At 65.5% G+C, this 112,425-nt stretch carries 107 protein-coding genes and 1 tRNA gene (2 of these 108 cut by a window edge); 62 read left to right on the top strand and 46 right to left on the bottom strand.

Going from position 1 to position 112,425, the window contains the following annotated elements:
• Both FIV09_RS15795 and FIV09_RS15790 read right to left on the bottom strand, forming a co-directional pair.
• A protein-coding gene (locus tag FIV09_RS15795) for an ammonium transporter (RefSeq protein ID WP_152451398.1) crosses the window boundary here: on the bottom strand, positions 1-980 show its 5' portion. The gene continues 331 nt to the left of window position 1, outside the view; only the first 980 of its 1,311 coding nucleotides appear in the window; the start codon lies at positions 978-980; its stop codon lies off the left edge, out of view.
• Between the two features lie 45 nt (positions 981-1,025).
• Positions 1,026-1,364 (bottom strand): P-II family nitrogen regulator, encoded by a 339-nt coding sequence (locus FIV09_RS15790; RefSeq protein WP_152451396.1) that lies wholly within the window; start codon positions 1,362-1,364, stop codon positions 1,026-1,028.
• 255 nt (positions 1,365-1,619) lie between these two features.
• On the opposite strand from FIV09_RS15790, the gene FIV09_RS15785 reads away from it, so the two are divergent.
• The 7 genes from FIV09_RS15785 (at position 1,620) to FIV09_RS15755 (ending at position 9,813) form a co-directional block, all read left to right on the top strand.
• Positions 1,620-3,800: a transglycosylase domain-containing protein gene (locus tag FIV09_RS15785; RefSeq protein WP_152451394.1), complete on the top strand. Its 2,181-nt coding sequence runs from the start codon at positions 1,620-1,622 to the stop codon at positions 3,798-3,800.
• Positions 3,801-3,921: 121 nt separating this feature from the next.
• Positions 3,922-5,661 carry a type I secretion system permease/ATPase gene (locus tag FIV09_RS15780; RefSeq protein ID WP_152451392.1) on the top strand — a complete coding sequence of 580 codons (1,740 nt, stop codon included), beginning with the start codon at positions 3,922-3,924 and terminating at the stop codon, positions 5,659-5,661.
• Positions 5,658-6,950 (top strand): HlyD family type I secretion periplasmic adaptor subunit, encoded by a 1,293-nt coding sequence (locus FIV09_RS15775; RefSeq protein ID WP_152451390.1) that lies wholly within the window; start codon positions 5,658-5,660, stop codon positions 6,948-6,950. The genes FIV09_RS15780 and FIV09_RS15775 overlap by 4 nt, the downstream gene beginning before the upstream one ends.
• 102 nt (positions 6,951-7,052) lie before the next feature.
• Positions 7,053-7,517, top strand: a complete 465-nt coding sequence (locus FIV09_RS15770; protein ID WP_152451388.1) for a RidA family protein — start codon at positions 7,053-7,055, stop codon at positions 7,515-7,517.
• A 3-nt stretch (positions 7,518-7,520) separates the two neighbouring features.
• Positions 7,521-8,279: a glycerophosphodiester phosphodiesterase family protein gene (locus tag FIV09_RS15765; protein ID WP_152451386.1), complete on the top strand. Its 759-nt coding sequence runs from the start codon at positions 7,521-7,523 to the stop codon at positions 8,277-8,279.
• Positions 8,280-8,365: 86 nt separating this feature from the next.
• Positions 8,366-9,526, top strand: coding sequence for a GNAT family N-acetyltransferase (locus FIV09_RS15760; protein WP_371417779.1), 1,161 nt, complete (start codon positions 8,366-8,368; stop codon positions 9,524-9,526).
• Positions 9,523-9,813 (top strand): 4a-hydroxytetrahydrobiopterin dehydratase, encoded by a 291-nt coding sequence (locus FIV09_RS15755; RefSeq protein ID WP_152451382.1) that lies wholly within the window; start codon positions 9,523-9,525, stop codon positions 9,811-9,813. The genes FIV09_RS15760 and FIV09_RS15755 overlap by 4 nt, the downstream gene beginning before the upstream one ends.
• A 44-nt stretch (positions 9,814-9,857) precedes the next feature.
• On the opposite strand, the gene FIV09_RS15750 is transcribed toward FIV09_RS15755, so the two are convergent.
• Entirely contained in the window at positions 9,858-10,346 is a 489-nt protein-coding gene (locus FIV09_RS15750; protein ID WP_152451380.1) for a peroxiredoxin, read from the bottom strand.
• Positions 10,347-10,431: 85 nt separating this feature from the next.
• Here FIV09_RS15750 and FIV09_RS15745 point away from each other — a divergent pair, with 85 nt between their 5' ends.
• The 3 genes from FIV09_RS15745 (at position 10,432) to FIV09_RS15735 (ending at position 13,237) form a co-directional block, all read left to right on the top strand.
• Positions 10,432-11,643, top strand: coding sequence for an NAD(P)/FAD-dependent oxidoreductase (locus tag FIV09_RS15745; RefSeq protein ID WP_152451378.1), 1,212 nt, complete (start codon positions 10,432-10,434; stop codon positions 11,641-11,643).
• Entirely contained in the window at positions 11,640-12,197 is a 558-nt protein-coding gene (gene rsmD / locus FIV09_RS15740; RefSeq protein ID WP_152451376.1) for a 16S rRNA (guanine(966)-N(2))-methyltransferase RsmD, read from the top strand. Before FIV09_RS15745 ends, rsmD begins: the two co-directional genes overlap by 4 nt.
• Positions 12,198-12,268: 71 nt before the next feature.
• The gene (locus FIV09_RS15735) at positions 12,269-13,237 is read left to right on the top strand and encodes an MBL fold metallo-hydrolase (RefSeq protein ID WP_152451374.1); all 969 of its coding nucleotides are present in this window, start codon (positions 12,269-12,271) and stop codon (positions 13,235-13,237) included.
• A gap of 33 nt (positions 13,238-13,270) precedes the next feature.
• Here the strand turns inward: FIV09_RS15735 and FIV09_RS15730 are convergent, their stop codons facing one another.
• The 3 genes from FIV09_RS15730 to sfsA all read right to left on the bottom strand — a co-directional run bounded on the left by FIV09_RS15730 (position 13,271) and on the right by sfsA (position 16,043).
• Positions 13,271-14,440, bottom strand: coding sequence for an MFS transporter (locus FIV09_RS15730; protein ID WP_152451372.1), 1,170 nt, complete (start codon positions 14,438-14,440; stop codon positions 13,271-13,273).
• Entirely contained in the window at positions 14,433-15,245 is an 813-nt protein-coding gene (gene map / locus FIV09_RS15725; protein ID WP_254702247.1) for a type I methionyl aminopeptidase, read from the bottom strand. The genes FIV09_RS15730 and map overlap by 8 nt, the downstream gene beginning before the upstream one ends.
• 90 nt (positions 15,246-15,335) lie before the next feature.
• Positions 15,336-16,043 (bottom strand): DNA/RNA nuclease SfsA, encoded by a 708-nt coding sequence (sfsA, locus tag FIV09_RS15720; protein WP_152451368.1) that lies wholly within the window; start codon positions 16,041-16,043, stop codon positions 15,336-15,338.
• 48 nt (positions 16,044-16,091) lie between these two features.
• Between sfsA and FIV09_RS15715 the strand changes: the two genes are divergently transcribed.
• The 5 genes from FIV09_RS15715 (at position 16,092) to ispH (ending at position 20,070) form a co-directional block, all read left to right on the top strand.
• Positions 16,092-16,814, top strand: coding sequence for a molybdopterin-binding protein (locus FIV09_RS15715; RefSeq protein ID WP_152451366.1), 723 nt, complete (start codon positions 16,092-16,094; stop codon positions 16,812-16,814).
• Complete coding sequence (locus FIV09_RS15710) at positions 16,811-17,530, top strand: GNAT family N-acetyltransferase (RefSeq protein ID WP_152451364.1); 720 nt, start codon at positions 16,811-16,813, stop codon at positions 17,528-17,530. Before FIV09_RS15715 ends, FIV09_RS15710 begins: the two co-directional genes overlap by 4 nt.
• Positions 17,524-18,099 (top strand): peroxidase-related enzyme, encoded by a 576-nt coding sequence (locus FIV09_RS15705; RefSeq protein ID WP_152451362.1) that lies wholly within the window; start codon positions 17,524-17,526, stop codon positions 18,097-18,099. Before FIV09_RS15710 ends, FIV09_RS15705 begins: the two co-directional genes overlap by 7 nt.
• On the top strand, positions 18,071-19,042 hold the full coding sequence (locus FIV09_RS15700) for an OmpA family protein (protein ID WP_152451360.1): 972 nt from the start codon (positions 18,071-18,073) through the stop codon (positions 19,040-19,042). The genes FIV09_RS15705 and FIV09_RS15700 overlap by 29 nt, the downstream gene beginning before the upstream one ends.
• Positions 19,043-19,110: 68 nt before the next feature.
• Positions 19,111-20,070, top strand: a complete 960-nt coding sequence (ispH, locus tag FIV09_RS15695) for a 4-hydroxy-3-methylbut-2-enyl diphosphate reductase (RefSeq protein WP_152451358.1) — start codon at positions 19,111-19,113, stop codon at positions 20,068-20,070.
• A gap of 45 nt (positions 20,071-20,115) precedes the next feature.
• Here ispH and FIV09_RS15690 read toward each other — a convergent pair whose 3' ends face one another.
• Both FIV09_RS15690 and FIV09_RS15685 read right to left on the bottom strand, forming a co-directional pair.
• A complete protein-coding gene (locus FIV09_RS15690) occupies positions 20,116-21,393 on the bottom strand; it encodes an acetylornithine deacetylase/succinyl-diaminopimelate desuccinylase family protein (protein ID WP_152451356.1) in 1,278 nt (425 codons plus the stop codon).
• A 39-nt stretch (positions 21,394-21,432) separates the two neighbouring features.
• The gene (locus FIV09_RS15685; RefSeq protein ID WP_152451354.1) at positions 21,433-22,365 is read right to left on the bottom strand and encodes a DUF2125 domain-containing protein; all 933 of its coding nucleotides are present in this window, start codon (positions 22,363-22,365) and stop codon (positions 21,433-21,435) included.
• Between the two features lie 65 nt (positions 22,366-22,430).
• Between FIV09_RS15685 and FIV09_RS15680 the strand changes: the two genes are divergently transcribed.
• From FIV09_RS15680 to FIV09_RS15670, 3 genes are all read left to right on the top strand, one after another.
• Positions 22,431-22,958 carry a gamma-glutamylcyclotransferase gene (locus tag FIV09_RS15680; RefSeq protein WP_152451352.1) on the top strand — a complete coding sequence of 176 codons (528 nt, stop codon included), beginning with the start codon at positions 22,431-22,433 and terminating at the stop codon, positions 22,956-22,958.
• 70 nt (positions 22,959-23,028) lie between these two features.
• A complete protein-coding gene (locus FIV09_RS15675; protein WP_254702246.1) occupies positions 23,029-24,255 on the top strand; it encodes a biopolymer transporter ExbB in 1,227 nt (408 codons plus the stop codon).
• A 3-nt stretch (positions 24,256-24,258) separates the two neighbouring features.
• Complete coding sequence (locus tag FIV09_RS15670; RefSeq protein WP_152451350.1) at positions 24,259-26,070, top strand: peptidoglycan -binding protein; 1,812 nt, start codon at positions 24,259-24,261, stop codon at positions 26,068-26,070.
• Positions 26,071-26,090: 20 nt separating this feature from the next.
• Here the strand turns inward: FIV09_RS15670 and FIV09_RS15665 are convergent, their stop codons facing one another.
• From FIV09_RS15665 to gloB, 3 genes are all read right to left on the bottom strand, one after another.
• Complete coding sequence (locus tag FIV09_RS15665; protein ID WP_152451348.1) at positions 26,091-27,062, bottom strand: M23 family metallopeptidase; 972 nt, start codon at positions 27,060-27,062, stop codon at positions 26,091-26,093.
• On the bottom strand, positions 27,062-29,389 hold the full coding sequence (gene clpA, locus FIV09_RS15660) for an ATP-dependent Clp protease ATP-binding subunit ClpA (protein ID WP_152451346.1): 2,328 nt from the start codon (positions 29,387-29,389) through the stop codon (positions 27,062-27,064). Before clpA ends, FIV09_RS15665 begins: the two co-directional genes overlap by 1 nt.
• 156 nt (positions 29,390-29,545) lie before the next feature.
• The gene (gloB, locus tag FIV09_RS15655) at positions 29,546-30,313 is read right to left on the bottom strand and encodes a hydroxyacylglutathione hydrolase (protein ID WP_152451344.1); all 768 of its coding nucleotides are present in this window, start codon (positions 30,311-30,313) and stop codon (positions 29,546-29,548) included.
• 63 nt (positions 30,314-30,376) lie between these two features.
• Between gloB and FIV09_RS15650 the strand changes: the two genes are divergently transcribed.
• The 8 genes from FIV09_RS15650 (at position 30,377) to FIV09_RS15615 (ending at position 37,924) form a co-directional block, all read left to right on the top strand.
• Positions 30,377-31,114, top strand: coding sequence for a methyltransferase domain-containing protein (locus tag FIV09_RS15650; protein WP_152451342.1), 738 nt, complete (start codon positions 30,377-30,379; stop codon positions 31,112-31,114).
• Between the two features lie 303 nt (positions 31,115-31,417).
• A complete protein-coding gene (locus FIV09_RS15645; protein WP_152451340.1) occupies positions 31,418-31,984 on the top strand; it encodes a F0F1 ATP synthase subunit delta in 567 nt (188 codons plus the stop codon).
• Positions 31,985-33,523: a F0F1 ATP synthase subunit alpha gene (gene atpA, locus FIV09_RS15640; protein WP_152451338.1), complete on the top strand. Its 1,539-nt coding sequence runs from the start codon at positions 31,985-31,987 to the stop codon at positions 33,521-33,523.
• Positions 33,524-33,535: 12 nt separating this feature from the next.
• The gene (locus tag FIV09_RS15635) at positions 33,536-34,420 is read left to right on the top strand and encodes a F0F1 ATP synthase subunit gamma (RefSeq protein ID WP_152451336.1); all 885 of its coding nucleotides are present in this window, start codon (positions 33,536-33,538) and stop codon (positions 34,418-34,420) included.
• 16 nt (positions 34,421-34,436) lie between these two features.
• Positions 34,437-35,861, top strand: coding sequence for a F0F1 ATP synthase subunit beta (atpD, locus tag FIV09_RS15630; protein ID WP_152451334.1), 1,425 nt, complete (start codon positions 34,437-34,439; stop codon positions 35,859-35,861).
• A gap of 95 nt (positions 35,862-35,956) precedes the next feature.
• On the top strand, positions 35,957-36,391 hold the full coding sequence (locus tag FIV09_RS15625; RefSeq protein ID WP_152451332.1) for a F0F1 ATP synthase subunit epsilon: 435 nt from the start codon (positions 35,957-35,959) through the stop codon (positions 36,389-36,391).
• Between the two features lie 64 nt (positions 36,392-36,455).
• Positions 36,456-37,493 (top strand): glycosyltransferase, encoded by a 1,038-nt coding sequence (locus FIV09_RS15620; protein WP_152451330.1) that lies wholly within the window; start codon positions 36,456-36,458, stop codon positions 37,491-37,493.
• An 80-nt stretch (positions 37,494-37,573) separates the two neighbouring features.
• Positions 37,574-37,924 carry an H-type lectin domain-containing protein gene (locus FIV09_RS15615; RefSeq protein WP_152451328.1) on the top strand — a complete coding sequence of 117 codons (351 nt, stop codon included), beginning with the start codon at positions 37,574-37,576 and terminating at the stop codon, positions 37,922-37,924.
• Positions 37,925-38,024: 100 nt separating this feature from the next.
• Here FIV09_RS15615 and FIV09_RS15610 read toward each other — a convergent pair whose 3' ends face one another.
• The gene (locus tag FIV09_RS15610) at positions 38,025-39,035 is read right to left on the bottom strand and encodes a ribose-phosphate pyrophosphokinase (protein WP_152451326.1); all 1,011 of its coding nucleotides are present in this window, start codon (positions 39,033-39,035) and stop codon (positions 38,025-38,027) included.
• Positions 39,036-39,133: 98 nt separating this feature from the next.
• Here FIV09_RS15610 and FIV09_RS15605 point away from each other — a divergent pair, with 98 nt between their 5' ends.
• Together FIV09_RS15605 and FIV09_RS15600 are read left to right on the top strand one after the other, a co-directional pair.
• Positions 39,134-39,733, top strand: a complete 600-nt coding sequence (locus FIV09_RS15605; RefSeq protein WP_152451324.1) for a 2-hydroxychromene-2-carboxylate isomerase — start codon at positions 39,134-39,136, stop codon at positions 39,731-39,733.
• Positions 39,733-40,542 (top strand): alpha/beta fold hydrolase, encoded by an 810-nt coding sequence (locus tag FIV09_RS15600; RefSeq protein ID WP_152451322.1) that lies wholly within the window; start codon positions 39,733-39,735, stop codon positions 40,540-40,542. Before FIV09_RS15605 ends, FIV09_RS15600 begins: the two co-directional genes overlap by 1 nt.
• Before the next feature lie 12 nt (positions 40,543-40,554).
• Here the strand turns inward: FIV09_RS15600 and plsY are convergent, their stop codons facing one another.
• From plsY to FIV09_RS15580, 4 genes are all read right to left on the bottom strand, one after another.
• Positions 40,555-41,163 carry a glycerol-3-phosphate 1-O-acyltransferase PlsY gene (plsY, locus tag FIV09_RS15595; RefSeq protein WP_152451320.1) on the bottom strand — a complete coding sequence of 203 codons (609 nt, stop codon included), beginning with the start codon at positions 41,161-41,163 and terminating at the stop codon, positions 40,555-40,557.
• A gap of 208 nt (positions 41,164-41,371) precedes the next feature.
• A complete protein-coding gene (pyrC, locus tag FIV09_RS15590; RefSeq protein ID WP_152451318.1) occupies positions 41,372-42,673 on the bottom strand; it encodes a dihydroorotase in 1,302 nt (433 codons plus the stop codon).
• A 4-nt stretch (positions 42,674-42,677) separates the two neighbouring features.
• Positions 42,678-43,229 carry an aspartate carbamoyltransferase catalytic subunit gene (locus FIV09_RS15585; protein ID WP_254702245.1) on the bottom strand — a complete coding sequence of 184 codons (552 nt, stop codon included), beginning with the start codon at positions 43,227-43,229 and terminating at the stop codon, positions 42,678-42,680.
• Positions 43,226-44,176 carry an aspartate carbamoyltransferase catalytic subunit gene (locus FIV09_RS15580; protein WP_152451316.1) on the bottom strand — a complete coding sequence of 317 codons (951 nt, stop codon included), beginning with the start codon at positions 44,174-44,176 and terminating at the stop codon, positions 43,226-43,228. The genes FIV09_RS15585 and FIV09_RS15580 overlap by 4 nt, the downstream gene beginning before the upstream one ends.
• A 187-nt stretch (positions 44,177-44,363) precedes the next feature.
• Between FIV09_RS15580 and FIV09_RS15575 the strand changes: the two genes are divergently transcribed.
• The 4 genes from FIV09_RS15575 to FIV09_RS15560 all read left to right on the top strand — a co-directional run bounded on the left by FIV09_RS15575 (position 44,364) and on the right by FIV09_RS15560 (position 50,732).
• Positions 44,364-45,167 (top strand): uracil-DNA glycosylase family protein, encoded by an 804-nt coding sequence (locus FIV09_RS15575; RefSeq protein ID WP_152451314.1) that lies wholly within the window; start codon positions 44,364-44,366, stop codon positions 45,165-45,167.
• A complete protein-coding gene (moaB, locus tag FIV09_RS15570; protein ID WP_152451311.1) occupies positions 45,164-45,706 on the top strand; it encodes a molybdenum cofactor biosynthesis protein B in 543 nt (180 codons plus the stop codon). Before FIV09_RS15575 ends, moaB begins: the two co-directional genes overlap by 4 nt.
• Positions 45,707-45,865: 159 nt before the next feature.
• A complete protein-coding gene (locus tag FIV09_RS15565) occupies positions 45,866-47,335 on the top strand; it encodes an efflux RND transporter periplasmic adaptor subunit (protein WP_152451309.1) in 1,470 nt (489 codons plus the stop codon).
• Between the two features lie 4 nt (positions 47,336-47,339).
• Positions 47,340-50,732: an efflux RND transporter permease subunit gene (locus tag FIV09_RS15560; protein ID WP_152451307.1), complete on the top strand. Its 3,393-nt coding sequence runs from the start codon at positions 47,340-47,342 to the stop codon at positions 50,730-50,732.
• A gap of 70 nt (positions 50,733-50,802) precedes the next feature.
• On the opposite strand, the gene FIV09_RS15555 is transcribed toward FIV09_RS15560, so the two are convergent.
• On the bottom strand, positions 50,803-51,615 hold the full coding sequence (locus FIV09_RS15555) for a protein-disulfide reductase DsbD domain-containing protein (protein WP_152451305.1): 813 nt from the start codon (positions 51,613-51,615) through the stop codon (positions 50,803-50,805).
• Between the two features lie 124 nt (positions 51,616-51,739).
• Here FIV09_RS15555 and FIV09_RS15550 point away from each other — a divergent pair, with 124 nt between their 5' ends.
• Positions 51,740-52,315 carry a YqgE/AlgH family protein gene (locus tag FIV09_RS15550; protein WP_152451303.1) on the top strand — a complete coding sequence of 192 codons (576 nt, stop codon included), beginning with the start codon at positions 51,740-51,742 and terminating at the stop codon, positions 52,313-52,315.
• A 12-nt stretch (positions 52,316-52,327) separates the two neighbouring features.
• Here FIV09_RS15550 and FIV09_RS15545 read toward each other — a convergent pair whose 3' ends face one another.
• On the bottom strand, positions 52,328-53,263 hold the full coding sequence (locus FIV09_RS15545; protein WP_152451301.1) for an L-threonylcarbamoyladenylate synthase: 936 nt from the start codon (positions 53,261-53,263) through the stop codon (positions 52,328-52,330).
• Positions 53,264-53,416: 153 nt separating this feature from the next.
• Between FIV09_RS15545 and FIV09_RS15540 the strand changes: the two genes are divergently transcribed.
• The 4 genes from FIV09_RS15540 (at position 53,417) to FIV09_RS15525 (ending at position 57,059) form a co-directional block, all read left to right on the top strand.
• A complete protein-coding gene (locus FIV09_RS15540) occupies positions 53,417-55,132 on the top strand; it encodes an acyl-CoA dehydrogenase (protein ID WP_152451299.1) in 1,716 nt (571 codons plus the stop codon).
• Entirely contained in the window at positions 55,129-56,172 is a 1,044-nt protein-coding gene (locus tag FIV09_RS15535) for an MBL fold metallo-hydrolase (RefSeq protein ID WP_152451297.1), read from the top strand. Before FIV09_RS15540 ends, FIV09_RS15535 begins: the two co-directional genes overlap by 4 nt.
• 94 nt (positions 56,173-56,266) lie before the next feature.
• Complete coding sequence (locus FIV09_RS15530) at positions 56,267-56,401, top strand: aa3-type cytochrome c oxidase subunit IV (RefSeq protein ID WP_152451295.1); 135 nt, start codon at positions 56,267-56,269, stop codon at positions 56,399-56,401.
• A complete protein-coding gene (locus tag FIV09_RS15525; protein WP_254702244.1) occupies positions 56,382-57,059 on the top strand; it encodes a hypothetical protein in 678 nt (225 codons plus the stop codon). Before FIV09_RS15530 ends, FIV09_RS15525 begins: the two co-directional genes overlap by 20 nt.
• A 36-nt stretch (positions 57,060-57,095) precedes the next feature.
• On the opposite strand, the gene FIV09_RS15520 is transcribed toward FIV09_RS15525, so the two are convergent.
• Positions 57,096-57,422, bottom strand: a complete 327-nt coding sequence (locus FIV09_RS15520; RefSeq protein ID WP_152451293.1) for an AzlD domain-containing protein — start codon at positions 57,420-57,422, stop codon at positions 57,096-57,098.
• Positions 57,419-58,132 (bottom strand): AzlC family ABC transporter permease, encoded by a 714-nt coding sequence (locus tag FIV09_RS15515; RefSeq protein ID WP_152451291.1) that lies wholly within the window; start codon positions 58,130-58,132, stop codon positions 57,419-57,421. Before FIV09_RS15515 ends, FIV09_RS15520 begins: the two co-directional genes overlap by 4 nt.
• Before the next feature lie 55 nt (positions 58,133-58,187).
• Between FIV09_RS15515 and FIV09_RS15510 the strand changes: the two genes are divergently transcribed.
• From FIV09_RS15510 to FIV09_RS15485, 6 genes are all read left to right on the top strand, one after another.
• On the top strand, positions 58,188-59,078 hold the full coding sequence (locus tag FIV09_RS15510) for a formate dehydrogenase accessory sulfurtransferase FdhD (RefSeq protein WP_152451289.1): 891 nt from the start codon (positions 58,188-58,190) through the stop codon (positions 59,076-59,078).
• 61 nt (positions 59,079-59,139) lie between these two features.
• On the top strand, positions 59,140-59,772 hold the full coding sequence (mobA, locus tag FIV09_RS15505) for a molybdenum cofactor guanylyltransferase MobA (RefSeq protein ID WP_152451287.1): 633 nt from the start codon (positions 59,140-59,142) through the stop codon (positions 59,770-59,772).
• A complete protein-coding gene (gene mobB / locus FIV09_RS15500) occupies positions 59,769-60,272 on the top strand; it encodes a molybdopterin-guanine dinucleotide biosynthesis protein B (protein ID WP_152451285.1) in 504 nt (167 codons plus the stop codon). Before mobA ends, mobB begins: the two co-directional genes overlap by 4 nt.
• Positions 60,269-62,377 carry a gephyrin-like molybdotransferase Glp gene (gene glp, locus FIV09_RS15495; protein ID WP_152451283.1) on the top strand — a complete coding sequence of 703 codons (2,109 nt, stop codon included), beginning with the start codon at positions 60,269-60,271 and terminating at the stop codon, positions 62,375-62,377. The genes mobB and glp overlap by 4 nt, the downstream gene beginning before the upstream one ends.
• Positions 62,378-62,499: 122 nt before the next feature.
• Positions 62,500-62,988, top strand: a complete 489-nt coding sequence (locus FIV09_RS15490) for a twin-arginine translocation pathway signal (protein WP_152451281.1) — start codon at positions 62,500-62,502, stop codon at positions 62,986-62,988.
• Between the two features lie 6 nt (positions 62,989-62,994).
• Positions 62,995-63,603: a ferric reductase-like transmembrane domain-containing protein gene (locus FIV09_RS15485; RefSeq protein WP_152451279.1), complete on the top strand. Its 609-nt coding sequence runs from the start codon at positions 62,995-62,997 to the stop codon at positions 63,601-63,603.
• Between the two features lie 22 nt (positions 63,604-63,625).
• On the opposite strand, the gene FIV09_RS15480 is transcribed toward FIV09_RS15485, so the two are convergent.
• Entirely contained in the window at positions 63,626-64,633 is a 1,008-nt protein-coding gene (locus FIV09_RS15480) for a hypothetical protein (protein ID WP_152451277.1), read from the bottom strand.
• A gap of 19 nt (positions 64,634-64,652) precedes the next feature.
• On the bottom strand, positions 64,653-65,123 hold the full coding sequence (greA, locus tag FIV09_RS15475) for a transcription elongation factor GreA (RefSeq protein WP_152451275.1): 471 nt from the start codon (positions 65,121-65,123) through the stop codon (positions 64,653-64,655).
• Positions 65,124-65,528: 405 nt separating this feature from the next.
• Here greA and FIV09_RS15470 point away from each other — a divergent pair, with 405 nt between their 5' ends.
• The 3 genes from FIV09_RS15470 (at position 65,529) to FIV09_RS15460 (ending at position 69,858) form a co-directional block, all read left to right on the top strand.
• Positions 65,529-67,181, top strand: coding sequence for an electron transfer flavoprotein-ubiquinone oxidoreductase (locus FIV09_RS15470; protein ID WP_152451273.1), 1,653 nt, complete (start codon positions 65,529-65,531; stop codon positions 67,179-67,181).
• A 132-nt stretch (positions 67,182-67,313) separates the two neighbouring features.
• Positions 67,314-69,038, top strand: a complete 1,725-nt coding sequence (locus FIV09_RS15465; protein WP_152451271.1) for a tetratricopeptide repeat protein — start codon at positions 67,314-67,316, stop codon at positions 69,036-69,038.
• Positions 69,031-69,858 (top strand): 4-(cytidine 5'-diphospho)-2-C-methyl-D-erythritol kinase, encoded by an 828-nt coding sequence (locus FIV09_RS15460; protein ID WP_172975783.1) that lies wholly within the window; start codon positions 69,031-69,033, stop codon positions 69,856-69,858. Before FIV09_RS15465 ends, FIV09_RS15460 begins: the two co-directional genes overlap by 8 nt.
• 233 nt (positions 69,859-70,091) lie before the next feature.
• Here FIV09_RS15460 and FIV09_RS15455 read toward each other — a convergent pair whose 3' ends face one another.
• Positions 70,092-71,093, bottom strand: coding sequence for a polyprenyl synthetase family protein (locus FIV09_RS15455; protein ID WP_152451268.1), 1,002 nt, complete (start codon positions 71,091-71,093; stop codon positions 70,092-70,094).
• A 55-nt stretch (positions 71,094-71,148) separates the two neighbouring features.
• Between FIV09_RS15455 and FIV09_RS15450 the strand changes: the two genes are divergently transcribed.
• From FIV09_RS15450 to FIV09_RS15440, 3 genes are all read left to right on the top strand, one after another.
• Entirely contained in the window at positions 71,149-71,364 is a 216-nt protein-coding gene (locus FIV09_RS15450; RefSeq protein WP_152451266.1) for a DUF2007 domain-containing protein, read from the top strand.
• Positions 71,354-72,139 (top strand): tRNA1(Val) (adenine(37)-N6)-methyltransferase, encoded by a 786-nt coding sequence (locus FIV09_RS15445; protein WP_152451265.1) that lies wholly within the window; start codon positions 71,354-71,356, stop codon positions 72,137-72,139. The genes FIV09_RS15450 and FIV09_RS15445 overlap by 11 nt, the downstream gene beginning before the upstream one ends.
• 107 nt (positions 72,140-72,246) lie before the next feature.
• Complete coding sequence (locus tag FIV09_RS15440) at positions 72,247-72,423, top strand: YdcH family protein (RefSeq protein ID WP_152451263.1); 177 nt, start codon at positions 72,247-72,249, stop codon at positions 72,421-72,423.
• 248 nt (positions 72,424-72,671) lie between these two features.
• Here FIV09_RS15440 and FIV09_RS15435 read toward each other — a convergent pair whose 3' ends face one another.
• The 6 genes from FIV09_RS15435 to FIV09_RS15410 all read right to left on the bottom strand — a co-directional run bounded on the left by FIV09_RS15435 (position 72,672) and on the right by FIV09_RS15410 (position 78,237).
• Positions 72,672-73,283 carry an alpha/beta hydrolase gene (locus FIV09_RS15435; protein WP_152451261.1) on the bottom strand — a complete coding sequence of 204 codons (612 nt, stop codon included), beginning with the start codon at positions 73,281-73,283 and terminating at the stop codon, positions 72,672-72,674.
• Positions 73,276-74,208 carry a VOC family protein gene (locus FIV09_RS15430; RefSeq protein WP_152451259.1) on the bottom strand — a complete coding sequence of 311 codons (933 nt, stop codon included), beginning with the start codon at positions 74,206-74,208 and terminating at the stop codon, positions 73,276-73,278. The genes FIV09_RS15435 and FIV09_RS15430 overlap by 8 nt, the downstream gene beginning before the upstream one ends.
• Before the next feature lie 157 nt (positions 74,209-74,365).
• Positions 74,366-75,088, bottom strand: coding sequence for an acetoacetyl-CoA reductase (gene phbB / locus FIV09_RS15425; RefSeq protein WP_152451258.1), 723 nt, complete (start codon positions 75,086-75,088; stop codon positions 74,366-74,368).
• 75 nt (positions 75,089-75,163) lie between these two features.
• On the bottom strand, positions 75,164-76,012 hold the full coding sequence (locus FIV09_RS15420) for a patatin-like phospholipase family protein (protein WP_152451256.1): 849 nt from the start codon (positions 76,010-76,012) through the stop codon (positions 75,164-75,166).
• A gap of 45 nt (positions 76,013-76,057) precedes the next feature.
• On the bottom strand, positions 76,058-77,233 hold the full coding sequence (locus FIV09_RS15415; RefSeq protein ID WP_152451254.1) for an acetyl-CoA C-acetyltransferase: 1,176 nt from the start codon (positions 77,231-77,233) through the stop codon (positions 76,058-76,060).
• Between the two features lie 185 nt (positions 77,234-77,418).
• Positions 77,419-78,237 (bottom strand): EAL domain-containing protein, encoded by an 819-nt coding sequence (locus FIV09_RS15410; protein WP_152451252.1) that lies wholly within the window; start codon positions 78,235-78,237, stop codon positions 77,419-77,421.
• Positions 78,238-78,534: 297 nt separating this feature from the next.
• Here FIV09_RS15410 and rpsD point away from each other — a divergent pair, with 297 nt between their 5' ends.
• On the top strand, positions 78,535-79,155 hold the full coding sequence (rpsD, locus tag FIV09_RS15405; RefSeq protein WP_152451250.1) for a 30S ribosomal protein S4: 621 nt from the start codon (positions 78,535-78,537) through the stop codon (positions 79,153-79,155).
• 209 nt (positions 79,156-79,364) lie between these two features.
• Here the strand turns inward: rpsD and FIV09_RS15400 are convergent, their stop codons facing one another.
• Both FIV09_RS15400 and FIV09_RS15395 read right to left on the bottom strand, forming a co-directional pair.
• On the bottom strand, positions 79,365-79,586 hold the full coding sequence (locus FIV09_RS15400) for a DUF1127 domain-containing protein (RefSeq protein WP_152451248.1): 222 nt from the start codon (positions 79,584-79,586) through the stop codon (positions 79,365-79,367).
• Between the two features lie 358 nt (positions 79,587-79,944).
• Positions 79,945-80,970: a LacI family DNA-binding transcriptional regulator gene (locus tag FIV09_RS15395; protein WP_152451246.1), complete on the bottom strand. Its 1,026-nt coding sequence runs from the start codon at positions 80,968-80,970 to the stop codon at positions 79,945-79,947.
• A gap of 141 nt (positions 80,971-81,111) precedes the next feature.
• Between FIV09_RS15395 and FIV09_RS15390 the strand changes: the two genes are divergently transcribed.
• Positions 81,112-81,188 (top strand) — tRNA-Arg (locus FIV09_RS15390).
• 25 nt (positions 81,189-81,213) lie between these two features.
• Here the strand turns inward: FIV09_RS15390 and FIV09_RS15385 are convergent.
• A complete protein-coding gene (locus FIV09_RS15385; RefSeq protein WP_152451244.1) occupies positions 81,214-81,918 on the bottom strand; it encodes a hypothetical protein in 705 nt (234 codons plus the stop codon).
• Entirely contained in the window at positions 81,890-82,174 is a 285-nt protein-coding gene (locus FIV09_RS15380) for a hypothetical protein (RefSeq protein WP_152451242.1), read from the bottom strand. Before FIV09_RS15380 ends, FIV09_RS15385 begins: the two co-directional genes overlap by 29 nt.
• Positions 82,175-82,358: 184 nt before the next feature.
• On the opposite strand from FIV09_RS15380, the gene FIV09_RS15375 reads away from it, so the two are divergent.
• The 4 genes from FIV09_RS15375 (at position 82,359) to FIV09_RS15360 (ending at position 86,012) form a co-directional block, all read left to right on the top strand.
• Complete coding sequence (locus FIV09_RS15375; RefSeq protein ID WP_152451240.1) at positions 82,359-82,898, top strand: hypothetical protein; 540 nt, start codon at positions 82,359-82,361, stop codon at positions 82,896-82,898.
• A 147-nt stretch (positions 82,899-83,045) separates the two neighbouring features.
• A complete protein-coding gene (locus FIV09_RS15370; protein WP_152451238.1) occupies positions 83,046-83,678 on the top strand; it encodes a ribonuclease HII in 633 nt (210 codons plus the stop codon).
• Between the two features lie 94 nt (positions 83,679-83,772).
• Complete coding sequence (locus tag FIV09_RS15365) at positions 83,773-84,882, top strand: site-specific DNA-methyltransferase (protein ID WP_305793793.1); 1,110 nt, start codon at positions 83,773-83,775, stop codon at positions 84,880-84,882.
• Between the two features lie 254 nt (positions 84,883-85,136).
• Complete coding sequence (locus FIV09_RS15360) at positions 85,137-86,012, top strand: DMT family transporter (RefSeq protein ID WP_152451234.1); 876 nt, start codon at positions 85,137-85,139, stop codon at positions 86,010-86,012.
• Between the two features lie 5 nt (positions 86,013-86,017).
• Here the strand turns inward: FIV09_RS15360 and FIV09_RS15355 are convergent, their stop codons facing one another.
• The 7 genes from FIV09_RS15355 to ectA all read right to left on the bottom strand — a co-directional run bounded on the left by FIV09_RS15355 (position 86,018) and on the right by ectA (position 92,858).
• Positions 86,018-86,758 (bottom strand): aspartate/glutamate racemase family protein, encoded by a 741-nt coding sequence (locus FIV09_RS15355; protein ID WP_152451232.1) that lies wholly within the window; start codon positions 86,756-86,758, stop codon positions 86,018-86,020.
• Entirely contained in the window at positions 86,755-87,909 is a 1,155-nt protein-coding gene (locus FIV09_RS15350) for a M24 family metallopeptidase (RefSeq protein ID WP_152451230.1), read from the bottom strand. The genes FIV09_RS15355 and FIV09_RS15350 overlap by 4 nt, the downstream gene beginning before the upstream one ends.
• Positions 87,906-88,985, bottom strand: a complete 1,080-nt coding sequence (locus tag FIV09_RS15345) for a pyridoxal-phosphate dependent enzyme (RefSeq protein WP_152451228.1) — start codon at positions 88,983-88,985, stop codon at positions 87,906-87,908. Before FIV09_RS15345 ends, FIV09_RS15350 begins: the two co-directional genes overlap by 4 nt.
• A gap of 132 nt (positions 88,986-89,117) precedes the next feature.
• Positions 89,118-90,548 carry an aspartate kinase gene (locus tag FIV09_RS15340; RefSeq protein WP_152451226.1) on the bottom strand — a complete coding sequence of 477 codons (1,431 nt, stop codon included), beginning with the start codon at positions 90,546-90,548 and terminating at the stop codon, positions 89,118-89,120.
• A gap of 20 nt (positions 90,549-90,568) precedes the next feature.
• A complete protein-coding gene (locus FIV09_RS15335) occupies positions 90,569-90,961 on the bottom strand; it encodes an ectoine synthase (RefSeq protein WP_152451224.1) in 393 nt (130 codons plus the stop codon).
• 5 nt (positions 90,962-90,966) lie between these two features.
• Complete coding sequence (gene ectB / locus FIV09_RS15330) at positions 90,967-92,262, bottom strand: diaminobutyrate--2-oxoglutarate transaminase (protein WP_152451222.1); 1,296 nt, start codon at positions 92,260-92,262, stop codon at positions 90,967-90,969.
• Positions 92,263-92,324: 62 nt separating this feature from the next.
• Positions 92,325-92,858, bottom strand: a complete 534-nt coding sequence (gene ectA / locus FIV09_RS15325) for a diaminobutyrate acetyltransferase (protein ID WP_172975751.1) — start codon at positions 92,856-92,858, stop codon at positions 92,325-92,327.
• A gap of 269 nt (positions 92,859-93,127) precedes the next feature.
• On the opposite strand from ectA, the gene FIV09_RS15320 reads away from it, so the two are divergent.
• Complete coding sequence (locus tag FIV09_RS15320; RefSeq protein WP_371417718.1) at positions 93,128-93,718, top strand: MarR family winged helix-turn-helix transcriptional regulator; 591 nt, start codon at positions 93,128-93,130, stop codon at positions 93,716-93,718.
• A 35-nt stretch (positions 93,719-93,753) separates the two neighbouring features.
• On the opposite strand, the gene FIV09_RS15315 is transcribed toward FIV09_RS15320, so the two are convergent.
• Together FIV09_RS15315 and FIV09_RS15310 are read right to left on the bottom strand one after the other, a co-directional pair.
• Positions 93,754-98,037 carry a translocation/assembly module TamB domain-containing protein gene (locus FIV09_RS15315; RefSeq protein ID WP_152451220.1) on the bottom strand — a complete coding sequence of 1,428 codons (4,284 nt, stop codon included), beginning with the start codon at positions 98,035-98,037 and terminating at the stop codon, positions 93,754-93,756.
• Positions 98,034-99,848, bottom strand: a complete 1,815-nt coding sequence (locus FIV09_RS15310) for an autotransporter assembly complex family protein (RefSeq protein ID WP_254702243.1) — start codon at positions 99,846-99,848, stop codon at positions 98,034-98,036. The genes FIV09_RS15315 and FIV09_RS15310 overlap by 4 nt, the downstream gene beginning before the upstream one ends.
• Positions 99,849-100,178: 330 nt before the next feature.
• Between FIV09_RS15310 and FIV09_RS15305 the strand changes: the two genes are divergently transcribed.
• On the top strand, positions 100,179-100,637 hold the full coding sequence (locus tag FIV09_RS15305) for a (2Fe-2S)-binding protein (protein ID WP_152451218.1): 459 nt from the start codon (positions 100,179-100,181) through the stop codon (positions 100,635-100,637).
• Positions 100,638-100,640: 3 nt separating this feature from the next.
• Positions 100,641-102,797 (top strand): xanthine dehydrogenase family protein molybdopterin-binding subunit, encoded by a 2,157-nt coding sequence (locus FIV09_RS15300; RefSeq protein ID WP_152451216.1) that lies wholly within the window; start codon positions 100,641-100,643, stop codon positions 102,795-102,797.
• A gap of 74 nt (positions 102,798-102,871) precedes the next feature.
• On the opposite strand, the gene xylB is transcribed toward FIV09_RS15300, so the two are convergent.
• Positions 102,872-104,335, bottom strand: coding sequence for a xylulokinase (gene xylB / locus FIV09_RS15295; protein ID WP_152451214.1), 1,464 nt, complete (start codon positions 104,333-104,335; stop codon positions 102,872-102,874).
• 111 nt (positions 104,336-104,446) lie between these two features.
• Positions 104,447-106,135 (bottom strand): acyl-CoA dehydrogenase family protein, encoded by a 1,689-nt coding sequence (locus FIV09_RS15290; protein WP_152451212.1) that lies wholly within the window; start codon positions 106,133-106,135, stop codon positions 104,447-104,449.
• Between the two features lie 146 nt (positions 106,136-106,281).
• Here FIV09_RS15290 and FIV09_RS15285 point away from each other — a divergent pair, with 146 nt between their 5' ends.
• Positions 106,282-107,052, top strand: coding sequence for a sulfite exporter TauE/SafE family protein (locus tag FIV09_RS15285; protein WP_152451210.1), 771 nt, complete (start codon positions 106,282-106,284; stop codon positions 107,050-107,052).
• Positions 107,053-107,055: 3 nt separating this feature from the next.
• Here the strand turns inward: FIV09_RS15285 and FIV09_RS15280 are convergent, their stop codons facing one another.
• Together FIV09_RS15280 and FIV09_RS15275 are read right to left on the bottom strand one after the other, a co-directional pair.
• The gene (locus FIV09_RS15280) at positions 107,056-107,580 is read right to left on the bottom strand and encodes a DUF3859 domain-containing protein (protein ID WP_152451208.1); all 525 of its coding nucleotides are present in this window, start codon (positions 107,578-107,580) and stop codon (positions 107,056-107,058) included.
• A gap of 196 nt (positions 107,581-107,776) precedes the next feature.
• The gene (locus tag FIV09_RS15275; protein WP_152451206.1) at positions 107,777-109,375 is read right to left on the bottom strand and encodes a phosphoenolpyruvate carboxykinase; all 1,599 of its coding nucleotides are present in this window, start codon (positions 109,373-109,375) and stop codon (positions 107,777-107,779) included.
• 358 nt (positions 109,376-109,733) lie between these two features.
• Between FIV09_RS15275 and FIV09_RS15270 the strand changes: the two genes are divergently transcribed.
• The 3 genes from FIV09_RS15270 to FIV09_RS15260 all read left to right on the top strand — a co-directional run.
• A complete protein-coding gene (locus tag FIV09_RS15270) occupies positions 109,734-110,435 on the top strand; it encodes a response regulator transcription factor (protein WP_152451204.1) in 702 nt (233 codons plus the stop codon).
• Between the two features lie 7 nt (positions 110,436-110,442).
• Positions 110,443-112,176, top strand: a complete 1,734-nt coding sequence (locus FIV09_RS15265) for a sensor histidine kinase (protein ID WP_152451202.1) — start codon at positions 110,443-110,445, stop codon at positions 112,174-112,176.
• 100 nt (positions 112,177-112,276) lie between these two features.
• Positions 112,277-112,425 carry the 5' end (the start) of an HPr kinase/phosphorylase gene (locus tag FIV09_RS15260; protein WP_152451200.1) on the top strand. The gene runs 295 nt beyond the window's last position, so only the first 149 of its 444 coding nucleotides appear in the window; its start codon is at positions 112,277-112,279; its stop codon lies beyond the right edge, outside the window.

The following is a 112,425-nucleotide window of genomic DNA, read 5'->3' as shown; positions in this document are numbered from 1 at the left end:
GAGCCGAAGAGCGACGGTGCGAGCGGCTCGGCGGTGATCGAGACGAGACCGGCCAGTGCGCCGTTCAGGGTCATCGTCAGGTCGGGCTTCTTGTACATCACCTGGCTCAGGATCAGGGCTGCAACAGCACCGGCCGCGGCGGCCATGTTGGTGTTGGCGAAGATGCGCGATACGTCGGTGACGTCACCCACGGTGCCCATGGCCAGCTGCGAGCCGCCGTTGAAGCCGAACCAGCCGAGCCACAGGATGAACGTGCCCAGCGTGGCGAGCGCGAGGTTGGAGCCCGGCATCGGAACCGTGCGGCCATCCTTGAACTTGCCGATACGGGGGCCGAGGATCAGCGCGCCTGCAAGGGCTGCCCAGCCACCGGCTGCGTGCACCAGCGTCGAGCCTGCGAAGTCGGAGAAGCCCGCTTCCGAGAGCCAGCCGCCGCCCCACTGCCAGGACGCTTCGATCGGGTAGATGACGCCGGTCAGGATCGCGACGAAGATCAGGAATGGCCAGAGCTTGATGCGCTCGGCGAGCGTGCCGGAGACGATCGACGCGGTGGTCGCGCAGAACATCAGCTGGAAGAAGAAGTCCGAACCGACCGATGCGTAATCGAGCGATGCATCCGCCGCGGCAAGGCCCACGGGCTCAAGCGACGTGATCGAGAAGAACGGGCCGACATAGCCTTCGATCATCCACTCGCCGGGATACATCAGGTTGAAGCCGATCAGCCAGTACATGATCGCGGCAATGCCAAACAGACCGATGTTCTTGGTCAGCTGCATGGTCACGTTCTTGGAGCGCACGAGGCCCGCCTCGAGCATCGCGAAGCCCGCGGCCATCCAGAAGACGAGGAAGCCGCCGATAAGGAAGAGCAGCGTGGTAAAGATATACGGGTTGACGTCAGGGGCCGCCTCGGCGTCCTGCGCAAGACCCAGGCTCGGAAGCGCGATAAGCGCAACGGCCGGGGCGAGAGTCTTGAGAAGTTTCATGGTTTTCCGTTTCCCTTGATAGTCTTGTCGCAATGCGGCTCGCCGTCAGAGCGCGTCCGCATCCGTCTCGCCGGTCCGCACGCGGATCGCCTGGCCCACATCGAGGACAAACACCTTGCCGTCGCCGATTTTCCCGGTCTTTGCGGTGCTGGTGATGGTCTCGACCACCTGGTCGGCCATGGATGCCGCCACGACGATCTCGAGCTTGATCTTCGGCACGAAGTTCACGGCATATTCTGCGCCACGGTAGATTTCGGTGTGTCCGGACTGGGAGCCGAAGCCCTTGATCTCGGTCACCATCATGCCGCGCACGCCGATGGAGGTCAGAGCTTCGCGCACCTCCTCGAGCTTGAACGGCTTGATCGTCGCAATGATGAGTTTCACCTTTGTCCCTTTCGGTTTGGCAGGGCTCTCCTGCAATTCGTACCGAGAGGTAAGAGGCCGCATGGCTGCCGAAGGAAGGTTTTCGTCGAGATTCCCGTGCGTTTTTCGCAGGCGAAAGCACAATTAATGGGCAGTTATGGAAAAATGCACAAAAAGCGGGCGAAAAAATGATGGTGAAATCGGGTCGCACTCGGTCCACAAGCCACCGCGCAACCGTTATCTTACCCACAAACAACAGGTGGCCGGGCAGGGCATATGAGTGATTCAGGCAAGGACAAGCGGCGGCTGGTGGCCGATCGGCGGTATGCGTCCAAGGCGAAGGCGCCCGCGCGGAAACCCGCGCCCAAGAAGGCGGCAAAATCGCGCCGGGCCAAGCCTGCGCGGCGTCACAGCAACCCCATCGTGGCCTTCGTCAGCGCGATCCTGCGCGGGATCGGCCGCCTGATCTGGCTCGTCGTCTCGCGCGTCACGCTCGTGGTCGTGCTGCTGATCGCCGCCTGGACCGGCTACACCTATACGCAGCTTCCCCCGGCCTCAGAGATGCTGGACGGTCGCGCCAAGGGCTCCGTCACGCTTTACGATCGCAACGACGAGGTCTTCGCCTGGCGGGGCGATCAGTTCGGCGGCGTGGTGACCGCCGACACCGTGTCGCGGCATCTCAAACATGCGGTGATCGCGACCGAGGACCGGCGCTTCTACTGGCACATGGGCATCTCGCCGCGCGGCGTGGCCTCCGCGATCCGCATCAACCTGCGGGAAGGGCGCGGCCCGCTGCAGGGGCATGGCGGCTCCACCATCACGCAGCAGACGGCGAAGCTTCTGTGCCTGGGCGTGACGTTCGACCAGGAGATCTGGGAGTCCGAGGCGGCCTATGTCGCGGATTGCCGGAAGACCTCGCTCGCGCGGAAGGCCCGCGAGGCGATCTATTCGCTCGCGATGGAGGCCAAGTACACCAAGGACGAGATCCTCTCGATCTACCTCAACCGGGCCTATATGGGCGCAGGTGCCTACGGTGCCGAGGCCGCGTCGCAGCGCTATTTCTCGAAGCCTGCCGCCCTGCTGGAACCCGCAGAGGGGGCGATGCTGGCCGGTCTGCTGACCGCGCCCTCGACGCTTGCGCCGACGAACGACCTCGAACGCAGTCAGAACCGCGCCAACGTGGTGATCGGTCTGATGGAGGATCAGGGCTACCTGACCGCCGCCGAAGCGCAGGAGGCGCGGGCCAACCCCGCCACCCTGTCCGAGGCTGCAGAACGGCGCACGGGCGGCTATTTCGCCGACTGGGTCATGGATACGCTGCCGCCCTTTGCCGACGTCTCCTCCCGCGAGGACGTGGAGATCACCACGACGCTAGATCCCCGTCTGCAGGACGCGGCCGAAGCGGCGATGACCAACATCTTCGAAAGCAAGGTGCGCGAAGGATCGAAAGCGCAGGCCGCGATCGTCATCATGTCCGCCGATGGCGCCGTGCGCGCCATGGTGGGCGGGCGCAAGCTGGGCGTGTCGGGCGTGTTCAACCGCGCGACACAGGCCAAGAGGCAGACCGGGTCGGCCTTCAAACCCTTCGTCTACGCCACAGCACTCGAGCTTGGCTATTCGCCCTACGACACCGTGGTCGATGAGCCGTTCTGCATGAACATTCCGGGCTCCGGCCAATGGTGTCCGGAGAATTACACCCGCAATTACGCGGGCCGGGTGACCATGACCGAGGCGCTGAAGCGGTCGCTCAACATCCCCGCCGTGAAGATTTCCGAAAGCGTGGGCCGTGATCTCGTGGCTCGGGTGGCCACGGATTTCGGCATCGACAGCCGCGTCGTGGACACGCCCTCGGTGGCGCTCGGTGTCTCGGAGGCTTCGCTTCTGGAGATGACGGGCGCTTTCGCGGGCATTCTCAACGGCGGCTCTTCCGTGGCGCCATACGGCATCACGCGGATGCGCTACCAGGGCGACAACGATCCCTTGCTCGATGCCAGTGGCGGTATCGGCGAGCGGGTCATTCAGGAAGAGGCCGCGCGCCAGTTGGTCTTCATGATGGAGAAGGTCGTCGCCGAGGGGACCGGAACGCGGGCGCAGCTTGATGGACGGCCCGCGGCGGGCAAGACCGGGACGTCGAACGAGCAGCGGGATGCGTGGTTCGTGGGCTTCACCGCGGATTACGTGGCCGGTGTCTGGATGGGGTATGACGACAACACGCCGCTGACCGGCGTGACCGGCGGCGGGCTGCCGGCGGAGATCTGGCGCGAGGCGATGATGCGGGTTCATGACGGGTTGCCCGTGCGCGACCTGCCCATGACCGTGCCGGAGCGGCCCCAGCCCCAGGTGCAACAACAGCCGCAACGCCAGCAGCCGCAGCCGCAGCCCCAACGGCGCCAACGCCAGAACGATCCGGTGGGCGATATCCTCAACCAGGTCTTGAGGGATCTTTTCGGCAACTGAGCGGTGAAATACCTGCGCGAAACGCGCCCGCGTAAATAGACAGCTAACGCTTGCCGCCGTAACGTGTCGCCCGGGACGGCCCGTGCGCGGGCCATCAGGCAGATGACGGACGGCAAGCGGCATGAGCGGAACTGATGTGTCGGCAAAGGCGGAGCTGGGACGCGCGCGCGCGCAGGTGCGGCGCGGCCTGATCGCGGTCGCCCTCTTCAGTGCCGTGGTCAACATCCTGATGTTCACCGGGCCGCTCTACATGTTGCAGGTTTATGATCGCGTGCTCGGCTCCGGCTCGGTGGAGACGCTGGTCGCGCTGTCGGGGCTCGCGATCTTTCTCTATGCCGCGATGGGTCTGCTCGACGCTCTGCGGGCGCGGGCGCTGGGCCGGATCGCAGGGGCGTTTCAGGCGCGGCTCGATCCCGTGGCCTTCGAGGTCGCACTCGATCCCGAGGGCGCGACGAGCAAGGGCGACGGCCCGGCTCCCGGCCCCGACGCGCTGTCGGCCATGACGCGGGGCCTCTCGTCCTCCGCGGCGTCATCCGTCTTCGATATCCCTTGGACGCCGCTTTTCCTGTTGGTGATCACGCTCTTTCATCCGTGGCTTGGTATTCTGGCGGCCTGCGGCGGTGCCGTGCTGATCCTCGTGGCGCTGACCCAACGCTGGACCACCACCGCGCGCGAGGCGGCGTTCACCCAGAACGTGCGGCGCGGTCAGAGGCTCGAGCAACTGGCCAAGGCCGAGCGGGAGACCGTCCATGCGCTGGGCATGGGCCGCGCACTGGTCGGCCGCTGGCAGGCCATCCGGCGCGAGGGGCTGGGCGACCACCTCGTGCTGTCCGACCGGATCGGCGGCTTCACTGCCACCGCCCGCGCGATCCGGCTGCTGCTGCAATCGGCGATGCTGGGTCTGGGCGCTTACCTCGCCATCATGGGTTCGCTCAGCCCCGGTGCGATGATCGCGGCCTCGATTTTGCTGGGGAGGGCGCTCGCACCGATCGAGACGGTGATCGGACAATGGCGGCTTCTCTCCTCGGCGCTGGCCGCCTCGAAGGCGATGTCGCGGGCGGTCAGCGCACGCCCCGCCCCGCCCGAACGGCTGGCGCTGCCGCGTCCCGAGGCGCGCATCGAGGTGCAGGGTGTGACCGTGCTGCCCCCGGGCCAGCCCGAGCCCACGCTGCGCGGTGTGTCCTTCACGCTGGAGCCGGGTCAGGCGCTTGGCGTGATCGGTCCCTCGGGGGCCGGGAAGACCACGCTGGCCCGCGCGCTTGTCGGGCTATGGCCCGCGCGAATCGGCGATATCCGTCTGGGCGGCGCGCGGCTCGACCGCTACGAGGAAGAGCGGCTGGGCCGGCTGGTCGGCTACCTGCCGCAGCATATCGCCCTTTTCGACGGCACCGTGGCCGAGAATATCGCGCGGATGGATCCCGATCCCGACGCGGATGCGGTTCTGAAAGCCGCCAAGGCAGCGGGCGTGCATGACATGATCCTGCAATTGCCGCAGGGCTACGAGACGCAGATCACCGCGCCGGGCGCGCCTCTGTCGGGCGGGCAGGTGCAGCGCGTGGGGCTGGCGCGCGCGCTTTACGGTGACCCGGTGCTGCTGGTCCTCGATGAGCCCGATGCCCATCTCGACCATCCGGGCGGGGAGGCGCTGAATGCCGCGATCCGGCACATGAAGGCCGAAGGCGGCGCCGCGATCATCATGGCCCATCGGCCCGCGGCGATCGCGGAATGCGACATGCTGCTGATGCTGGAGAACGGGCAGCGCACGTCCTTCGGCCCGCGCAAGGAGGTGATGCGCGCGCGCGTCTCCAACCATGCCAAGATCGCCACGGCCCGGAAGACCGGAACGGGAGGGAGCGCATGACCGACCTGACCTTTTCGCTCCGTTCAACCCTTTTCGCGGGTCTCGGCGCCATAGCGCTGCTGGGCGCGGGCCTTGGCGGATGGGCGGCCCTGACCGAAATCGAAGGCGCGGTCGTTGCCTCCGCCGTGGTCGAAGTGGCCGCGGAGGAAAGCGTCGTGCAGCATCCCGAAGGCGGCGTGGTGTCCGACGTCATGGTCCGCGAGGGCGAAAGCGTGGCCGCGGGTGCCACCCTTCTGCGCTTCGATCCGACCCGTATCGATGCGGAGATTGCCGAGGCCGACAGCCAGTATTTCGAGTTTCTCGCCCGTCGCGCCCGGCTGGAGGCGGAGCGGGACGGGCGCGCGGTGCCGGTCTTTCCGCCCGAGCTTGAGGCGCGCGCGGCAGAGGATCCCGACGTGGCCGAATTGATGGAGGGGCAGGTGCGCTTCCTCGATGCACGCGCCGATGCGCTGGCCCGTGCGGAGGATGAGCGCCGCCTGATCCGCGCGCGGCTGGCCGATGATTTGCGCGCCCTCGAGACGGAGCGGCGCGGTATTCTCATCGAGACGGAGATCGTGGCCGAAGAACTCGCCGATCAGCAAAGCCTGCTCGATCAGGGGCTCGTGCAGATGAGCCGCGTGCGCAACCTGCGCCGCACCGAGGCGCAGCTCGCCACCCAACTCGAGACGCTGGAGGCGCGCACCAGCGCCACGCGCATCCGCATAGAGGAGATCGCCGCCGAAGCCGCCCGGATGGCGCAGGAACGCCGGGCCGATGTCATCGGAGAGCTGCGCGAGGTGCGCGCCCGCACTCGTCTTCTGGCAGCGGAGCGCGCGGCCCTGGCCGAGGACCGCCGCCGCCTGGAGATCGTCGCCCCCGTCGCGGGCGTCATCCACGATCTGCGCGTGACCGCCGCGCGCGCGGTGATCGCCCCGCGCGATCCGATCATGACGCTCGTGCCGCAGGATGAGACCTTCCGCGTGATGGCCCGGATCGCGCCCGCCGATATCGACCGGGTCTGGCGCGGCCAGCCGGTCACGCTGCAGCTCACGGCGCTCGATCAGCGCCGCACGCCCCGCGTCGACGGCGAGGTGCGCTGGGTCTCGGCGGATGCGCTCGTCGATCCACAGCAGGGCACGGCCTATTACCGCGCCGAGATCGCCTTCGCGGCGGAGCAATTGCCTGAAGGCGCCAGCCTCGTGCCCGGAATGCCGGTGGAGGCGTTTCTGCGCACCGGCGCCCGCACGCCCATGTCCTACCTGCTCAAACCGCTGACCGATTACATGACGCGGGCCTTCCGGGAAGCCTGATTGCTGCGCATCGCCGCAGCACTTCGCGCCACGTGAATTGCGGGTTTTCTCCGGTTTCGGGGCGGACTAGCTTGGCACCAACGAAATCCATGCGAGGCGCTCATGAGCAATCCGATCGAAACCCGGCTATCCGACCTTGGCCTGAGCCTGCCCGACGCGCCGGCACCTGCGGCGAATTACGTGCCCTTCGTTCAAAGCGGCAACATGCTCTATGTCTCGGGGCAGATCAGCCAGACCGCGGGTGGCCTGGCCCTTGGCAAGCTTGGCGCGGACATGGATGTCGCGGCAGGCGCGGAGGCGGCGAAATCCTGCGCCCTCAGCCTCATCGCGCAAGCGCGCGCTGCGTGTGACGGCGATCTGACGCGGATCGCGCGGGTCGTGAAACTGACAGGTTTCGTCAATTCGACCGCCGATTTCACCGATCAGCCGAAGGTCATCAACGGGGCTTCGGATCTCATGGTCGCGGTCTTCGGAGATGCCGGGCGGCATGCCCGCTCTGCCGTGTCGGCGGCGTCGCTGCCCTTGGGCGTTGCGGTCGAGATCGAAGCCATCTTCGAGCTGGTCTGACGCATGGGGCCCGCGCTGCCGCCGGACTTTCTGACCCGTCCCATCGCACATCGTGGTCTGCACGATGCCGATGCGGGCCGCCCGGAAAACTCGATTGCCGCCTGCGAGGCCGCGATCGAGAAGGGCTACGGGATCGAGATCGATCTGCAATTGTCCGGCGACGGGCAGCCGATGGTCTTTCATGATTACGATCTGGGACGCATGACCGGGATCGCGGGCGCTGTCCGCACCAAGAGCGCGCAGGCGCTGATGGATCTGCGGCTTGCCGGCACGGAGGAAAAGATCCCGACCCTCACCGACCTGCTGAAAGTGGTGGCTGGACGCGTGCCGCTCCTGATCGAACTCAAGGACCAGGATGGCGCGATGGGGCCCGATATCGGGGCACTTGAGGCGGCGACGGCAGGCATTCTGGCCAATTATCGGGGCGCCGTTGCCGTGATGTCCTTCAACCCCCATTCGGTGACGCGGCTGGCGGAGCTGATGCCGAAGGTGCCGCGCGGGCTGATTACCTCGGCCTTCGAGGCCGAGGATTGGCCGCATCTGTCGGAAGGCACGCGGCTGCGCTTGGCGGGCATGCCTGACCTTGAGACATCGGGGGCGAACTTCATCAGCCACGATCGGCGCGCGCTCGACATGCCGCGCGTGGCCGAGGTCGCGGCGGCGGGTCTTCCGGTGCTGTGCTGGACCGTCAAGAGCGCCGAGCAGGAGGCGGACGCACGGCAGATTGCCCACAACATCACGTTCGAGGGTTACGACGCTTGAACCCCGGCCGCGCGGGGCCAGATTAAGCCCCGACAAGGCAGGGACCCATGGACGACACAGCCTCCGAGCGCACCATTTCCATCTCGATGCATCGTAGTCTCGCAGCCATTGCGCCCGAGGTCTGGGATGCCTGTGCCTGCCCCGAAGCCGCAGATGGCGGCCCCCCCGACGATCCCTTCACGACGCACCGGTTCCTCTATGCGCTGGAGCGGTCCGGCTCCGTCGGGACCGGATCGGGCTGGGACCCGCGTTACCTGACCGCAGAGATCGGCGATGAGGTGATCGGCGTCGCGCCGCTTTACGTCAAATCCCACAGCCAGGGCGAATACATCTTCGATCACAACTGGGCCCATGCCTTCGAGCGCGCGGGCGGGCGGTATTACCCCAAGCTGCAGATCGCGGTGCCCTTCACGCCCGCCACCGGCAAGCGGCTTCTGGCCCGGCCCGGCTTCGAGATGGAGGCGGAGGCCGCGCTTTTGCAGGGCGCTGTGCAATTGGGCGCGGAGAACGGGCTGTCCTCGCTGCATATCACCTTCTGCACCGAAGAAGAGGCCATCCGTGGGGCCGAGCGTGGGCTTCTGCACCGGGTCACGCAGCAATTTCACTGGCTGAATGACGGCTATGGCAGCTTCGATGATTTTCTGGCCTCGCTGTCGTCGCGCAAGCGCAAGAACATCCGCAAGGAACGCGCGCAGGCCCAGGGGTTTGGCGGCACGATCCACCGGCTGTCGGGTGACGATCTGAAACCCGAGCACTGGGACGCGTTCTGGACCTTCTACCAGGACACCGGTGCGCGGAAATGGGGCACGCCCTATCTGACGCGCGCCTTTTTCGACGAGGCGCAGGAGACGCTGCGCGATGACATGGTGCTGGTGCTGGCCGAACGCGACGGCCGCTATGTGGCGGGTGCGCTGAACTTCGCCGGGCGCGATGTGCTTTACGGGCGGTATTGGGGCTGCACCGAACACCATCCCTGCCTGCATTTCGAGCTGTGCTATTACCAGGCCATCGACATCGCGATCGAGCGGGGCCTGTCGCGGGTCGAGGCGGGCGCGCAGGGCGAGCACAAGCTTGCGCGCGGCTATCTGCCCTCCGAGACGCATTCGCTGCACTGGATCGCAGATAGCGGTTTTTCGGACGCGGTTGAGAACTACCTGCAGGCGGAGAGACGGGCCATTGCCGAGGATATCGAAGTGCTGACCGCCTATGGCCCCTTCCGCAAAGCAAATCCGGAGGAACAGGAATGACCGAGAAGCTGACCGACCCCGCACAGAATGCCGACCTCGCCCCGCTGCTGAAAAACGGCTGGGAGCTGAGCGACGGGCAGGATGCCATCACCAAGAGCTTCAAGTTCGATGACTTCGTCGGCGCGTTCGGCTGGATGGCAAAGGCCGCGATCCATGCCGAGAAGATGGATCATCACCCGGAATGGTCGAATGTCTACAACACGGTCACGGTCACGCTGACCACCCATGACGTGGACGGGCTTTCGCCGCTCGATGTTCAACTCGCAGGCAAGATGGACGCGCTCTGACGCGGCCATGGCAGGGCAGGGGCATTCCCCCGCCCGTGCCGGTATCAGATCGCGGCGAGCAGCGCCTCGCCGCCGGTCGCCTCGCAGACGCCCCGGCTTTCTTCCTCGTGGAAGACCTGCACGACACCATCCTCGGCCACCAGCGCATAGCGGATGGAGCGGTCGATGAAGCCCACGGGCGGGGCGGAGAAATTCATGCCCACAGCCTTGGTGAAGGCGCTTTCGGCATCGGCCAGCATGGTGATCCCGGCCTCTTCGGCGCCCGTGGCCTTGGCCCAGGTCCCCAGCACGAAAGGATCGTTGACCGCGATGCAGATGATCTCGTCGATGCCCTTTTCGGCAAAGCCGTCCTTGGTGCGGATGAAGCTCGGCACATGCGCGGAATGGCAGGTCGGCGTGAAGGCGCCCGGCACGGCGAAGATCACCACGCGACGGCCTTTCAGCTTCTCGCCAAGATCGACAGTCTCCGGCCCGTCGGGGCCCATGCGGGTCAGTGTCGCTCCCGGCAGCGTATCACCCACGGATATCGGCATTGCACGTCCTTTCGCATTTGCGTCCTCTCAGGGCGGGATATAGGCGGTATCGGGAAAAGGAAATGGTGTGTGCGGAGGACCTGACATGAGCCATGTCGTGGTGATCGGAGCGGGACAGGCGGGCGCATCCTGCGTCGCGCGGCTGCGCCAGCAGGGCTTCGAAGGCCGGGTCACGCTGGTGGGCGATGAGCCGGTTCTGCCCTATCAGCGCCCGCCCTTGTCGAAGGCCTATCTTCTGGGCGACATGCCATTGGAGCGGCTCTATCTGCGGCCCGAGCGCTTCTACGAGGAAAACGCCATCGACCTGCGGCTGGGGTCTCCGGTCGACCGGATCGATCCGGCCGCGCGGCAGATCGTGCTGGGGGACGAGGCGTTGCCCTATGACGAACTCGTTCTCACGACGGGATCGGTGCCACGGCGCCTGCCTGCCGCGATGGGCGGCGATCTGGACGGGATCTTCACGGTGCGCACACTGGCCGATGTGGACGCGATGGCCCCGCAGGTCACCGAAGGCGGGCGCGTCCTGATTGTGGGCGGCGGCTATATCGGGCTCGAAGCCGCAGCCGTTGCCGCCAAACGCGGGCTCAAGGTCACGCTCGTGGAGATGGCCGACCGCATCCTCGCGCGGGTCGCGGCCTCCGAGACGGCGGATTATTTCCGGGCGCTGCACAGCGCGCATGGGGTCGATATCCGCGAAGGCACGGGGCTCAAGCGGCTTATTGGCGAGGAGGGCCGCGTCGTCGCGGCGGAGCTGTCGGATGGCACGCGGATCGACGTGGATTTCGTCATCGCGGGCGTCGGCATCCTGCCCGATACCCGTCTGGCCGAGGCGGCGGGTCTCGTGATCGAGAACGGCATCCGCACCGATGCGCAGGGACGCAGCTCGGACCCGCATATCTGGGCGGCGGGCGATTGCGCCTCCTTCCCGCATGAGGGCGCGCAGATGCGGCTGGAAAGCGTGGGCAATGCCATCGACCAGGCGGAATGCGTGGCCGACAACATTGCGGGGCAGCCGCGGGACTACACGGCCAAGCCCTGGTTCTGGTCGGATCAATACGACGTCAAATTGCAGATCGCGGGCCTGTCCACCGGGCATGACCAGGTCGTGACCCGCAAGGGCGAGGGGGGCGCGCAATCGGTCTGGTATTTCGCGCAAGGGCGACTCATTGCGGTGGATGCGATGAACGACCCGCGCGCCTACATGGTCGGCAAGCGCCTGATCGAGGCGGGCAAATCGCCCGATCCCGCCGCGCTGGGCGATCCGGCCACGGACCTCAAGGCGCTTTTGCGCGCGTGAGGATCATCGCGGGCACATATCGCGGCCGCGCGCTGACGCCTGTGGGCAAGGGGGATCCTGCGGCGCATCTGCGGCCCACCACGGACCGCGTGCGCGAGAGCCTCTTCAACATGCTGGGCGGCGGACGGTTCGAAGATCCCTTCACCGGCGCGCGCGTGCTCGATCTTTTCGCGGGCACCGGGGCGCTGGGGCTCGAGGCGCTGTCGCGCGGGGCGGCGCATGTGACCTTCGTCGAGGACGGGCGCCGCGCGCAGGCGATCCTGCGCAAGAACATCGCGCTTCTGGAATGTGCGGCTGAGACGCGGCTGGTCGCTCGCGACGCAACGCGCCTGCCTGAGACGGAGGCGCCCGCGCAACTGGTCTTTCTCGATCCGCCCTATGGCAAGGGGCTGGGCGCACGCGCCCTGACCGCGGCACGGACCGGCGGCTGGATCGCGCCGGGTGCGCTGATCGTCTGGGAAGAGGCCAGCGCGCAGACCGCGCCCGAGGGTTTCGCACCGCTTGAGACGCGCCGCTACGGTGATACCCATGTGACGCTGCTCAGGGCCGTGTAAAAACCGCTGGCCAAGTCCGGGTCGCTTCCGTACCGTTCCATTCAAATATATGAATATAGGGAGAAGAGACCATGACCTTTAGCCCCAGCCGTCGTGCACTTCTGAAGATCGCCGCTGCGATGCCCGCGCTCACGCTGACCGCGACGGCATCCCGCGCGGCCATCACGGCCCCCGGCGCACCCAATCCGGGCTTCATGCGGTTCACCTTCGGCGAGGCGGCGGTCACCGTGGTCTCGGACGGGCATCTCGAAATCCCCGCCGACGGGCTTGGCGTCAATGCCGATCCCGAAGAGGTGCGCGCCTTCCTGACACGGCATTTCCTGTCGCCCGAGACGAATTACTCCCACACCAATCACGTCGTGATCGAGACCGGCGAGGCGGTTGTGCTGGTCGATATCGGGTCGGGCAACCGCTTCCTGCCTACGGCGGGGCGGCTTCTGGACAATCTCTCGGCAGCGGGGATCGATGCGGAGGCGATCACGCATCTCGTCATCACCCATGCGCATCCCGATCACATCTGGGGCATCCGCGACGATTTCGACGAGGCATTGCTGCCGCAGGCGCAGAAATTTCTGGGCCAAGTCGAACGCGATTTCTGGATGGATGAGGGGCTGGTGAACCAGGTGCCCGCCGAGATGCAGCAATTCGTTGTGGGCGCGCAGAACTCCATCGCGGCGGAAGGCGCGGAATGGACCCTCGTCGGCGACGAGACGGAGATCGTGCCGGGATTGCGCGTGATCGACACGCCCGGACATACGCCCGGCCATCAGAGCCTGATCCTCGAATCGGGTGGCGCGCAGATGCTGATCACCGGTGATGCGATGAACCACGCCTATCTGAACTTCGCGCATCCCGGCTGGGTCAACAATTTCGACATGGACGGCGACCAGACCTCGGCGACCCGGATGCGCCTTCTGGACATGGCCACTGCGGACGGGATGGCCGTGCTGGGCTACCACTTCCCCTATCCCGGCGTCGGTCACGTGATGCGCGAGGGCGACGCCTACCGCTTCGTCCCCGCTCTGTGGCGCTGGGAATGACGGCGTTCTAAGGCCGGGAGGGGCGGGCGGGCTTTACTCCCGGCCCGCCCGCACCGCGAAATGGCGGGACGCCAGCAAGTGCGTCATCGCGAAGATCGCGCCGATCGCGCCCGTCAGGCCAAGCGCCATCAGCCCCAAAGTCTCAAGGATGCTGGCGCCGATGGCGCTGCCCACGGCACTGCCCACATAGATCGCAGCTGCGTTGAGGGCGAGCACGACGCTCGCCTCCTCGGGGGCCAGGCGCAGGATCCGGATTTGCTGCGCGGCCATGAAGGACCAGCCCATCAGCGACCAGAAGAAAAGGAGCGGGATCAGCGCCCAGATCGGGTAGGGCAGGAAGGAGAAGAGCGGCATCGTGACCGCGACGCTGCCCAGGATCAGGAGGAGCGTCGGCATGTAGCCGATCCGGTCGGCCATCCATCCCCCCAGAAGGTTGCCCAGGACGGCACCCACCCCGAGGATCAGCAGAACAAGCGTCAGCCCATCGCGCGCAAAGCCCATCGTCTCGGTCAGGAGCGGCGCGAGATAGGTGTAGAGGATGAAGATCGCCCCAAGCATCGACGCGGTAAAGAGCACGGCGCCCATGGCGATCCCGTCGCGCATGACATGGCCCAGATCCCGCAGCGTCACGGGGGCGAAGCGCAGGCCCTTCGGCACCCGCACCCAGACGAGCGCCACCGCGAGCACCGCCAGCGCGGCGACCATCCAGAAGGCCATCCGCCAGCCGAACGTGAAGGCGATCCAGCTGCCCGCAGGTACGCCCGCCACTTGAGCCAGCGACAGTCCGAAGATCACGGCGGCCAGCACCTTGCCCCGGTTCTGATCGGAGGCGAGGCCCGCCGCAACCGCGGCCGAGACCGGCGTGAACATGCCAGCCCCTGCCGCGGCTGCCGCGCGCGCGGCCAGCAGCATCGGAAAGGAGGTCGCTGTCGCACAACCCAGCATGCCAAGTCCGAACAGCGTCATGCCGAAGGCCAGCACGCGCCTGCGCCCGATATTGCCGGTCACGGAGACGAGGATGGGGGACAGGGCCGCGTAGGACAGTGCGTAGATGGTCATCAGCCAGCCTGCCGCGCCGCGCGACACCGACAGGCCCTCGGCAATCGGATCGATCAACCCGATGACGATGAAGGCGCCCATGCCGATGACGAAGTTGGAAGCCGACAGCGTGGCGATGACGCTGCGGCCTGCGGCGTCACCCATAGGTCGGGTGGAAGCGTCCCGCGGGCGAGTTGGTGAAGATGTCGACCCCGTCCGAGGTCACGCCGACCGAATGTTCGAACTGCGCCGACAGAGACTTGTCGCGCGTCACCGCCGTCCAGTCATCGGCCAGAACCTTGGTCTCGTGGCGACCGAGATTCACCATGGGCTCGATGGTGAAGAACATGCCTTCCTCAAGGACCGGCCCGGTGCCCGCGCGGCCGTAATGCAGCACATTGGGCGGTGCGTGGAAGACGCGGCCCAGCCCGTGGCCGCAGAAGTCGCGCACGACGGACATGCGCTGTCCTTCCACGTAGGATTGGATGGCATGGCCAATATCGCCGAAGGTGTTGCCGGGCTTCACCGCGTCAATGCCCATCATCAGCGCATCATAGGTCACCTGGATGAGCCGCTCGGATTTGCGAGGCAGCTTGCCTGCGACATACATCCGGCTCGTATCGCCGAACCAGCCATCGACGATCACCGTGACGTCGATGTTCAGGATGTCGCCGTCCTTCAGCTTCTTCTCGCCGGGAATGCCGTGGCAGACCACGTGATTGACGCTGATGCAGGTCGCGTGCTGGTAGCCCTTGTAGCCGATCGTGGCGGAGGTAGCGCCCTCCTCCTCGATGCGGGTGCGGATGAAATCGTCGATCGCACCGGTGGTCTGGCCGACGAAGACATGCTCCGCCACCTCGTCGAGCAGCTGGGCTGCAAGACGGCCTGCCTTGTGCATCCCGTCGAAATCGGCGGGGTCGTAGATGCGGATACCGTCGCGGGTCAGACGGCCTCGGGGCACTTCGTTCACACCGGGTCTCCAATTTTTCCTTGACGTGCAATGTAGTGCGTTTGGAGGCATTTTGCCAACCGAATGCTGCAACGCAGCTATACAAGGGGTTCAAACGTCTTTCAGGGGGATCATGCCGTCGGGAATGATTCGCTCTGGCGTGATCCGGGTGCCGAGGGCCAGCATCTCCACGCCACGGGCGGCGGCGTCCGCGAAGGCGCTCGCATAGGCGGGGTCGATATCGGCGGCAATGCTCAAACTTTCCGCATCATCGCGGGCCAGCAGAAAGAGCATCACCGCGCGATGTCCCGCCTCGGCCATCTGCGCGAGTTCGTGCAAATGCTTGGTGCCGCGTGCGGTGACACTGTCGGGAAACTCGGCCCGGCCCGGGCTGCGCGACAGGGTCGCGGATTTGACCTCGACATAGGCATCGGCACGGCCCTCCGCCTGCAGCAGAAAATCGACGCGGCTGCCGTCCCCGTATTTCTGCTCAGGCCGGATCTGGTCGTAGCCTTCGAGCCCCGGAACGGCGCCCGCCTCCAGCGCTTCGCGCACCACCCGATTGGCCATGCCGGTATCGACGCAGACGCGCCCGCCGCCCGGCACCTCGACGATCTTCCAGCTCCATTTGAGCTTTTTCTTAGGGTCGTCATTGGGCTCCACCCAGATGCGCGATCCGGGCTCGGCGAGGCCCATCATCGAGCCGGGATTGGCGCAATGCGCGGTCACCTCGCGCCCATCCTCGAGCGTGATATCGGCGAGGAAGCGTTTGTAACGGCGGATCAGCCGCGCGGGGACGAGAGGGGTTTGAAAGCGCATGTTGCGGGCCTATAGCTAGTCGGCAGACCAAGGCCAAGGAGACAGATCATGCCGAACCCCCGTGCCGCGATGCTGGTGATCGGTGATGAAATCCTCTCCGGCCGGACGCGGGATGCCAACATGCATTTTCTCGCGGGCGAGTTCACCAAGCGCGGCGTGGATCTGGCCGAGGTGCGCATCGTCTCGGACGATCGCGCGGCCATCGTGAACGCGCTGACAGCCCTGCGCGACAGCTTCGATGTGGTCGTGACCTCGGGCGGGATCGGACCCACCCATGACGACATCACCGCAGATTGCGTGGCTGAAGCCTTCGACGTCCATATTGACGTACGCGACGATGCCCGCGCGATCCTGGCCGAACATTACGACCGCAGCGGCAAGGAGCTGAACGAGGCGCGTCTGCGCATGGCGCGTATCCCCGACGGCGCCACGCTGATCGAGAACCCGGTCTCGGCCGCGCCGGGCTTCACCATCGGCAATGTGCATGTGATGGCGGGCGTGCCTTCGGTCTTTCAGGCCATGGTCGCGAGCGTCCTGCCGACGATCACCGGCGGCGCGCCGATGCTGAGCCAGTCGCTCCGCGTCGAGCGCGGCGAGGGCGATATCGCCGGGCCGCTGCGCATTCTGGCCGAGGAATTCACCGACCTCTCCTTCGGCTCATATCCGTTCTACGACGAAGGGGTGCACGGCGCCAATATTATGGTGCGCGGCACGGATCCGGGCCGGGTCGACGCGGCGATGACGCGGCTTTCGGACCTCTTTGCCGCATGATCGACCTGACCGCCGCCCTCGCTGCCACCTGGCCCGCGCTGCGGCAGATCGACGTTCCGGGTTTCACATTGCGGGAGGGCGCGGGGGGCGGCAGCCGGGTCTCCGCCGCAACGGCGCTTGAGGGCTGGCGCGCAGAGGATATCGCGGGCGCCGAGGCGGGCATGCGGGATTTGGGGCAGCGGCCGCTTTTCATGGTGCGGGAGGGCGAGGCGGCGCTCGATGCGCAGCTCGAGGCGCGGGGCTATGTCATCGCCGATCCGACCGTCTTGCGCGCCGCCTCCATCGATGTGCTGGATGACCGCGAGATCCCGCGCGTGACCGTCTTCACCATCTGGGAGCCGCTGGCGATCATGACCGAGATCTGGTCGGCAGGTGGCATCGGGCCTGCACGTCTTGCGGTGATGGCGCGGGCCCAGGACCCCAAGACCGCGATCTTCGGGCGCATCAAGGACCAGCCCGCGGGCACCGCCTTCGCCGCCGTCCATGACGGCACCGTCTTCGTGCATGCCGTCGAGGTGCTGCCGCGCCTGCGCCGCAATGGCCTTGCGGCCTGGATGATGCGGCAGGCCGCGCGTTGGGGCCGGGGCCATGGCGCAAGCCAGGTGGCGATCCTTGTCACGCGCGCCAATGAGGGGGCCAATGCGCTCTATGCTTCCCTTGGGATGGCGGAGGTGGGAGGATACCATTACCGCAAGCATCCAGAGGAGCCATCGTGAGCGACACCTCCGCCCCCACCGCGCTCGACCTGCCGCCGGTCGATCCGTTGCCGCCCGAGACGCAGAAATACTTCGATATCTGTCAGGACAAGCTTGGCATGGTGCCGAATGTGCTGCGCGCCCATGCTTTTGACATCGACAAGCTCAACGCCTTCACGGCGCTCTACAATGACCTGATGCTTGCAGAAAGCGGGCTCAGCAAGCTCGAACGCGAGATGATCGCGGTCTGCGTCTCCGCGATCAATCGCTGTTTCTACTGCCTCACGGCGCATGGCGCGGCCGTCCGCGCGCTCTCGGGGGATCCGAAGCTCGGCGAGATGCTGGTGATGAATTGGCGGGTTGCGGACCTGTCCGAGCGGCACCGCGCGATGCTGCTCTTCACGGAGAAGGTCACCAAGGCCTCCGCCGAGATCGAGGAGACCGACCGCGCGGCCTTGCGCGCAGCGGGCTTCTCGGATCGCGATATCTGGGACATCGCCAACGTGGCGGGCTTTTTCAACATGACGAATCGCGTCGCGAGCGCGACCGACATGCGGCCGAATGACGACTATCATTCCCAGGCGCGCTGACGGCGCGCTCCGGCTGTGGCTATGGCTGTGGCTCTGCGTCTGGGCGGGCCCCCTTGTGGCGCTGGATCTTCCCTTGCCCGAAGGGGCCGCCGAGACGGTGTCGCGGACAGATGACGGCGGGCGGCTTGCACTGCCCACCGGACCCTGGCGCGCCGAGGGCGGCATCCCGACAGAGGTGATCGAGGGCCGCGTCACCCGGCAGGCCTGGCAGATACCGCAATCGCAACGCACGCCGACGCAGCTTCTGAGCCCGATCCGCGATGCTCTGGGTGAGGCGGGGTTCGAGACGCGGCTCGATTGCGCGGATCGGCGCTGTGGCGGCTTCGACTTCCGCTTCGCCATCGATGTGCTGCCCGCGCCCGGCATGTATATCGATCTGTCGAATTACCGCTTTCTGTCCGCGGTCGGGCCAGACGGCGCGGGCGTGACCGTCCTGACCAGCCGGACGCAGGCGGCGGGCTTTGTCCAGATCCTGCATGTCACGCCGGGCGTGACGGGCAGCGAGGATAACGACGGGCCGACAGCCGATGCGACCGGCAATGGCCCGGTCGTGCGGAACAGTGTCGGCCAGGGCGATATCGCGACGCTGGAGGCGCGAGGGGCGATCGTCCTCTCGGGTGTGGATTTCGGCAGCGGTGCGGCCAGTCTCGGTGAGGGGCCCTTCCCGATGCTCGACGCGCTGGTGGCGTATCTGGCCGCGAACCCGGACCGGCAGATCCTTCTGGTCGGGCATACCGATGCGGTGGGCTCGCTGGCGGGCAACCGGGCCCTGTCGCAGCGCCGGGCGGCTGCCGTCGCCGAGTACCTGCGCGGGGCGGGGGCGGATGCGGCGCAGATCGCCTCCGAAGGGGCGGGGTATCTCGCGCCCATCGCCTCCAACCTCACCGAGGCGGGGCGTCGTGCCAACCGCCGCGTCGAGGCGGTGCTTTTGCCGCGCGAGTGAGTGCACCTCCGGGGGTGGATTCGCGCCGGTCCTTCGCTTACCTGTGACGGGACGACAGGAGAGCCTTCATGGATACGCCCGCCCTTCCGCCCCTCACGCTGTATCTGGCCGCGCCGCGCGGCTTCTGCGCCGGTGTCGACCGCGCGATCAAGATCGTCGAAATGGCGCTGCAGAAATGGGGCGCGCCGGTCTATGTGCGCCACGAGATCGTGCACAACAAATACGTCGTCGACGGGCTGCGCGAGAAGGGCGCGGTCTTTGTCGAGGAGCTGGAAGACTGCCCCGAGGATCGTCCGGTGATCTTCTCGGCCCATGGTGTGCCGAAGGCCGTGCCCGCCGAGGCGAGAGCGCGCGAGATGGTCTATGTGGACGCGACCTGTCCGCTCGTCTCCAAGGTGCATATCGAAGCCGCGCGCCATCACGAGAACGGCCTGCAGATGGTCATGATCGGCCATGCGGGCCATCCCGAGACGGTGGGCACGATGGGTCAGCTGCCCGAGGGCGAAGTGCTGTTGGTCGAGGAGCCCGCCGACGTGGCCCTGCTCGAGGTGCGCGATCCCGAGCGGCTGGCCTACGTGACGCAGACCACGCTCTCGATTGACGACACGGCCGATGTGGTGGCCGCCCTTCGCGCGCGGTTCCCGGCCATCGTCGGCCCGCACAAGGAAGATATCTGCTACGCGACCACCAATCGGCAGGAAGCAGTGAAGGCGATGGCGCCCGATTGCGACGCGCTGCTGGTCGTGGGCGCGCCCAATTCGTCGAACTCGAAGCGGCTCGTCGAGGTCGGGGCGAAGGCGGGCTGCAAATATGCGCAGCTCGTGCAGCGGGCGACCGATATCGATTGGCGCGCGCTCGAAGGCATCCGAACGATCGGCCTGACCGCGGGGGCGTCCGCGCCCGACGTGCTGATCGAGGAGGTGATCGAGGCCTTCCGCGCACGCTACGACCTCAACGTCGAGACCGTGACCACCGCCGAGGAGAACGTCGAGTTCAAGGTGCCGCGCGTCCTACGCGAGCCGGCCTGAGGCGTCGCGACGACGCCCGCCCGGGCGGAGAAGCTGCGGCGCCAGTCATTTGGGCAGCAGCAGCCGCTCCAGCGCGCGGCCCATCACCCGCGCCGAATCCAGCATATCCGTCACCCCGATCCATTCATCGGGCTTATGCGCCAGCTCCAGCACCCCCGGCCCATAGGCGATGCAGTTCTTCAGGGTGCCGATCCGGTCGATATGCTTCTGATCGTAACTTCCGGGCGAGGCCACGAAGGCGGCGTCTGATCCAAGCGCATCGGCGATAGCGCTGCGGATCGTGGTGACGACGGGGGCATCCTCATCGGTCATCGAGGGCAGGACGCGGTTGATCTCGCGCAGCGAATAGTCGAAGTTCTCGCGCGTCTCCTTCAGCCCGTCGAGAAGCCCGCGCATCTCCGCCTCCACCGCCTCGATGCCTTCCTCGATCAGGAAGCGGCGGTCCACGGTGATGCGGCAGCTGTCGGGCACGCAATGGGCGGGCAGGGCGGTGCTGCCTTCCTCTTCCTCGGGTTGTCCGCCATGGATCGCGTTGATGTTCATCGTCGATTGCCGCGCCCCATCGGGAATGACCGGCATCTCCGTGTGCCGGGCGGCCATGGCCGGAAAGAGATCGCGCTCGAAGGCATCGAGCACCGCACCCATATGCCGGATCGCGCAATCGCCCAGGAACGGCATCGACCCATGGGCGATCTCGCCATGGGTCTCGATCTCGGCCCACCAGCCGCCTCTGTGGCCCAGACAGATCCGGTCCTTGCCCAGGGGTTCGGGAATGATGACATGCTGCACGCGGGCCGGGTCGAAATATCCCTGTTGGGCCAGGTAGGCGACGCCGCCATAGCCGCCCGATTCCTCGTCCGCCGTGGCCGAGATTTCAATGGCGCCCGCGTAATCGGGATTTTCCTCCAGGAACGCCTCGGCCGCGATGATCGACGCGGCGAGCCCCCCCTTCATGTCGCAGGCCCCCCGGCCATAGATCCGGTCGTCTTCGAGCGCGCCGCCGAACGGGTCGCGCGTCCAGCCCTGGCCGACCTCCACCACGTCGATATGGCTGTTGAAATGCACGCACTCGCCCGCGCGCGGCCCTTCGCGGCGGGCCACCAGGTTCCAGCGCGGAAACCGCTCCGTATCGCCCGGCGCGCCTTCCGCGCGGATCAGCTTCGTCTCGAAGCCGCGCGGGCGCAGGCGCTCGGCCACCAGATCGCAGCATTCGCGGTAGAACTGGCCCGGCGGGTTGAGGCTGGGGATACGGATAAGGGCCTGGGTCAGCGCGACGATATCGTCACGCTTGGCCTCGATGCGGTGAAACAGGGGATCGGACATGGCGGCGATGTTGGCCTCGCCGCGCGCCCTCCGCAAGGCTCATCGCAGGCGCGGCAGCTTGCCCACGCGCATCGGGCCCAAAAAGACCGCACCTTCATCGAGCCTGAGGCTCAGATCGAGATCGTCGCCCGATCCGCTGAGACCCGCGATCACCCCGAACACGTTTTCGAGAAGGCTGACCGCTTCGCGCGGAAGACGGTCCTCCTCGCCCGCGCGGTCCAGCAATGCGCGCCACTCTTCGGCCTCGAGCGCCAGTGGGCCGGAGATGCGCCCGCCTTTGTCGATCTCGAAATCCCCCGACAGGGTCAGCCGCGCGGATCCGGTGGAATAATCGAGCCCGGCCAGCGCCACCCCAGTGAGTTGCGGCCTCTCCTCAAGCGGCGCGTCGAGCGTGATCTGCGCGTTCAGATTGACCCGTTCGTCGCCCGCTGCCTCGGCCTCGGGACCGACCGGTGCCGCGGCGAGCGACAAGCGCCACTCCCGATCGCCACCCGGAACCCGCGTGAGCCCGCCGCCCAGATCGCGCAGGAAGATATCGCTGGCCGCATCGCGCACGAGATCGAGCCTGCGGGCCTCGATGGCCAGACGGTCGAGTTCGCCCCCTTCGGTCACGGCCGAGGCGCGCAAACCCTCGCCATCGATGGCGATCTCACCTGAGCCCGTGACCAGGCGCTGCCCGCCGGAAGCCGCGACGATCAAGTGATCGGGATCGTAGACAAGCTGCATGACCTGCAGTTCCGGCACCTCCCAGCGCGGCCCGTCGGGCGGGGCCAGAACAAGGCCCGCGAAGCGCGCATCGAGCCGGTTCGGAAAACCGCGCACGGAGATATCCCCGGCCTCCGCCGTCCAGCCTGCCGCGCGTTTCTCGGCGAACCAGGCGTCGATTTCGGCCCTGAGCGACCGGGCCTGCCAGAACCAGAGCCCCGACCAGATCAGCGCGCCCGCCAGCGCAGCCGCTATCAGCTTCTTCATGTGGCGCCCTTTTCGTTCCGTGCCGTTTGGTGTTTAGAACGCAAGTCAGGAAAGGACCAGAAACCATGACGCTTTGGGTCTTCGGCTACGGATCACTTCTTTGGAATCCGGGCTTCGAGGTGATCGAACGGGTGCCCGCGCGCCTCTCGGGCTATCGGCGCAGCTTCTGCATGCGGTCGATCCATCATCGCGGCACCGAAGAGGCGCCCGGTCTCGTCCTCGCCCTCGACGCCGAAGAGGGCGGCGCCTGCGACGGGCTCGCGCTCGCCGCCCATCCCGATCAGGCCGACGCGGTTCTGGCCTATCTGCGCGAACGGGAACTGGTCTCCGCGGCCTATCTGGAGCGACTCTTGCCGCTGTCGCTGAATGATGGCCGGGAGGTCACGGCACTGGCCTATGTGATCGACCCCGATCACACGCAATATTGCCTGCTCGATCTCGAAGAGCAGGCCCGGATCATCGCCGGTGCGGTGGGCGGGCGCGGTCCGAACACCGAATATCTCTTTAATACCGCGCAACATCTGGAAGAATTGGGCATTCCCGATGCAGAGCTGCAATGGCTGGACCAGCGTGTCAGGGAGTTGACCGCTTGATCCTTGGCTTGCCCAAGGCTTGTGGATAGTGTCAGCCCAAGACTGAACCAACGCGTCAGGAGCGATCCCCTTGGATCAACCGGACCTCGAGGCCGAGCCGCATTTCTCGCAACCCTTGCGCCAGGTGGTGCTGATGCTGGCAGTGCTGATCCTGTCCGGGGTCGGTGCCTTCATGGCGTTGCCGTCGGTGTTGCCGGTCTTCCAGGCGAACCCCTATCTCAACGGCTTCATCATCTTCGTCTTCATCCTGGGCGTTCTGGCCTGTTTCTGGCAGGTGGCACAGCTGATGAACTCGGTCCGCTGGATCGAGAATTTCGTGCATGGAGAAGGGGATCGGGGACGCACGCCGCAACTTCTGGCTCCCTTGGCCACGCTTCTGCGCGCACGCCGGGGCCGGATGCAGATCACCACAACCTCGACCCGGTCGATCCTCGATTCGGTGGCACAGCGCATCGACGAGGTGCGCGAGATCACCCGCTATATCGTCTCGCTCCTGATCTTTCTGGGCCTGCTCGGCACATTCTGGGGACTTGCGACCACCGTGCCCGCCCTCGTCGAGACGATCCGCAGCCTTGCGCCGCAAGCGGGCGAGTCCGGCGTCGATGTCTTCTCGCGCCTGATGAACGGGCTCGAAGGGCAGTTGGGCGGGATGGGCATCGCCTTTGCCTCCTCGCTCCTGGGTCTTGCGGGATCGCTGATCGTGGGCCTTCTGGAGCTGTTTGCGGGCCACGGCCAGAACCGCTTCTACCGCGAGCTTGAGGAATGGCTATCCTCCATCACCCGGATCGGCGTGTCGGCGGGCGATGCCGAGGGCGGCAGCGAGATGTCGGGCGCCGCGCTGGCGCTGGAACAGGTGGCCGATCAGCTCGACGGGATGCAGCGCCTTTACGCGCGCTCCGAAGACAGCCGCGCCGAGGTCGAGGGACGTCTAGCGCAACTGGCCGACAGCGTGGAGCGGATGACCGAACGGCTGGAGGCCTCCGCGCCCTCGGCCTCGGCATTCGCACGGCTTGCGGAAGGGCAGGAACGGCTGATCGAAGTTCTGTCCAAACAGGAGGAAACCGGGCTCGACGCGGAAAGCCGAATGCGGCTGCGCTCCATCGACGTGCAGATGTTGCGCATCCTCGAAGAGATATCGGCCGGGCGACAGGAAAGCATGGCGGAACTGCGCACGGATCTGGCCGCCCTCAGCCGCGTCATCGGGCAGATGAGCCGGAATGCCGGGAAATCCGGCAGCGACGGCGATGCCGGTCCCGTGCGCCCGCAGCGCGTCACTACCCGTCGGCAGGAGGGTTGATCCATGGCGCTGTCGCGCCGCACGGGCCAACGTTTTCAGGCCGCGATCTGGCCGGGCTTCGTCGATGCGATGACGGGCCTGCTGCTCGTGCTGATGTTCGTGCTCACGATCTTCCTCGTGATCCAGGCGGTCCTGCGCGAGACCATTTCCGGGCAGGAAAACCAATTGTCCTCGCTGACCTCGCAGATCGCGTCGCTCAGCGAAGAGCTGGGCATGGCAGAGCGGCAGAATACCCAGCTTACCAATCGCGTGGGCGCGCTGGAGGCCACGATCGAGGATCGCGACACGCGGCTCCTGGAACAGCAGAACTTCATCGCCGCGCTAACCTCTGAGCGTGAGCGCCAGGATGCGGCGCTGGCGGAGGCAGAGGGCCGGATCAGCGATTTCGAAGACCGGGTGGCCGCCCTTCTGGCAGACCGCGATGACGCGCAGGCGCGCATCGCCGACCTGACGGCGACACGGGAGGAGCTGGAGCGCGCGCGGACGGAGCTGCTGTCGGAGCAGGAAGCGTTGAACCTCGCGCTGGCCGACGCCCGGGACGAGATCGATGCGGAGGCCGAGGCCGCCCGCCTTGCCGCGGCCCGGCGCGAGGCGTTGGAGGCGCTGGCGGCCGATCTGCGCAGCGAAACCGCCCGTGCCGAGGACCGCGCGGCAACCCTGTCGAGCGAAGTGGAGGAGCTGAGTGCCGCACTCAGCGAGGAAGAGGCCGCCCGGCTTGCCGAGGCGGAGGCCGCGCGCGCCCTGCGGGAGCGGCTGACGAATGCCGACGCGGAGCTGACGGCGATGACGCTGCAGCTTGAGGAACGGCGACGCGAGGCGGAAGAGACGCTGACCCTGCTCGCCGCAGCGCGTGCAGCCGAGGACGAGTTGAACACGCGTCTTGAAGCCGCGCTGGGCGGGCGGGACGATCTGCAAGACGCCAATGCCGATCTGGAGGCCGGGAATGCGGAATTGCGCGCCGAACTCGCGGCGGCGCTGGCGGCGCAGGACCGGTCCGCGGCGCGCATCGAAGAGGCCATGTCCGAGGCCGAGGCGCAGGCAATCCTATTGGCCGAGGCGCGGGAGACGCTGGCCGATCAGGAAGCGCAGACCGCCTCCGCCGAGCGGGAAAGCGAAGTGCTGAACCAGCAATTGACGGCCTTGCGCCAGCAGCTTCTCTCCTTGCAGGAGACGCTTGCCGCCGCCGAGGCGAGCGATGATGCGGCGCAGGTGCAGATCGACAATCTGGGATCGCGGCTCAATGCGGCGCTCGCGCGGGCCGCGTCGGAATCGCGTCGCGCCCAGGCGGCGGAGGCCGAGGCGCTGCGGCTCGAGGCGGAGCGCGCCGCGCGGCTCGAGGAGGAGAACCGCAATCTCGAACGGTTCCGGTCGGAGTTTTTCGGGCAGTTGCGCGCGCTTCTGGCCGACCGTGAAGGGGTGCGGATCGAGGGCGACCGGTTCGTGTTCTCCTCCGAGGTGCTGTTCGCGCCGGGGGAGGCGGAATTGTCGGCCGCGGGGCGGCGCAGCATCGCGAATGTGGCGGGGCTTTTGCGGGATATCGCCACCGAGATCCCCGACGAGATCGACTGGGTGATCCGCGTCGATGGCCATACGGACAATGTGCCGGTCGTGGGCAGCGCCGTGTTCGCCGATAACTGGGAGTTGAGCCAGGCGCGGGCGCTTTCGGTCGTGCGGTTCCTGATCGACAGCCAGGGGATCGCGCCGGAGCGGCTTGCGGCGAACGGGTTCGGGGAGTTCCAGCCGATTGCCGAGGGCGACAGCCCCGAGGCGCGGGCGCAGAACCGGCGGATCGAGTTGAAGCTGACGGAGCGGTAGCTCTTCCGCCCGTGCGGGCGTCATCGCACGGTGACGTAAGCCTGCCGGACCGCGATCAGCGTATCGCCGCGCATGAGGCGCACCACGGCGGAATAGGGGCCCGTCTGCCATCCGGATGCGGGTGCGCGATTCCCGTAGGCGCGGAAGGTCTGAAGCTGTGGCGCCTTCAGCAGGATCGAATGCTCGAAGACCGGTCCCTCGGGGCCTGCAACCGCGAAATGCAGCACATCGCCCGAAGCGGCATGAAAGCTGTTGGTATAGGCAACCAGCGGATCGTCCGGCGCGATCTCCGCGACCCGCGCCGCGCCTGATTGGACCTCGGCGAAATCGGGCACGCCGCGCGAAAACCCCGCCGTGAACAGCCCCGCGCGGTCATAGGCGGGCGGATCCAGCCAGAGCGTGGGCGTGTCCGGTCCGCAGGCGGCCTCGGGATTGGCGGCGAAGGGGTCGATCACGGTTTCGTCTTTCAGAACCGTGAAATGCAGATGCGGATAATTCGTCTGGCCGGACATCCCGATTTGGCCAATGAAGTCGCCTGCCGCGACCCGGTCGCCCGGTGCGACACGGATCGAGCCGCGGGCGAGGTGGCAATAGAGCGTCTGGAGGCCGTTTTCATGCGCGATGCGGACGCCGTTTCCGCATTCCTGGTCAGCGACACTTTCGGGGTCGGTGAGGCGGCGATCGGCAACGCCGTCCCGCACAGCCGCGATCCGGCCTGCGGCGGCGGCAAGGACCGCGACGCCTGCCTGCATGTCGGTGTCCGTGGGCAGCGCGATATCAGTCCCGCGATGGCCGTCGCGCGACTTGATCCCGCAGGTGTAATCGGACTGGCCGGGCCCGGGATCGGCATCCACGTAATCCTCGATCACGCAGGTTTGGCCGAGGGTGCAATCAACCGGCCAGTGCAGAAACGGCGCGGCGGAAACAGAAACCTCCGCCGCGGTGGGCGCGGCGGAGGTCAGAACGAAGAGCGCAAAAAGCGCTCCGCGCATCAGTCTGCGGTCAGGAGCGGCGGCTTCTTCGAGGAGAGGCGCCGCTTCTCGGGGCCGGAAAGCTGCAGATCCAGCTCGCCATCCTTGACGGCGACCTTCACCACACCGCCCTTGGCGAGCTTGCCGAAGAGCAGCTCCTCTGCCAGCGGTTTCTTGATGCTTTCCTGGATCACGCGGCCCAGCGGACGCGCGCCCATCTTGTCGTCATAGCCCTTGTCGGCCAGCCACTCGGCGGCGGGCTTCGTCAGCTCGATGGTGACGTTGCGATCCATCAGCTGCGCTTCGAGCTGGAGGACGAACTTTTCCACGACCTGCAGGATCACCGATTTCGGCAGCGGCTGGAACGAGATCACGGCGTCAAGGCGGTTGCGGAATTCCGGCGTGAAGGTCCGCTCGATCGCGGCGGTATCTTCGCCTTCGCGGCGGTCCCGGCCAAAGCCGATCGCCGATTTCGCCTGCTCCGTCGCCCCGGCATTGGAGGTCATGATCAGGATCACGTTGCGGAAATCGACCGTACGGCCATTGTGATCCGTCAGCGTGCCGTGATCCATCACCTGCAACAGGATGTTGTAGACATCCGGATGCGCCTTCTCGATCTCGTCGAGCAGGAGCACGCAATGCGGGTGCTGATCGACCCCGTCGGTCAGCTGACCGCCCTGGTCGAACCCGACATAGCCCGGAGGCGCACCGATCAGGCGCGAGACCGCGTGCTTCTCCATGTATTCGGACATGTCGAAGCGCAGCAATTCCACGCCGAGGCTGTCGGCGAGCTGGTTGGCCACCTCCGTCTTGCCGACGCCGGTGGGGCCCGCAAAGAGGTAGTTGCCGATGGGCTTCTCGGGCTCGCGCAGACCTGCACGGCTGAGCTTGATCGCCGAAGCGAGCGCCTCGATCGCATTGTCCTGCCCGAAGACCACGCGCTTCAGCGTCGCTTCGAGATCCTTCAGGACCGCCGCATCGTCCTTGGAGACGTTCTTCGGCGGAATGCGGGCGATCTTGGCGACGACCGCCTCGATCTCCTTCGTGCCGATGGACTTGCGGCGCTTGGATTCGGCCACGAGATGCTGCGCGGCCCCGGCCTCGTCGATCACGTCGATGGCCTTGTCGGGCAGCTTGCGGTCATTAATGTAGCGCGCGGCCAGTTCCACGGCGGTCTTGATCGCGTCGTTGGTGTACTTGATCGCGTGATGCTCCTCGAAATAGGGCTTGAGGCCCTTGAGGATCTTCACGCTGTCTTCGACCGTCGGCTCGTTCACGTCGATCTTCTGGAACCGGCGCGACAGGGCGCGATCCTTTTCGAAGTGCTGACGGAACTCCTTGTAGGTGGTGGAGCCCATGGTGCGCAGCTTGCCGCCCTGAAGCGCGGGCTTCAGCAGGTTCGACGCATCCATCGCACCGCCCGAGGTGGCGCCCGCACCGATCACGGTGTGAATCTCGTCGATGAAGAGGACCCCGTCGGGATGTTCCTCAAGCTCGCTCACGACCGCCTTCAGGCGCTCCTCGAAATCGCCGCGATAGCGGGTTCCGGCCAGAAGCGCGCCCATGTCGAGCGAGAAGATCGTGGTGTTCGCCAGAACCTCGGGGATTTCGCCTGCAACGATCTTGCGGGCGAGGCCTTCCGCGATGGCGGTTTTGCCCACGCCCGGATCGCCCACCAGAAGCGGGTTGTTCTTGCGGCGGCGGCAGAGGACCTGGATGCAACGCTCCACCTCCGAATCGCGGCCGATCAGCGGATCGACATCGCCCTTGCGCGCCTTGGCATTGAGATCGACGCAATACTTGGCGAGCGCCGATTCCTTGCCCTCCTCGGCGGGCTGGGCATCGGCGGCCTGGGCCTCCTCCTCGTCGGAGGCGCCGGTCACGGGCCGCGCTTCGCCGAAGGCCGGGTTCTTGGCCACGCCATGCGCGATGAAGTTGACCGCGTCGTAGCGGGTCATGTCCTGCTCCTGCAGGAAGTAGGCGGCGTTGCTTTCGCGCTCCGCGAAGATCGCGACGAGCACGTTGGCGCCGGTCACTTCGGTTCGGCCGGAGCTTTGCACATGGATCGCGGCGCGCTGGATGACGCGCTGGAACGCCGCCGTCGGCACCGCTTCGGAGCCTTCGATGTCCGTCACGAGGTTGGACAGATCGTCGTCGATGAACTCGACCAATGCGGTGCGCAACTCTTCGGTATCCACGTCGCAGGCCTTCATGACCCGCGCCGCGTCCGGCTCGTCCACCAGGGCGAGAAGGAGATGCTCCAGCGTGGCGAATTCGTGGCTCCGCGAATTGGCAAGCGCCAATGCGGCGTGAATGGCCTGCTCAAGGGAATTCGAGAATGAAGGCACTGTGCGGTGCTCCTCTTGTCTGCGCCGGAACGGGAAGTTCCAGCATGGCCTCTTGAAGTTAAAGTTTGGTCGATTGCCGACCGCCTTCAAGCATTTTCTCTTACAAACCGTCTCACATTTCGTTTGCGTTCGGGTCTGTGCTGTGAACTGCGGCGTTCAGAACGTGTCTTTTCGGCGTCTTATCTCCGCGAAGACCTCTGCGGCGGGCGCATCGATCATGCCGAGATGTTCACGAACCGGGGCATCGTTCGCACGCAGAAAAGGGTTTGTGGCAAGTTCTTCGGATAATTGCGAAGGCACCGTAGGCTCGCCCTTGGCCCGTGCCGCCGCAATCGCGTCTATACGTGATTTAAGTGCCGCATTGCCGGGTTCAATAGTGACGGCGAAGCGGCCATTGGCTTCGGTGTATTCGTGGCCCGAGCAGATCGTCGTCTCGGGGGGCAGTTTGGCCAGCTTCGACAGGCTGTCCCACATCTGCGGCATCGTGCCCTCGAAGACCCGCCCGCAGCCAAGCGCCATGAGGCTGTCGGCGGTGAAGGCGATGCGTTCCTCGGGCAGGTAAAGCGCAATATGACCCACCGTGTGGCCTGAGACGTCCATCACATGCACCTCGCGGCCCGCGAAGTCGAAGGTATCGCCATCGGCCAGTTCCAGATCGAGCGGCGGAAGGCGGTGCGCGTCGGCGCGGGCGCCCAGAACGCGGGCCTCGCGACCCACCAGCAGCGCATCGAGCCCCTGGACGTGATCGGCATGGTGATGGGTCAGCCAGACCTCGGAGAGGGTCCAGCCGTGCTCATCGAGGGCGGCCGCGATGGGGGCGGCTTCGGGCACGTCGATCACGGCGGTGGCGCCGGTCTCCGCATCGTGCAGCAAGAAGGCGTAATTGTCCGACAGGCAGGGCACGGTCACGAGGTCGAGAGGCATGGCGTTTTCCGGTCTTTTTTGTCAGGGTCTCTCTAAGGCTAGGCCGAGGACAGGGTGCCGACAATGCATCTCGACGTGCGCGATCTGCGGAACTTCTATTATCGGAGCGCACTGGGCCGCGCGGCGCAGAAGATCATCCGTGACGAGGTGCGCGCGACCTGGCCCGACACCCATGGACATACGGTCGCCGGTTTCGGCTTCGCGGCGCCGCTTCTGCGGCCCTTCCTGAGCGACAGCCGCCGCGTTCTGGCGCTGATGCCCGCCCAGCAGGGGGTGATGCCCTGGCCTGCGGGCATGCCGAACGTGTCGGTTCTGTCCGAGGAGACGCGCTGGCCGGTGGAAACGGGCCATGTGGACCGGCTGATCGTCCTGCACGGTCTGGAGACGTCTGAGGATGCGACGGCGCTCCTGGATGAATGCTACCGTGTGCTGGGGCCGGGCGGCGAGGCGTTGTTCATCGTGCCCAATCGCACCGGGCTCTGGGCGCGGTCGGACCGGACGCCGTTCGGATACGGGCGCCCCTATTCGCTGGGCCAGCTCGAGGAGATGCTGAGCTATCACGACTTCCTGCCGGAGGGGCATGTGTCGCTGCTCTACCAGCCGCCATCGACCCGCCGGTTCTGGATGAAGACCGGCCCCTTTTGGGAGCGGATGGGCCGCGCCATCCCCGCGGTCATGGCCGGTGGTGTGATGGCCGTGCGTGCAGTCAAGCGCCATCCGCCGCGGCCGCGCGGCGTCGGCGAGAAGCTGAAATCGCCTCTGGGCGCGCTGACGCCCAAACCGGTGGCGAAGCCGATCTGAGCCCGCCGGGTCGCGAAATCCGAAGGGAATCGAGGCGATTTGTCGAAAAAAGCGGCCCTTTCAACGGTTTCTGCCATGGGCCATAGGTCGCATTTGCCCTGCTTTCCGGGGTAATGCATTGAAAACAAAGGGCTGTCCGGTGCCTTGGTGCCCATCGCGAAAAGTGCCGTAGCATGTTGCGGGGCTGGGGATGCTCTGCTATCTCCGCGCTGATTTTAGCGCCCAGGCCGTCCGGTCGGGGAGATGAGACCGCCTCCGGGCCCGCCAGACAGGCTGGGCTAACGGGGGCTTGATAGCGGAAGGATGCACGTGTCTGAACCAGCTTCGATTTCCTCCGGCATCGCAGAACGCTACGCAGCGGCCGTTTTCGATCTCGCAAAAGAGTCCGGCTCGCTCGACACGCTCGAGGCCAATATCGACGATCTTGCCGATACGCTGGCCCAGAGCGACGATCTGCGCGATCTGATCCATTCACCCGTCTACAGCCGCAGCGTCCAGGGTCAGGCGATCCGGGCGATTGCCGACAAGATGGGCCTGATGGATGTGCTGAAGAACACGCTGTCGCTGATGGCCGACAAGCGCCGCCTCTTCGTCCTGCCTGCCATGATCGCGCAGCTGCGGGACATGATCGCGGACGAGAAGGGTATCGTGACGGCAGACGTCACCTCGGCGGTTGAGCTGTCGAGCGCGCAGTCCAAGAAGCTTGCCGAGACGCTGAAGGCGCAGGTGGGCCGCGACGTGAAGATTAAGGCGACCGTCGATGAAAGCCTCATCGGCGGTCTTGTTGTCAAAGTGGGCTCCAAGATGATCGACACGTCGATCCGCGCGAAGCTCAACTCCCTCCAGAATGCAATGAAAGAGGTCGGATAAATGGGTATCCAAGCAGCCGAAATTTCTGCGATCCTGAAGGACCAGATCAAGAACTTCGGCCAAGAGGCCGAGGTCGACGAGGTTGGTCGCGTGCTTTCCGTCGGTGACGGCATTGCCCGCGTCTATGGCCTCGACAAGGTCCAGGCGGGTGAGATGGTCGAATTCCCCGGTGGCATCCGGGGCATGGCGCTGAACCTCGAAGCCGACAATGTCGGCGTGGTGATCTTCGGCTCCGACCGGGACATCAAGGAAGGCGACGTCGTCAAGCGGACGAACTCCATCGTGGACGTGCCCGTCGGTGACGCGCTTCTCGGCCGCGTCGTGGACGGCCTCGGCAACCCGCTCGACGGCAAGGGCCCGATCGAGACCTCGCAGCGCAGCCTCGCGGACGTCAAGGCACCCGGCATCATGCCGCGCCAGTCCGTGCACGAGCCCATGGCGACCGGCCTCAAGGCCGTTGACGCGATGATCCCGATCGGCCGTGGCCAGCGCGAGCTGATCATCGGCGACCGTCAGACCGGCAAGACGGCCGTCGCGCTCGACGCGATGCTGAACCAGAAGGTCTACAACGAAGCTGCAGGCGACGACGAGAGCAAGAAACTCTACTGCGTCTACGTCGCCATCGGCCAGAAGCGCTCCACCGTGGCGCAGCTCGTCAAGAAGCTCGAAGAGACCGGCGCCATCGAATACTCCATCGTCGTCGCCGCGACCGCGTCGGACCCCGCGCCGATGCAGTACCTCGCCCCCTACACCGCGACCGCGATGGGCGAGTACTTCCGCGACAACGGCCGTCACGCGCTGATGGTCTATGATGACCTTTCCAAGCAGGCCGTGGCCTACCGCCAGATGTCCCTGCTGCTCCGCCGTCCGCCGGGCCGTGAAGCCTACCCGGGCGACGTTTTCTACCTCCACTCGCGCCTGCTGGAGCGTTCGGCGAAGCTCAACGCCGAAAACGGCTCGGGCTCGCTGACGGCGCTGCCGATCATCGAAACCCAGGGCGGCGACGTGTCGGCCTTTATTCCGACCAACGTGATCTCGATCACCGACGGTCAGATCTTCCTCGAGACGGAACTGTTCTACCAGGGCATCCGTCCCGCGGTGAACACCGGTCTGTCGGTGTCGCGTGTGGGCTCCTCGGCCCAGACCAACGCGATGAAGTCCGTCGCGGGCCCGGTGAAGCTGGAACTCGCTCAGTACCGCGAAATGGCGGCCTTCGCGCAGTTCGGCTCCGACCTCGACGCCGCGACCCAGCGCCAGCTGAACCGCGGTGAGCGTCTGACCGAGCTGATGAAGCAGCCGCAGTACTCGCCGCTGACCAACGCGGAAATCGTCTGCGTGATCTTCGCGGGCACCAATGGCTACCTCGACAAGATCAAGGTCAGCGATGTTGGCCGCTACGAGCAGGGTCTGCTCAAGCACCTGCGCGGCAAGCACAAGGATCTGCTGGACTGGATCGCCAACGAAGATCCCAAGATCAAGGGCGATGCTGCCGACAAGATCAAGGCTGCGCTGGACGAATTCGCCGCCGACTTCGCGTAAGGAGACAGCCTCGTGGCTAATCTCAAGGACCTGAAAAACCGGATCTCCTCGGTCAAATCGACCCGGAAGATCACCAAGGCCATGCAGATGGTCGCGGCGGCCAAACTCCGCCGTGCCCAGGATGCTGCCGAGATGGCGCGCCCCTATACAGAGCGGTTCAATGCCGTAATGGGTGCGCTGGCATCGGCGGCGGGCGACAGCGACAGCGCGCCCAAGCTTCTGCGCGGCACCGGCAGCGAGCAGGTACACCTGCTCGTCGTCATGACGGCGGAGCGCGGTCTGTGCGGTGGCTTCAACACCAACATCGCCAAGCTGGCCCGCACCCATGCGCGCAAGCTCCTCGATGAGGGCAAGACGGTGAAGATCCTGACCGTCGGCAAGAAGGGCCGCGACCAGATGAAACGCGATTACGCGGATCATTTCGTCGGTCACGTCGATCTGTCCGATGTGAAGCGCATCTCCTACCCGGACGCGCAGAACATCGCCAAGGACGTGCTCGGCCGCTTCGACGAGGCCGAGTTCGACGTCGCAACGATCTTCTTCTCGCGCTTCGAGAACGTGGTCGCGCAGCACCCCACGGCGCAGCAGATCATCCCGGCCAAGTACGAGGCCGCGGAAGGTGAAGGCGACGCGGCAGGCGGCACGCTCTACGATTACGAGCCGTCGGAAGAGGAAATCCTTGCGGATCTTCTGCCGCGCGGTGTGGCGACGCAGATCTTCGCGGCGCTCCTCGAGAACGCGGCGTCCGAACAGGGCGCACGGATGTCGGCGATGGACAACGCCACGCGAAACGCGGGCGAAATGATCGAAGACCTCACCATCGAATACAACCGCACGCGTCAGGCCGTCATCACGAACGAACTGATCGAAATCATCTCGGGCGCCGAGGCGCTCTAAGTACCGGAGAAGAGACATGGCAAACGCGAAAGGCAAAGTGACGCAGGTCATCGGCGCCGTCGTCGACGTTCAGTTCGATGACCATCTGCCCGCGATCCTCAACGCGCTGACCACGGACAACAACGGCAAGAAGCTGGTCCTCGAGGTCGCGCAGCACCTGGGCGAAAACACCGTCCGCACCATCGCAATGGACGCCTCCGAGGGCCTCGTGCGTGGTCAGGAAGTCGTCGATACCGGCGCGCCGATCTCGGTGCCGGTGGGCAACGCCACCCTGGGCCGCATCCTCAACGTCGTGGGCGAGCCCGTGGACGAAGGCGGCCCGGTCGAAGCGGACGAGTACCGTCCGATCCACGCCGAAGCACCGGTTTTCTCCGAGCAGTCGACCGAGTCGGAAATCCTCGTCACCGGCATCAAGGTCGTCGATCTGCTGGCCCCCTATTCGAAGGGCGGCAAGATCGGCCTCTTCGGCGGTGCAGGCGTCGGCAAGACTGTTCTCATCATGGAACTCATCAACAACATCGCGAAGGTGCACTCGGGCTTCTCCGTGTTCGCCGGTGTGGGTGAGCGGACCCGTGAGGGCAACGACCTCTACCACGAGATGGTCGAGTCGAACGTGATCAAGCCCGACAACCTGTCGGAATCGCAGGTGGCCCTGGTCTACGGCCAGATGAACGAGCCTCCGGGGGCCCGTGCCCGCGTCGCGCTGACCGGGCTGACCCTGGCCGAGCAGTTCCGCGACCAGTCCGGCACCGACGTTCTGTTCTTCGTCGACAACATCTTCCGCTTCACGCAGGCCGGTTCCGAGGTGTCCGCACTTCTGGGCCGTATCCCCTCGGCCGTGGGTTACCAGCCGACGCTGGCCACCGACATGGGCCAGATGCAGGAGCGGATCACCTCGACGAAAGCCGGTTCGATCACCTCGATCCAGGCCGTCTACGTTCCCGCGGACGACCTCACCGACCCCGCACCCGCGACGACCTTCGCGCACCTCGACGCAACGACGGTTCTGTCGCGTGCGATTTCGGAGCTCGGCATCTACCCGGCGGTGGACCCGCTCGACTCCACGTCGCGCCTGATGGATCCGTCCATCGTGGGTGAAGAGCACTACAACGTCGCCCGTGACGTGCAGGGTATCCTTCAGCGCTACAAGTCGCTGCAGGACATCATCGCGATCCTCGGCATGGACGAACTGTCGGAAGAGGACAAGCTGACCGTGGCCCGCGCCCGGAAGATCCAGCGTTTCCTCTCGCAGCCCTTCGACGTGGCGAAGGTCTTCACCGGTTCGGACGGCGTTCAGGTGCCGCTCGAAGACACGATCTCGTCGTTCAAGGCGGTTGTGGCCGGTGAATACGACCACCTGCCCGAAGGCGCCTTCTACATGGTCGGCGGCATCGAAGAGGTGAAGGCCAAGGCCGAGAAGATGGCGTCCGACGCCGCCTAAGGCTCCGTCTCGGGGTGGGCGCGTCCCGCCCCGGACATGTCACATGGTGCGCGCGGCAGGGATGACCTGCTGCCGCGGCCTGAAAGGAAAGAGACATGGCAGACACGATGCAATTTGACCTCGTCAGCCCCGAGCGGCGCCTGATGCAGGCCGAAGTGGTTTCGGTCCAGATCCCGGGTGCCGATGGCGACATGACGGCGATGCCGAACCATGCGCCGCTCATCACCACGCTGCGTCCGGGTGTGCTGCGGGTCGATACCGGCTCCGGCACCAAGGAATTCGTCGTGACCGGCGGGTTTGCTGAACTGGGCGAGGGCCTGTCGGTCCTGGCCGAGAAGGCGCTGCCCCGCGAAGACGTGGATCAGCAGACCTACGAAGAGCTTGTCGCCGAGGCGCAGGATGCTTACGGCCGCGCCAAGGAGACCTTCCAGAACGAGCCGGGCCCCGTCGACGACGCGGCCAAGCTTCTGGCGGACATGGTTGCCGTCGGCAGCGAGATCGGCCTGTCGGAGAAGCAGCCGAACTTGTGATTTGGTCACATTCGATTAGGAAAGCCCCGTGTCATCACGGGGCTTTTTCATTTGGAGCATTTGAATGCGCATCGCCTATATCGCTCGAAAGGCGTCTAAGAACAGCCTGTTCCGGCAGTTCAACATCAAGGTCAAAGGCCTGACGGACGGCCAGAGCGGGTTTTTCGAAGCGGCGCTGTCCGAGGCCGGGCAGATGCAATCCTTGAGCCTGCGGGACTTCCTCGCCCTCGATCAGACGCAATTGGACGCGTTCGATGCAGTGGTCGTGAACACCAAATGCGGTGTGAACTGGGATGGTGGCGCGACCGATCTGATGCAGAAACTCGCGAGCGCACGGGGGGCAAAGGGGCTGTTCCTCACCGGGGCGCATCCGCAGGAAATGTTCGAGAATGCCGTGCTCGACGCCTTCGACGTGATCTTCAAGCGCGAGCCTTACGCCGATCTCGACCGGTATGGCCTGTCGCCTGCCAACCGCGCGAAGATCGTGCCCACGCACCTGTCGAACCCGTTCGTGCGATTGTCCACGAAATATCCGTCGCGCAACCGGATGAAGCCGCTGCGGAGATATTCCTGGGAGACGCCCGACCTTTACGAGGTCTCGTTCCTCGGATCGGACAACAATCGCAAGGTGGGCGAACGCACGGCACTCTGGGAACGGATCCTCGACGAGGGCTTCCATGCCTTCGGCGGCATCATCCCAATGAAGAACAGCACGCTTCCCGACCGGGTCATCGCGAAGAAGATGAGTCGCCCGAAATACATGAAGAACGTCTTTCAGAGCACGATCAACCTCGCGCCGTCGGGGCATGGCCCGTTCACCTATCGCCATCTGGAACTGTTCTGGGCGGGGGCCTTCGTGCTGTCCAACCCCGGCATACGAGAGCAGCAACTGCGCGCGCCGCTGATCGAGGGGCGCGACTACATCGCCTATGACGATCTCGATGACATGGTCGACAAGACCCGGCACTACCTGGAGGCAGAGGCGGAGCGCAAAGCCATCGCGCGGAACGGGCGCGCGGCCTATGAGGTGCTATACGACGTGCCGGCCCATGCGCGCGAAATCCGGGCGGCGCTGGAAGGCGGGCGCGCGTCCAACGGCTGAGGCTGGGATATTCGCGATCCCTTTCCTCCAAGCCGCAAATCGCCCATTCTTTCGACGAATTTGAGCAATACGGGCAATTTATGCAGAAACTCAGATCAAATCGCATTGGCGTCGATCAGGGCGAATACGAGCTTTTCTCGGATTTCGCGAATGGCGGCGAGATGTGGACCGGCGATGGCGCGCGCGAACGCCGCAAGCGGATCCTGTTCTCCGAGCCGTTCAGCGCGCCGCCTCAGGTTCAACTGAGCCTGTCGCTTTGGGACATGGACAGCCAAGCCAATATTCGCGCCGATCTCGGGGCCGAGAAGGTCAACGAGAAGGGCTTCGACATGGTCTTCCGCACCTGGGGAGATACCCGCGTCGCCCGCGTGCGGATGTCCTGGATGGCGATCGGCGAGGTGAAGGGCGAAGACGATTGGGACGTCTACTGAGCCTCTGCGGCTTGCTGGCCTGATGAAGTACAGCCGCGCTAAGCGCTCTCAGCGCAAAGGGTGGCGGTGGGAGAGGGGCGACCCCCTCCCGTGCCCAATTTTACAGGATGCCTTCGTAGATCGGCCCCAGCGTATCCGTCTCGAACAGCGACGACACGGACGTGCCGTTCCAGATGTTCAGGATCGCCTGCGCGAACATCGGCGCTGTCGGAACGACGCGGATATTGGGCGCGGCCTGCGCTTCCGGGGAGCGCGGGATCGAATCGGTGATCACCAGCGACTTCATCACCGAATTGGTGATGCGCTCCACCGCCGGGCCGGACAGGACGCCATGGGTGATATAGGCATGCACTTCCGTCGCGCCGTGGCCCATCAGCACCTCGGCCGCCTTGCACAGCGTCCCGGCCGTGTCGCAGATGTCATCGACGATGATGCATTTCTTGCCCGAGACATCGCCGATCACGGTCATCTCGGCCACTTCGCCCGCCTTCTCGCGACGCTTGTCGACGATGGAGAGTGGCGCATTGATCCGCTTGGCCAGTTCCCGCGCGCGGGCGACGCCGCCCACATCCGGCGAGACGACCATCAGATCGTCCATCGAATCCTTGAACTGCGAATGCACATCGAGCGCGAAAATCGGCGAGGCGTAGAGGTTGTCGACGGGGATGTCGAAGAAGCCCTGGATCTGGGCGGCGTGCAGGTCCATGGTCAGCACCCGCTCGATCCCGGCGGAGACCATCATGTTGGCCACGAGCTTTGCAGTGATCGGCGTGCGCGCCTTGGTGCGGCGGTCCTGACGCGCATAGCCGAAATAGGGAATGACGGCGGTGATGCGGGCGGCGGATGACCGGCGCAGCGCATCCGACATGATCAACAGCTCCATCAGGTTGTCATTGGCCGGATTGGAGGTCGGCTGGACGATGAACATGTCCTCGCCGCGCACGTTCTCGTAGACCTCGACGAAGATCTCCTGATCGTTGAACCGTTCGACCCGGGCATCGACCAGCCCCACATTCATTCCCCGGTAGAGCGACATTCTCCGGGCGATGGCTTTGGCAAGATCGAGATTGGCATTGCCCGAAATGATCTTCGGTTCGATGACGGTTGGCATGGCGGCGCTGTCCCCTGGGATTCGTGTTGCCGCGGCCTTAGCATGGGCTACGCTCGACAGGAAACATATCCGCACGGATGCATGAAGGAGCGCGCCCAATGCCGCAGATCGACTACTATTTCTTCACGATTTCCCCCTGGGCCTATCTCGGCGGCGATCGTCTGGAGGAGATCGCCAAGGCGCATGGGGCCGAGATCGCCTACAAGCCCGTCAATCCCGGCGCGGTCTTCAAGGCCCATGGCGGCCTGCCGCTCGATCAGCGCCCGCAGGCGCGGCAGGATTACCGGCTGCAGGAGCTGGATCGCACCCAGAAGAAAACGGGCCTGCCGCTGACCATCCATCCGGCGCATTTCCCGACGAATCCCGCCCCTTCGAGCTACGCGATCATCGCGGCGGACAAGGCGGGCGGCGGCGATCTGGGGCTTCTGGTGCGCAAGATCCTCTCCGCCTGCTGGGCCGAGGAGCGCGACATCGCGCAGGACGATGTCATCGCGGATTGCCTGGAGGCTGCGGGCTTCGACCGCGGCCTTGTGACGAGCGGCATGCTTTCGGGCGCGGAGACCTTCGAGCGCTACACCGAGGAAGCGGTGCAGCGGGGCGTCTTCGGCTCGCCTTATTACGTGGTCGATAGCGGTCAGCATTTCTGGGGGCAGGACCGGCTCGACGATCTCGAGATGCATCTTGCGGGCAAGATCTGATGCCCAAGGACAGCCAATCGGTCTTTCCGGTCCATAGCCGGACGCTCGGGGCGTCGGGCGGTGCCCCGGCACTGGCACTGCATTGCGCGCTGGCCCATGGCGGGGCGTGGAAGGGCGTGGTCAACGATCTGGGCGACCGGCTGTCCGTCACGGCCCCCGACATGCCCGGCCACGGCAAGTCCGACGATTGGGACCGGCGGTGCGACTATCACGACGCGGTCACGGACGCGGCGGAGACGTTCCTTGAGGATGATATCACGCTGCTGGGGCATTCCTTCGGGGCGACGGTCGCGCTGCGGCTGGCGGAACGGCATCCGGAGCGTATCCGGCGTATGGTCCTCATCGAGCCCGTGCTCTTCGCTGCTGCGCGCGAAACGGCGCCCAAGGCCTTCACCGAGCGGCGCGAAGCGGCCCGTCCGATGATGGAGGCGCTGGCGCGCGGTGACACCGAAACGGCCGCCCGGGTCTTCACCGGCACCTGGGGCGTCGGCAAGAGCTGGGGCCAGATGGGCGACCAGGCGCGGGCGCTCCTGCAAAAGCAGGTTCGGATCATCGAGGAGACGGAGCAGGCCCTGACCTACGATTCCGCGGGGCTTCTGAAAGAGGGTGCGCTTGAGCGCTGCACCATGCCGATCCTGTTCCTGCGCGGCGCGCAGACGGAGCCGATCCTGGGCGAGATTCATGCAGCGCTTCTGGCGCGGCTGCCCGATGCGCGCGAGGTCGTCATCCCCGAGGCGGGGCATATGGCCCCGATCACGCGGCCCGACGCCGTCGCGGCAGAGATCGCGGCGTTCCTGGACAAGACCTAAAGACAGTCGGGATCAGGATTTCTGGCCGATCTTGGGCTCGGTGCCCGCGCGCAGCCGCGCGATATTGGCACCGTGACGCCAGAAGATCAGCATGGTCAGGACGAGGCAGAGCACGGCAATGCTCGCATATCCTGCAATCACGGAGATCACGGTCGAGACCCCGGCAGCAACCAGCGCCCCCATCGACGAGATCCGCGTGAGCGCGACCGTCCCGGCCCAGGCCGCACAGCACAGAAGCCCCACGGGCCAGGCGATGGCCAGGACGATGCCCAGGAAGGTCGCCACGCCCTTGCCGCCCTTGAAGCCGAGCCAGATCGGAAAGCAATGGCCAAGAAACGCGGCCAGCGCGGCAAGCTGCACCGCATCCTCGCCCGCAAAGGCGCGCGCGAGCAGCACCGCCACAGCCCCCTTCGCCCCGTCGAGCAGAAGCGTCAGCGCGCCCGCGGCCTTCGAGCCTGTGCGCAGAACGTTGGTCGCCCCGATATTGCCCGACCCGATCTGGCGGGGATCGCCGATCCCCATGACGCGGGTCACGACCAGACCGAAGGGGATCGAGCCCAGAAGGTAGCCGATCAGCCCCCAGAGCAGGAGCAGGATGGGCGCGGTGTCGATGGGGGGCATGGCAGGCTCCGGTTGCGGTTCGGGCGCAGAGTACAGGGGCAGGAACAGGCGTCAAACGGATCGCGGGTCAGCGGCGCTCATGCGGTGCGCATCCCCGGCGCGGCCCCGTGTGGCAGGCCGGGTGTTTGCGTATTTTGTGGAAAGGTGAAGATGCAGGGCGGCGCGCCATTGCGGCGGCGGTGCGTCCTGGCCACAGCATGGCGGCGCGTCAGGCGGCGTAGACCTGTTTGCCGCCCACGAAGGTGGCCATGACGCGGCCCTGCAGGCGGGCATTGTCGAAGGGCGTATTCTTCGATTTCGACCGCAGCTTGAAACGATCGAGGATGAGCGGCTTGTCCGCATCGAAGAGCATCAAGTCGGCAGGGGCGCCCTTGGCCATGCGGCCCGCCTCCAGCCCCAGCCGCTTCGCGGGGTTGAGCGACAGCGCGCGGAAAAGCGTGGGCAGGTCCAGATCGCCCGAGTGATAGAGCCGCAAGAGGACCGGCAGCAGCGTCTCGAGGCCCACGGCGCCCGAGGCCGCTTCCTCGAAGGGCAGGCGCTTGCTTTCCTCGTCCTGCGGCGTGTGCATCGAGGAGATCACGTCGATGAGCCCGCTGCGCACCGCTTCGATCACGGCCTGTCGGTCTTCCTCGGCGCGGAGCGGTGGCTTGACCTTGAAGAAGGTGCGGTAGTCCGACACGTCCAGCTCGTTCAGGGTCAGGTGATGGATCGAGGTGCCGGCGGTCACGTCAAAGCCGTTGGCCTTGGCGCGCTCCAGCGCGGGCAGGGCGCGGGCGGTGGTGATCTGGTCGGCATGGTAGCGCACGCCCGTCATCTCGATCATCGCAATGTCGCGGTCGAGGCCCATTCGCTCGGCCATGGGCGAGACGGCAGGCAGCCCACGCAGGGAGGCGAACTTGCCCGAGGTTGCGGCGGCACCGGCGGAGAGGCCCGGCTCCTGCGGATGGCCGATCACCAGCGCGCCGAGGCTCTTGGCATAGGTCATCGCGCGGCCCAGAACGCGGGTGTCGCGGATGACCCGGTCGCAATCGGTGAAGGCTACGGCGCCTGCATCCATCAGGAAGCCGATCTCGGTCATCTCGGTGCCCGCGCGTCCCTTCGTCAGGGCGGCCATGGGCAGAACGCGGACCGGCGCTGCGTCCTGCGCCCGCCTGCGGATGAATTCGAGCGCTTCGGGCGTGTCGATCACCGGGTCGGTGTCGGGACGCGTGACCATCGTGGTGACGCCGCCCGCCGCGGCCGCCGCGCCTGCGGTCTTGTAGCTTTCCTTGTGCCGCTCGCCGGGCTCGCAGACCTTCACACCGATATCGACGATGCCGGGCGCGAGAAAGCGCCCGCGCGCATCGATCCGGGCATCGGCAGGTGCGCGTTCGCGCAGCCCCTCGGGCGCCGGGCCTTCGCCTTCGACGATCTCGGCGATCACACCCTTTTCCATCAGGATCGACGCGTCGAAGATGCGGTCCCCTTCGGGGTCGATCAGGCGCGCGTTTTCGATCAGCACGGGTCTCATCACGTCATCCCGCGATTGCATAAAGAAGGATGCCGACGGTGAGCGCCGTGGCCACGATGACGATGGCGCGCAGAAGCGGGGAGCCGCCCTTGGCAAGCGGATCCTCCTCGGGCTCGGGCCGTGGCGTCGTGCCCTTGGCGCTTTCGGTGCGAATGGGCGTCGATTTGGTTTTCGGCGCGTCCTCCTCGAAGGTGCCGATCCAGCGCAGGGGCGCGGAAATCGTCAGCGTCTGCGCGGTTTGCCCGAAGGCTTGGCTCGGCAGGATGACGACATGGCCCTTGAGGGCGTCGATCTGACCGCGCATCGCCGCGAAATCGCGCCCCGTGACGTCATGCGCCTGCGTGAGGTATTGCGACAGCGACATGCCGCCGAGATCGCGGATCGCCACCACTTCGACGAAGGCAGGGCGCAGCTTTTCCGCACCGAGCGCATAGGAGAGCGGGTATTCCCCGGTTCCAGCCTGGGTGGTAAACCGCTCGACCGCCTCTGCAGGCAGGTCGAGATGAAAAAGCCGCGTCACGCCCGTTTCGGAGGCGCGGATATCCATTGTCGTCATGCCAAGACCTCCGTCGGGCGGGCGCGCAGGTTGCGCGAGAGCAGGTCCATCGCCGCCATGCGCACGGCGACGCCCATCTCTACCTGTTCCTGAATGACCGAGCGGTTGATGTCGTCGGCGATGGTGCCGTCGATCTCGACCCCGCGATTCATCGGGCCGGGATGCATCACGATGGCGTCGTCCTTGGCCATGGCGAGCTTCTCGGCATCGAGACCGTAGCGGTAGAAATATTCCCGCTCGGACGGGATGAAGCCGCCATCCATGCGTTCCTTCTGGAGCCGCAGCATCATCACCACATCCGCGTCGCGCAGCCCTTCGGCCATGTCGTGATAGACCTCGACCCCGAAGGCATCGATGCCCGCGGGCATCAGCGTGGGCGGGCCTATGAGGCGCACGCGGTTCTCCATCTTGTGCAACAGGAGAAGGTTCGACCGGGCGACGCGGGAATGGGCGATGTCGCCGCAGATCGCGACGGTCAGGCGGTGGAGACGGCCCTTCGCACGGCGGATCGTCAGCGCATCGAGCAGCGCCTGCGTGGGATGTTCGTGCCGCCCGTCGCCCGCATTGATCACGGCGCAATTCACCTTCTGCGACAGAAGATCGACCGCGCCGGAATTGGGGTGCCGCACGACCAGCAGGTCGGGATGCATCGCGTTGAGCGTGAGCGCCGTATCCACCAGCGTCTCACCCTTCTTGATCGACGAGGCGGCCATCGCCATCGACATCACATCCGCCCCGAGCCGCTTGCCCGCCAGTTCGAAGGAGGCCTGCGTGCGGGTCGAGTTCTCGAAGAACATGTTGACCTGCGTCAGACCCGACAGAATGCCCGAGCGCTTGTTCCGCGACCGGTTGAGCGTGACGTACTTGTCCGCGAGGTCGAGAAGGGTGGTGATTTCATCCGGACGCAGCGGTTCGATTCCGAGGAGGTGTCGCTGATCGAAACGCATGGGGGTGGGGTGTGCTCCGGGGCTGGAATTCGTTGCCTGTATAGAAACAGGCGCGCGGCGCGGCAAGGGCCGCAGCACCCGCGAAACAGAGTGTTTGGCGCAAAGCGTGAAGTCTCGGCTGGAACACCCTCGCCCGGGCAGGCGGCGGGTGCTTTTGCCCGGCCCGGCGCGGCGATAAGGTGCCGCCATGGAATCGATTGAACAGCTTGATTGGCATAGCGCTGCCGCCATGCTCGCCTGGCAGGCGGAGATGGGCGTGACCGAGACGATCGCGGAGTTTCCCGTCGACCGCTTCGCGGCAGCGGAGGCGCAACTGGCCGAAAAGGCCGCGCAGGCCTCGGTCGCGGTGGCAGCGGAAAGCGCGCGCGTGGCGGCGACGGAGGTCGATCCGGTGGCGGTCGCCCGCGACGCGGCGAGTGCCGCAGCGGATCTGGGCGCGTTGCGCGAGGCCATGGCCGCGTTCGAGCATTGCGATCTGAAGCTCGGCGCGGAGCGGCTGGTCTTTGGCGATGGCGATCCCTCCGCACGGCTGATGATCGTGGGCGAAGCGCCCGGCCGGGACGAGGACCGCGAAGGCCGCCCCTTCGTGGGTCGCGCCGGGCAACTCCTGGACCGGATGCTCGCGGCCGTCGGGCTCGACCGGCAGGCCAAGGGTGCGGAGGGCGTCTACATCACCAACGTGCTGCCCTGGCGCCCGCCGCAGAACCGCGATCCGAAACCCGCCGAGATCGAGATGCTGAAGCCCTTTCTCGACCGGCATATCGCGCTGGCCGATCCCGATATCCTCGTAGTGATGGGCAATATCTCGGCTCAGGCCATGCTGGGGCGGCGCGGCATCACCCGGCTGCGCGGCACCTGGATGGAGGCGCTCGATCGGCCCGTCATGCCGATGTTCCATCCCGCTTACCTCTTGCGCAATCCCGCCGCCAAGCGCGAGGCCTGGGCAGACCTTCTCGACCTGCAAGCCAAACTGAAAGAGACCGCATCGTGAGCCGCATCGACGAGACCCGTGAGTTCATTCCCGTCCGTATCGCCGTCCTGACCGTGTCGGACACGCGGGAGCCGGGCGACGACCGCTCCGGCGATACGCTGGTCGCGCGATTGGAGGCGGCGGGGCACATCCTGGCGGCCCGGACCATCATCCGGGACGAGCGCGACGCCATCGCAGCACAGCTCCGCGCCTGGTGTGCCGATGACGGGATCGACGTGGTGATTTCCACGGGTGGCACGGGGCTGACGGGGCGCGACGTGACGGTCGAGGCGCATCGCGACGTCTACGAAAAGGAGATCGACGCCTTCGGCACGGTCTTTACGCATGTTTCCATGGCCAAGATCGGCACCTCCGCCGTGCAAAGCCGGGCCACGGGCGGAGTGGCGCAGGGCACCTACCTTTTCGCGCTGCCCGGCAGCCCCGGCGCCTGCAAGGATGCCTGGGACGAGATCCTGTCGCTGCAACTCGATTATCGCCACCGGCCCTGCAATTTCGTGGAGATCATGCCGCGTCTCGACGAGCACAAGCGGCGGAAGTGATCCGAAACCTGCAACGGGGCGAAACTTTTTTCGACAAATTCCGCGTCGATCCGCGTAACACCATGGTGAAGAGCGCCTCGCATTCTTTGGAATGGGCCCGCGGCGCCTTATTTCTTAGCAAGGGCCGTGTCTTGGCCCCTGGCGGATCAACGAGGTGACATGCGGTTTCTCAGGCGGTCATTGACCGGGCTTTTCCTTCTGGCGGCGACGCTGGGTCTCATGGTCTATGCCGGCGCGCTCATTCAGGGGGCGGTCGAGACGCGCATGGCAGATGCGCCCTCCATGCCCGAGGGGCGGGAGCGGGTCTTTGCCGTGAACGTGGTGACGGCCGAGCCCGGCACCGAAGTGCCGGTCCTGACGGCCTATGGCAGCGTCGAGAGCCGTCGCACCCTTGAAATCCGGGCCGAGGCGGGCGGGCGTATCGTCGCACTGGCCCCCGGTTTCGATGCAGGCGGTCGGGTCGCGGAAGGCGCACTTCTGGCCCGGATCGATCCCGCCGACGCGGAAGCGGCGCTGGAACGCGCGCGCTCTGCGCTGGCTGACGCCCGAGCGGAATCCGATGACAGCCGCCGCGCGCTGGAGCTTGCGCGCGAAAACCTCGCCGCATCCGAGGAGCAGTCCCAGCTTTACGCCCGCGCCTTCGAGCGACAGGAGGATCTGCGGGATCGCGGCGTCGGCAGTGCCAGCGCCGTGGAAGCAGCCGAATTGCAGGCCTCGACCGCGCGGGCCGCCGTGCTGCAACGCCGCCAATCGCTCGCCGATGCGGAGGCCCGGATCGCGCAGGCCGAGACCGCCATCGCGCGCGCCACGCTGGATGTGGCCGAGGCGGAGCGCCGCCTCGATGCGACGGAAATTCGCGCGGGCTTTGACGGTGTGCTGGATACGGTCAGCGTGGTCGAGGGCCGTCTCGTCTCCGCCAATGAACAGATCGCGACATTGATCGACCCGGACGCGCTGGAAGTGGCGTTTCGCGTCTCGACCGAAGGATATGCGCGGCTTCTGGACGCGGCGGGGCAGGTGCGTCCGGCGCCGGTGACCGTGACGCTCGATGTCTATGGCACCGACATCGTCGCATCGGGCCGGATCGACCGGGCCAATCCCCGTGTCGCGACCGGTGAGACGGGCCGTGTGGTCTATGCGCGGCTCGGTGAGGCGCGGGGATTTCAGCCCGGCGATTTCGTCACCGTTCGGATCGACGAGGCCCCGATCGAAAATGTCGTGCGTCTGCCCGCAACCGCGCTCGATGCCAATATGCAGGTGATGGTCGTGGGCACGGATGACCGCCTTGAAGCGCTGGCAGTGACACTGGTGCGGCGTCAGGGAGACGATGTGCTCGTCCGTGCCGACGGGCTGGCCGGGGCGCGGGTCGTGGCGCAGCAGACGCCGCTTCTGGGGCCGGGGATCAAGGTGCGTCCGCGCAACTTCGAGGCGGAGCTTCAGGACGCGGACAGCGCCGAAGCGGACACGCTGATGGAGATCACGGAACATCGCCGCGCCCGGCTGCGCGCCTTCGTCGAGGGCAATTCCCGCATGCCCGAGGAGGCCAAGGCCCGGCTTCTGAGCCAGCTCGACGCGCCGCGCGTGCCCGCGGCGATGGTCGCGCGTCTCGAAGCGCGGATCGGGGGCTAGGGTCATGTCGGACACCTCCCGCGTCTTCGGGCTTTTCTCCTATTTCGTGCGGCACCGGACGCTGGCGAACCTTCTGCTGGTGATGATGCTGGCGGCGGGGGCGCTCGCCATCCCGAACATGCGCGCGCAGTTCTTCCCCGACGTGATCGTCGACGAGATCGACATCTCCGTGCGCTGGGACGGCGCGGGGGCGGAGGATATCGATCAGGCCATCGTGCAGCGGCTGGAGCCTGCGCTGCTGGCGGTCGAAGGGGTGGAATCGAGCCGCGCGCGGTCGCGTGAAGGCATCGCTTCCATCGAGGTGGAGTTCGAACCCAACTGGGACATGAGCCGCGCCACCAACGATATCCGGCAGGCCATCGACGCAGTGAGCGATCTGCCCGAGGATGCGGAGGACGCGGAAATCAGCCGGTCCGCCTGGTTCGACCGGGTGACGGATGTGGTCCTCACCGGCCCCATCGCGGCGGAGCAGCTGGCGAATTACGCCGATCTCTTCGTCAATCGGCTCTTTGCGGAGGGTGTGACGAACACCACGATCCGGGGCCTTGCCGCGCCGCAGACCATCGTCGAGGTGCCCGCGACGAACCTGATCGCGCATGACCTCACCCTGCGCGAGATCGCCCAGGCCATCGGGGCCGAGGTCGATGCCGATCCGGCAGGCCAGGTCGAGGGGGCCAATGCGCGGGTGCGCACCGGCACCGAGAAGCGACAGGCGGACGAAATCGAGGGGATCGTGCTGCGCTCTAACCCCGACGGGACGGAGCTGCGCGTGGGCGACGTGGCGGAGATCCGCATCGAGGGCGTGACCCGCGAGCGGAGCTATTTCGTCGGCGAAAACCCGGCCATGTCGATCCGGGTCGACCGCACCGCGCAGGGCGACGCCATTGGCATCCAGCGCCAGGTCGAGGAGATTGCCGCCGAGTTGCAGGCGGAAATGCCGGAAGGGGCAAGTATCGACCTCATCCGGACGCGGGCCGAGGCCATTTCAGGCCGGCTCGACATCCTCGTCGATAACGGCCTGATGGGGCTTGGCCTCGTGGTCGCGCTACTCTTCCTGTTCCTCAATGCGCGCATCGCGTTCTGGGTCGCGGCGGGTATCCCCACGGCCATGCTGGCGGCGGTGGCGCTGATGTATGCTGCGGGCATCACCTTCAACATGATCTCGCTCTTCGCGCTGATCATCACGCTTGGGATCGTGGTCGATGATGCCATCGTGGTGGGCGAGCATGCCGATCACCTGTCGCGGCGCGGCTTCGGGCCCGCCGAGGCCGCCGAGCGCGCGGCGGCGCGGATGGCGCTGCCTGTCTTCTGCGCAACGCTGACCACCGTGATCGCCTTCTGGGGGCTCGTGGTGATCGGGGGCCGTTTCGGCGACCTGATCCGCGACATCCCGTTCACCGTGATCGTCGTGCTGACCGCGAGCCTTGTGGAGTGTTTCCTGATCCTGCCGCATCACATGCGGCACGCCTTGACCCATGCCGACAAGCAGCATTGGTATGATGCCCCGTCGCGCGCGGTGAACCGCGTCTTCCGCTGGGTCCGCGCGCGGCTCTTCCGCCCTCTGATGGCGGGCGTCATCGCCGGGCGCTACGTGGTGATCGCTGCTGCCGTGGCCCTTCTGGCGAGCCAGGCCGCCCTTCTGATCCGGGGCGATGTGCCCTGGCGCTTCTTCAACGCGCCCGAGCAATCCTCCGTCACCGGCAATTTCGCCATGGCACCGGGCGCGACGCGCGAAGACAGCTACGAGCAGATGCTGGCGATGCAGGCCTCTGTCGAGGCGCTGGCGGCGGAATACGAGGCGGAATACGGGCGCAACCCCGTGGCCTATGTCCTGTCCGAGATCGGTGGCAATACCGGCCGCGGGCTGGCAGGCACCGACAGCAAGGAGCCCGACCAGCTGGGCTCCATCGCGATCGAGCTGATCGAGGCGGATCTCAGGCCCTATTCGTCCTTCAAGTTCGTGGGTGACCTGCAGGAACGCGTGGAACGCCACCCGCTGGCCGAGACGGTCAGCTTCCGCGGCTGGCGCTCGGGCCCCGGAGGCGATGCGCTCGATGTGCAGTTCTACGGCGCGGATGCCGCCACGCTGAAAGCCGCCGCGGAGGATCTGAAAACCGCGCTGGCGCAATACCCCGAAGTCTCCGCGCTCGAGGACGATCTGTCCTACGACAAGGATGAGCTGCGCCTCGATCTGACGCCGCAGGGCCGCGCGCTGGGTTTCGATATCGACATGCTGGGCCAGACGCTGCGGGCGCGGTTGGGCGGCGTGGAGGCCGCGAATTATCCCGTGGGGCCGCGTTCGGCCACGATCCGCGTGGAACTGCCCGAGGATGAGCTGACGGCCGATTTCCTGGAGCGGATGCAGCTGCGCACACCGTCCGGCGCCTATGTTGCACTGGCCGATATCGTCGAGGTCGAGCGCAGCGCGGGCTTCTCCACCGTCCGGCGGGAGAACGGCATCCGGCTCGTATCGGTCAATGGCGATCTCTCGGAGGATGACCCGGCCCGCGCCGCCGACATCATGCAGGCCCTGGAGCAGGAGATCCTGCCCGGCATCTCCGCCGAGCGGCAGGTGGATTACCGCCTCTCCGGTCTGAGCGAGCAGGAGGACGAATTCCTGTCCGACGCCACCGTGGCGTTGATTATGGTGCTTCTGGGCATCTACCTCGTGCTGGCCTGGGTCTTTGCGAGCTGGTCGCGGCCCCTTGTGGTGATGGCGATCATCCCCTTCGGCCTCGTGGGTACGATCTGGGGGCACAATGTCTGGGACGTGCCGATGAGCATGTTTACGGTGGTGGGCCTGCTGGGCATGACCGGGATCGTCATCAACGACTCGATCGTGCTGGTCACGACGATCGACGAATATGCCGCCGAGCGCGGGATCCTGCCCGCGATCATCGACGGAGCGGCGGATCGTTTGCGCCCCGTGCTGCTGACGACGCTGACCACGGTGCTGGGCCTTGCGCCGCTCTTGTATGAAGGGTCGAGCCAGGCGGAGTTCCTAAAGCCGACGGTGATCACGCTGGTCTTCGGCCTGGCTTTCGGGATGGTTCTGGTGCTGCTGGTCGTGCCCGCCCTTCTGGCCATCGGAGAGGACCTCGCGAAGGCCAGGGCCAGCCTAAAGCGCGGCCTGCGTCATCCCCGCGGCAGCATTCGGGCAGGCTACGGCGTAGGCGTCGCGCTGATCCTGGGCTGGCTCGGCGTGACCATGGGCTGGGTCGCCGTGACCGGTGCGCTGCCCGCGCCTCTCGCAGCCGTTTCGCCGCTTGGGCCGGGGCTCGTCGGGGCCTATGCGCTCTTCATGGTTGGTGTGGGCATTGCCCTCGTGCTGGCCTATCTCGTTGCCGCCATGCGGATGGGGTTGTCCGGTCGGGCCACGCGGGCGGGCGGGGTCTGAGATCCACCGCGCGCGCCTTGAGGTGCGCTCAAATCTGCCCCGCCCGGGCGCGAACCCGCCGGTACCGAGGTCAGCGCGTGCAGCCCGACAATTCGACCGCCTGACGCGTGCCGAGCACGGTGAAGGTCAGCGACCCGCGATCGAGGGCGAAGGGCTTGCGCTCCATATGCACGATCTCGGTCGAGGCGATGAGCGTGCCGCCGTCGCGGCGGCTTTCGGGCTCGGCCACCCACAGGAAGGGATTGCCGGTCTCGACCACCACCTCCTCGCTGTTGCCCGCGGAGGCCATGTCGATCTTCGCGGTCAGGCGAAGCGCACCGTTATTGCCGGGGGCGATATCGCAATGCACCGAGGCGCCACCAACCTCGCTGGCGCTGAAGGGCCGGTCGGAGAGCGCCGCGGCGATCCGCGGATCCCGCTCGGTCATCCCGGCATCGAGACGGCCCGAGAAGCTGAGCGCGTGGGGCAGGCAGACATCCTTGCAGATCCCGAGCTGCATATCGCCTTCGAGAAGCACGTCACCATTCCGCTCGGGGCGGATCGCGAGGGGCAGGACCAGCTCGTCGGTATAGCCGATGGCGCGCATCCCTGCCTGATCGAAAACATCGGGGCGCGGCCAGATGATCGACACGCCCGCGAGGTTGCGCGATCCGCGCCAGCCAAACTCGGGCGGGATGCCCGCATCGCCGGGTGCCCGCCAATAGGTCTTCCAGCCCGGCGCAAGCGTGAGGTGAAGGGCCGCGATATGCGTGCCGTCCGCGCGTCGCCAACCGGGGCGCAGTTCGGCCCGGACGATATTGTCGAACTCACCCGCCCGGACAGGCGTCGAGGCGAAGGGCATGGCGGCGATCAGCGCGATGGCGAGGAAAAGGATGCGTATCATGCCCTCTCCTCTGCCCATTTGCCTGTGAAATGGGAAGTCACGTCTCGCTGAACGTGCTGACACATTGGCGTGCTTGCACGTGCGGTCGGGCGTCGTCATGGTGGTGGCAATCGATAGGAGTTTCATGCCCGACACCGCACAATCGACCGATCTGACCGGACGCATTCTGATCGCGATGCCCGGCATGGGCGATCCGCGTTTCGACCGCGCGGTTGTCTTTTTGTGCTCGCATTCGGATGAGGGCGCGATGGGCCTGATCGTCAACAAGACGGCGCCGGGCCTCGGTATCGCAACGCTGCTCGAACAGCTCGATATCGAGATGCTGACCGACATGCCCTTCGAGCCGGTCTTCTTCGGCGGCCCGGTCGAGACCGGGCGCGGCTTTGTGCTGCACAGCACCGAGGCGCGGGACGACCCGACCACGCTGACCATCGATGCGAATTTCGCGATGACCGCCACGCTCGACATCCTCGAGGACATGGCGCGAGGGCAGGGGCCCGCGCAGCGCCGCATGTGCCTCGGCTATGCCGGCTGGGGGCCGGGCCAGCTTGAGCGGGAATTGCAGCAGAATGGCTGGCTTGTCTGCGACGCGGATCCCGATCTGATTTTCGCCACCAAGGCCGGAGACATGTGGGAAAAGGCGCTGGGCCGTCTTGGCGTCTCGGCGCTGATGCTGTCGGCAGAGGGCGGGCAGGCCTAGGCCTGCGCGGGATCAGCGCGGCGCGGCTGCGCGGCTCAGCCGGTCATTGATCGCGACGCCGAGCCCCCGATGCGGCACCGGGGCGACGGCGATTACCGCCCGGCCCATCGCATCGAGCGCATGCAGATGCGCAAAGAGGTTCGCCGCGGCCTCCGTCAGATTCTCCGCCTCGGACAGGTTCAGATCGCAGGGCATCTTCCCGAAACCCAGCGTGGCCTCGCCCGGCTCCCATTCGGCGGCATTGAGGCGCATCGTCGCGCGTGGCGCGTAATGGGAGGGCGTCTGGCCGGGGGCGGAGATCGCATCGGTATCGTGGCGGCGCGAGACCCGCGCGCCCAGGGCCTCCGACAAGGCGTCGATCCCGATCCCGCCGGGCCGCAGAAGTGTGGGCGTGCCGGTCAGACCCAGAATCGTCGATTCAAGTCCGACCTCGGCGGGGCCGCCATCGACCACAGCTTCGATCCGCCCGTCGAGTGTCGACAGGACATGCGCGGCCCGCGTCGGACTGATCCGGCCCGAGCGATTGGCGGAGGGGGCGGCAATGCCCCCGCCGAAGGCGCGCAGCAATTGCCGCGCGACCGGATGGGCCGGCATGCGGATGCCGACGCTGTCGAGGCCCGCCGTGACCAGCGACGAGACCGGCGCGCCGGGTGCCAGGGGCAGAACCAGCGTCAGCGGCCCGGGCCAGAAGGCCTGCGCCAGCGCATCGGCGGCGTCAGACCAGAGCGCCAGTTTGCGCGCCTGATCCAGATCGGCGACATGCACGATGAGCGGGTTGAAGCTGGGCCGGTCCTTGGCCTCGAAGATGCGCGCCACGGCGGTGTCGGAGGACGCGTCTGCTCCCAGCCCGTACACGGTCTCCGTGGGGAAGGCGACGCGCCCGCCCGCGCGCCAGATCTCGGCGGCGCGGGCGATATCGGCATCGGCGAGCGTTAGACGTATCGTCACTCTGGGCCCCGCATATCTCGTGACGCCGCGTTTTGGTTGCCCGTTTCGGTCCGGCAGGCCACTTTCGACACAGCAGGCACCGGGTGCCCGCGCTTGGTTGCGCGCGGTGGTAAGTGAACCGGACCGGATTGCCAAGATGCCGACGAGGACCTCATGCCCTATACCTCTCCTGTTTCCGATTTCCGCTTTCTGTTCGAGCACGTCGTCGATCTGTCCCGCGCCACCGAGACGGATCTTTACGCGGAGGCGACCCCCGACGTGATCGAGGCGATCCTGACCGAGGCGGGCAAACTCTGTGACGAGGTGGTGGCCCCCACGCGCCGCGCGGGCGATACCCATCCGGCGGTGCTGGAGAACGGCGTCGTGCGCACCTCGCCCGGTTTCAAGGAAGCCTATGCCCAGATCGCGGAGGGCGGCTGGGTCGCCATCGCCGCCAGCGCCGAGCATGGCGGTATGGGGCTGCCGCAGGCCATGGCCACCGCCGTCAACGACATGCTGTCGGGCGCGAACCTGTCGCTGCAGCTCTGCCCGCTTCTGAGTCAGGGTCAGATCGACGCGCTCGAGGCGCATGGATCGGACGCGCAGAAGGCGCTCTACCTGCCCAAGCTGATTTCCGGGGAATGGACCGGCACCATGAACCTGACCGAGCCGCAGGCCGGATCGGATGTGGGCGCGGCCCGCGCCAAGGCCGAACCCAATGGCGACGGCTCCTTCGCGATCTCGGGCCAGAAGATCTATATCTCCTGGGGCGATCATGACGTGGCCGAGAATGTCTGCCACCTCGTTCTGGCGCGCCTGCCCGATGCGCCCGCGGGCACCAAGGGGCTGAGCCTCTTCATGGTGCCGAAATACATTCCCAACGAGGATGGATCGCTCGGGGATGCGAATTCGCTGCGCGTCGTCTCGCTCGAGGAGAAGATGGGCATCCATGGCTCGCCCACCGCGGTCATGGAATATGACGGTGCCACGGGCTGGCTTGTCGGCGCGGAAGGTGCCGGCATGAAGGCGATGTTCACCATGATGAACAATGCCCGGCTCGGTGTCGGCGCGCAGGGCGTCGGCATTGCCGAGGGGGCCTATCAGCACGCGCTGGCCTATGCGATGGACCGCAAGCAGGGCACGACCCGGATCGAGAATGCCACGGGCTCCATCGTGGATCATGCGGATGTACGCCGGATGCTCGCCTCGATGAAGGCGGATATCTTTGCCGCGCGGGCGATTACGCTCGCCTGCGGCACCGCGATCGACATGGCGCGCGCCACCGGCCAGAAAGACTGGAGCGCCCGCGCGGCGCTGCTGACGCCCATCGCCAAGGCCTTCGGTACGGAGGTCGGCATGCGCGTCGCCGATGAGGGCGTGCAGGTCCATGGCGGCATGGGCTTCGTCGAGGAGACGGGCGCGGCGCAATATCTCCGCGACGTGCGCGTCACCGCGATCTACGAGGGCACCAACGGCATCCAGGCGATGGACCTCGTGGCGCGCAAGATGATGGATGGCGGCGAAGCGGCCTTTGCGCTCCTCGACGAGATCGAAGGCGTGGCCGAAACCGCCCGCGCAACCATGTCCGATCTCGCCACGCCGGTCTGGCAGGCGACGGAAACCTTGCGCGAGGCGGTCGAATGGCTGGTGGCGGAGCCCGACATGAACGCTCGCTTCGCAGGCTCGGTGCCGTTCCTGATGGCCTTCGCGCGCGTGCTTGGCGGGTATTATCACCTGCGCGCCGCCATGGCGGAGCCCGAAGGCAGCCGCGCCCGGCTTGCGCGGTTCTACATCAACCGGCTTCTGCCGCAGCATGTGGGGCTTCTTGCCCATGCGCGCAGCGGGGCGGACGACCTCTACGCGATCACGTCCGACGACCTGGCCGCATGAGCGCGGCCAAGGCTGTCGGCATCCGGTACCCCTGGGCGGAGCCTCCCGCCGAGGGGGAGGCGGTGACCGTGGCCGAGGGCGTCCTGTGGCTGCGCCTGCCGCTGCCCATGGCGCTCGATCACGTGAATGTCTACGCGCTGGATGACGGGGAGGGCTGGACGCTTGTCGATACGGGCATGCATTCGCGCCGCACCACCGCGATCTGGGAGGCGATCCTGGAGGGGCCCCTCAAGGGCAAGCCCGTCACCCGCGTGATCCTGACCCATCACCACCCCGATCATGTGGGCATGGCGGGCTGGTTCCGTCAGGTGCATGGCGCGGAGTTGGTCACCACGCGGACAGCGATGCTCATGGCGCGGATGCTGACGCTCGACGAGCAATCCGTGCCCACCCCAGAGACGCTGGAATTCTGGCGCAATTGCGGGATGGAGCCGCGCATCTACGCCGAGCGCGAAGCGGGCCGTCCCTTCAATTTCGCCGACATGGTGCACCCTCTGCCGCTGGGTTATCGGCGGATCAAGGAGGGCGATGTGATCCGCGCGGGCGGGCGCGACTGGGATGTGCGCATCGGCAACGGTCACGCGCCGGAACATGCCACGCTTTGGTCTCGTGACGACGATCTGGTGCTCGCGGGCGATCAGATCCTGCCCTCGATCAGCTCCAATATCGGGGTCTACGCGACCGAGCCCGAGGCCGATCCCGTGGGCGACTGGATCGAGGCCTGCGAACGGCTCCGCTCCCATGCCCGGCCCGACCATCTGGTGCTCGGTGGTCACAAACTGCCCTTCACCGGTCTCGACACCCGTCTGCGCCAGTTGATCGACAACCACCATGGCGCGCTGGGCCGTCTGCACCGTCATCTGGACACACCGAAGCCCGCCACCGCCTGCTTCCCGCCGCTCTTCAAAAGGCGCATTGGCGATTCGGAATACGGGCTCGCCATGGTCGAGGCGATGGCCCATTGCCTTCATCTTTGGCACACGGGCCGGGCGGAGCGCTCCATCGGGGAAAACGATGCGTGGCTCTTTCGCGCGATCTGATGCGGAAAGCGCAAACTGCGACGCAGGGTGCCCGTGACAGGGCCTTTCGAATCCGCTATCTCGCGGGAAACGCGTGACTGGGAAGGAACGACACATGGCTGAGCACAAGCACGGCGAAATGGACACCACCGAGCAGGAAAAGACCTTCGAGGGCTTCGTCAACTTCACGATCAAGACGGTGATCGTGATCCTCGTGGCGGTGGTGCTGCTTGCGATCTTCAACGGTTGAGTCCGGTCGCGGACCGGGCCGGATCGGTCGGCGCCTCACCGCACCGCTGATCCTCGCCCTTGCTGGCCTCGCGCTTGCGGGCTGCGCGGCCAACACCCCGGACGCTCCGGATGCGAGCCCCGAAATGGTGGCGCAGGCGGCCTATCGTCATGATGGCCCGCCCGCCATCACGCTTTACACGATGGTGTCGAACAATTCAGGTGCGGGCGCGCATTCGAGCCTTATGATTAACGGCTCCGAACGTGTGATCTTCGATCCCGCGGGCAGCGTCCGGCATTCGCGGCTCGCCGAGCGCGAAGACGTCCTTTACGGCGTCACACCCGAAATCGCGCGCTTCTATGAGCTGGCTCATGCGCGCGAGACGTATCATGTCGTCGTCCAGCGCATCGAGGTGAGCCCCGAAGTGGCCGAGCAGGCGCTGCAACTGGCGCGCACCAATGGACGCGTGGCGCAGGCTTTCTGCACCATGGCGACCTCGGGCCTTCTGCGGAAATTGCCGGGGTTCGAGGGGGTCGGTCAGACCTTCTTCCCGCTGGCTCTGTCGAAGGATTTCGAACGTCTGCCGGGCGTCGAGACGCGGCGCGTCTACGATAATGACGGCGATGACAAGACCGACGCGATCCAGGCCTTCGACCAGGTTGTCAGCGCGCAGAACTGACCGGACCTCACCAGCACTGATGGGGCCTTGGCGCTGCTATCCCAGCAGCCCGAGGCCCACCACTAGGATCGCCGCACCGGTAATCATGGCCGCCAGCACGTTCTTGGTGAAATAGGCCACCGCCAGCGTCGCGATCGCGGCGACAAACCGCACCGGATCGAGTTCGCCCTCGGTTGCGCGCGGCCAGACCACGAGCGGTGCGATCAGGGCGGGCAGGATCGCCACGGCGGTGTAGCGCAGATGCCGCATCAGCCAGCCCGGCAGCGGGCGGTCGCCCACAAGTCCCAGAAAGACGAAGCGCAGCGCGAAGCTGCCCGCGCCCAATGCGAGGATCACGATCCAGAGCGTTCCGGTGTCGATCATGTCGCGGGCCCCAATCCAAGACGACGTTCGGTCTCGGCCCCGGCGATCATGCCCGCGATGCCGCCCACCATGAGACCCAGATTGAAGGGCAGGCCTGCGGCCAGCAGCGACGCCACCACCGCCACGAAGGCCGCCGCGAGATGCGCGGGCGTGCGCAGCATCGGCCCGATCATGGCCAGAAAGGCAATCGGCAGCGCGAAATCGAGGCCGTATCCCGTCGAAATGCTTTCACCCAGCAGCGCGCCCGCAATCGTGGCCAGGTACCAGAACGGACAGATGGGCGTCATTACCCCCATGAAATAGGCAAAGCGCTCCCGCAGGGGCATATGGGGCTGCTTTTCGTATTCGAGGACGGCGCAGGCATAGGTCTGATCGACGAGGAAATAGGCCGCGATGGCCCGCTTCCACAGCGGCAGCCCGCCGAGATACGGCGTGATCGAGGCCGAATACATCGCCATGCGCAGGTTGATCGCCAGCGCCGACAGGATCACGATGATGGTAGGCGCCTGGTCCTGCATGAGCTGCAAGGCCGTGAATTGCGCGGCGCCTGCGATCACCACAACCGAGAAGGACAGCGCCTCGAAGACCGAAAGCCCGGCTTCCGTGGCCAGAACGCCGAAGAGGAGTGCGAAGGGCACGATGACCAGAAGGAACGGCAGCCCGTCCTCGACACCCCGCCGATAGCTTGACTTTGCCGGTCTGTCCGCCATCACTCTGCCTCTGAAACGCCCCTTGCTCCCGGGCCTTATTCCGCAGCGAAGGAAAGTGCAATTGTCCGAGCCGACCGACGACGACGTCCCCTATCTCATTGCCCCCGACCTTGCGCAGACGGGCCTGACCCGTGCGGTCACCGGCACCGACCAGACCGGGGCGGAGGTGACCATCCCGGTGGTCGAGGAGCGGCCTTTGACGATCTACCTCAACGGGCAGGAAATCGTCACGGCGATGACGATCGGGGATTACCCCGAATACCTGGCGGTCGGGTTCCTGCGCAATCAGGGCATGCTGTCGGACGGTGAGGATGTCACCGGCATCGACTTCGACGAGGAGTTGGAGACAGTGGTGGTGCGCACCGCCTCGGCCACCACCTTCGAGGAGAAGATGAAGAAGAAGACGCGCACATCAGGCTGCGCGGTGGGCACCGTCTTCGGCGACATGATGGAAGGGCTCGAAGGTCTGAGCCTGCCGCAGACCGAGGTGCGGACCTCGTGGCTTTATGCGCTCGCGCGGCGGATCAACACGACACCGTCGCTGTATCTCGAGGCCGGGGCGATCCATGGCACGGTGCTGTGTCAGGGCGACCGCCCGCTCGTCTACATGGAGGATGTCGGGCGGCATAACGCGGTCGACAAGATCGCGGGCTGGATGTTCATCAATGGCGTCAGCCCGGACGACAAGATCCTCTACACGACCGGGCGGCTGACCTCCGAGATGGTGATCAAGACCGCACTGATGGGGATCCCGGTGCTGGCCTCGCGCTCGGGCTTCACCGCCTGGGGTGTGGAGATCGCGCGCCAGGTCGGGCTGACCTGCATCGGGCGGATGCGCGGGCAGCGCTTCACCTGTCTGTCGGGGGCGGACCGCCTGATCCGCGATGTCGATCCTTCCAGCGTGCCCGAAGAGGCCCGCAAGAGCCGTCGCAAGGGGGCCGCGTGACGGGATTCTTGAAAAATCCCGGCCAGAAAATGATGCATTTTCTGCGCCCGTGGAAACCGTCATGACCAAGCCCCTCGGTGTGATCCTCGCGGGTGGCCGCGCGACACGGATGGGCGGCGGCGACAAGGGCCTCCTGCCGCTGGGCGAGGGGCGTCTGATCGATCACGTGCTGGAGCGGCTGGGCGGGCAGGTCTCCGGTATCGCACTCAACGCCAATGGCGATCCTGCGCGGTTCTCGGATCTTGGGCTGCCGGTCATCCCCGACACGTTGCCGGACTATCCCGGACCGCTGGCGGGCGTTCTGGCCGGGCTCGACTGGGCTGCCGAGGCGGGCACGGAGACCATCGTGACCGTGGCCGCCGACACGCCGTTCTTTCCGCGCGATCTGGTGGCAACACTCGACGCTGCGGCCGCAGGCATGACCCATCCGCTTGTCCTCGCCGCGACGAAAGGGGATGCGGAGACGAAGAGCAAATCGCGATCGGGCCTTATTCGTCATCCGACCTTCGGGCTCTGGCCCGTGGCGCTGCGCGAGGATCTGCGGGCGGCGCTGACAGACGGGCTGAAGAAGGTCGTGCTCTGGACCGAACGCCATGACGGACGCGAGGCGATCTTTCCGACGGACGGGATCGATCCATTCTTCAACGTGAACACGCCGGAGGATCTGGCGCGGGCGGAGGCGCTTTTGTCATGAGGCTATACGGTGTGACCGGCTGGAAAAACTCCGGCAAGACGGGGCTCGTGGAACGGCTGGTTTCCGAGTTCACCGCGCGGGGGCTTGCCGTCTCGACGGTGAAACACGCCCATCACAGTTTCGATGTCGATCATCCGGGGCGGGACAGCTATCGCCATCGCGATGCCGGCGCGCAGGAGGTTCTGCTGTCCTCGCGCAACCGCATCGCCCTGATGACGGAGTTGCGCGGGGCCGAGGAGCCGACGCTCGAGGCGCTGCTGGAACGGCTGGCTCCGGTCGATCTGGTGCTGGTTGAAGGATACAAGCGCGACCGTCATCCCAAGATCGAAGCGCACAGGGCCGAGACCGGTCAGCCCCTGATCGCGCCGGGCGACGAGACGATCCGCGCCGTCGCCTCGGACAGCGCGGGCGCGCTGCCGGAAGGATTGGATCGTCCGGTCTTCGATCTGGACGACACCGCCGCCATTGCCGATTTCATCCTCGGAGAGGTCGGGCTTTGACGGGATTTGATCGCATTGTCGTCGTCGACTGGTCGGCACGGTCCAAGCCGTCGCCTGCCAAACCCGCGCGCGATGCGATCTGGATTGCCGAGGCGCGGGGCGGTGGGGTGGCCTGCCATTACCTGCGCACCCGGGCCGAGGCCGAAGCGTGGCTGTCGGACTGTTTCGAGGCCGCGCTTCAGGCGGGCGAGCGGGTGCTTGCCGGGTTCGACTTCCCGTTCGGCTATCCCCGCGGCTTTGCGCGCGCGGTGACGGGCGGGGATGATCCCCTCGCATTATGGGCGGCCTTGGCGGACCGTATCGAGGATAAGGCGGACAACGCCAATAACCGCTTTGCCGTGGCCCGCGATCTGAACGGGCTGTTTCCCGGCGTCGGGCCGTTTTGGGGATGCCCCGAGGCGGAAGCGACGCCGGATTTGCCCGCACGCGGCACGGAGCGGCATGGCCACGGCCTGCCCGAGAGACGCCGAGCGGAGGCGCAGATCCCTCGCGCGCAGCCCTGCTGGAAGCTCTACACAACGGGTTCTGTCGGTTCGCAGGCGCTCTTGGGTCTGCCGGTGCTGCATCGCCTGCGACAAAGGTTCGGGACCGATCTGTCCGTTGCCCCTTTCGAGGCGCCGGATACCCCCATCGTGCTGGCAGAACTGTTCCCGTCGCTGATCGCAAAGACCGTCGCCGCCGAGGCCGAACCGGAGGAGATCAACGACCGCGCGCAGGTCCGGATTCTGGCGCGCGCGTTGTCACGTCTGCCCGCCGAGACGCTGCGCGATTGGCTCTGCGAAGGCGATGCGGAGGAGGGATGGATCCTGGGGCTTGGCCATGAAGACGTGCTGGCCCGTGCCGCGACGCCGCTGCGTCCGCCCGCCTTGTCGAACGATTGCTTCGCCCTGCCGCCGGGCGTCGACTGGACACCGGTGGATGCGGCGCTGGCCTTGCTGGAGGATCGCCTGCACCCGGTGACCGGTGAGACCGAGGTCGCACTTGGCGCGGCGGAGGGGCGCGTGCTGGCGCGGGACGTCATCGCCCGGCGGTCGAACCCACCACATCCCAATACCGCGGTTGATGGTTACGGCTTCGCCGCCGCCAGCCTGCCGCCCGGTGATGCGGACCTGCCGCTAGTCGAGGGGCGCGCCGCCGCAGGCGCGCCTTTTGACGGTGTCGTGCCGCCCGGGCATGCCCTGCGCGTTCTGACCGGTGCAGCGCTGCCCGAAGGGGTCGACACGGTCGTCCTCGATGAGGATTGCACGACGGCGGGGGGCCGCGTCGCCTTTCGCGCGGGCACGCGGCCGGGAGCCAACACGCGCAAGGCGGGCGAGGATGCCAAGGAAGGCGAGGTGGTCCTGCGCGCCGGTCAATCTCTGCGCGCGCCCGATCTGGCGCTGGCCGCCGCCGTCGGGCAGGGGCGTCTGCCCGTCCGCACGCGCCTGCGCGTTGCGGTCCTGTCCACCGGCGACGAGATTTGCGAGCCGGGCGGTGTGCCGGGGCCGGGCGGGATCTTCGATGCCAACCGCCCCATGCTTCTGAGCCTCGCCGCGCGCTGGGGGCATGCGCCCGTGGATCTGGGCCGTGTACCCGATGACCGCGCGACCTTGCGGGCCACGATGGATCGCGCGGCAGAGGAGGCGGATGTGATCCTGACATCGGGCGGTGCGTCAGCCGGGGACGAAGACCATGTCTCGGCGCTTCTGCGCGAGGCGGAGGCTTTGCAGGAATGGCGTATCGCGTTGAAACCGGGTCGACCCCTGGCGCTGGGCCTCTGGAAGGGAGCGCCCGCCTTCGGTCTGCCGGGCAATCCTGTCGCGGCGTTTGTCTGCACGCTGATCTTCGCCCGTCCGGCCCTGTCGCTTCTAGCAGGCGCAGGCTGGCACATGCCCGAGGGCTTCATGGTTCCCGCCGCCTTTTCCAAGCGCAAGAAACCGGGACGGCGGGAATATCTGCGCGCCCGGATGCGCGATGGCCGGGCGGAGGTCTTCGCCTCGGAAGGATCGGGCCGGGTGTCGAGCCTGTCCTGGGCGGAAGGGCTGGTGGAGCTGCCCGACGGTGCGGCGGAGATTGCGCCAGGCGATCCCGTGCGCTTCATGCCTTACGGCAGTTTCGGACTTTAGACCGCAGCGCGCCTTCACGAAGCCGTGCGGGAAGGTTCGCGATCCGGCGCTGCACTTCTATGTTGAACAAAGCGCGCCTCGGCCCGAACGCGGGGTGCCCAGCCACAACGGGAGTTTTCGCAATGCCAAATTCCGCCACAACGCGCCGCGCGCTTCTCAGCGCTGCCGGTGCCGTGCTTGTCACCGGGACGAGCGGCCTTCTCGTGCCCGCCCGCGCGCAAGGCCTTGCCCCCACGCCCTCGATGCGGGGCGGGTCGAACAATTACCGTCCCGGCGCCCCCATCGTGGAGCGGATCGGCGGTGGCGGCTTCCTCATGTCCGGAACCGTGCGCCGTGCGGGCGATGGCGCGCCCCTTGCCGGGCAACGCATCCAGATCTGGGCGCATACAACCGAAGGGCATGAACGCGATCCGCAAAGCCATGGGGCCACCCTGACGGATGCCGATGGCGTGTTCCGCATGGAGATGCCGCAGATCGTTCCCGCCTTCGGTCAGCCGCACGGGCATCTGGCCTTCGACGGGCCGGGCTTTGAGACGGTCTTCCTGCGTCCGGTCATGGCGAGCGCGGGCGATACCAGCCTCACCGCGGATTTCGTCCTGCAGCCCGTCTGATCCCAGATGCGCAATCTGCGCGCGATAGGGATCTGGGGGGCGCTTGCCCTTGCCATGGGCGTGCCCATCGCCGTGGCGGCCTTCAGCCCGCTTCTGGAATGGCGCGGCCCGGTCTATATCGCCGCGGGTTTCGCGGGCATTCTCGGCATGGCCTTGATCCTGGCACAGCCGCTTCTTGCCGGGGGATATTTGCCGGGGCTGCGCATGGGACAGGCGCGCCATCTGCACCGTTACGTAGGCGCGGCACTGGTCGTGGCGGTGGTGGTGCATGTGGTGGGGCTTTGGGTCTACAGCCCGCCCGATGTGATCGACGCGCTGACCTTCACATCCCCTACACCCTTCTCGCCCTTCGGTGTCATCGCGATGTGGGCGGTGTTCGGGGCGGCGCTGCTCGCCGCGCTGCGACAGCGGATCGCGCCGCGCCTCTGGCGTCTGGGCCATACGGGCTGCGTCGTTCTGGTTGCGCTTGGGACCGTGCTGCATGCGCAATTGATCCAGGGCACGATGGGGATCTATTCCAAAGCGGCGCTCTCGCTGATGATCCTTGCTGCGCTGGCCAAGACGCTGAGCGATCTGCGTGTCTGGCGGTTGTTGCGGCGTCGCCGCAGGGTCTGAGCTTAAATCTGAGCCTGCCCGGTCAATCGAACGTGCCTGCAACGCGGCCCAGCAGCATGAAGGCGCGGGCCGTCCGGGTATTTGCCAGATCCGAGATTTCCGTATCGCTCGCCTCGGGCTCGAACCGGGCCAGCCCCTTGTCGAAAAGGCGCAGGAAATGGTGCGCGGCGTCACGGAAGATGGCGTCCTCCTTGATCCGCGCGCTGGTCAGCGCCAGCGAGGAGCGGTCCCGCACCCCGCCTAGCGCGGCAATGGTGCGGCCGCGCTCCCCTTGGGCGAAGCGGCGCCACAGCTCGGGCCGGGCCATATCCGGGCGCAGATCGTCCATGTAGATGCCATCCTGGCTGAGCAGGGTCAGCACGTCCTGGCTCGCCTGAACGAGCTGCGCGGCGGGGCGATGCTTCAGCGCGCGGCGCAGGGCTGCGAAGCCCGCCTCGTCCTCGGCCGTGTCGGGGAAGTTCAGGGCACGGATGAAATCGCCATTGGCAAGCGGCGGCACGAGCGCCTCCGACGGGGTGCCAAGCTCAAGCGTCGGCTGGTCGCCGCCGGTGCCGCCGGGATCGGCCACCACGACGCGCGCCGGGGTCGCGCTCTCTCGCGCGCGGGTCGAGACGAACATCGCCAAGGCGGTCTCGGCCTTCTTCTGCGTGGCCGCGATCTCGTCGAGCTTCTTGGCGATGGTCGCGCCCGTCTCTTTGGAGGCATCGCGGGACTGCGCGACATAGGCGCGGCGCAGCGCATCGACCGCAACCTCGAGGCGCTTGGCCTCGTTGCGCATGACGCGGGTGGCGCGCATGGCCATGGCCGCGACCCAGACCATCGCCACCGGCAGGAAGATCACCATGATCGTCAGGAGAAAGCGCAAGCCTGCCTCGCCCTCGATTCCCGCGAACAGGAAAAAGCCGCCCGACAGGGCCAGCCAGAACAGGCTGATCGCCGCGGCGCTCAATTCGATTGCCGTGACCGCGGGGCGATCGCGCTCGGGATAGACCCCGAGCGGTGTGGTGTTCATGTCTTTGGGCTTGGCCATGGCATGGCCCTTTCGGGGATCAGACGAAGTCGATCGACAAAATCTCGTAGCTCTTCTCGCCGCCCGGCGTGCGGACTTCGACGCTGTCGCCTTCTTCCTTGCCGATGAGGGCGCGCGCAATGGGCGATTTCACGTTCAGAAGACCCTTTTCGATATTGGCCTCGTGTTCGCCCACGATCTGCCAGGTCTTTTCCTCTTCGGTGTCCTCGTCCACGAGCTTCACGGTTGCGCCGAACTTGACCGCGCCAGACAGGGTCTTGGGGTCGATCACCTCGGCAAGGCCGAGCACGCCTTCCAACTCCTTGATGCGGCCTTCGATAAAGCCCTGCTTCTCGCGCGCCGAATGATATTCGGCGTTTTCCTTGAGGTCGCCAAGCTCTCGCGCCTCGGCGATGGCCTGGATCACGGCGGGCCGCTCGACGGATTTGAGCTTTTTCAACTCGGCCTGAAGCGCGTCGTTGCCCGCGCGGGTCATCAAAATCTTTTCCATGGGTCATGGTCCAACATCATAGCACGGGCCGCGCGAGGCGGCCCGTTTGGTCACCGCGAAAAGTGGCCCGAGACGCGGCCCGATGCAAGGGGGGGGCAGTGAAATGGCGTCTCCGCGCCACGGCGCGCGCTGGCGATTGCCGATCCGTGACCGTGCCTGCGCGGCATGGCGGTCGGGTGTCGGCCTCCGCCCGAGCGCCGGGAGCGGCGATATGCGCGGGATTTCGCGATTGTCACGCAATTCCGCAGTAAAGCCTGCAAAGCTTGCAGCAGACGCAAGTGTCGCGCAGATTTTTCCACCCAAGCCCGGTTTGGACGCCGTGTCACAATTGACCCTCGGGGACGGCAACCTTTAATCAACGTCAAGTTTTCATCGAAGGGGCGTGCGCGCCTCGAAGGGAGAGACATGACCGATACCCAGCGCGAGACCATGGAATATGATGTCGTGATCGTGGGCGCGGGCCCGGCCGGGCTGTCCGCCGCGATCCGCCTCAAGCAACTCGATGCCGATTGCGAAGTCGTCGTGCTCGAGAAGGGCTCCGAAGTGGGCGCGCATATCCTGTCGGGCGCGGTGCTTGACCCCTCGGGCCTCGATGCGCTCATTCCGGACTGGAAAGAGAAGGGCGCGCCGCTCAACACGCCGGTGACCAAGGACAATTTCTACATCCTCGGCGAGGCGGGGAGCATCCGCGTGCCGAACTGGCCGATGCCGCCGCTGATGAACAACCACGGCAATTACATCGTCTCGATGGGCAATGTCTGCCGCTGGATGGCCGAACAGGCCGAGGCGCTGGGCGTCGAGATCTTCCCCGGCATGGCCTGCTCCGAGATCGTCTATGGCGACAATGGCGAGGTCAAAGGCGTCGTCGCGGGCGAGTTCGGCCTGAACCCGGACGGTACCAAGGGCGACGGCTACGAGCCCGGCATGGAGCTGCACGGCAAGTATGTCTTCCTGTCCGAAGGCGTGCGCGGGTCGCTGTCCAAGGAAGTGATCGAGAAATACGACCTCTCCAAGGGCCACGAGCCGCAGAAATTCGGCCTCGGCATGAAGGAAATCTGGGAGATCGACCCTGCCAAGCACCGCGAGGGCACGGTCACGCATACGATGGGCTGGCCCCTGGGCTCCAACGCGGGCGGCGGGTCGTTCATCTACCACCTCGAGAACAACCAGGTCTATGTGGGCTTCGTGGTGCACCTGAATTACGAGAACCCGCACCTTTACCCCTACATGGAATTCCAGCGCTTCAAGCATCACCCGATGGTCGCGGACCTGCTCGAAGGCGGCAAGCGCGTGGCCTACGGCGCGCGGGCAATCTCCGAAGGTGGCTACCAGTCGATGCCGAAGATGGTGGCCCCCGGCGTGGCGCTTCTTGGCTGCTCGGTCGGCATGGTCAACGTGCCGCGCATCAAGGGCAACCACAACGCGATGCTGTCGGGCAAGGCTGCCGCCGAGGCCGCCTATGCCGCGATCCAGGCGGGTCGGGCCTCCGACGAGTTGAACGATTACGAGACCGGAGTGCGCACGGGCGCCATTGGCGAGGACCTCAAGAAGGTGCGCAACGTCAAGCCGCTCTGGTCCAAGTATGGATTGACCACCAGCCTTGTGGCGGGCGGCTTTGATATGTGGACCAATACGCTGGGCTTCTCGCTCTTCGGCACGATTGGCCACGGCAAGACCGATGCGGAGGCCACGGGCAAGGCCAAGGATCACAAGAAGATCGACTACCCCAAGCCCGACGGCAAGCTCAGCTTCGACCGGCTCACCAACGTCTCCTTCGCGGCCACGAACCACGAGGAAAGCCAGCCTGCGCATCTCAAGCTGAAGGATCCCGCGAAACCCGTGGAGATCGGCTACAAGATCTATGGCGGACCCAGCGCGCGCTACTGCCCGGCGGGCGTCTACGAATTCGTGGAGGCGGAAGGTGGCGGCGATCCCAAGTTCGTCATCAACTTCCAGAACTGCGTGCATTGCAAGACATGCGACATCAAGGATCCCGCGCAGAACATCGTCTGGACCACGCCGCAGGGCGGAGACGGGCCGAATTATCCCAATATGTAATCAGCCTGTAAGCTGATTGACTGCAACGTGACGCGCGGGGCGGACCTTCGGGCCCGCCCCGCATTGCGTCTGGTCAGGCGCTCCGGTTACCCTAGCTGCGAGTAGAACGCGCCGAGTAGAAGGATGCGATGCATGTCGGGCTCCGCAAGCAGATGGATGAAGGCGGCACTGGCCGCGATGGTGCTGTCGGCGCCGGGTGTCGCGGGGGCGCAGGGTGTCTCCGGTGACTACCTCGCCGCGCGTTCGGCCGCGATGGCGGGCGATTTCGCGGCGGCGGCGGAGTATTTCGACCGTACGATCCTCTTCGACAAGGACCGCGTCGAGTTCCTCGAACGGGCGGCGCTTGCGCATATGTCGCTGGGCAACATCGAACGCGCCGCCATCCTGGGCGAGCGGATCCTGGTGCAGGGCGAAAGCAGCCAGATCGCGCAGATGGCCATGGTCGCCCAATCCGCCCAGAACGAGAATTACTCCGCGATCCTCGCGGCCATCGCCGATGACAAGGGCCCCGGCCCTCTGACTGACGGTCTGGTGCGGGCCTGGTCGCTCATGGGCCAGGGCGACATGACCTCCGCGATCAATGCCTTTGACGCCGTGGGCGAGATGCAGGGCATGCAGCCCTTCGCCATCTATCACAAGGCGTTGGCCTTGGCCTCGGTCGGGGATTTCGAAGGGGCAGAGGCGCTGATGGGCAGCGATATGGGGGGGGGTGTGCAATTCACCCGCCGCGCGATCACGGCCCGCGTCCAGGTGTTGAGCCAGCTTGACCGAAACGACGAGGCGCTGGCGCTCATCGACCAGTCCTTCAACGCGGAATTCGACCCGGCGCTCTCCGCCATGGTCGACGCGCTCGAAGCCGGAGAGGCGCTGCCCTTCACCCATGTGCGCGGCGCCAAGGACGGCATCGCCGAGACGTTCTTCACCATCGGCTCCGCGCTGACCAGCGATGCGAGCGATGATTTCACCCTGCTTTATGCGCGCATCGCGGCCTATCTGAACCCCGCCCACACGGATGCGACGCTGATGGCGGCAGAGCTTCTGCGCGCGCTCGGTCAGCATGATCTTGCCGGGCAGGCCTATAACGGTGTCGCACGCGACGATCCGGCCTTCCATGCCGCCGAGATCGGCCGCGCCGAGGCCCTGCGCGCCACCGACAAGGTCGATGCGGCGGTCGAGGTTCTGGAAAGCCTGGCCGAGACCCATGGCGATCTGCCGGTCGTGCAGTCGACGCTGGCGGATTTCATGCGCCGCCTTGACCGCTACGACGATGCGATTGCCGCCTACACTAGGGCGCTCGACCTTTATGGCGAACCCGCGACGGAACAATGGTTCCTCTATTACGCGCGCGGCATTTCCTACGAACGCTCCGACCGGTTCGAGCAGGCGGAGGCGGATTTCCGCGCCGCACTTGAGCTCAACCCCGAACAGCCGCAGGTGCTGAACTATCTCGGCTATTCGCTGGTCGAGGAGCAGATCAAGCTCGACGAGGCGCTCGACATGATCGAACGTGCCGTCGCGGCCCGGCCCGATGCGGGCTATATCGTCGACAGCCTGGGCTGGGTCTATTACCGGCTCGGGCGCTACGACGAGGCTGTGGGCCAACTTGAACGCGCAGCGGAACTGATGCCCATCGACCCCGTGGTCAACGACCATCTGGGCGATGCCTATTGGGCCGTGGGCCGGGAGCTTGAAGCGGAATTCATGTGGAAACGGGCTCTGTCCTTCGTGGATTATGAAAACGTCTCCGAGGATGCCGACCCCGAGCGTATCCGCCGCAAGCTGGAAATCGGTCTCGACGCCGTGCTCGCCGAAGAGGGTGCGCCGCCCCTGAGCGTCGCATCTGATGCCGGTGATTGAGGAACGCGCACCCGCCAAGATCAACCTGACGCTGCACGTGACCGGACAACGGCCCGATGGGTATCACCTGCTCGACAGTCTCGTGGTGTTTGCGGATCTGGGCGATATGATCCGGGTGGAGGAGGCCGAGGATCTGAGCCTTGAGGTCACGGGCTCCATGGCGGAGGGCGTGCCCGCGGGCGCAGAGAACCTCGTGCTGCAAGCCGCGCGGCTTCTCGATCCCGTGCGCGGCGCGCGGATCACCCTGGAAAAACACCTTCCCAGTGCGGCTGGGATCGGCGGCGGCTCCTCGGATGCCGCGGCCACGCTCCGGGCTCTGTCGGCCCTTTGGGGAGTGCCCCTTCCGCGCAACGCGGTCACGCTGGGGGCTGATGTGCCGATGTGCCTGACCCCCGTGGCGCAGCGCATATCCGGGATCGGCGAGGGCGCGCTGCCCGTGCCGGGCTGGCCGGAACTGCCCGCCCTGCTGGTCAATCCGGGCGTCTCCGTACCCACGCCCGAGGTCTTCGCGGCGCTCGCCACAAAAGACAATCAGCCGATGCCGGAGCGGCTGCCCGAGATGCCCAATGTCGCAGCGGTCGCGGCCTTCCTGTCCGAGATGCGCAACGATCTGTCGCAGCCAGCCCAGGAGCATGCGTCTGAGATTCGCGACGTGCTGGCGGCCCTGAAGGGCGCGCTCTTTGCAGGCATGTCCGGCTCTGGCGCAACCTGCTTCGGGCTCTATCCCGACGCCGCTGAACTGCGCGCCGCAGCCACAGACATCGCGGCCGCGCATCCGGATTGGTGGGTCGCGCCGACGACGCTCAACCACGCAGCCTGACCGCCCGCGCGTCCCACGTCAGCGCCGTCGCGCGCCGCCCCTGTCACGACCGGACCACAAATACCTCCGGGGAGCGCGAGGGGCTGGCCCCTCGCTTTTCCGGGTGCGCCATTGGTCCAAGGACAATAGCGGCGGGGCCGGCCCCTCGCTCCCGCCCTCACCACAGGCGGCCCAGGGCGTTGCGACGCGCCGCGTCACAACCCGCTCAAGATTTCAAATAGACAAACCGGCGATCAGTTGATCCGCGCCACCACGTAATCTGCCAAGTCGATCAGCATGTCGCGCAGATCGCTCCGGGGCAGGGTGGCCATCGCTGCCTTGGCCTTGGCAATCCAGCCGAGCGCTTCGTCGCGTGTCTCGATCAGCGTGCCATGACGTTCCAGCAGGGTCAGCGCATGGTCGAGATCGCCCTCTTCCTGCCGCCCCTTCTCGATCACGCGGCTCCAGAAGGCGCGCTCTTTCTCGTCGGCTTTCGCCACCGCCTTGATCACCGGCAGGGTCAGCTTCCGCTCGCGGAAATCGTCGCCGATATTCTTGCCCGTGGCCTTGGTGTCGCCCTGGTAATCGAGCAGGTCATCGACGATCTGAAACGCGATGCCGAGCGCGTCACCATAGGCGTAAAGCTCCTGCACCTGCGCCTCGTCTACGCCCGCGATCACGCCGCCCACCTCGGTTGCAGCCGAAAAAAGCGCGGCGGTCTTGCCGCGCACGACCTTGAGGTAGATCGCTTCGTCGGTGCGCAGATCCTGCGCGGCCGAGAGTTGCAGCACCTCGCCCTCGGCGATGGTCGCCGCGGCGTTCGCCAGGATATCGAGGACGCGCAGATTGCCCGTCTCCACCATCAACTGGAACGACCGCGCGAAAAGGTAGTCGCCGACCAGAACGCTCGACTTGTTGTCCCACAGAAGGTTCGCCGTGGGCCGCCCGCGCCGTTGACCGCTTTCGTCCACCACGTCGTCATGCAGGAGTGTCGCGGTGTGGATGAATTCCACGGTTGCGGCGAGATGCACGTGATAGGGGCCGTCATAGCCGCAGAGTTTCGCCGCCGCGAGCGTCAGCATCGGGCGCAGGCGCTTGCCGCCCGCCTCCACGAGATGCGCGGTGACTTCGGGAATGCGCGGGGCGTGCTCCGACGCCATACGCGTCCGGATCAGCGCGTTGACCGCGTCCATTTCACCGCTCAGCGCCTCGGCGAGACGGTCATGGGGTTTTTGCTGTGCGTGGTCCAGGCTCATACTCTCTCAAGCTCGCATCTCGACAGTCGAAAGCGCAAAGGGTTAGATCGCGGATATGGAAGAGTTATTGCGCACCAACGATATCACGCTGATCCCTTTGGCTCGAGCCGTCCTTGCTGACGAGGGTATAGAATCCTTCGAGCTGGACGTAAATATGAGCATCCTCGAAGGCAGCATTGGCATATTGCCGCGTCGCCTGATGGTGCGCACGGACGAACTGGCCCGCGCGCGGACGGTCCTTTGGGAAAACGGCGTCAAGTTTGAGGGATGAGGTCGGCCATTTCCCGGCGGACGCGCTGAGCGTCGATGCCTATCTCGGCGGGCGCGTGCATCTGGCCCAGCCGTTATACGGCTACCGGGCGGGCATCGATCCGGTGCTGCTTGCGGCGTCGGTGACGGCCCAGCCCGAGCAAAGGGTGCTCGAGCTTGGATGCGGGGCCGGGGCCGCCCTTCTTTGTCTTGCGGAACGTGTGCCGGGGCTTTGCCTGACCGGGATCGAGCGGCAGGAGGCCTATGCCGCCCTTGCCGCCCGCAACGCCGAGGCCAATGGCGTGTCCGCGCGGATCATCACGGCAGATCTCGTGGCGCTGCCCGCAGAGCTACGGCAGGAGCGCTTCGATCACATTCTCGCCAACCCGCCCTATTACCGGCGCGGGGCGCGCAGTGCCGCGCAGGACGAAGGCCGCGAAGCCGCGATGGGCGAGGTCACGCCGCTGGCCAGCTGGATCAAGGTCGCCGCGCGCCGCCTCGCGCCGATGGGGCAGTTGCACATGATCCACCGGGCCGAACGGCTGCCGGATATCCTGTCGGCGCTGCAGGGCCGGTTGGGATCGGTGGAGCTGAAACCACTGGCCCCCCGCGCAGGCCGCTCGGCGCGGCTTGTTCTGGTGCGGGCGCGCAAGGGCGGGCGCGCGGGATTTCAGCTTCACGCACCGCTGATTCTGCATGCAGGCGCGCGTCATATCGCCGATGGCGAGGATTATACCGGCACGGTGCGGGCGATCCTGCGGAACGGTGCGCCGCTGCACTTTGCGGCAGACGCATAATTTTATTCCAATTCGCGGGAAAATGCTTTGCGGGTTTTGCGCCTGCAGCGTGACTTTGCATGCGGTCTATGCTCCACTCAAGGTTCACACAGCAAAGGAGGTCCCCCATGAGCCTAAGTTCGCATTTGATGGAGCTGAAGAAGAAGCATGCCATTTTGTCGGACAAGGTAGAGGAGGCCCAGCGATCCCCAAGTATGGACGGGTTGCAGGTGGCTGAATTGAAGAAGCAGAAACTGCGGCTTAAGGAAGAAATCTCGCGGCTGTCCTCGGAGACAATGCACTGACGCGAGGCGTTACCGGGCACCGGCATGACCCCATGCCGTTGCCCAACCCGGAGAGATTCGGCCGGTATCTTTCGGTCTGATTCACTCGACTTTCGCCCTGCGATGCGGTCCCGGGGCGCAAAGGCTAAACCACCCGAAATCCCAACACGCCCGAAATGACGGCCGGTCAGGAAATGCGCCGTGGTCGCTTGTGACTTGTCGATTAGACAGCGCATAGTTCAAGTGCCGCCTCCCGGTCCGCGTCGGGATCAGTCCGAAGGCGCGAAGAGCGCGGTCAGCGCCCCCACTTCACTCTCCCGTATCTCGTGCCCTCCGGGGTGCCAGGCTGCGGTGACGTCGCTGCCTTGGTCCATAAAATAGTCGATCAGGGCCTTGGTTGCGGGGGCCGGGCAGATCGGATCCCGTTCTCCGGCGGAGATCAGGATGCGCGTCCGGGCGAGGCCGGGCTGCGGTTCCGGCGTCCACGGTATCAGCGGATGCAGGAGTGCCAGGTCGGTGAAGAGATCCGGATGGGCCATCGCCACGGCAGCCGCGATATTGGCGCCGTTGGAATAGCCAAGCGCAATGACACGCTCCGCTCCGATCCGCGCTTTATGCGCACCGACGAATTCCGCCATGGCGGCCTGCCGTCGGGCCAGATCCTCCATGTCGTAGACGCCTTCGCCCGTGCGCTTGAAATAGCGCAAGGCGCCCATCTCCGAGACATCCCCACGGGGCGAGATCACATGAGCGTCAGGGATCAGATCGCCTGCGAAGCGGTGGAACTGGTGTTCATTGCCGCCTGTGCCATGAAAGGTGAAGACCAGCGGCGCGCCGGTCTTCCCCTTCGTTTCGGCGTAGATATAGCCTGCCTCAGTCATGGATCGGCGCCAGGTAGCGGCTTTCCAAGACCTCGCGCAGCGGCTCGTGCTGACTGGGCAGCTTGAGCGCCTGGCCCAGATGCGCGGTATCCTCATCGCGATCAAAACCGGGCTCGTTCGTGGCAATCTCGAACAGGACCCCGCCGGGCGTGCGGAAATAGATCGCGTAGAAATAGTCGCGGTCGATCACAGGGGTGACCTGATAGCCGGTATCCGAGAGCGCGCGCCGCACCGCGAGCTGGGCCGCGCGATCCTCGACCGCGAAGGCCACGTGATGCACGGAGCCAGCCCCCTGATCGCCGAAGGGCGCGTCGATGCGGGTGAGGTCGATGATATTCGCGTCATTGCCACCGGGGATGTGAAAACGGGTGATCGCGCCTGTGCGGTCCATCTCCTCGTAGCCCATGAAACGCAGAAGCTCCGCCGTGGCGGCATCGTCACGCAAGCGCATGTCGGTGGAATGGAAGCCGCGAATGGCGACATCTTCGGGCACGCCGCCCGCGGTCCAGGGCGCGCGGCTGTCGCTTTCGACCTCCGTCAGGGCGAAGCCGTCGCCATCGGGACCGGCGAAGCGCAGGCGTTCCTCGCCGAAGCGGCTGTCGCGGGACAGGCCGGGTGTGTCGAAGGTCGCGAGCCGGTCTTCCCAATAGGGCAGGGCGCCTTTCGGAACGGAAAAGACGGTGGTGCCGACCTCGCCCGTGCCCGCGCGGCCCCGCCGGGCATTGGGGAAGGGAAAATAGGTCATGACCGTGCCGGGGGTGCCCGTCTCGTCGCCGTAATAGAGGTGATAGACCTCCGGCGCGTCGAAATTCACGGTTTTCTTGACCCGGCGCAGACCAAGCGTCTTGGTGAAGAAGTCGTTGTTGGTCTGGGCGTCCGAGGCCAGCGATGTGACATGGTGCAGACCTGAAATCTCGGAAATCATGGCGAAGCCTCCTACTTGCGTTGGGAGACATATATGGAACGTGTCTGGTGCGTCTATGCGATGCTGCGCGCCGTTTATGTGCAAAAACGCAAAGAGCCCCGGCGCGGGGCCGGGGCTCTTCCGCCCTTGCGGGCGTCATCGCGTGTGGTTCGGACGATCAGGCGAAATACTGACCGCCATTGGCCGAAATCGTCGAGCCGTTGATGAATTGCGCATCGTCGGAGGCGAGGAACGCCACGCAGCGCGCGATTTCCTCGGGCTCGCCCAGGCGACCTGCGGGGATCTGGCTGACGATCGCATCGCGTACCTTCTCCGGCACGGCCATGACCATTTCGGTCGCGATGTAGCCCGGGCAGACCGCGTTGGCGGTGATGCCCTTGCCGGCCCCCTCCTGCGCCAGCGACTTGATGATGCCGAGATCACCCGCCTTGGTCGCAGCGTAGTTCACCTGGGCAAACTGGCCCTTCTGCCCATTGATCGACGAGATCACGATGATCCGGCCGAAGCCCCGCTCGCGCATGCCGGGCCAGATCGGGTGGACCGTGTTGAAGACGCCGGTGAGGTTGGTGTCGATAACCTCCTGCCATTGCTGGGGCGTCATCTTGTGGAAGGGGGCGTCGCGGGTGATGCCGGCATTGGCCACCACGACGTCGATCGGGCCGAGATCGGCCTCGACCTGCGCGAGACCCTCCTTGGAGCTTTCGTAATCGCCCACGTTCCACTTGTAGGTCTTGATGCCGGTCTCGTCGCTGAAGGCCTTGGCCTTTTCGTCATTGCCGGCATAGGTCGCGGCGACCTCGTAGCCCTGGGATTTCAGCTCTTTCGAAATCGCGGCGCCGATTCCGCGGCTTCCGCCGGTGACGAGTGCTACACGTGCCATGGTCTTCTCCTCCTTGAGTTAGTTACTTGGGTTCCATCGTTGCGATCTGAAATCGCAAAACGCAACGATATTTCGTCAGTTTGTGCCCTGAGCGTCCGCGCTCAGGAACGCCTCCGCATCCCGCGCGCCTTGGTCCCAGGTGGCGCGGAGCTTGCCGGGATCGGTGAAATCGATCTTGTCCGCCGGGGTTTCCTCGCTCGGGTGCAGGTAATAGCGGGTCTCGGTGTCCGGCAGAGACCGGTAATTTCGCGTGAGCAGGATCATCGTCGTGCCCTCGTCGGGCTGCGGCATCGGGGCCTGATCGGCCATTCCGCCATCGACGACCGGGCGTCCTTCCCAATGCGGTGGCTTGAAGACCGGCGGGATGACGGCCGCGGCACAAATCAGGTCGAGCAGCTTGCCGTCTCGGGCCGCCTGGTTTGCATCTACCAGCGCATGGTCGAGCCCCATCTTTTCGGCCCAGCCGAAATGCGGCGCGTTGATCGTGTGCAGTTCCGCCTCATAGGCCAGTGTCATCGCTATGCCGGACAGGACCGGCAGGCCGCTTTTCGGCGGATGCGCGATCAGGATCTGGAACGCCGGGCCGTCCGCGATGGTCTTGGCGGCGTCGTCGTCGATGACCTGGCCCACGACTTCGCAATAGATCGACTGATGCGGTGTCAGGCCTTCGTCGCCGTCATGCATGAGGTCGATATTGCTGTCCTGCGCTTCGAACGCCTCGCACATAGCATCGAGCAGTTTCTGTTCGCGTCCGGCAAGATAGGCCGCGCCCGCAAGCGCCCCGCCCGACACCCCGGTCAGCCGCTTCGGCGCGATCTGCCGGGTCTTGGTCAATGTCGTCATGAAGCCGCCCTGCCAGAAGCAGCGCAGACCGCCGCCTGAAAAGACAAGCTGATCGGGGTTATGCGGGAGAACCTGTCGCATGGAAGAAAGGCGGGGACGCGCCCCGCCTTTTCCGTGGCGTGCCTGTTACGGGCGCTCGAGGCACATGGCGACGCCCATGCCGCCACCGATGCAGAGCGTGGCGAGGCCTTTCTTGGCACCGCGGCGCTTCATCTCGAACAGAAGCGTGTTGAGGATACGGGCACCGGAGGCACCGATCGGGTGACCGATGGCAATGGCACCGCCATTGACGTTCACGATCTCCGGATCCCAGCCCATGTCCTTGTTCACGGCGCAGGCCTGTGCGGCGAAGGCTTCGTTGGCTTCGACGAGGTCGAGATCCTCGGGCTTCCAGCCTGCCTTCTCCAGCGCCTTGCGGGACGCGTAGATCGGGCCCACGCCCATGATCTTCGGATCAAGACCCGCCGTTGCGTAGGAGACGATCCGCGCGAGCGGCTCGATGCCGCGCTTCTCCGCATTCTCGGCCGTCATGATGAGGGCGCCCGCGGCACCGTCATTGAGCCCCGAGGCATTGCCCGCGGTGACCGATCCGTCCTTGGTGAAGGCCGGGCGCAGCTTTGTCATGTTCTCGAGCGTCGCGCCGTGGCGGATATATTCGTCCTTGTCGACGACGATCTCTCCCTTGCGGGTCTTCACGGTGAAGGGGATGACCTCGTCCTCGAACTTGCCCGCCTTCTGGGCCGCTTCGGCCTTGTTCTGGGAGGCAAGCGCGAATTCGTCCTGCTGGTCGCGGCTGATCTGCCACTTCTCGGCGACGTTCTCGGCGGTCTGGCCCATGTGGTAGCCGTTGAAGGCGTCCCAAAGGCCGTCACGGATCATCGTGTCGATGTATTTCACGTCACCCATCTTGTGACCGGCGCGCAGATGCGCGGCATGGGTGGAGAGCGACATGCTTTCCTGACCGCCCGCGCAGATGATGTCGGCATCGCCAAGCTGGATGTGCTGGGCACCGAGGGCGACCGCGCGAAGACCGGAACCGCAGACCTGGTTGATACCCCAGGCGGCGCTTTCCTGCGGCAGGCCCGCATTGATATGCGCCTGGCGCGCGGGGTTCTGGCCCTGTGCGGCGGTCAGCACCTGACCAAGGATGGTCTCGGAGACTTCCGACTTGTCGATGCCTGCCCGTTCCACCAGCGCTTCGAGCACGGCGGCACCGAGGTCATGGGCCGGGGTGGTGGCGAAAGAGCCGGTAAAGCTTCCGACAGCGGTCCGGGCCGCCGATGCGATCACGATATTGGTCATGCCAGATCTCCTCTCTTGCACGATGTGGCGCGAGGCGCGCGGATGCATCCCGGGCGCGTGCCACGTTGGGCATGTTGGTATCGGATGACGGGAAGGTGAGCAACAGACGTAACGTCAGATGCGGGTCGGCCCGGCAAGGAGGAGCGCATGTTCGGGCCATTGGGTCGCCTGGTCTTTCGGGAGGATCAGGCGGTTTTCGCCTCCATTCGGCGCCAGGGCGGATCGAGGCTGGGGGCCGCGAAATAGAAGCCCTGCAGGCAATCCACGCCGATATCCGACATGAAGTCCGCATCTTCGCGGCTTTCGATGCTTTCGGCGATGGTGAAGACGTCGAATTCGCGCGCCATGGCCAGAATCGCCCGCATCAACACCTGCATATCCGCGTCCTGCGCGGCGCCGCGCGATAAACGGCCGTCGATCTTGAGGATGTCGAAGGTGAACCGGCTGAGCACGCGCAGATTCGTCGACCCCGCGCCGAAATTGTCGAGCGCGAAGCTGACCCCCTGCGGGCCGTAGCGTTTCATGAAGTCGCTGACGAGCTCGGGCACGCGCATCGCGGATGGCTCCGTCACTTCGAGGATCAGGCGTTCCGCGATCGTGGGGTCGCCTGACAGCGCCTGATCAAGGATCTTGCCGTATTTCCGGTAGCCGATGGACCGCGCCGAGAGATTGAGCGAGAGCCGGATATCGGGGTTGCGCGACAAGATGCCGAGGCCCTTGCTGAGGGCTACGCAATCCAGCAGGCGGCCTGTCTCTTCTTCCTCGATATCGGCGATGAAATCGCGGGCGGGAACGATTCGGCCCGCAGGATCCAGCACGCGCGCCAGACCTTCGTAGAAGGCGACATGATCATGGGCCGTGCCATGCACCACCGGCTGGAAGGCGAGGTTGACGTTGCGCGCCCGCACGGCCTGCGCCACGATCCGCGGCGTGTCGCGATCCAGTTCGCGCACGGCAAAATCGAGTGCGTTCTTCGGCACGCTGATATCGAGCCCGCTGACCATGGCCTTTCCCAACCTGACATTCGAGGTCCGAGCATTACGCCTGGCGGGCCTTTCGAAATTCCTAACGGCTTCCGCAAAGACCCGTCGCATTTGCCTCAAATACCCATGTGGATGCGGGCGCTATTGACAGTGATCGGGCCGCGGATATAAGCGCGCCTTCATTGGTGTTGGTGGCCCCCGCAAGGGGATGCCTGTCAGGGCTTCGGGAAACCGGACATATGGCCCAGAGGACAACGCCCTTCATAGCCGTCCCGGAGACCACCGAAGGGGCTGCGCCAGAACGAAGGAGATCAGACGGTGACCAAACGCACCTCTGCCAAGTACAAGATCGACCGCCGGATGGGCGAAAACATCTGGGGTCGTCCGAAATCCCCGGTCAACCGCCGTGAATACGGCCCCGGCCAGCACGGCCAGCGCCGCAAGGGCAAAATCTCGGATTTCGGTCTGCAGCTGCGCGCCAAGCAGAAGCTGAAGGGCCATTACGGCGACCTGACCGAGAAGCAATTCCGCCGCATCTTCGCCGATGCAGAGCGCCAGAAGGGCGACACCGGTGAGCTGCTGATCGGCCTGCTGGAGCGCCGCCTCGACGCGGTCGTCTACCGCGCGAAGTTCGTCGCAACCGTGTTTGCCGCGCGCCAGTTCGTGAACCATGGCCACGTCACGGTGAACGGCAAGAAGGTCAACATCCCCTCCTACCGCGTGAAGGAAGGCGACGTGATCGAGGTCCGTGAAAAGTCCAAGCAGCTCGCTTCCGTGATCGAAGCATCGCAGTTGCCCGAGCGTGACGTGCCCGATTACATCGAGGTCGATCACTCCAAGATGAAGGCGACCTTCGTGCGCCAGCCCGGCCTGTCGGACGTGCCCTTCGCCGTCCAGATGGAGCCGAACCTCGTCATCGAATTCTACGCACAGAACTGATCTTTCAGTCTGTGCCGAGATCACAGGGCCGCGCCTTCGGGCGCGGCCTTTTTCGTTTGTGGACCCGATCGGCCGGCGAGTGGCTGGCGAGGGGGCAGACGCGCTCCGAGGCATAACGTACACCCAAAACGCAAAACGGCCGCGCCCGGAGGCACGGCCAGTTTCTCGAGTACTCGGCTCTGATCGTCCGAGGTGACTCGTTTGTGCGTTTAGAGGTAGAACAGGTCGCGATAGACGTGACGCGCGATGTCTTCGCGCTTCAAGCCGCGCTTTGCCAGCTCATCGTCGGACATTGCCTGCAGCTTCTCGACTTGCTGAACGCGGGGATTGCGCTCTGCCAGCCAAAGCAAGCCATTGTAGAGGCTTTGGACGAAGCCCTTGCGTTCGGACGCGTGGGCCGTGCTGTGTGCGTTGTAGGTGGCCGTGGCCATGGGATGTCTCCGTAATAGGTTTGTCGTTCCCCCTTGGCCCAAGAAATAGGCAGAGTATGAACGGCCAACCACGTCCATTCATTCAACTCCGCATCCCGCCTTGTGCATGGCTCGCAGCGCTTTCGCAGGCGGGATCGAGGGCGCTTTTTTCGACGTCAGCCCCGAACGAAAAAGGGAGCGGCCGAGGCCACTCCCGAATATGCTGAAAAGTCTCTCAAAAAAGCGCATGCCCCGGCAGCAAAACACGATTCGTTGGGGATCGAGAGCACGCGCAGCCTGACATACATCGATTCCATGACAGTCAGGTGACGATCCGTCCGAACCTTGACGTGCGGCGATGCCGCCCCGTTTCGTCGTTTCAGCGCTTTTTCAGGGTCTCACCGACAGCGACCTTCGGGGTCAGCTCGACAATTCGGTCGATCTCGGCGTCGGGGTTCTCGACCAGGGCTGCGACTATCTCAGCCGCCTTGCGCCCGATCTCGGTGCGCGCGGCGTCCATGGTGGCCAGTTTGCGGGGCAGACCATCCAGAAGCTCGACGCCATTGAAGCCCGCAAGTCCGATCTGACCCGGAACGTCGATGCCCTTGTCGAGGCAGTAGAGCAGGCCACCCGCGCCGATCATGTCATTGGAATAATAGATGAAATCGAGCTCTGGCGTCCGTTCCAGTATGGCCTCGGTCATCTCGCGACCCTTGGCCAGCGCGGACCCGCCCGAGTAGAATTCCTGGTCCATGACCTCCACCCCGGCCTTGGCGAGCGTCTCGGTGAAGCCCTCGAACCGCTTCCGGGCGCGGTGATCGAGCGGCATCTTGGTGCCCAGAAAACCGATATTCGTGTAGCCCGCCTTCAGGATCGCCTGGGCCATTTCGCGGCCCGCCCGCCGGTGCGAGATCCCGACCATTGCGTCGATCGGCGTGCCGTCGGTATCCATGATCTCGACCACGGGGATGCCCGACGCGGCCAGCATGGCGCGCGAGGCGTCCGAATGCTCAAGCCCCGCGATGATGACCGAAGACGGCCGCCAGGACAGCATCTCGTAAAGGACGCGCTCTTCCTTTTCGGGCAGATAATCGGTCACACCCACGACGGGCTGAAGATCCGTGTCCTCCAGCACCGCGCTGATGCCGGACATGACCTCGGGAAAGACCATGTTGCGCAGGCTGGGAATGATGACCGCCACGAGGTTGACACGCTGACTGGCGAGCGCGCCCGCGATCTTGTTCGGCACGTAGCCCAGCGATTTCGCCGCCTCCAGGACCTTTTCGCGCGTCGCACCCGAAACATCGCCCCGGTTGCGCAGAACACGGCTCACGGTCATTTCGGAAACGCCGGACGCTTCAGAGACATCCCGGAGTGTCAGCGGGCGGGGGGGCGTGTCGGCCAAGGGCTGCGTCCTCAATTATTGAGCGTTACCGGTAAAGTAGACTGATGCGATGTGAAGTCACAAGCGTCAGAGTGGGAGGCGCGGGATTTGTGCGATGCGGGGTGACACGGCTCCGCGCGCGCGCTAGACCCGATGCCGTGCGGCTCCGTGGCTCAACTGGATAGAGCAGCCCCCTCCTAAGGGGCAGGTTGCAGGTTCGAATCCTGCCGGGGTCGCCAGCACGCCTAAGCGCACATCCGGCGGTCAGAGCACCTCGATCACGCCCTTGTCGACGGCCAGAACATATCCGCGTTTGGCGATGGTCTTGACCAGAAGCTCAGAGACCAACTGATTTCCCAGACCGTCGCGCAGGCGCTTGATCCGCGTGGCGCCCGCGGCTTCGTCGCAATCGGACTCGGACCGGCCCGTAATCATGGACTCGATCTGGATGCCGGTCAGCATCTCCTCGTCGAGCCGCGCCTCGGCCAGCACGGCCAGCGTCTCCATCATCGCCTCGGTCAGCTTGAAGCCCATCGTATTGAGATACACGGTGTTCTCCTCCCGGCTGATGACCAGCGAGGAGACCTCGATCCCGGAGCGCTCCACCGCGGCCATCCGGCGGTTTAGCGTGACCAGCATCACCAGAAAGACCAGTGCGGCGACCAGCATGGCCGTGGCGAAGACCAGGAGCACGAAGATCACCACGCGGTAGCTTGCCAGCGTCTCGGCGAAGGCGGTGCCGGATTGTGCGAGGATCTCGAGGAGTTTGACCTCCGCCTGCGCGGTCAGATCGTCATTCTCGATGAAAAGCCGTTCGACGCGATCGTTGAACGCGCCCGCATCGGGCAGGGTAAAGAGCAGCCACGCGCCCAGGCCCGCGAGCATCAGGACGATCGCGGCAAGTCCGAGGGTCACGATCCGCGTGCCCGAACGGCGGGCCTCAGTAACGGAGGTAGTTGGGTCCGGCACTCGCCTTCCTTTCTTCGAGGCCCGAAGCGTCGAAAACCGACACCACGTTCAGAAGCGCCCAGCCTTCGGCGGCAAGACGCGGGGTCAGGGCGCGGCGCGCGGCGGCCTTGGTGCAGGCGCCGTCGCCGATCTCGGCCACACCGTAATGCAGGCGCAGCGGGCTTTCGCGCTTGGCCTTGTAATCGGCGTAGCACGCGGCCTCTGCGGCATGCGCGGTCCCGAGCGTCAGGGCCAGTATGAGAATGAGCTGTTTCATGGGGTCGACACTGCGCCAGCCCGCGCCGTCATTCAATATCGCGGCGCATCTCGCGGGCGTTATCGCATAGCAGACCGGCTGACATTGAGCGACGAGGCCCTGCCGGGGGAGCCTTGGGTATCGGCGATCCGGTTCCGCGAGGGACCAGAGGTCGCATTCCGCAGACCCGCTGAAGGAGGCTCCCATGGCCCGACGTTTCATCACCCTTGTTCTGGCTGCTGCCACTGCGCTCAGCCTTCTTTCCACGCAGGCGCGCGCCGCTTCCAACGAAGACATCGCGAAGATCGCGGGCGGGGTCGCGCTCCTGTTGATCCTGGGCACGGCCATTGATGCCGCTCAGGAGGATGACGACGACGACAAGAAGAAGGACAAGAAAAAGAAGCAGAAGCAGGCCGAAGAGACAGCCTGGTACGACCACCACGCGCCCTTCCGCCCCGGCGTTCACAAAGGCTATCCCGGCCAGGTGAAGAACGGGTCGCATTATGCGCCGCACCATCAGCATGCGTCGCCGCGCACGCTTCCGCCGCAATGTCGCGTGCGCCTGCCCGTGGCCGAGGATCGCAAAAAGGGCTTCTACCTGTCGCGTTGCCTTAAGCGAACCTATCCCGCCTTTGCGCGGCTACCTGCGGCTTGCAACATCAAGACCAGGTATAACGGCCGCAAGATCGTGGGCTTCTGGGAACGCTGCCTCGACAAGCGTGGCTACCACACACCGCGCCACTGAACGCGGACCGACGCGAGCGAGCAGGGCGGCGGGCAGACCCCATCCCGCCGCGAGGGACAGGCCGAGGCAGGGCCTGTCCCTCCTTTTGTGCGGGTTTCACGCGATGGGGGCTGGTGCGGCGGCGCGCGGCTTGGCAGGAACGGGGACATGGCTGGACCGACAGATCAGTATGAACAGGCGCAGATCGCCGCAGGGGCCCGCCGCGTCGTCGGCGTCGACGAGGTCGGACGTGGCCCACTTGCGGGGCCGGTCGTGGCCGCCGCGGTGGTCTTCGATCCGGCACGTCTTCCTGCCGGGCTCAATGACAGCAAGGCGCTGAGCAAGGCACGGATCGAGGCGCTGGCAGCCGAAATCGCGGAAAAGGCCGAGATGGCCATCGGCATCGCCACGGTCGAGGAGATCGATGCGATGAACATCCTGCGCGCCTCGCACGTGGCCATGCTGCGCGCGGTGGCGGGCCTGACCGCGCCGCCCTGTCACCTGCTGATCGACGGCAACATGATCCCCCGCGACTGCCCGCATCCCGCGACTGCGGTGATCAAGGGCGACAGTCGTTCGGTGAGCATCGCAGCGGCCTCAATTGTGGCGAAATCGTGGCGCGACAAGGCGATGCGGGATTTGGCGCAACACTTCCCCGGATATGGGTGGGAGACGAATGCGGGCTATCCGTCAAAAAGCCACAGGATGGCGTTGGAAAATCTTGGCGTGACCCCACACCATAGAAAGTCTTTCAAGCCGGTACACAATATCTTGTGGCAAGGTAAAAACCCAAGTCCCTGATTCAAAAAACAAATTGACCACGAATCGCCTTTGACTCAGTCTTTGTCCAACCGATGAGAGCGCATAAGCGCCGAAGTCTTGGGGCAGAGACAAAATGACGAAGATGACCAATCTGACGAGCGCGAACGCGCTCCCTCTCAACACGATTCTGCAAGGCGACTGCATCGCTGAGATGGAGGCGCTTCCCGAGGCGTCGGTCGACCTGATCTTCGCCGATCCACCCTATAACCTGCAACTCAAGGGCGAGTTGCACCGTCCCGACAACAGCCTCGTGGACGCGGTGGACAATGACTGGGATCAGTTTCAGAGCTTTCAGGCCTATGACACGTTCACCCGCGCCTGGCTGAAGGCCGCACGCCGGCTTCTGAAGCCCAACGGCGCGATCTGGGTCATCGGGTCCTACCACAACATTTTCCGGGTCGGCGCGGCGCTGCAGGATCAGGGCTACTGGATGCTGAACGACGTGGTCTGGCGCAAATCCAACCCGATGCCGAATTTCCGCGGCAAGCGGTTCACCAATGCCCATGAGACGATGATCTGGGCCTCGAAATCCGAAGGGGCGAAATACACCTTCAACTACGAGGCGCTGAAAGCGTTGAACGAAGGCATCCAGATGCGCTCGGACTGGGTGCTGCCGATCTGCAATGGCGGCGAGCGGCTGAAGGGTGCCGATGGGCAGAAGGCGCATCCGACCCAGAAGCCCGAAGCGCTTTTGCACCGAGTTCTGGTCGGATCGACCAATCCCGGCGACGTGGTGCTCGACCCGTTCTTCGGCACCGGCACGACGGGCGCCGTGGCCAAGATGCTGGGCCGCGACTGGATCGGGATCGAGCGCGAGGCCGCGTATCGCGAGGTGGCCGCCGAACGCATCGCCAAGGTCCGCAAGTTCGACAAGACCGCGCTCGAGACGATGAAACCCAAGCGCGCGGAGCCGCGCGTGCCCTTCGGGCAGCTGGTGGAGCGCGGCATGCTGCGCCCCGGCGAGACTCTGACCTCGCCCTCGGGCAAATCGGCCAAGGTGCGTGCTGACGGCACGCTGGTCGGGCTCGACGTCAAGGGATCGATCCACCAGGTGGGCGCGCATCTCGAAGGCGCGCCGTCCTGCAACGGCTGGACTTACTGGCACTTCAAGCGCGACGGCAAGACCGTGCCGATCGACGTGCTGCGCCAGCAGATCCGCGCTGAGATGGCCGAAAGCGGCTAAACCTTCCGAATTTCAGTTACCGCCAGTGCTTCACACAGCCTGTGAAGCGCCACTTCCCCGCCTGCCGTTCGGTTGGCGGGGCTTTTCGTGCAAAGGCCTCGGCTTGCCTTCCGGTCCCGTCCGCGTCAGACCTCGCGGAAGAAGAAATGCACAAAGCTGATGTGTCCAATCGGGCCTCGAACGTTCCGTTTCAAGGGGTTGGATGATGCTCTCTGGCTCCGGTTATGTGGATTTCGTCATAGGGAGGGACCTGCATGGATGTTCGCGCGGTAATGATGGGGTTGGCTTTCGCGGCCATGTGGTCGTCGGCCTTCACATCGGCGCGGGTCATCGTGCAGGCGGCACCCCCGCTTTACACCCTGTCATTGCGCTTCTTCATCTCGGGGCTGATCGCAGTGGGGATCGCGCGGGCCATGGGCCAGACCTGGCATCTCAGCCGTGCGCAATGGCGCGCGGTGGTGATTTTCGGACTGTGCCAGAACGCGATCTATCTCGGTCTGAACTTCATCGCGATGCAGCAGGTCGAGGCATCGCTGGCGGCAATCATTGCGTCGACCATGCCGCTGATCGTGGCGCTTCTTGCCTGGACGATCTATCGCGAATCCCTGCCTGCCATGGGCGTGGCGGGGTTGTTCGCGGGCATTGTCGGTGTCGCCATCATCATGGGCGCGCGGCTGTCGGGCGGGGCGGACCTGCCGGGTATCGCACTGTGCATCTTTGCGGCGCTGTCGCTGGCAGTGGCCACGCTGACCGTGCGCAACACCAGCGCCAAGGGCAACGTGTTGATGGTGGTGGGCTTGCAGATGTTCGTGGGGGCGGTCGCGCTGGCTCTTCCTGCGCTCCTCTTCGAGGAGCTGGTCATCGCGTGGTCGGGTACGTTGGTCTTCGCGTTCTGGTACACGGTCCTGGTGCCGGGTGTGCTGGCCACGCTTGTGTGGTTCCTGCTCGTCGACCGGATCGGCGCCACGCGCAGTGCCACATTCCACTTCCTCAACCCGTTTTTCGGCGTGGTCATCGCCTGGGTGCTGTTGGGCGAGCCGCTGAGCCTGTGGGACGTCTTCGGCGTGGTGATCATCGCGGGCGGGATTCTCGCGGTGCAGCTTGCACGAGCCGAGGCGCGCAAGGGCTAGGCGCCTCAATGCTGCGCGAAAAGCTGGCCCAGATCGGACCGCTGATCGTCGATCCCGGCAAGGCGCAGCATGTGCCAGGCCAGCACCTGGTTCGAAGACAGGACCGGGAGGCCAAGGGCCTCTTCCAGCGGCGCGATGACGCCCAGGGTGCGCAAGTTGGTGCAGGACAGAAAGAGGGCATCCGCACCGCCCGACGCCATCAAGGCCCGGCTCGCCGCGATGATGGAATGCGGCGCGATGCGCACGACCTTTTCCTCCGCCGCCTCGTTGAACGTGCCGAAAAGGGGCGTCTCGATCCCTTCGGACAGGAGGGCGGAGCGCAGACGTTCCGACACCGCGGCGACATAGGGCGACAGGATGGCGAGCCGCCGCAGACCCAGTGCCTGTGCGGCGGCCACAAGCGCGCTGACAGGGTTTGTGACCGTGTCGGTGGGCACAGACCCCGCGACCAGCCTTTCGACCTCCGCGCGTCCGATCACGGCGGCCCCCGAGGTGCAGCCATAGCCGACCGTCGCAAAGCGCTGGGCCTGCGGCAGAAGGCGTGCGGCAGCGGGCAGGGCCTCCGCCATGGCGCCGAGCGTCTCTTCCGTGACCGCGTCGCCCGAGGGCACGCGGCTCGTAAGGAGGTTCACGCGCAAGGGGATGAGGTCGCGCATGTCCCGCTCGAGGCTTTCATCGGCGGATAGCACGATCAGCCCGATCCGCGCCTCGTCGGCGGTGATGCTGTCATAGGCGAACTGGGTCATATCGGCATCTCCGGCAGGGCCGGGCCGGACGGCGTGGAGAGCCATTCAGCGCCATCCTCGCGCAGGACGATGTTTTCCTCATGGACCATAAGGCGCCCGCCGGGCAGGGCGACCGACGGCTCCAGCGTCAGGACGGTGCCTGCGGGCAGGGGGGTGTGATCGGCGGGGATGATCGAGGGCCATTCGGTAAGCTGCTGCCCAAGCCCGTGCCCGAAACGGCCTGCCTCCTCCGCCGCACCGCCGTCAGAGGCCACCGCCGCCATGGCGTAAAACAGCGCAGCCGCTGTCACGCCTGCCCGCGCGACCGCAAAGCCCGCCGCTGTCGCATCAATCAGCCGGGCATGGGCGTCCCGGATATGGGCCGGGGCAGGCCCCATGGAGACGTTGCGGTCGAAGTCACAGAAATAGCCCGCGCGGATCAGACCGGTGTCGAGCATGACCACATCGCCCCTGGCCAGCGGCGCGTACGTGGCGGGCGAGATCACGTCGAGATAGCCGCCCTGCGCTGCGGCACCCGCCACGTAAGGCACCCAATCCGCACCCTCCGAGAGGCACAGCGACTGGAAATCACGAAAGACCGTGCTGAGCGGGCGGCCGACCGACAGGATCTCGGGCAGACGCGCGAAGGCGCGGTCGGCCACCCCGCAGGCCGCGCGGATGGCGGCGATCTCGGCCTCGGATTTGACCATGCGCAGGGTGCGGACGAGGTCGCCATCCGGACCGAGCTGCCGCGATCCAAGCGCCTTCTCGAGCGCGAAAAACCCCGAGAGCGGCATGCGCAGATGGCTCTCCATGCCCATGGGCAGGCCGATGGTCGCGTTAGGCGGGGTGTGCTCCGCAAGGGTCGCGGCCAGAAGAGAGATGCCGTCATCTTCGAGGTCTGGCGCGCGCCAGGTGCGGATATCGGTGATCCAGGTCGTCTCCATCAAGGCGCGGCCGATCGTGGGAATCACGGCGATCGGAGCGCCCTCGGCGGGGACGACAAGAAACCACGGCCGGGTCGGGCTTTCCCAGAAGCGCGTCAGAAAGCCCGAGAAATAGCGGATATCGGGCTCCGTCGTCAGGAGCAGCGCCGCGAGACCGGCCTCGGCCATCGCCGCTTGAGCGCGAACCACGCGGGCGCGGTATTCATCGGGCGCGAACCCCGTCATCCCGGCGTCTCGGTCAGGAAGGCCAGAACGCGGGAGATTGCATCAAGGCTAAGTGCTGCGCGGAAGGGGGCGCTTTCCATCAACGCGGCTACCCCGGCGGCGCCCGACGGCGTGGTGCCGAGGTCTGCGCGGTCGAGCGCGGGCAACAGCGCCTCCGCCTCCTCATCCGATAGTGTCATCACCGCATCGGCATCGCGCGCGAGGCCCTTCAGGGCGATGAGCGACGCCTCCTTGCAATCGAGCCGCCCCATGGACGAGACGGGGCCTTCGGTCGCGACCGCATGTCCGGCGGTCAACGATGCGGCGATGCAGGGTGCAGCCTCCGGCTCTACCACGATGACGCATGGCATATCGCCCCAAGCCTTGCGCGCGCTCGCGGCCACAGCGGCGGCAAGGCCACCCACACCGGCCTGCACGAAGATATGGGTGGGGGGCGTTTCGATCTGTCGGATCACCTCATCCATCAGCACGAGGTAGCCCTGCATCAACACGCGCGGCACATTTGTGTAGCCCTGCCAGGAGCTGTCCGACAGAAGCTGCCAGCCATGTTCCTTGGCAGCTTGTGCGGCGGCCTGCATGCTGGCCTCGTAATGGGCGCCTGCGCGCACGACCTCGGCGCCCTGCGCGCGCAACCGGTCCGCGAAGCCCTCGGGCACCGTGTCCGACAGGTAGATCGCAGCCTCGGCGCCGAAGATGCGCGCGCCCGCTGCCACCGACAGGCCGTGATTGCCCGCACTCGCAGTGACGTAGCGCCGCCCTGCCAATGCCGTCGACAGGTCCGCAGCCCCGGTCTCGGCGGCATCGCGCGCGATCACATGTGCCGCGCCGAGGGCCTTGAACGACCCGAGCCCCATGCGCCCGCGTTCGTCCTTCAGCGACAGGCGTGCGACGTGCCCCATCGTGGCGAGATCGGGCGTATCCACAAGCGGGGTCTCCGCCGCAGCAGGGCATTGCGCGAGAAGCGCCAGGACGGGCGCGACATCGTCTTCGGGGAGGGGGATGTCCTCCGGCAGATCGAGGGCCTTGTCTGTCGCGCGGAAGGGGTTCGGGTGCAGCTGGGCCACGGCAATCTCCATCTCGTTGAGACGAGTGGGACCGTCATGCCCGGCCTTGTCAATTGCGCGATGGCGCCGGGCTTGCGCCGCGTGCATGCAAAAAGGCCCCGGACTGGGTCCGAGGCCTTTTCGTTTTTCATCCTAGGGATCAGATCAGGCGACGAGTTTCGGCGCCTCTTTACCCTTTCCCATGAAAGTGTCGTGCAGGATCTTGACGCATGTGTCGCGGTCGTCGCGGTTCACGACGAACTGCGCGTCTACCGTCCGTGTTGTCTGGTGGGCCGAGATTACGTCGATCCCTGCTTCGCGTAGGGCGCCGAGGCCGCGCTCCAGCACATGCAGACCACGCAGATCCCGCCCGATCACGGAGACGATGGCGGTGGACCGCACGCTCACATCCGAGCCGGGATAGCTTTCGTGCAGGCGCTTTTCGGTCTTGCGCAGTGCACTCAGCGGCGCATCGACATAATGCGTGATCGTGTTGGCATTGGAAGTCTTCGAGACGATGCGCATGTCGAACTGTGCGAGCAGTTCAAGGATGCGGGCGTCGTAGCCCTTCACACCGACCATGTCCTGCTCGAAAAGCTCCAGCGCGAAGACATCGACTCCGCAGACGATCTCGGCGACGCCCTGTTCGGCCTCCGCCTCGTCGATCAGCGTGCCCGGGTCTTCCGGCTCGAACGCATTGGTCACGCGCAGCGGCACCTGTGCCTGACGCAGGGCCTTGGCGGCGGTCGGGTGGATCGCTTCCATCCCCATGTTCGACAGCTGGTCTGCCACGTCGTAGTTGGTGTGACCAAGCTTGCGCACGTTCTCGGCACCGACAAGGTTCGGATCCGCCGAAGACAGGTGGAATTCCTTGTGGATGATCGCCTCGCGCGCTTTCGTCAGCGATGCGATCTGGCTGAACGTGACCTCGGAATAGCCGCGGTCATACTTGTTCATCAGGCCCTCGGCGCATTGCGCGTAGCCCGTGATGATCGGCATTTCCGCGTCGAGGTCGACATCCTTCAACCCGTCGTGAATACGCTCGTCGAGGTCCATGACGCGGTCATCGCGCCATCCCGACAGGTCCACGAACCGCGCGTTCACGCCATTGCGGCGCAGAAGCAGCGTGGTCACGTAGGCCGAATGCGCCTCGCCCAGGCCCGACAGCATCTCGCGCGTGACGGACATATGCTGCGACAGGCGGAAATGCCCGTAGGAGCAGAGGCGATGCAGGTCGATCAGGCAGTTGCGGACGCCCTCCACCCGTTCCCGGACGAAATCGTTCGCGTCGCTCTTGTCGGCCGAATGGGTCAGAAGCCCGTCGTGCGCCTCGCGCATGAGCTTGTCGACCTTGGAGAGCGCGCCCATCCAGCCGTGCTCCTCGGTGTTTTCGGCAAAATGAGCGTAAACGCCCGGCTCGCCGCTTTTCTTGTGCTCGAGAAGCGCGTTGGTGATGCCCGCAAAGGCCGAGACGACAAACATCCGCCCGTAATCGGGGCTGCCGACCTGGAAGAGCGGCTCAAGCAGCTCGTCCAGGCGCGACATGGAGGTGCCGCCGATCTTCTCGACCGTGTGGTTCTTGAATTCGGTAGCCATGATATGCCTATCAGCTTTGGTTAAGCCGCCTCGTCAGGAGCAGCGTAGGAGCCGTCTTCGCGGTGCACTTCGTGGCCGGTGACCGGCGGGTTGAAGCAACACGCCATGACGAGCTCTTCCTCGGCCCGCAGCGTGTGCTTGTCATGCTGGTCGAGTGCGTACATCACGCCGGGCTTGATCTCATGCGTCTCGCCGGTGGCCAGATCGGTGATCGAGCCCTTGCCGGACATGCAATAGACGCTCTCGAAGTGGTTCTTGTAGTGGAACGTGTGCTCCGAACCGGCCTTCAGATAGGTGATGTGGAACGAGAAGCCCATCTTGTCGTCGGCCAGAAGCATCCGGACCGAGGTCCAGTCCGCATCGGAGACGGCACGGTCGGTGCCCTTGAGTTGGTTTTCGTCGCGAACGATCATGTCTGTTACTCCGCTGCAATTTTGTTGGTGGCGGACGCTTCGCGGACGGCTTCGAGCAGAATGTCGAGGCCCTTCTGAAGCGTCTCGGTGGGAACGGTCAGGGCGACAAGCACCTTGACCACTTCGTCATCGGCGCCCGATGTCTCGATGATGAGACCTTTCTCGAAGGCGCGCGCGCAAATATCGGAGGCCATTTCGCCGGAGCCGACATCGACGCCCTGCATCATGCCGCGACCCTTGAGCTTGGCGCCCGGGATCTCGTCGGCGATGACCTGCAGACCGGCGGTCAGCTGCACAGCCTTTTCCTGAACCTTCGTCTGGAAGCTGTCATCGGCCCAGAACTTCTCGAGCGTGACGCGGCCCGTGACGAAAGCATGGGTGTTGCCCCGGAACGTGCCGTTATGCTCGGCCGGTTTCCAGATGTCGTACTGCTTCTTGATCAGAAGCGCCGCGAAGGGCAGGCCAAAGCCCGAAAGCGATTTCGCCTGGGTGATCATGTCCGGCTTGATGCCCGCCTCCTCAATGGAGAAGTAGGTGCCCGAACGGCCACAGCCCGACTGGATGTCGTCGATGATCAGCATCGCGCCGTGCTTTTCGGCGAGCTTGGCAATGCCCTGCATCCATTCGATGGAGGCCGCGTTGAGGCCACCTTCGCCTTGGATCGGCTCGAAGATGAAGGCCGCGGGCGCGTCGATGCCCGAGGACGTGTTCTCCAGCATCATCTCGATCTGGCTGAGCGTGTCGACGCCTTCGCCGAACGCACCGTCATAGGGCATGTGCGTCACGCCGCAGAGACCGCCGCAGGAATTGCCGGCGCCGGCACGCTTCGACGCGTTCCCCGTCAGGGACAGAGCACCCATGGTCATGCCGTGAAAGCCGTTGGTGAAGGTGATGATGTTGCGACGGCCAGTGACCTTGCGCGCCAGCTTCATCGCGGCCTCGACCGCGTTGGTGCCGGTGGGGCCGGTCATCATGATCTTGTAGTCGTCCATGCCGCGCGGCTGCAGGATGTGGCTCTCGAAGGTCTCGAGGAAGCGCGCCTTTTCGGCCGTGTACATGTCGAGACCATGCGCGATGCCGTCGCCCATGATGTGCTCGACGAGGGCCTGCTTCATGTCCGGGTCATTGTGCCCGTAATTCAGCGAGGAGCAGCCCGCGAGAAAGTCGATATAGGTCTTGCCGTCGGCATCGGTCATCTCGGAACCGACCGCCTTGGTGAAGATGGTATCGAAGTTGCGGCAATAGGAACGCGCCTCGGATTCGCGGCGCTCAAAAATATCTTTCGTAACGGTCGTCGACATGGGACGTCCTTTCATCGGGGATTATCGGGAAAGTGGAGGGGAGGCGGGGTGCGCGGCCCGTATCAGGCCGCGCTTTCGAGGATCGCCTCGCGGAAGGTGATGGTGACCATGTGCTCGGTCGCGTGCTCACCATTGAAGTGCGTGTCGCGCGTGAAATGCGCTTCGGAGGAGAGGATTGCGTTGTTCTTGTCCGCGAACCGCTGGAACAGCGCCCAAGAGGCGTCGTTGTCGAGCGTGATCGTCGTGTTCATGCGCTTGCAATCGCTGGCTTCTTCGCGCGCCATGAGGGCGGATAGCATGCGCGTGCCAAGGCCCATGCCGCGTGCGGAAGCGGAGACTGCAACCTGCCAGACGAACATCGTGTCGGGGTCGTGGGGCGTGATATAGGCCGAGATCCAGCCAACGATCTCACCGTCCAGATCCGCCACGACGCACGTGTCGCGGAAATGGTCCGCCTGGAGCAGGTTCGCATACATGGAATTTTCATCCAGCGGCTTGCAGCTGCGGATGAGCTCCCAGATCGCGGCACCGTCTTCGCGCACGGGTTTGCGGAAGGTCACTGTTCCGGTGGTGTTGGTCTCTTGCAAGGTTTGCACGGGTCTCGCCTTTTACACAATTTGCTTTGCTTCACTAAGTGTAATGCATCTGCATAATACTTCAAGGTGCTAAGTAATTTCATTTGGTCCGCCATCTCACAGCCGCCCGAAGACCCTGCGTTTTATGGCCATAACGCGTATATAGCGTGGCTTCAGGCGGTGGGTAGGCGTGCCGCACTGCGACAAAATCACTTGTGCATGTAAAGTATAGGCTAGCATATTGTAATGAAAGATAGTAAGCCTAACTAAGTTTCATGTTGGACAAGAAAATGACCCTCGACGCGGATGGGCGCGACGCGCTTTCAACAGATCAGAACGCCGCCGCGCGCGCATTCGGTACAGGACCCGAACAGCGTATGGACAGAACCGATACCAGCCTCGTCGCGATACGCCGTATCCTGCGTGCAACCGAAGATTATGGCCGCAATCTCGCGCGCGATGCCGGGCTGACTGCCGTGCAGCTCCGCGTGCTGCAGATCGTGGCGGAGACCGGCAATTGCCACCCGTCCGAGATCGCGAACCGGATGGGGGTCAGCCAGGCCACAATTTCCGTGCTGATCAAGAAGTTGCAGAATTACGGGCTACTGGAGCGGCAGCAATCCGTCGCGGATCGCCGACAGATCGACCTGACCATCACCGATGCCGGGAAGGCGCGCCTCGATGCGGCGCCCAACGCCCTGCAACAGCGCTACGTTCAGCAATTCGAAAGCCTGCCCGAGTGGGAGCAGTCGATGATCGTTTCGGTGCTGGAACGCGTGGCGATGATGCTCGACGAGGGCAAGTACGACGCCTCACCGGTCCTCGCCACCGGCGAGATCGCAAAGGTCGAGCGCGAGGCGCATAACCGCGTCAAGGCCTGAGAAGCGGGCGTCGATCACGCCCGCGTCCCTACCTGTCAGTAATCCCGTTCGTAGTAGATCCCGACCCCGGTATTGCCGCTCGATGTGACGGTGCCGCGTGCGGTCACGCTGTCGGTGATGGTGAGGTTGAGATTGATCTCAGTCTCGCCTGCGGAATTAACCGTCACGTCCGTGTACGCGTTGTCGCCGATATACTTGCCGACACTGACCGCGGTCGTGCCGTCCTGACTTGTCTGCAAATCGAGGTTGTCGAGCCCGGTATTGGCGCGCAGCGTCTCCGAGATACCCGGCCCCCGGCCCGCAAGCGTGTTGATCGCGCCTGCGATCCGTAGCGCCTGAAGCGCGGAGATTTCCGACAGGTCCCGTCCGAACAGCAGAAGCGACAGGACTTCTTCCTGCGGTCGCTCCGGCGTCGATTCGAACGTCACTTCCGGTGCGGAGACTTGGCCTTCGATGATCACCCGGATCTGGGTCTCCCCGCTCTGGGTTTCGGCCACGACGCGGATGAAGGGGTTGAGGTCGCCCTGGGGGGCGATCGTCGCCTCGTCGAGTTCGATCCGCTGGCCAAGGATGCTCAGCCGACCGCGGATCAGTTCGAACCGGCCACGGGGCTGGATGTTCTGGAGCGTGCCGCCCACGGTCAGCGTGCCACCCAGCTCCGCATCGAGGCCGCGACCGCGAATGAAGATCCGCGACGGCGCGTTGACCGTCAGGTCGAGGCCGTAATTCACACCGCCGCCCCCTACGCCGCTTTGCCGCTCGGGTTCGGGCTCAAGGCCTGCGCGGAGAAGCGTCTGCCGGACGGCGCTGCTTTCACCCACATGGGTCACCGGGAAGCCGAGCGCGGTCGCACCGCTGCCCGAGGGCACGCGCACCTCGGTCTCGCCGAGGGTCACATCGCCGCTCAGCACCGCGGTCGAGGCCAAGGGCCCTGCGAGCGACATCTGCCCGTCGATCGTGGTCTGGAACAGCCCCGGATCGGCAATGACCACATCGTTGAGCGCAATCGCCAGATCGCCATTGAAGGGCGCGGACAGGGCCACCGGTCCCGACACCCGCAGATTGCCGCCGGTATCGACGTTGCCGGTCAGCTCGATCTGCGCCTGCGCGCCATTGAGCCCGATTTGCGCGTTTATCCCGGTCAGGGCGATGCCTTGGGACGGTAGGGTGAATTGCGCGCCTTGGCTCGTGATCTGGCCAGTGACCGCTTCGAGCCCGGGTACGCCGTTCACCGCGAGATCGAAATTGGCGATGCCACCGATGAGATTCGGCTCGAGGAACGGATTGGCAAGGCCAAGCGGGGCGGAGCCATTCACGTCGAGATTCACGGTCGAGGCGTCGCCTGCGACATTGCCCTCCACGCTGGCCCGTGTGCCGCCGGGCGCGGTCAGATCGGCGTCGATGCGCCAGTTGTCGCCTTGTCCGACCGCGTTGCCCTCGACCGTCGCGGGGCCGTTGAACTCGGGCACGAAGAGCCCGATATCGGCAAGCCGTGCCGCATAGACGATCTGGCTGCCATCGTTGCCATAGGTGCCGTTGGCCTGCGCGTCGAGCTGCGGCGTGTCGAGTTCGAAATCCTCGATCACGAAGTTGCCCGTATCGGTCCGGCCGCCGCGGAAGGTCACATCCGTCAGGCCCCCGCGCAGCAATTGGTCCACCGCTGCGATCCCGGTCGACAGGGCCGCGGCCTCCGCATCGAGGGACACATCCGCCGCGCCTGATGTCAGGTCGTATGATCCATTCGCGGTCGCATCGATTGACCCGCTGAGCGCCTGACCGATGAGCGCCGCATAAGCGCCCAGCGTGTTGACGCTGAGCGCCACATCGCCCGACACCGATTGCGGCATCAGTTCCTGTACGATTGCGACGGCATCCACATCCGCAGACAGGCCGCCCGGGCCTGTCGCGTCGAGGGTAATGTCCCAATCATCGCCGCTTTGCGTTGTGGCCCCGGTAATGCGCGCGCCGCCCGACATGGAACTGACGACATCGCCGAGATCGCTGAGACGGATATCGAAATTCGCCGCACTGTCATCGGGCAGGTAGCGCCCGTCCGCATCCACCGCGATCCGTTCGCCCACCACGTCGAGCAGTCGCAGGAGGAAGCCTTCCTCGGTCTTGGCACCATCGATCTCGAACTCCGTGCGTCCGGCAAGCAGGCGATCGGCTTCGGCAATCCCCGTGACCGGATCGCGGACGCTGCCCGTGGCGGCAATGCTGGCGGTGGCGAGGCTCAGATCGGCGCTGCCTTCCGCATTGACGCTGATCGCGCCGCCAAGCGGGCGTTGTGCGATATCCGAATAGACCGACAGGTCCTCGACATCGGCTGAAAGCGTGCCGCCCACGGCTTGAAGCTGCCCTTCGATCAGTTGCAGTGCCGCATCGACCACCGCGCGGGTGCGTCCCGGCCCGGTGATGTCACCGACGATCTGCCAGTCATCGCCTTCGTTCCGGGCCGTGCCGTCGAAGGTCAGAGCACCCGACAGCTCCGGCAGGATTTCGGAGATTTCCGCCACGGACAGGTCGATCTCTGCATTGCCGGTGCCACCGCCCAGGCGACCCGAGGCGGCCAGTTGCGCTTCGGGCGCATCGACGGTGAGGCTGCGCAGCAGAATACCCGCGCCATCGCGGCGCGCGCTCAGCGCAAGCTCCGTCGCGCCGTCAAGCAGGCGGTCCGCCTCGGCGATGCCGGTGACGAGGTCGCGCACCGTGCCTGTGATCTCGGCATCGAACGCGCCCGACAGGGGCTCGACCCGGCCCGAAACGCGCGCATCTGCTCCGCCCGACAATTCGCGGCCCGCAAGTGCGGAGAACCGTGCGATATCAGCCGTTTCGACTTGCACATCCCCTTCGATGGCGAGGTTCAGATCGTTGGTGATCCCGCCGATCTCGAGCGCGCCGTCGATGGCGACGCCCGCCCCGTCGAGGTCGATCTCGGACAGGCGTAGCGCTTCGCCTTCCTGGAAGGAGAATGCGATCAGGCCTTCGAGACGGCCGCCCACCGCTTCGGCGAGGGCGGGATCGGCGAAGGCCAGTGCCTCGCCCGCAAGATCGACGCGCCCCTCAACGCGGCCAATGGCATTCCCGGTGCCGCGAATGAGCGTGCCGGAGCCGTTCAGGCGAAACTGATCCGCCGACAGCGTTGGTTGTTCGAATTCCACGACGGACAGCTCCGCCGTCCAGCCGTCACCCTGTTCGGCATCGTAGCGTACGTTCAGATCGGCGCTTTCCATGCGGGTCGGCGCGCCCGGAATGGGCAGCTGGATCGGCCCGCCATCGACGCCGCCGATGCGCCCTGTCAGGCGGATCCGCTCGGGCCATTTGTCGGGACCCAAGGCCAGATCGCCGTTGAGCTGGATTGCATCGCTGTCGAGCGCTAGCGTGTCGATGGTCAGCTCCCCGGTGGCCAGGCTTTGTCCAGCCACGTCGAGGCTGAGATTCTCCCCGAAGAATTCGCGGTTTTCCGGGGTCAGAAGGGGACGAATATCACCCGCGATCTGCGCGTTGAACCCGGTGCCGGGCGTGTCGCCCTCCAGCGCCAGAACCTCGACCTGGCCGGTGATGCGCTCCTCGCCGTCGGTGGCCAGGACGATATCGGCGGTGAAATCGGACAGAGGGCCTTCGCCTTCGACGGAGACCGCAACGGGAGGCTCGCCTGGCAGATTGATCAGCTTGGCCGCGATGCCGCCTTCGGGCTCTTCGAGCGACAGATCGAGCGACAGAACGCCGGTTTCGTTCAGGAACGAGCCCACGAGATTGAGGGAGCCGCCGCGATCCAGCCGTTCAACCGCGATATCTACGTCACCTTCGCCCCCTTCGAGGCTTGCGGAGCCTTCGAGCGAAATGACCGCCTCTTCGCCCAGAAGCGGCGCGCCCAGAACGACGCGTTCGGCGGCGATGCGGCCCACCTGCACCGACACGGGCAGTTCGGGCAGCGAAAAGGGCTGCGCTTCGGCATCGGGCAACTCCGCGTCGGCCTCTCCGCCGCCGCCCGGCAGGCGGGGGACGAGGATTTCGTCCGCGACGAGTTCGTTCACCGACACCCTTCCGCGCAGAAGAGCCGCGCGGTTCCAGTCCAGCACGACGCCCCGCAGGGTCAGCCAGACGCCATCGGCATCGGCGATGGTCAGCGCTTCGAGCCGCGCTTCGGAGCTGAGCGCGCCTTCGAACCCCACCACGTCGACCTGGAAGCCCTCGCCCGAGAGGTTGTCCTCGATCAGCGCTTCGAGACGGCCGCGATCGTCATCCTGTGCGGGCGCTGGGCCCGGCAGCGTCAGGGCGAGACTTGCGGCGATGCTGGCGGCGGTCAGATGTCTCAAAAGGCTTGTCCGATTCCGATGTAGATTTGAATGCCGTCGCTCGTCTCGCCGCCCACGGGGGTGGCGATATCGAAGCGGATCGGGCCAATGCCCGTCTGGTAACGCACGCCCAGGCCTGCGCCCGAATGCCATTCGCCCGAGCCGTCATAGAAGCTTTCGGCGCCGATATAGCCCGCGTCGTAGAAGGCCACGACGCCGATGGAATCGGTCACGTCCTGGCGCAATTCGCTCGACAGGCCGAGGAAGCTGCGCCCCCCGATCTCGTCGCCATTGCCCAGATCGACCGCGAGCGATTGATAGGGCTGGCCGCGCACCGTACCGCCGCCGCCCGAGGTATAGAGAAAGTCGGGCGGGGCGCTTTCCTCATCCGGCCCCACGACGGAGCCGAGCTGGAGCCGGAATGCCGCGACGGTCGGATCGCCCTTGCCGAAACCCAGATAGGCGCGCGCATCGAAGTCGAATTTCATGCCGCTCTCGGTGCCGGTAAGGCCGTAGAACGGCGTGGCAGTGGCGGTTGCGAAATAGCCCTGGCGTGGGTTCAGCTCGTCCGAGCGGACGTCATAGGTCAGGGTCGCGGGAAGCGTGAGCAGCAGGAACTCGCGATTGCCGAGGTCGTCTTCGGTTTCCGAATAGGACAGGCCCAGGCCCAGCTCGGCCGTGTATCGGTCGTTGAGGATGCGGGTCACGCCGACCTCGACCTCGGCGCGGTTCGAAATGTAGGTCGGCTCGTCCTCGCGCGACAGCGAGCCAAGCAGGTAGCCATCCGTATCGGCGCCGTAGATTGCCGGGATATCGAGACGGGCCGAGACACCGTAATCGATGCCGCTTTCCGCCGTGCCGATATTGGAGACCGATCCATCGAAGCGCAGACGTTCGGCCCCGCCGAAGATGTTGCGGTGCAGCCAGAACGCCGTGAAGCCCACCCCTTCCAGCGTGGAATATTCCGCACCGAAGCCGATCCGGCGGGGTTTGCGATCACTGACCTCGAGGCGCATGTCCATGGTGCCGTCGGGATTGACCGTCTCCGCTTCGCTGAGCGTGACCGCCGAGAAGGCGCCCGTGGCGCGCAACCGGCCGGTGACGGTCTGCACATCGTCGGGATCGAACCGCTCGCCCGAGGGGAAGCCCGCGATCCGACGCAGCGCCGATTGCCGCACGGCGCTGTCCGACGCGATGATCATGTCGCCGAAGCGCACGCGCGGGCCCTGATCGACGCCGATCCGCACCGAGAGTTCGGCCACATCGTGATAGGCGATGGCCTCCTCCGAGACGGTGCGGGCCTTGGCATAGCCGTCCTGGCGCCAGCCCTCGATCGTCGCGGAGACGGCGTTGCGCACCACTGCGGTCTCGGCGACCGCACCGGGGGTGAAGCCCTCGGGCAGTTCGGTGTCGCTGTTCACGGGCGCGATGGAGGCCTCCCGGAAGGTGAACCGCGGACCGGTCTCGACCCGGATCACGGCGCGTCCGAAGGCGTCGGGCAGGGCCAGAAGCTCTATGTCCGAGACCTCGCGCCCGTCCAGCATCACCGACACGACGCCGCTGTAATAGCCACGATCATAAAGCACGCCGAGCGCGTTGGAATAATCCGACAGGGCGGCGGCGGCGACTTCCTGCGGCGTCTCCAGCCCCTCGACATCGCCCGCAACCAGCGATGAGGCCGCCTCAAGCGCTGCCGCGATTTCTTCTTCGTCGGCCTCCGACGCGGCGTCGACGCGAATGTCGATATCGTTCAACGCGAAAGCGGGCAGGGAAAGCGCGGTGGAACTCACAAGGCCCCAGAGCATGCCGGGAATAATACGTCTGGGATACAAGTAAGGTCTCCTCCCGTGGACAATCCGTCCGAAATCCTCGCATACCCTAGCGCCCGGACACAAAAGCTTCCACCGTCCCGGCACCCTGGCCACACGGAAAAGTGTGGATGGCGGTTATGATCGCGCCATCCAGCGGACGCGGAGGGGCGACGGTTGTGCTATGCTGCACGCGACCGCTTCGGAAATGCAGACCTTGCGCGGCCAGAAAAGGCATGGAAGCCCGCGGGCGTCGCATTAGGTGCCCGAACATCAGCAGATTCACTTGGTTCGGGACAGACGAGACGTGCGCTCGCGCGGCGTCCTCCCGACCCTCTCAGCAAGGAGAATGACATGGCAAGCTTCACGGTGAACGGGAAATCGGTGACGCTCGACGTCGATGATGACACGCCGCTTCTTTGGGCGCTGCGCGACGAGCTGCGTCTGACGGGTACGAAGTTCGGCTGCGGGATCGCGCAATGCGGCGCCTGCACGGTCATGCTCGACGGGGCGCCGGTGCGATCCTGCCAGACACAGGTCGGCACGCTGGACGGTGCCGAGATCACCACGATCGAGGGGCTCGACGGGCCCGAGGCGAAGGCGGTGCAGGATGCCTGGACCGCGATCGACGTGCCGCAATGCGGCTGGTGCCAGTCGGGCCAGGTGATGAGCGCGACAGCCCTTCTGCGCGACACGCCGAAGCCGTCGGATGCCGATATCGACAACGCGATGTGGGGCAATGTCTGCCGCTGCGCGACCTATACCCGCATCCGCGCCGCAATCCACGACGCCGCCGACACGCTGGAGGGCTGAGCCATGAACACCCAAACCCGCCGTCAATTCCTGGCCTCCTCCGCGGGCCTCGTGATCGGCCTGACGCTGCCGATGAAGGGCCGCGCGCAATCGGGCGCCGCCGCCGTCATGACGACCGGAGAGGCCGCAGAGGGCACCTTCGCCCCCAACGCCTTCGTGCGTGTGGCTCCCGACAACACCGTGACCTTCATCTGCAAGCATATCGAGTTCGGGCAGGGGCCCTATACGGGCCTTGCCACGCTCGTCGCCGAAGAGATGGATGCGAGCTGGGACCAGATGCGCGTCGAAAGCGCGCCTGCCAATAACGAGCTCTACAAGAACCTCTTCTTCGGTCTTCAGGGCACGGGTGGTTCGACCGCCATGGCCAATAGCTGGATGCAGATGCGCCAGGCGGGGGCCGCCGCGCGCGCCATGCTCGTCGCCGCCGCAGCCGAGGAATGGGGCGTCGATGCGTCGGGCATCACCGTGGCGCAGGGCGTTCTCAGCCACGAGGCATCGGGACAGACCGCGACCTTCGGCGATCTCGCCGAGGCTGCCGCGCGACAGGACGTGCCGGTGGAGCCTGCGGTCAAGAACCCCTCGGAATTCACCTACATCGGCACGGACATGCCCAAGGTCGACAGTCGGGCGAAATCGACCGGCACCGCGACCTTCACGATGGATGTCTATCGCGAGGGCATGGAATACGTCGTGGTGCGCCACCCGGACGTGATGGGGGCCAAGGTCGCCAGTTTCGATGCGACCGAGGCCGAGAAGGTGCGCGGTGTCACGGCCGTACGCCAGATCCCGCAAGGTGTGGCGGTCTACGCCACCTCCACCGCCGCGGCGATCAAGGGACGCAATGCGCTTTCCGTCGAATGGGACATGTCGGAGGCGGAGACGCGCAGTTCTGCCGAGATCCTGCAAACCTTTCGCGATGCCGCACAATCGCCGGGCCTCGTCGTCGAGGAGACGGGCGACAGCGCCTCAGCCATCGACGGCGCCGAGACGATGCACGAGGCGGAGTTCAGCTTCCCCTATCTCGCCCATGCCACGCTCGAGCCCATGGATGCCGTCCTGGAAGTCCGCGACGGCGCGGCGGAGATCTGGATGGGTGCGCAATTCCCGGGCTTCGACAAGGGCGCGGTGGTGCAGACGCTGGGCCTTGATGCCGAAAACGTCACGATGAACGTCATGTATGCCGGTGGCTCTTTCGGACGCCGTGCGCAGACCATCCCTCAGATCGGCTCCGAGATCGCCGAAATCGCAAAGGCAGCAGGCGGCGATGGCGCCTGGAAGCTGATCTGGACCCGCGAAGACGACATGACCGGCGGCTTCTACCGTCCGATGACCGTGCACAAGCTGCGCGGCGGGCTCGATGCCGAGGGCAATATCGTCGGCTGGGAAAACCGGATCGTGAACCAGTCGATCATCAACGGCACCATGCTCGATCAGGGCAACCCGGAGGATCCCACCTCCTATGAAGGATCGACCAAGATGCCCTATGACCTGCCCAACCTGACGGTCGATTGGGTGAAGATGGAAACCGGCGTGCCCGTTCTGTGGTGGCGCTCGGTCGGCCATACCCACACCGCCTACGCGACCGAGGTCTTCCTCGACGAGCTTCTCGAAAAGGCAGGCAAGGATGCCGTTCAGGGCCGTCTCGATCTTCTCAAGGACGATGCCGGTCGCGACCGCGCCGTGCTGGAGCGCGTGGCCGAGATGGCCGGTTGGGACGGTGAACGGGTGAAGGGCGACCGTGCCTACGGGGTCGCGCTGCACGAATCCTTCTCGACCTATTGCGCGATGATCGCGGAAGTCTCCGACGATCGCGGCGAGCCGCGCGTGCACAAGGTCTGGGTCGCGGTCGATTGCGGCATCGCGGTCAATCCGAACGTCATCCGCGCGCAAATCGAGGGCGGTCTGGGCTACGGCCTTGGCTCCGCGCTTTTCAACACGCTGACGCTGGGCGAAGGCGGGGTCGTAGAGGAGCGCAACTTCGACACATACCGGATGCTGCGGATCACCGAGATGCCGGAGGTCGAGGTGGCGATCATCGCCTCCGATGCCGATCCCACGGGTATCGGCGAGCCGGGCACCCCGCCCATCGCGCCTGCCGTGGCCAATGCCTGGCGCGCGCTCAAGGGTGAGGCGCCGCGGGATCTGCCGATGGTGTCGTGACGCGAAACTAACGCTGTTTCGGGAAACGCCGGTCCTCTTTCGGACCGGCGTTTTTCATTGGAGGGTCGGGCCACTCAATACGCCATCCGGCTGACCGGCTTCAGCGCCTGATAGAGCGCGCGATAGGCGTCGAGCCGGGGCGCGAGCCGCGCCGCACCGGCCTCGGACGGGGTGAACCGTGCGATCACCTCGGGACGGCGGACCAGTGTCTCCATCGCTCCCGCGCCCGCAGCCGAGGCACCGAGCAAGGCCGCGCCGTAGGCAGGACCGATCTCGGCCTTCTCACCCCGCTCCAGCGTCAGCCCGGTCGCATCGGCGATGGTCTGCAGGAGCAGATCGCTGCGCGCCCCGCCGCCCAGCGTCAGCATGGCGTCGGGCAGGGGCGTGGCGCTGGCGATGGCGTCCGTCGCATCTGCAAGGCTCATGGCGATCGCATCCAGCACGGCACGCATCATCTCGGCACGACCCGTGCCATTCGCGAGCCCGTAGAAGCCTGCGCGGATGTCGGTGTCGCCATGCGGCGTGCGCTCGCCCGTGAGATAGGGCAGAAACAGCGGCAGCCGGTCGACCGACACAGCGGCCGCCTCGTCCAAAAGCGTCGCGATGGGCGCCTGCGCGACATCGGCAAACCAGCTCATGGGCCGTGCACCGTTCAGGATGGCGGCCATCTGGAACCAGAGACCCGGCACCGTGTGGGCAAAGGAATGCACGCCTGCCTCGGGGGCCGCGCGGTAGGTGGTGGTCGGCAGGAAGACCTGGCCCGACGTGCCGAGCGAGATGAAGCCCATCCCTTCGCGGATCGCACCGATGGCGACCGCGCCTGCCGCAGCATCACCGGCCCCAGCTGCGACGGACACGCCTGCGGGCAGGCCAAGCGCCTGCGCCGCCTCGGGCGTCAACGCACCCGCGATCTCGTTGCCCGCGCGCAACTCCGGCAGCCAGCGAATATCGGTATCGGTCGCAGCACAAAGCGCCTTCGACCAGGTCCCCTTCGCCTGATCGAACCAGAACGTGCCGGCGGCATCAGAGGGATCCGTGACGAGCCCGCCATGCAGCCGCATCCCGATCCAGTCCTTCGGAAGCAGCACATGCGCGATGCGGGCATGGGCGGCGGGTTCGTGCTGCGCGAGCCATTTGAGTTTCGGCGCGGTAAACCCGGCCATCGGGCGCACGCCCGCGATTTCGGCAAGGCCCGCATCCTGGGCTGCGATCTCCGCGCATTGAGCCTCGGACCGGCCATCATTCCACAGGATTGCGGGGCGGATCACCTCGCGTGCGGAATCGAGAAGCACCGCGCCATGCATCTGCCCCGAAAGGCCGATGCCCTCGATCTTGTCCGCCGCACCGGGATGCGCCTCCAGAACCTCGCGCGTGGCGGAGACGACGGCACGCCACCAATCTTCGGGCGTCTGCTCGGACCAACCGGGCTGCGGATGGGAAATCGAAAGGGGCGCGGTCGCATCGCCCAGGACGCGGGTGCCCGCGTCGATCAGGCAGACCTTGACGCCGGATGTGCCGATATCGATCCCGAGAAACATCGCAAGCTCCCTTTGCCTGTGCCGGAACCTGCAACGGGGACGCTGGAAAGAAAAGGCCCTGACCGGTCAAACGCCGATCAGGGCCGAATATTGCGCGCCTTGGAGGGGCGGTTACCCCAGCAGGCGCCGCGCGATGACCTGCGCCTGAATTTCGCCCGCACCCTCGAAGATGTTGAGAATGCGCGCATCGCAGAGGATGCGGCTCACGGGATATTCCAGCGCGAAGCCGTTGCCGCCATGGATCTGCAGCGCGTTGTCCGCTGCGGCCCAAGCGACGCGGGCGCCCAGAAGCTTGGCCATGCCCGCCTCGATGTCGCAACGGCGGCCCTGATCCTTTTCGCGGGCGGAGAAATAGGTGAGCTGACGCGCCACCATGATCTCAACGGCCATCATGGCGAGCTTTGAGGCCACACGCGGGAACTCGACGATGGAGCGGCCGAATTGCTTGCGGTCCTCGGCATATTTCATGCCCACGTCGAGCGCGTTCTGCGCAACCCCGATGGCCCGTGCGGCGGTCTGGATGCGGGCGCTTTCAAAGGTCTCCATAAGCTGCTTGAAGCCCTTGCCCTCTTCGCCGCCCAGAAGGTTCTCGCCCTTCACTTTGAAGTCGTCGAAATTGACGGTGTATTCCTTCATCCCGCGATAGCCGAGCACTTCGATCTCACCACCCGAAATGCCGGGATCCTGCCAGGGCGCCTCGTCCGTGCCGGGCGTCTTCTCCGCCAGGAACATCGACAGGCCCTTGTAATTGTCCGTCCCCGGCACCGAGCGCGCGAGCACGGTCATCACATGAGTGCGCGCGGCATGGGTGATCCAGGTCTTGTTGCCGTTCAGGATCCAATCGCCATTCTCGTCCTTGGTGGCCTTCGTGCGCAGCGAACCCAGGTCAGAGCCGGTATTCGGTTCGGTGAAGACGGCGGTCGGCAGGATTTCACCCGAGGCGAGCCCAGGCAGCCACTTTTCCTTCTGCTCAGGCGTGCCGCCCGCGATCACCAGTTCCGCCGCGATCTCGGAGCGGGTGCCGAGTGATCCGACACCGATATAGCCGCGCGACAGCTCCTCGGAGACGACGCACATCGACGCTTTCGACATGCCAAGGCCGCCGAATTCCTCGGGGATGGTCAGGCCGAAGACGCCCATTTCGGACAGCTCCTCGATGATCTCCATCGGGATGAGCTCGTCCTTGAGGTGCCATTCATGGGCGTGAGGCGCGACCTTGTCGGCGGCGTAGCGCGCGAATTGTTCGCGGATCATCTCCAGTTCTTCATCGAGGCCCGAGCGGCCCACCGTAATTTCGGCGGAACGTTCGCGCATCAGCTCGACCAGACGCATCCGGGCAGCGGCGGTGTTGCCCTCGGCCATCAGGGACTGAATGGCGGGCTCCTGGAAGGAGGCGAGCGCGGTCCAGCCCAGGCCCAGCTCGGCCAGGCGGAAGACCTCGCCCTGGTTCATCGGGATGCCGCCCGCGATCTGGTGCAGGTACTCGCCGAAGGCGATCTGGTGCAGAAGCTGCTCGACCTCGCCGAAATTGCCTTCCGATTGCAGCGCTTCGGCCCAGCGCTGCATCTCGCGTAGCGCCTCCACGTAGGTGGCGAGCCAGGCAAAGCCGTGTGCGGCGGTCTGGTCGCGGTCGATCAGCGCGCCCGAAACGCGGCCGTCTTCGCTGACCCGTGCGGCCAGCGCTTCCTTCGCGAGGTCCCGAACCGCCTCGGCGGCGGGAACGGCAGCCTTGGTGAGCGCGAGGAGGTCGGGCAGTACCGCGCTGCCGGTGAGTGTCAGGTCCTGACCGTCATGTGCCATGAATCACGTCCTTTTTCCGCTTGACCTTCGCATAGCGTCTTCGCACCTGCAGCGCAACATTCATACGCAAGAATATGCGAAAAGATACGAATATTGCGCGACGCTTTGTGCTGGCCCTTCGCTAGGTGTTTGATATCAGGGCAGGCATGGAAATGCTCGTTGACCTTTTGACGCCCCTGCAATGGGCGGGCGCCATCGCGATCACGCTGCTTGCGGGTTTCGTGAAGGGCGTGGTGGGCTTCGCCATGCCGATGATCATGATTTCCGGGCTCGGCTCGGTCGTGACGCCGGAACTGGCGCTGGCAGCGCTGATCCTGCCGACGCTGGCCACCAACGGGATGCAGGCGCTGCGGCAGGGGCCGCAGGCGGCGCTGGGCTCGGCCCGGCGGTTCCGCACCTTCCTGATCGTGGGCGCTGTCATGCTGTTCCTGTCCGCCCAATTGGTCGCGATCCTGTCCGTGAACGCGATGTTCGCCCTCATCGGCGTGCCGATCGTGCTGTTCGCGGTGGCGCAGATCGCGGGCTGGAACGGCACGCTGCCTGCGGGGCCGTCTAAGCGGCTCGAGATCGGGATTGCCGCCTTTGCCGGGTTCATCGGCGGGCTGTCGGGGGTCTGGGGGCCGCCAGTCGTGGCGTATCTCACCGCACTCGGAACCGAAAAGCGCGAACAGATGCGCATTCAGGGCGTGATCTACGGGCTGGGCGCGCTGGCGTTGACCGTGGCGCATGTGGGGTCGGGCGTGCTGAACACGGCGACGGTCTGGCTGTCGCTCGCGATGATCCCGCCTGCCATCCTCGGCATGTGGCTGGGCGGGCAGGTGCAGGACCGGATCGACCAGCGGGCGTTCAAGCGCGCCACGCTCTGGGTGCTGCTGATCGCGGGATTGAACTTGGTGCGGCGGGCCTATTTCGCCTGAGTGTCAGGAGAGGGGCATGCCCTCGCAGGCCGCCGCGATATCGGGTGCCATGCTGCGCGGCACGACCGTGAAACGCGCCTCGTAAAGCACCTCATCGTCGCGAATGGCCCGGAAGATCCATTCGCCCGTGACCCGCTCCTCGGGCATGTCGAACGTGTAGGCGTTGATCGAGGTCGACACCCCGCCGAGATCGGTCACATAGGCCTGTTCCTCCACACCGCTGTCGAGGAAGGGCGGATGCGTCAGGGTCAGCAGCACATCATCATAAAGCTGCCCGTCCAGCGCGTTCGACTTGATGCCGAAGCTGACATTCGGAACCGCCGGGACGACATCGGTGCGCCATTGAAAGTCGGGGATGTCCTCGAAGAGCTCGATCTTGCCCGCAGCCGTGCCAGGGGCTTCGATTTCGCCGATGGAAGGCACGTCGCAGAACACGCCCTGTTCCAGAGCGAGCTTGCTCGGATCATAGGTCAGTGCGTCGGCAAAGGCGGGGCCGCAGGTGGCGAGGAGGGCAATGAGGCTACGCATGGCCCACAGGGTGCGCTCCGTGGCGGGGAAGTCAATTAAACGGTGAACGAAAGGTTAACGTGGGCGGGGATCGGCCGCGGTGCCTGATTGATCCGACCCATCGCGTGCAGGGGCGCTGCTCGGGATGCGGCGGGCTCATGAAAAAGCCCCGGACGTTTGACACGACCGGGGCCTTCCAAGTCTCGAAACGGATGCCTCAGCCGATTGCGACGGCTTTCACGTCCTCGTCGATGAAGGGCAGGTATTGCTCGAAATTGTCGGCGAACATCTTCACCAGCTTTTCGGCCTGCGCGTCATAGGCGTCCTTGTCGTCCCAGGTGCGGCGCGGGTTCAGCAGCAGCTCCGCCACGCCTTCGACATTCACCGGAACTTCGAAGCCGAAATTCGGATCCTTGCGGAATTCCGCGCCCGACAGACGCCCTTCGAGGGCCGCGGAGAGCAGCGAGCGCGTGGCGCGGATCGGCATGCGCGAACCCTGGCCGTAGGCGCCGCCGGTCCAGCCGGTATTCACGAGCCAGCAGGTCGCGCCGTGCTTGGCGATCTTGTCGCGCAGAAGGTTGCCGTAGACCTCGGGGCGGCGCGGCATGAAGGGGGCGCCGAAGCACGTGGAGAAGGTGGGCTGCGGTTCGGTCACGCCCCGCTCGGTGCCCGCGACCTTGGCGGTGAAGCCCGACAGGAAGTGATACATCGCCTGCGCGGGCGTCAGCCGTGCGATCGGCGGCAGGACACCAAAGGCGTCGCAGGTCAGCATGATGATGTTCTTCGGATGCCCGCCCAGCGCTGTCTTCGACGCGTTGGAGATATATTCCAGCGGGTAGGCGCAGCGCATGTTCGCCGTCAGGCTGTCATCGTCGAAATCGAGCTCCAGCGTCTCTTCGTCGAAGACCATGTTCTCGATCACCGTGCCGAATTTTTCGGTCGTGGCGTAGATCTCGGGCTCGGCCTCTTCGGAGAGGTTGATGGTCTTGGCGTAGCAGCCGCCTTCGAAGTTGAAGGTGCCGCGCTCGGACCAGCCATGTTCGTCGTCGCCGATCAGGACCCGGTCGGGATCGGCCGACAGCGTCGTCTTGCCGGTGCCCGACAGGCCGAAGAACACGGCGGTATCGACCGGGTTGCCCTTGGCGTGGTTGGCCGAGCAATGCATCGGCATGACGCCCTTTTCGGGCAGCATGAAGTTCAGCAGGGTGAAAACCGATTTCTTGTTCTCGCCCGCATATTCGGTGTTGGCGATCAGGATCAGCTTCTTGTCGAAGTTGAGTGCGATCACCGTCTCCGAGCGGCAGCCATGCTTGGCCGGGTCGGCCTTGAAGGTCGGGCAGTTGATGATGGTGAAATCGGCGGTGAAATCATCGAGGCTTTCGCGGTCGGGGCGACGCAGCATGTGGCGGATGAAGAGGCCATGCCAGGCCAGCTCCGTGATGACGCGCACGTTCAGCTGATGCGTCGGATCGGCGCCGCCGAAAAGGTCCTGCACGAAGTAATCGCCGCCCTTCATGTGCTCCAGCATGTCGGCATGCAGGGCATCGAAGGCGTCGGGCGTCATCTCGGCGTTGTTTTCCCACCAGATGTTGTCCGCGACCGACGGCGTTTTCACGACGTGCTTGTCCTTGGGGGAGCGGCCCGTGAAATTGCCGGTGGTCACGAGGAAGGCGCCGCCCTTGCCGAGCGTGCCTTCGTCGCGGCGCAGGGCCGCATCGATCAGCGCAGGCTCGATCTGGTTGTAATAGACATTGCCGAGCCCTTCGATCCCCTGGTCTTCAAGGCGGAAGTTTGGATTTACCCGTCCGGATGTCATATCTCTGGCTCCTCCGCGGATGCGCGGTCTGGTGCAAATAATAGGTCAGCGCGGTCCAAGTGCGGGCGCGGTGAGCCTGCGTCGACGACAGCAAGCCTATCGGGCATAGCATGCGTTTTTTGCGTCCGGCCAGTGCCCAAACTCGTCGTTAGCGCAATCAGGCGCAGGTTAGCGCAATCATATTGCGCGGTCGGCAAGGTCGCGCGGGCCGACCGTGACGATTAAGCCGCTGGTTACGAAAAATGCGGCTTATTAGAGGCGGTGTCCGAAGTGATTCGCAGATTGGAATTGTCGCAATCGCGAAAAACCCGCATATTGAGGAAAAAATTATAACATGAGCAGTATGAGGACACCTCCCATGAACAGAATCGCTCTTGTGGACGATGACCGGAACATTCTGACCTCGGTGTCGATGACACTGGAGGCGGAAGGTTTCGAGGTCGAGACATATAATGACGGGCAGGCCGCGCTCGACGCCTTCAACAAGAAGTTGCCGGATATGGCCGTGTTCGACATCAAGATGCCGCGGATGGATGGCATGGATCTGCTGCAGCGGGTGCGCCAGAAATCCAAGATGCCGGTGATTTTCCTGACCTCCAAGGATGATGAGATCGACGAGGTTCTGGGCCTGCGCATGGGCGCGGACGATTACGTCAAGAAGCCGTTCTCGCAGCGCCTGCTGGTCGAACGTATCCGCGCGCTTCTGCGCCGCCAGGAAGCGGTCGCCACCAACGAGGTGGGCGATACCGAAGAGACGAAGCTGATGACGCGCGGCTCGCTCACGATGGATCCGCTGCGCCACTCGGTGACCTGGAAGGGCCGGGATGTCTCGTTGACGGTGACGGAATTCCTGCTGCTCCAGGCGCTTGCGCAGCGGCCGGGCTTCGTGAAATCGCGCGACCAGCTGATGGACGTGGCGTATGACGATCAGGTCTATGTCGACGACCGCACGATCGACAGCCACATCAAGCGGCTGCGCAAGAAGATGCGCTCGGTCGATGATGATTTCTCGGCGATCGAGACGTTGTACGGCATCGGATATCGCTACAACGAAGAGTGATGCCGCGATGGCGATGGCCGAACGGATAGGGATGACCGGCAGAGAGCCGAATGACAGCCGCCAGGACGACGATGTCGTTCTGGGTGACGACTGGGTTGCGCCCGATTCCACGGTCGAGAAGGAGCTGCGCGAAAGTCGCGCGCGCCGCTCCATGTTCTCGCTCAACCGCTCGCCGCTGACGCGCAAGATCATCACCTTCAACCTGATCGCGCTGAATGTCCTCGTGGCGGGGATCCTCTACCTCAATTCCTCGCGGGATACGCTCGCCATTCAGCGCGCCTCCGCGATGGAGGCGGAGGTGGAGCTGGTGGCCGATGTCTTCGAGGCGCAATTGCCCGACATACCGGAAGCGCGGCTCGGCAGCGAAAGCGGCGTCGATGTTGCGGCCACGCTCGAAGGCCTGGATCTACGGGAGGGCACGCGCGTCCTCGTCTTCGACACGGAAAAATTCCTCGTCGGCGATCGCACCGGTGCCTTGTCCCTCAGCAACAGCTTCGCCGTGGATGCGGAGACCGAACAGCCCACCGTGATCTCGGATTTCCTGGGGCGTGTCTGGTCGGGGCTTTCGGGCGTCTTCACCATGCTGGCGGGTGATCCGCCGCTCTCCGAAGAGGACCGGCTGCGCCGCCTGATCGAAACGCTGGAGGCGGGCAGGACCCATGTGGTGCAATCCAGCGCCGCCACGGGTGAGACGCTGTTCACCGCGCTGACGCCGATCCAGCGCGCCGAGACCACGCATGGCACATTGGGCCTCGTGGCGGTCGCCTCCGAGATCGACATCGCCGTCCGCCTTGAGCGCGAGCGGGTGCTGCAGATGTTCGTCATTGCAACGCTCGTCTCCATCGGTCTGAGCCTGGTGCTGGCCTCGACCATCGCCAATCCCATCTCCGACCTCGCGGATGCCGCTGAAATCGGACGCGACCGCAACAAACGCTCCAGCCAGCCCGGACGCATCCGCATTCCCGATCTGACCGCACGACCCGACGAGATTGGCCGCTTGTCGGGCGCATTGCGCGGCATGGTGGGTGCGCTTTACGATCGGATCGACAGCAACGAACAATTCGCAGCCGACGTCGCCCACGAGATCAAGAACCCGCTTGCATCCCTGCGCTCTGCCATCGGCTCGCTCAGGATCGTCAAGAAGGACGAGCATCGCGGCAAGCTCTTGGACGTGATCGAACACGATGTGCGCCGGCTCGACCGCCTGGTCTCCGATATTTCCAACGCCTCGCGCCTCGATTCCGAGCTGGTCAAGGAGGAGGAGCAGGAATTCAACCTCCTGGAGATGCTCGATAACCTGACGCAGTATCTTGGCGAGGATGCGCGCAAGAAGGGCATCGAGTTCATCGCCGATCTTCCGACCCAGCCCATCGCGATCCAGGGCCTCGAGGCGCGGCTGGCGCAGGTCTTCGTCAACCTCATCACCAATGCCATTTCCTTCTGCGAGGATGGCGACGCGATCCGCGTCTGGGCGCGCAAGCGCGACAACAGGGTGCTCGTGGTGGTGGAGGATACTGGCCCCGGCATCCCCGATCAGGCCCTGACGAAGATCTTCAAGCGCTTCTATTCGCAGCGGCCGGAGAACGATTTCGGCAACAATTCCGGCCTTGGCCTCGCGATCTCGAAACAGATCGTGGAGGCGCATAACGGCGTCATCTGGGCCGAGAATATTCGCCCGACCGAAGCCGACATCTCGTCCGAACCGCTGGGCGCCCGCTTTGTCGTGGGCTTGCCGATCTGATCGCGGTGGGGCGCGGAGGCGAAGGCGTTGTCGCAGCGCCGGTCTTCGACACCAGTACCTTCACGCATGAAGCGGGCGCGTTGTCCCAAGGGCTTTCCTGATGGACCCTGATCCGCTTTCCGGCGCGGAGCAGATCGTCCCGCACGCCTCGACCGTCGCGCTGTTCGGGCAGGCCTGCCTGATCCGGGGCGCGTCGGGCTCGGGGAAGTCCGCGCTCGCGCTGCAATTGATGGCGATGGGCGCGGTGCT

The sequence above is a fragment of the Roseivivax sp. THAF197b genome (assembly GCF_009363255.1).
GTDB lineage: Bacteria > Pseudomonadota > Alphaproteobacteria > Rhodobacterales > Rhodobacteraceae > Roseivivax.
The sequence above is the reverse complement of the archived record's forward strand: the minus strand, read 5'-3'. Positions and strand labels throughout refer to the sequence as shown.

Coding starts and splice junctions, on each gene's coding strand:
- FIV09_RS15430 (WP_152451259.1), bottom strand. CDS start 74,208: ATGATTTCCGAGATTTCAGGTCTGCACCATGTCACATCGCTGGCCTCG.
- FIV09_RS15440 (WP_152451263.1), top strand. CDS start 72,247: ATGAGCCTAAGTTCGCATTTGATGGAGCTGAAGAAGAAGCATGCCATT.
- FIV09_RS15300 (WP_152451216.1), top strand. CDS start 100,641: ATGAACACCCAAACCCGCCGTCAATTCCTGGCCTCCTCCGCGGGCCTC.
- FIV09_RS15580 (WP_152451316.1), bottom strand. CDS start 44,176: ATGCGTTTCGATCAGCGACACCTCCTCGGAATCGAACCGCTGCGTCCG.
- FIV09_RS15365 (WP_305793793.1), top strand. CDS start 83,773: ATGACGAAGATGACCAATCTGACGAGCGCGAACGCGCTCCCTCTCAAC.
- FIV09_RS15560 (WP_152451307.1), top strand. CDS start 47,340: ATGTCGGACACCTCCCGCGTCTTCGGGCTTTTCTCCTATTTCGTGCGG.
- FIV09_RS15775 (WP_152451390.1), top strand. CDS start 5,658: ATGACCGACCTGACCTTTTCGCTCCGTTCAACCCTTTTCGCGGGTCTC.
- FIV09_RS15540 (WP_152451299.1), top strand. CDS start 53,417: ATGCCCTATACCTCTCCTGTTTCCGATTTCCGCTTTCTGTTCGAGCAC.
- FIV09_RS15780 (WP_152451392.1), top strand. CDS start 3,922: ATGAGCGGAACTGATGTGTCGGCAAAGGCGGAGCTGGGACGCGCGCGC.
- FIV09_RS15265 (WP_152451202.1), top strand. CDS start 110,443: ATGGCGATGGCCGAACGGATAGGGATGACCGGCAGAGAGCCGAATGAC.
- ectB (WP_152451222.1), bottom strand. CDS start 92,262: ATGTCGACGACCGTTACGAAAGATATTTTTGAGCGCCGCGAATCCGAG.
- FIV09_RS15750 (WP_152451380.1), bottom strand. CDS start 10,346: ATGCCGATATCCGTGGGTGATACGCTGCCGGGAGCGACACTGACCCGC.
- atpA (WP_152451338.1), top strand. CDS start 31,985: ATGGGTATCCAAGCAGCCGAAATTTCTGCGATCCTGAAGGACCAGATC.
- FIV09_RS15700 (WP_152451360.1), top strand. CDS start 18,071: ATGACGACTATCATTCCCAGGCGCGCTGACGGCGCGCTCCGGCTGTGG.
- FIV09_RS15335 (WP_152451224.1), bottom strand. CDS start 90,961: ATGATCGTTCGCGACGAAAACCAACTCAAGGGCACCGACCGTGCCGTC.
- pyrC (WP_152451318.1), bottom strand. CDS start 42,673: ATGAGACCCGTGCTGATCGAAAACGCGCGCCTGATCGACCCCGAAGGG.
- FIV09_RS15625 (WP_152451332.1), top strand. CDS start 35,957: ATGGCAGACACGATGCAATTTGACCTCGTCAGCCCCGAGCGGCGCCTG.
- FIV09_RS15450 (WP_152451266.1), top strand. CDS start 71,149: ATGGAAGAGTTATTGCGCACCAACGATATCACGCTGATCCCTTTGGCT.
- FIV09_RS15340 (WP_152451226.1), bottom strand. CDS start 90,548: ATGGCTACCGAATTCAAGAACCACACGGTCGAGAAGATCGGCGGCACC.
- FIV09_RS15490 (WP_152451281.1), top strand. CDS start 62,500: ATGCCAAATTCCGCCACAACGCGCCGCGCGCTTCTCAGCGCTGCCGGT.
- FIV09_RS15270 (WP_152451204.1), top strand. CDS start 109,734: ATGAACAGAATCGCTCTTGTGGACGATGACCGGAACATTCTGACCTCG.
- atpD (WP_152451334.1), top strand. CDS start 34,437: ATGGCAAACGCGAAAGGCAAAGTGACGCAGGTCATCGGCGCCGTCGTC.
- FIV09_RS15410 (WP_152451252.1), bottom strand. CDS start 78,237: ATGGTCAGCGGGCTCGATATCAGCGTGCCGAAGAACGCACTCGATTTT.
- FIV09_RS15290 (WP_152451212.1), bottom strand. CDS start 106,135: ATGGCACATGACGGTCAGGACCTGACACTCACCGGCAGCGCGGTACTG.
- FIV09_RS15745 (WP_152451378.1), top strand. CDS start 10,432: ATGAGCCATGTCGTGGTGATCGGAGCGGGACAGGCGGGCGCATCCTGC.
- FIV09_RS15575 (WP_152451314.1), top strand. CDS start 44,364: ATGGAATCGATTGAACAGCTTGATTGGCATAGCGCTGCCGCCATGCTC.
- FIV09_RS15770 (WP_152451388.1), top strand. CDS start 7,053: ATGAGCAATCCGATCGAAACCCGGCTATCCGACCTTGGCCTGAGCCTG.
- FIV09_RS15320 (WP_371417718.1), top strand. CDS start 93,128: ATGACCCTCGACGCGGATGGGCGCGACGCGCTTTCAACAGATCAGAAC.
- FIV09_RS15610 (WP_152451326.1), bottom strand. CDS start 39,035: ATGCCAACCGTCATCGAACCGAAGATCATTTCGGGCAATGCCAATCTC.
- FIV09_RS15600 (WP_152451322.1), top strand. CDS start 39,733: ATGCCCAAGGACAGCCAATCGGTCTTTCCGGTCCATAGCCGGACGCTC.
- FIV09_RS15380 (WP_152451242.1), bottom strand. CDS start 82,174: ATGAAACAGCTCATTCTCATACTGGCCCTGACGCTCGGGACCGCGCAT.
- plsY (WP_152451320.1), bottom strand. CDS start 41,163: ATGCCCCCCATCGACACCGCGCCCATCCTGCTCCTGCTCTGGGGGCTG.
- FIV09_RS15305 (WP_152451218.1), top strand. CDS start 100,179: ATGGCAAGCTTCACGGTGAACGGGAAATCGGTGACGCTCGACGTCGAT.
- FIV09_RS15615 (WP_152451328.1), top strand. CDS start 37,574: ATGCAGAAACTCAGATCAAATCGCATTGGCGTCGATCAGGGCGAATAC.
- FIV09_RS15520 (WP_152451293.1), bottom strand. CDS start 57,422: ATGATCGACACCGGAACGCTCTGGATCGTGATCCTCGCATTGGGCGCG.
- FIV09_RS15415 (WP_152451254.1), bottom strand. CDS start 77,233: ATGACCAATATCGTGATCGCATCGGCGGCCCGGACCGCTGTCGGAAGC.
- ispH (WP_152451358.1), top strand. CDS start 19,111: ATGGATACGCCCGCCCTTCCGCCCCTCACGCTGTATCTGGCCGCGCCG.
- FIV09_RS15710 (WP_152451364.1), top strand. CDS start 16,811: ATGATCGACCTGACCGCCGCCCTCGCTGCCACCTGGCCCGCGCTGCGG.
- FIV09_RS15350 (WP_152451230.1), bottom strand. CDS start 87,909: ATGACGGGGTTCGCGCCCGATGAATACCGCGCCCGCGTGGTTCGCGCT.
- FIV09_RS15275 (WP_152451206.1), bottom strand. CDS start 109,375: ATGACATCCGGACGGGTAAATCCAAACTTCCGCCTTGAAGACCAGGGG.
- FIV09_RS15370 (WP_152451238.1), top strand. CDS start 83,046: ATGGCTGGACCGACAGATCAGTATGAACAGGCGCAGATCGCCGCAGGG.
- FIV09_RS15650 (WP_152451342.1), top strand. CDS start 30,377: ATGCATCTCGACGTGCGCGATCTGCGGAACTTCTATTATCGGAGCGCA.
- FIV09_RS15605 (WP_152451324.1), top strand. CDS start 39,134: ATGCCGCAGATCGACTACTATTTCTTCACGATTTCCCCCTGGGCCTAT.
- FIV09_RS15455 (WP_152451268.1), bottom strand. CDS start 71,093: ATGAGCCTGGACCACGCACAGCAAAAACCCCATGACCGTCTCGCCGAG.
- FIV09_RS15375 (WP_152451240.1), top strand. CDS start 82,359: ATGGCCCGACGTTTCATCACCCTTGTTCTGGCTGCTGCCACTGCGCTC.
- FIV09_RS15485 (WP_152451279.1), top strand. CDS start 62,995: ATGCGCAATCTGCGCGCGATAGGGATCTGGGGGGCGCTTGCCCTTGCC.
- FIV09_RS15550 (WP_152451303.1), top strand. CDS start 51,740: ATGCCCGACACCGCACAATCGACCGATCTGACCGGACGCATTCTGATC.
- FIV09_RS15765 (WP_152451386.1), top strand. CDS start 7,521: ATGGGGCCCGCGCTGCCGCCGGACTTTCTGACCCGTCCCATCGCACAT.
- FIV09_RS15345 (WP_152451228.1), bottom strand. CDS start 88,985: ATGGAGATTGCCGTGGCCCAGCTGCACCCGAACCCCTTCCGCGCGACA.
- phbB (WP_152451258.1), bottom strand. CDS start 75,088: ATGGCACGTGTAGCACTCGTCACCGGCGGAAGCCGCGGAATCGGCGCC.
- sfsA (WP_152451368.1), bottom strand. CDS start 16,043: ATGCGCTTTCAAACCCCTCTCGTCCCCGCGCGGCTGATCCGCCGTTAC.
- FIV09_RS15670 (WP_152451350.1), top strand. CDS start 24,259: ATGGCGCTGTCGCGCCGCACGGGCCAACGTTTTCAGGCCGCGATCTGG.
- FIV09_RS15355 (WP_152451232.1), bottom strand. CDS start 86,758: ATGACCCAGTTCGCCTATGACAGCATCACCGCCGACGAGGCGCGGATC.
- FIV09_RS15360 (WP_152451234.1), top strand. CDS start 85,137: ATGGATGTTCGCGCGGTAATGATGGGGTTGGCTTTCGCGGCCATGTGG.
- FIV09_RS15420 (WP_152451256.1), bottom strand. CDS start 76,012: ATGCGACAGGTTCTCCCGCATAACCCCGATCAGCTTGTCTTTTCAGGC.
- FIV09_RS15565 (WP_152451309.1), top strand. CDS start 45,866: ATGCGGTTTCTCAGGCGGTCATTGACCGGGCTTTTCCTTCTGGCGGCG.
- FIV09_RS15620 (WP_152451330.1), top strand. CDS start 36,456: ATGCGCATCGCCTATATCGCTCGAAAGGCGTCTAAGAACAGCCTGTTC.
- FIV09_RS15680 (WP_152451352.1), top strand. CDS start 22,431: ATGACGCTTTGGGTCTTCGGCTACGGATCACTTCTTTGGAATCCGGGC.
- FIV09_RS15755 (WP_152451382.1), top strand. CDS start 9,523: ATGACCGAGAAGCTGACCGACCCCGCACAGAATGCCGACCTCGCCCCG.
- FIV09_RS15480 (WP_152451277.1), bottom strand. CDS start 64,633: ATGGCCAAGCCCAAAGACATGAACACCACACCGCTCGGGGTCTATCCC.
- FIV09_RS15530 (WP_152451295.1), top strand. CDS start 56,267: ATGGCTGAGCACAAGCACGGCGAAATGGACACCACCGAGCAGGAAAAG.
- FIV09_RS15785 (WP_152451394.1), top strand. CDS start 1,620: ATGAGTGATTCAGGCAAGGACAAGCGGCGGCTGGTGGCCGATCGGCGG.
- FIV09_RS15535 (WP_152451297.1), top strand. CDS start 55,129: ATGAGCGCGGCCAAGGCTGTCGGCATCCGGTACCCCTGGGCGGAGCCT.
- FIV09_RS15715 (WP_152451366.1), top strand. CDS start 16,092: ATGCCGAACCCCCGTGCCGCGATGCTGGTGATCGGTGATGAAATCCTC.
- xylB (WP_152451214.1), bottom strand. CDS start 104,335: ATGTTTCTCGGGATCGATATCGGCACATCCGGCGTCAAGGTCTGCCTG.
- FIV09_RS15280 (WP_152451208.1), bottom strand. CDS start 107,580: ATGCGTAGCCTCATTGCCCTCCTCGCCACCTGCGGCCCCGCCTTTGCC.
- mobB (WP_152451285.1), top strand. CDS start 59,769: ATGAGGCTATACGGTGTGACCGGCTGGAAAAACTCCGGCAAGACGGGG.
- mobA (WP_152451287.1), top strand. CDS start 59,140: ATGACCAAGCCCCTCGGTGTGATCCTCGCGGGTGGCCGCGCGACACGG.
- FIV09_RS15730 (WP_152451372.1), bottom strand. CDS start 14,440: ATGGGTGACGCCGCAGGCCGCAGCGTCATCGCCACGCTGTCGGCTTCC.
- FIV09_RS15645 (WP_152451340.1), top strand. CDS start 31,418: ATGCACGTGTCTGAACCAGCTTCGATTTCCTCCGGCATCGCAGAACGC.
- gloB (WP_152451344.1), bottom strand. CDS start 30,313: ATGCCTCTCGACCTCGTGACCGTGCCCTGCCTGTCGGACAATTACGCC.
- FIV09_RS15585 (WP_254702245.1), bottom strand. CDS start 43,229: ATGACGACAATGGATATCCGCGCCTCCGAAACGGGCGTGACGCGGCTT.
- FIV09_RS15285 (WP_152451210.1), top strand. CDS start 106,282: ATGGAAATGCTCGTTGACCTTTTGACGCCCCTGCAATGGGCGGGCGCC.
- FIV09_RS15465 (WP_152451271.1), top strand. CDS start 67,314: ATGTCGGGCTCCGCAAGCAGATGGATGAAGGCGGCACTGGCCGCGATG.
- FIV09_RS15685 (WP_152451354.1), bottom strand. CDS start 22,365: ATGAAGAAGCTGATAGCGGCTGCGCTGGCGGGCGCGCTGATCTGGTCG.
- FIV09_RS15515 (WP_152451291.1), bottom strand. CDS start 58,132: ATGGCGGACAGACCGGCAAAGTCAAGCTATCGGCGGGGTGTCGAGGAC.
- FIV09_RS15690 (WP_152451356.1), bottom strand. CDS start 21,393: ATGTCCGATCCCCTGTTTCACCGCATCGAGGCCAAGCGTGACGATATC.
- FIV09_RS15760 (WP_371417779.1), top strand. CDS start 8,366: ATGCATCGTAGTCTCGCAGCCATTGCGCCCGAGGTCTGGGATGCCTGT.
- FIV09_RS15435 (WP_152451261.1), bottom strand. CDS start 73,283: ATGACTGAGGCAGGCTATATCTACGCCGAAACGAAGGGGAAGACCGGC.
- FIV09_RS15470 (WP_152451273.1), top strand. CDS start 65,529: ATGACCGATACCCAGCGCGAGACCATGGAATATGATGTCGTGATCGTG.
- FIV09_RS15555 (WP_152451305.1), bottom strand. CDS start 51,615: ATGATACGCATCCTTTTCCTCGCCATCGCGCTGATCGCCGCCATGCCC.
- FIV09_RS15665 (WP_152451348.1), bottom strand. CDS start 27,062: ATGCGCGGAGCGCTTTTTGCGCTCTTCGTTCTGACCTCCGCCGCGCCC.
- FIV09_RS15735 (WP_152451374.1), top strand. CDS start 12,269: ATGACCTTTAGCCCCAGCCGTCGTGCACTTCTGAAGATCGCCGCTGCG.
- greA (WP_152451275.1), bottom strand. CDS start 65,123: ATGGAAAAGATTTTGATGACCCGCGCGGGCAACGACGCGCTTCAGGCC.
- FIV09_RS15400 (WP_152451248.1), bottom strand. CDS start 79,586: ATGGCCACGGCCACCTACAACGCACACAGCACGGCCCACGCGTCCGAA.